This window comes from Duganella sp. CF402 (assembly GCF_900109645.1).
In the GTDB taxonomy this organism is placed as follows: Bacteria; Pseudomonadota; Gammaproteobacteria; order Burkholderiales; family Burkholderiaceae_D; genus Rugamonas.
On sequence record NZ_FOBG01000001.1, the window covers coordinates 3,685,415 to 3,800,757 of the forward strand.

The following is a 115,343-nucleotide window of genomic DNA, read 5'->3' on the forward strand; positions in this document are numbered from 1 at the left end:
TGGACAGCTTGTCGCGCACGCCGGCCCAAGAGGCTTCCTTGCTCAGCACGAACTTGACGCCGTACTTCTTGTCGAATCCCAGCACCGAGGCCATCACCACGGAGGCACAGTCGGTCAGCGGAATAAAGCCGATCTTGATTTCCTCCTTCTCCGGCTTATCCGAACCTGCTGCCCATACGCCCCCCGTCGACAATCCCAACATGCTCCCCCCCGCTACAAGACCTGCACCATGAATGATTTTTCTGCGTGTTTCGTTAACTGCTTCCGGCTTTTCTGTACCCAGCTTCTTGTAGTTCATGGTGATTCCCTTCTTGTAGTCGTCGATAACTAAGAGCCAAAAAAAACGCCTACCCTCACGAAACGAATTCATGATTGGTAGACGTCGTTGTCTGGTGGGCCCTACCGCCGTTGGCAGGGCGCATCCGCGCAGCATTGCGCTTGCTTACAGCTATGCAATGTCCGTGCCAGCGGCTTTACAGGGGGAAAGAGGTATTTTTGCGCAAAAAAAATGCACCGCTTTTGCGCGGTGCATCATTTTGGGTGGGCGTTTTTAGCCCTTTTAGCCCAAAAGGTCTTCGACGTCGAGAATGCGCTGTGCCACTTCGGACAACTTGAGGTTCTTGCTCATCGCCATCGAACGCAGCTTTTGGTAGGCCTGCTCCTCGGTGAAGCGCTGGCGCTCCATCAGCAGGCCCTTGGCGCGCTCGATCACCTTGCGCTCGGCCAGCTTGCTCTTGGTGTCGCTGAGCTCTTCCAGCAGCTTCTGCTCGCGCCTGAACTGGGCCAGCGCCACCTGCAGCACCGGTTTGATGCGCTCGCCCTGCAGGCCTGCCACGATGTAGGCCGACACGCCGGCTTCGACGGCGGCTTCCATGCTTTCCGGATCCTGGTCTTCGGTGAACATGACGATGGGGCGGCGCTCGTCGCGGGTGGCGATCACCACGTGTTCCAGCACATCGCGCGCGTCCGACTCGGCGTCGACGATGATCATGTCGGGCTGCAGCTGGGCGATGCGCTCGGGCAGATACATGTCCGGCGGCAGCGACGCGATGATGTCATAGCCGGCTTCCAGCAAGCCGATGCGCAGCACCCGCGCCCGTTCGGCCTGCGCATGCAGCGCTTCGTCATCCTCGTCATGGATGACGGTGTTGATGACAACGATACGCAAATTGGGCATGGCCGGCTTACGCATGGGAGTGGGTCATGACACTGCGGCAAGCAAGAATCAAACCAGTAGTTGGGATGTGCATTTGCAGATTTTACGGCACAACGCACAATTTCTGCCAGCCTCGCTCCCGGACCTACCTACCTTTGCATGCCCCAGCGCCGTATCGTCAGCGTTTCCAGTGGACGAAATACCACGTTGTCTACGAGCAACCCGATCAGGATGACAGCGGCCAGTCCAGCGAACACTTTGTCGGTGTAGAGCTCGTTGCGGTTCTGGAAGATGTACCAGCCGAGGCCGCCCTGCCCTGCGGTGGTGCCGAACACCAGCTCGGCGGCGATCAGGGTACGCCAGGCGAAGGCCCAGCCGATCTTCAGGCCGGAGACGATCGACGGCAGCGCGGCCGGCACCAGGATGTGCAGCACGAAGCGCAGGCCGCTCAGGCCGTAGTTGCGGCCGGCCATGCGCAGGGTCTCGGGCACGGACTGGAAGCCGGCGTAGGCGCCCAGCGCCAGCGGCCACAGCACGGCGTGCACAATCACGAACAGCAGGCTGGCTTTGCCGAGGCCGAACCACAGCAGCGCCAGCGGCAGCAGGGCGATGGCGGGCAATGGGTTGAACATGGCGGTCAGCGTTTCCAGCAGGTCGCGACCGATGCGGGTGGATGCGGCCAGCGCGGTCAGGGCGAAGGCGGCGAGGATGCCGATCACATAGCCCTGCAACAGGACGGTGAGCGAGACGCGCACGCGGTCGAGCAGCTCGCCGCTGGCAATGCCTTCCGCGAAGGCTTGCGCGGTTTGCAGGAAGGTTGGCAGCAGCAAGTCGTTGTTCTGCCAGCGCGCGATGGCTTCCCACACGGCGGCCAGCAATGCGAGGATGACGGTTTTGCGCAGCCAACCCTGCTGCCAGGCGTTGCGCGCCAGCGGCGCAGCAGCCTGCAAGGCCGGCGGCGTGACCGTATATTCTCGCTCCTGCCGGATCGGCGGATCCAAGACGAGGCTCATAACGCCACCCCGTCGTCCCGGCGGAGGCCGGGACCCATAGAACGCTTGCTGGCACGCTCAGCATGGGCACCGGCGTCCGCCGGTGCGACAACGGTAGGTGCGACGGTGTCGCCAAACAGCAAGCCATGAATCCGCTGCGAGGCCGCCTGAAACTCCGCACTCCCCGCACTCGCCAGATCAAACTGATGGCTATTCAACTCCGCCCGCACCTGCCCCGGATGCGGCGACAGCAACAAGATCCGATTCCCCACCACCAGCGCCTCCTCAATCGAATGCGTAACAAACAGCAGCGTAAACCGCAACTCTTCCCACAAGCGCCCCAACTCCTCCTGCATCTTGCGCCGCGTGAGCGCATCGAGCGCCGCGAACGGCTCGTCCATCAACAGCACCTCCGGCTGCATCGCCAACGCGCGTGCAATCGCCACGCGCTGCTTCATGCCGCCGGACAGCGTGTGCGGATGCGCGTCTTCAAATCCGCTCAAGCCCACCTTGGCGATCCAGTGCATGGCCCGCTCGGCCGCTTCGTGACGGCTCACCCGCTTGGTCGCCAGCAGCGGGAACATCACATTCTCCTTCACCGTCTTCCACGGCGGCAGCTGGTCGAACTCCTGGAACACCACGATGCGATCCGGCCCCGGCCCGCGCACCTCCGCGCCGTTGACGCTGATACTGCCCGCCGCCGGCTGGATAAAGCCCGCCACCGCCTTCAGCAGCGACGACTTGCCGCAGCCCGAAGGCCCCAGCAGCACAAAGCGATCGCCGCGATACACATCGAAGCTGACATCGTGCGTTGCGCGCGTGCCGCCGTATTCCAGGCTCACGCCATCGGCGCGCAGCAAGGGTTGGATACCGCCCGTTGGGCTGACGATCTGCAGGCTCATGACCCGGCCGCCACCACAGGATCGTCAAAGAAGTAATCGCGCCAGCTGGCAGGCTGCTTCTTGATCGCGCCGACGCGGTACAGGAACTGCGCCAGCCCATACGTGTTCTGCGGCGCCACGCTGAAATTCACCTGCGGATTCTTGATGATTTTTAAAAGCAGATCGCGATCCACCTTGGCCTTGCTGATGCGCAGATAGGTATCGGCCGCGCCTTCAGGATTCTTGGCGATGTACTGCGCCGCTTCCGCCAATGCAGCGGTGAAGGCACGATACGTCTTCGGATTCTCGTTGCGGAACTTCTCGGTCGCGTACAGCACCGTGGCCGAACTCGGACCGCCCAGCACATCGTAGGAATTCAAAATGATGCGCGCATTCGGATTTGCAGCCAGCTCCTGCTCCTGGAACGGCGGATTGCCAAAGTGCCCGTTAATCTCCGTACCGCCAGCAATGACGGCTGCCGTTGCATCCGGGTGCGGAAGCGTTTGCGTGAATTTATCCAGACGCGCAAACTCCTTGTCGCCCCACTGCTTGGCCGCCGCGTACTGCAAGATGCGCGACTGCACCGACACCGTCACCGCCGGCAGCGCGATGCGATCCTTCTCGCTCAGGTCCGCGATCGACTTCACCTTCGGATTGGTGCTCACCAGGTAGTAAGGGAAGCTGCCCAGCGACGCCACGCCCTTCACATTCTGCTTGCCGTTGGTACGGTCCCAGATCGTCAGCAGCGGGCCGACGCCGGCGCCGGCGATATCGATGGCGCCCGACAGCAGCGCATCATTCACCGCCGAGCCACCAGACAACTGCAAGCGCTCCACCGTGATATCGACGCCGAGCTTCTTGCCCTGCTTCTCGATCAATTGCTGGTCCTGCGCGACGTTGAGCAGCAGGTACACCACGCCGAACTGCTCGGCGATACGGATGCGTCCCTCGGCCTGCGCCGGTGCGGCGGCAGCGAGCGACAAGGCGAGAACGGCGGCGGTCAATCTGAACATGGTGATCCTCTGTGGGTGACAGTGAATTAGAAAGGCACATCGCCTTCGATGGTGGTGCGATACAGCTTGCGGCGCAGATGATCGGGCGTGCCGCCGGCAAGGTGCATCAGCGAACGGTTATCCCAGAACACCAGATCATGCGGCGCCCAGCGATGGCGATACACATGCTCCGGCTTCACGCTGTGCGCGAACAACTCGGCCAGCAGCGCGCGGCTCTCGTCCTCGGGAATGCCGACGATGCGGGTGGTGAAATGCTCGCTGACGAACAGCGCCTTGCGTCCGGTCTCCGGGTGCGTGCGCACCACCGGATGCAGCACCGGCTTGACCTCATCGATCTGTGCCTGCGTCAGGGCCGGGCGGAACGGGCTGCGGCGGCGCAGCTCTTCATACTGCGCCAGATAGCTATGCTCGGCGCGTGCGCCTTGCACCGCATGGCGCAGCGCAGCCGGCAGCGTGTCGTAGGCGAGATGCATATTGGCGAACAGCGTATCGCCGCCTTCCAGCGGCAGCTCCTGCGCGTGCAGCATGGAGCCCAGGCTGGGCGTCTCTTTGTATGAAAGGTCCGAGTGCCAGAAATGGCCGGCGTCGCCCAGGCCGAGCGGCTTGCCGTTCTCGATGATGTTGGAAATGATCAGCACTTCCGGATGGGAAGGCAGCTGGAAATTGCGCAGCACATGGATCTGCAGCGGCCCGAAGCGGCGGCTGAAATCGACCTGCTGTTGCGGCGTGATGCGCTGGTCGCGGAACACCAGCAGATGGTGATCCAGATGCGCCTTGTGTATGCGTTGGAAGTCCCGCTGCGGCAGCGGGCGGTTCAGGTCAAGCCCGATAATCTCCGCGCCCAGCGGCGCATCGAACAGCTCGACCTGAAAAGAATCCTGAAGAACGGCAGCCATGACACACTCTCTCGTAAAGATGTGCCATACAGTCTATGCCGCCGTCCTTATTTAGAAAACGAAGCTTATCCGATATCGTTATGCGGATTTTAGACGGCTTCGTACTTCGCCAGGCGCTGCTGTACTGCCGGGGCCAGCTGGTCCAGCGCGCTGACGGCGAGGCCCATGTCTTGCAGCTTGCCGTCGTTGATGCCGTAGACCCAGCCGTGCACGGTCAGTTCCTGGCCACGGTCCCAGGCGTCGCGCACGATGGTGGTCTGGACCACGTTGTTAACTTGCTCGACCACGTTCAGTTCCACCAGGCGCTCCGAACGCTTCTGTTCGTTGACCACGCTGCCCAGGTAGCGCTCGTGCTTCTGGTTGACGTCGTACACATGGCGCAGCCAGTTGTCGACCAGGCCGACGCGGGCGCCGGTCATGGCGGCGTGCACGCCTTTGCAGCCGTAGTGGCCGACCACGATCACGTGCTTGACCTTCAGCACTTCCACCGCAAACTGCAGCACCGACAGGCAGTTCAGGTCCGAGTGCACCACCACGTTGGCGATGTTGCGGTGAACGAAGACGTCGCCTGGCGCCAGGCCCAGCAGTTCATTCGCCGGCACGCGGCTGTCCGAGCAACCGATCCACAGGTATTCCGGCGCGGCCTGGGTGGCCAGGCGGTTGAAGAAGTCCGGGTCGCGTTCCACTTCCGAGGCGGCCCACTGACGGTTGTTCTCCAACAGGTGACGCAGGGGGGATGTGCTGTTTTTCAGGGTTTCCATGATGCTCCTCTCGTACATAAGAAGACCGCCGGTCTGCAAAAAACGCAGCGCGGCGGTCTGGATATTACCGATTTAACGTAACGGTGAATTACTCAAAAAAGTCCTTCACTTTGTCACGCCAGGTCTTCGTCTGCGGGCTGTGCTTGGCGCCGCCCTCAGTGGTCGATTTCTCAAATTCGCGCAGCAGTTCCTTCTGCTTCTCGGTCAGCTTGACCGGGGTCTCGACTGCCACGTGACAGAACAGGTCGCCCGCGAAGCCGGAACGCACGCCTTTGATGCCCTTGCCTTTGAGGCGGAAGGTCTTGCCCGACTGGGTGCCTTCAGGAATCGTAAACGATACTTTACCAGACAAGGTCGGCACTTCGATTTCGCCGCCCAAGGCCGCCTTGGCGAACGAGATCGGCATTTCGCAGTGCAGGTCGTCGCCTTCGCGCTGGAACACCGGATGCGGCTTGATGTGGATTTCCACGTACAAGTCGCCCGACGGCCCGCCATTGGTGCCCGGTTCGCCGTTGCCGGACGAACGGATACGCATGCCGTTGTCGATACCGACCGGGATCTTCACTTCCAGCGTCTTGTTGCGCTTGATGCGGCCCTGGCCCGAGCATGCGGCGCATGGCTCAGGAATGATCTTGCCGGTGCCGTGGCATTTCGGGCAGGTCTGCTGGATGCTGAAGAAGCCCTGCTGCATGCGCACCTGGCCGTGGCCGGCGCAGGTCGAGCAGGTCACCGGCGAGGTGCCCGGCTTGGCGCCGGAACCGTGGCAGGTGTCGCACTTGTCCCACGACGGCACGCGGATGGTGGTGTCGAAGCCGTGCGCCGCCTGTTCCAGCGTGATCTCGAGGTTGTAGCGCAGGTCGGCGCCACGGTACACCTGCGGGCCCTGGCTGCGGCCGCGGCCGCCGCCAAAGATGTCGCCAAAGATGTCGCCAAAAGCGTCACCAAAGCCGCCCGCGCCGCCAAAGCCGCCACCGCCGCCCATGTTCGGATCGACGCCGGCGTGACCATAGCGGTCATACGCTTCGCGCTTCTCCGGATTGGTCAGCATTTCGTAGGCTTCTTTGACTTCCTTGAATTTCTCTTCCGCGTCCTTGCTGTCCGGATTGCGGTCCGGATGGTACTTCATAGCCAGTTTGCGATAGGCCTTCTTGATCTCGTCTTCGGTTGCATTCTTTGCGAGACCGAGTACCTCGTAGAAATCACGCTTTGCCATATTGTCGTAACCTTGCTTATATTCTGTACTGTTTTATGCGAAAAAGCCGAGCCGGCGGCATGGCCACGCGGCTCGGCAATTTGTTATCCCCGCCGGGGGCGGGGATAACGATTACTTGCTGTCTTTGACTTCTTTGAAGTCAGCGTCCACCACGTCGTCCTGCGGCTTGGCTTGCTCGCCGCCTGGGGCCGCGCCTTCAGCACCGCCAGCAGCTTGCTGCGCTTGCATGTCGGCGTACATCTTCTCGCCCAGCTTCTGCGAAGCGGTCGACAGTGCGGCCACTTTGGCGTCGATCTCGGCCTTGTCGCCCGACTTGATCGAGGCTTCCAGGTCGTTGATCGCAGCTTCGATCTTCTCTTTCTCGCCGGCTTCCAGCTTGTCGCCGTATTCGGTCAGCGATTTGCGGGTCGAGTGCACCAGCGCGTCGGCTTGGTTGCGCGACTCAGCCAGTTCTTTCACTTTCTTGTCTTCCTCGGCGTTGACTTCAGCGTCTTTCACCATTTTCTGGATTTCCGCTTCGGTCAGGCCCGAGTTGGCCTTGATCGTGATCTTGTTCTCTTTGCCGGTGGCCTTGTCTTTCGCGCCGACGTGCAGGATGCCGTTGGCGTCGATGTCGAAGGTCACTTCGATCTGTGGCGTGCCGCGTGCTGCTGGCGGGATGCCTTCCAGATTGAATTCGCCCAGGCCTTTGTTACCGGCGGCGATTTCGCGCTCACCCTGATACACCTTGATGGTCACGGCTGGCTGGTTGTCGTCAGCGGTCGAGAACACTTGCGAGAACTTGGTCGGAATCGTGGTGTTCTTGTGGATCATCTTGGTCATCACGCCGCCCAGGGTTTCGATACCCAGCGACAGCGGGGTCACGTCCAGCAGCAGCAAGTCTTTGCGCTCGCCCGACAGCACCGAACCTTGAATTGCGGCGCCGACGGCCACGGCTTCGTCCGGGTTCACGTCCTTGCGTGGATCCTTGCCGAAGAACTCTTTCACTTTCTCTTGCACCTTCGGCATACGGGTCATACCGCCGACCAGGATGATGTCGTCGATGTCCGATACTTTGACGCCCGCATCTTTGATCGCGGTTTTGCATGGCTCGATGGTGGCGTTGATCAGCTCTTCCACCAGCGATTCCAGCTTGGCGCGGGTCATCTTCAGGGTCAGGTGGACCGGCGCGCCGTTCGCCATTGCGATGTACGGCTCGTTGATTTCGGTCTGCTGCGACGACGACAGTTCGATCTTCGCGCGCTCAGCCGAAGCCTTGATGCGCTGCAGGGCGATCGGGTCTTTTTTCAGATCCAGGCCGTTGACCTTCTTGAACTCTTCGATGATGTAGTCGATCACGCGCTGGTCGAAGTCTTCGCCGCCCAGGAAGGTGTCGCCGTTGGTCGACAGCACTTCGAACTGCTTCTCGCCATCCACGTCGGCGATTTCAATGATCGACACGTCGAAGGTACCGCCGCCCAAGTCGTACACGGCGATCTTGCGGTCGCCCTTTTCGGTCTTGTCCAGGCCGAACGCCAGTGCCGCTGCGGTTGGTTCGTTGATGATGCGCTTGACGTCCAGGCCAGCGATGCGGCCGGCGTCTTTGGTTGCCTGGCGCTGCGAGTCGTTGAAGTACGCCGGTACGGTGATGACGGCCTCGGTGACTTCTTCACCCAGGTAGTCTTCCGCGGTTTTCTTCATTTTGCGCAGCACTTCCGCCGAAATTTGCGGAGGAGCCAGTTTCTTGTCGCGCACGCCGATCCATGCATCGCCGTTGTCGGCTTTGGTGATCGAGTAAGGCATCAGGCCGATGTCCTTCTGCACTTCCTTCTCGTCGAACTTACGACCGATCAGGCGTTTTACCGCGAACAGGGTGTTTTTTGGGTTGGTCACAGCCTGGCGTTTCGCCGGTGCGCCGACCAGGATTTCGCCATCGTCTTGGTAAGCAATGATGGATGGCGTCGTGCGCGCGCCTTCGGCGTTTTCGATCACCTTAGGCTGGCCATTTTCCATGACGGAAACGCAGGAGTTGGTGGTTCCCAAATCGATACCGATAATACGACCCATGATTTTTTTCCTTATTTGCTAAAGTTCAGATGGTACTAATATGTGGAAAAGCGCTTTGTTTTCAAGAGCTTTAGTTACTTTGCTTGCGCTGCGGTGACGATGGCCGGACGCAGCAGGCGGTCGGCGATCATATAACCTTTTTGCAGCACGGCAACAACGGTATTGGCTTCCTGGTCGGCAGGCACCACGGCCACGGCCTGGTGCTTGTTCGGGTCCAGTTTTTCGCCCTGGGCCGGTTCAATGGCGATCAGGCGGTTGCGTTCGAAGGCCGCAGACAGCTGTTTCAGCGTCATTTCCACGCCTTCCTTCAGCGATTCCAGGGTTGGCGCTTCGACTTTCAGCGCCATTTCCAGGCTGTCTTTCACCGGCACCAGTGCTTCGGCAAAGCTTTCTACCGCAAACTTGTGGGCCTTGGACACGTCTTCCTGGGCGCGGCGGCGGATGTTTTCACCGTCGGCTTTGGCGCGCATGAAAGCGTCGTGCATTTCAGCCAGTTTGGCTTCGGTGGCGGCCAGCTGTTCTTCCAGCGATGGCAGACCGGCTTCCGGGGTCGATGGTGGGGCCGACGCAGCGGCTTCAGCCGCCTCTGGATTAGGTGGTACGGCTTGGTTTTCCTGATCTTGCATCTAGAGACTCCTACAATCGTATTTGTTTGACATTACTTTTGTTACCGCTGTGGCAGCAAATGGGGCAATAACCTACGATTTCAAGGGTTTATTTTGCCTGCCATTTCGACAACACGAGCTTGTATCAGGCGGCTATTTTAACAGGCTGGCACTCGTCACCCGCAAGTGCTGATTGCCGGGTGACGGTGTGGTAAGGGCGGGAATGTTGCTTTTCAGTCGGCGGCGCCGAGCTGCAGGGCGGCGGCGCGGCCGGCTTCTGCCTCTTTTTTCAGCGCCTCGCGCTGCGATGGCGCGAGCTGGGTCGGCCAGCCGATGATGTGCTGCTCGGCGATCTCGGCCAGCGCGGCAATCCAGGCCGGCGATTCGTTCAGGCACGGGATGTAGTGGTACTCGCGGCCGCCGTTCGTTTCAAAGTCATGGCGCACTTCCATGTTGATCTCTTCCAGCGTTTCCAGGCAATCGCTGATGAAGCCGGGACAGATCACGTCGATGCGCTTGACGCCGTCGCGCGCCAGCTGGGCCACGGTGGGCGCGGTGTACGGCTGCAGCCATTCGGCCTTGCCGAAGCGCGACTGGAAAGTGACCACGTACTGGTCCGGCGTCAGCTTGAGGGCGGCGGCCAGCAGGCGCGCGGTTTTCAGGCATTCGCAGTGGTAGGGGTCGCCCAGCATCAGGGTGCGCTTGGGCACGCCGTGGAAACTCATCACCAGCTTTTCCGGCTTGCCGTGCTGCTCCCAATGGTTGAGCACGGATTGCCGGAGGGCGCGGATGTAGCCTTCGTGGTCGTGGTAGTTGCGCACGAAGCGCAGTTCCGGGATGTTGCGCACCGAGCCGTAGTGCTGGAACACGGCGTCGTAGATCGAACCGGTGGTGGTGCCTGAGTATTGCGGATAGGCCGGCAGCACCAGGATGCGGTCGGCACCGTCTTGCTTCAGCTTGGCCAGTACCTCCGGCAGGGAAGGCGAGCCGTAGCGCATCGCCATCTCGACGCTCAGGTCCTGATGGCCGCGCTCGCCAAGCGCGCCGCGCAGGTACAGCGCCTGGGCGGCGGTGTGGGTGCGCAGCGGTGAACCTTCGCGGGTCCAGATCGAGGCGTATTTCTTGGCCGACTGGCCGGAGCGGAACGGCAGGATGATGAGGTTGAGGATGAACCACCAGACAGCGCGGGGAATCTCCACCACGCGCGGGTCGGACAGGAACTGCTTGAGGTAGCGGCGCACTGCGGAAGCCGTCGGTGCATCCGGCGTGCCCAGGTTCACCAGAACGATAGCGCTGCGGCCAACAACACCGTGCTTGTGGGGAGGTTCTTTTTGGAAGGTCATGAATTATGAGGCGAGCAGCTCGCGGGCGTGTTTGCGGGTGGTGGCGGTGATTTCGAGGCCGCCCAGCATGCGGGCGATTTCTTCTACCCGCGATTTGGAATCCAGCACGTCGATGCGCGAGGCGGTTTTGCCGTTGTCCAGCGTGCCCTTGGCGACCTGGAAGTGCTGGCCGGCCTGGCTGGCCACTTGCGGCAAGTGCGTCACGCACAGCACCTGGCGCTCTTGGCCCAATCGGCGCAGCAAGCGGCCCACTACTTCCGCTACGCCGCCGCCGATACCGCTGTCCACTTCATCGAAGATCAGCGTTGGCACCGTGGTGGCGTTGGAGGTAATCACGGAAATCGCCAGCGAGATGCGCGCCAGCTCACCGCCCGACGCCACTTTCGCCAGCGGCCGCGCCGCCACGCCCGCGTGGCCGGCCACCAGGAACTCCACCTGCTCCAGGCCATACGCCGCCGGCTCGCACGCATTCAGCGCGACTTCGAAACGGCCGCCGGTCATGTTCAATTCCTGCATCGCCCTGGTGACGGCCTCGCCCAGCAGTTGCGCGGCGCGCGCTCGCGTGGCCGACAGCTTCCGCGCTTCAGCCATGTACGCAGCCTTCAGCTTTTCCTCCTGCTTGCGCAAGCCTTCCAGATCGGTGGCGTCGGCCAGCTGCGACAGGCGCGCGGCCAGCTTCTCATGCTCTTGCGGCAGTTCGTCTTCCAGCACGCGGAACTTGCGCGCCGCCGAATGGATCGCGTCCATGCGTGCTTCCACCGTGCGCAGGCGCGCCGGGTCGAGGTCCACGCGGTCCAGATAATCATTGAGTGCATACACCGCTTCCTGCAGCTGGATGCGCGCCGGCTCGATCAAATCCACAATCGGCTGCAGGCCGCTGTCGATATCGGCCAGCTTGCCCAGCTTCTGGTTCAGCGACGACAGCTGCGACAGGATCGGATGATCCTCGGCTTCCGAGATCGCGGCCAGCGCTTCCTGCGCGCCCTCCATCAAGCTGGCCGCGTGCGACAGGCGGCTCTGCTCATTGCTGACCTCCGTCCACTCGCCCGGCTTGACCGCCAGCTTTTCCAGCTCATTGACCTGCCACTCCAGACGCTCGCGCTCATACAGCACGTTGGCCGCATTGGCTTCGAATTCTTCCAGCTGCTTCGACAGCGCGCGCCACGCCTTGTACGCCGCCGCCACCGCGCGCGCATCGGCTTCGGCGCCGGCCTGGCCGTCGAGCAGGCCGCGCTGCGCCTCGGTCTTCATCAGCGACTGGTGCGCGTGCTGGCCGTGGATATCGACCAGCAGGTCGCCCAGCTCGCGAAGCTGCGCCGCCGTCGCCGCGATGCCGTTGATGTAAGCCTTGCTGCGGCCCGCGTTGTCGATCACGCGGCGCAGCAGCGCGCCGCCCTCCTCCACCTCGAACTCGTTTGCCGCCAGCCATGCGCCAGCCTGCGCGCTGACCGCGAAGTCCGCCGTGATATCGGCCTTGGCCGCGCCCTCGCGCACCACGCTGGCGTCGCCACGGCCGCCCAGCGCCAGCGTCAGCGCATCGATCAGGATGGACTTGCCGGCCCCGGTCTCGCCGGTGAACACGGTGAAGCCGGCCGAAAATTCCAGTTCTATCGTATCGACGATAACGAAATCACGAATGGACAGGGTACGCAGCATGGAAACTTGAAAGTGTGGTTAAGCGAGTTTGCCCTCACCGGACGGATATTCGTTCCAGTGCAGTTTCTCGCGCAAGGTGTTGTAATAGCTCCAGCCATCCGGATGCAGGAAGGTGATCGCGTGCGGCGAGCGCTGGATCAGGATCCGGTCCTGCGATTGCAGGCTGGCGAAGGTTTGCATGTCGAAGTTGACGCTGATGTCGCGCCCGCGCACGATCTCGATCACGATCGCGCTCGATTCCGGCAGTACGATCGGGCGGTTCGACAGCGCATGCGGCGCAATCGGCACCAGCACGATGCCGCCCAGCGCCGGGTGCAGCAGCGGGCCGCCGGCCGACAGCGCGTACGCGGTGGAGCCGGTCGGGGTCGAGATGATCAGGCCATCGGAGCGCTGGTTGTACATGAACTGCCCGTCCACGTCCACCCGCAGTTCGGCCATGCCGGCGCCGGTGCCGCGCGAGACCACCACGTCGTTGACCGCCATGCCGACGTGGATCACGTCCTCGCCGCGCATCACGCGGCCTTCCAGCAAGGTGCGGCGTTCGGCCTGGTAGCTGCCGCTCAGGATGCGCGCCAGCGCGTCGTGCATGCCTTCCAGCGGAATGTCGGTCATGAAGCCCAGGCGGCCCTGGTTGATGCCGATCAGCGGCACATTGAACGGCGATAGCTGGCGCGCGATGCCCAGCATGGTGCCGTCGCCGCCCATAACGACGGCGGCGTCGCACTCGGCGCCGATGCCGGCCGCGTTCATCACGCGGCGGTCGTCCAGCTGCAGGCCGAGGTGGGCGGCGGTCTGCTCTTCAAACACCACCTCGTAGCCGCCCTGCTCCAGGAACTCGACCACGCTGCCCACCGATTCGGCGATGCCGTCGGTATTCGGTCGCACGACCAGTGCGATCGTTTTAAAAACAGTGGACGTGAGGGTCATAAAAGTCTCGGCTTTCTGCTAGGGCGTCGTCACTGTACATTTAAACAGTGCCATGCGCAAGTTTAATGGCCGACCGTCAGGATGCCCATGCCGGCCGAGATCATCACCGCCAGCACCAGCGCGATCAGGTAGAACAGCATCAGCACCGCCCAGCGCAGGAAGGTGCCGAAGCGGCTGCTGTGGTACACGCACCGCATGGCCCACGGCAGGTAGCCGATCATCCAGCACCACAATAAAAACTGCAACAGGCCGTAATGCGCCAGCAGGATCACGCTGAACATCAGGAAGGCAAAGGCGTTGGTGTGCAGCGCGAACAGCATATGCTCGCCGAAGTGGCGCCCGGAACCGAGGTACAGCACTTTGAGCAGCAGCGCGAATACCGGCATCAGCAGGAAGATCGCGTACGGCGCGTAGTGGTTCATGCCGTTCTTGAACACCTTGACCTGTTCTTCCGGCGGCAGCTGGTTCAGCGCGTGCCACTGGCGACGCAGCAGCGGCAGGTCGGCCAGCTTGCCGTCGATGTATTCCTCGTTGATGTTCATGTCGGTGCTGTCTTGCTTGTCTTGCTTGTCTTGCCCAGACGCTTGCCCCGACGCTTGCTCCGGCGCGTGTTCCGCCTTGGCGGCGCGGATGTCGGACTTGGCGTCCTCCTTCGCCATCTCGCTCATCACGTCGGCCAGCGCGTCGCGTGCGGCGGACTTGCTTTCCTCGCTACCGGCGTCCTGCGGCTGCGGCTTGCCGGCCGCCTTGATGGTGGCAGCAGCGATGTTCTGGCCGGTGGTCTGCTTGTTATCGACGTGGGTTTGGCCGTCGCTGGTGAATTTCAGCAGCGCGAAGAACAGCACGCTGAAGGTCAGGTACATGCGCAGCGGCTGCACGTAGCGCACGCGACGGCCGCGAATGTATTCGTTGGTCAGCTCGCCCGGCTTGAAAATCAAACGCTTGAGCGAGCCCCACAGCTTGCCCTCCAGCGCCACATAATGGCCGATGAACTCGTGCAGGAACTCGCGCACGCTGGCGGCGTGCAACACCGCCTCCTGGCCGCAGTTGGCGCAAAAGTGGCCGGTCAGGGGCGTGTCACAGTTGGCGCAGTTGTCCAGCTTGGCGGCATTGCTCATGCAGAAAATCCCGGTGAAGAAATGTGGTCTAAATGATAAACGAGTTTCCCCTTTGTTGTCCGAATTCAATCTGGCGACTGACGCAAAACCAACTGGCTAACATGGCAACATCAACCAGGAGGCCATCATGTTAAGAGACCAGCACGTCAACACCGACGCCAAAGTCAAGGACGACGGCGTCAAGCGCATGCCGCACGAGCGCGACGAAGCACCCGACAACAACGGCGCCAAGACCCGCAGCGTGATGCGCCAGGCCGCAGCCGACATCGACAGCGGCATGGTCGATACCGACCTGCACAACCAGCGCGGCGTGCAGAAACCGCGCGCCGACGCCAAGGCGCATCCGCAGCCGAACACCAAGCGCGATTAAGCTTAAACCAGGGAGCCATCCATGCGCCAGCACACCGTCCTGTTCCTGTCCGCCCTGGCCTGCGCGCCGGCGCTGTCGCTGGCGCAGTCCTACCCGATCGGCTACGGCCCCAATCCGCAATTGCCGGAGCCCGCCCGCAAGCTGATCCCCACCCTCAACGTCGCGCCCACCGAGCCGTGGACGGCCGGCCAGCAGCCCAGCGCGCCGCCCGGTTTCGCCGTGACCGCCTACGCGCGCGATCTCGACCATCCGCGCTGGCTGTACACGCTGCCCAACGGCGACGTGCTGGTGGCGGAAACCAACGCCCCGCCCAAGCCGGACGACAGCAAGGGCATCAAGGGCATGGTGATGAAACACGAAATGAAGAAAGCCGGCGCCGCAACGCCGTCGGCCAACCGCATCACCCTGCTGCGCGGGCTGGACGGCAAAGGCGCGGCGGCCAGCCGCAGCGTGTATCTGACGGGCCTGAATTCGCCGTTCGGCATGGCGCTGGTCGGCAAGAACCTGTACGTGGCCGATTCCGACGCCGTGCTGCGCTTCCCGTATGAGGAAGGGGCAACCAGCATCACCACTGCGGGCGTCAAGGTGATGGATCTGCCGGCCGGCACCATCAACCATCACTGGACCAAGAACATCATCGCCAGCCCGGACGGCAAATACCTGTACGTGACGGTGGGCTCCAACAGCAACGTGGCGGAAAACGGCATGGATGCGGAAACCGGCCGCGCCGCCATCTGGCAGCTGGAACTGGCCACCAACAAGTCGCGCCTGTTTGCCACCGGCTTGCGCAACCCCAACGGCATGGGCTGGGAGCCGCAGACCAAGGCCCTGTGGACCACGGTGAACGAGCGCGATGAACTCGGCAACGACCTGGTGCCGGACTACATGACCTCGGTGAAGGAAGGCGGTTTCTACGGCTGGCCGTACAGCTACTACGGCCAGCACGTCGACACCCGCGTGTCGCCGCAAAAGCCGGAGCTGGTGGCCAGGGCCATCGCGCCCGACTACGCGCTGGGCGGGCATACCGCCTCGCTGGGCCTGGCGTTCTATGACGGCAAGCTGTTCCCGCAGAACTATCAGGGCGGCGTCTTCATCGGCCAGCACGGCTCGTGGAACCGCAAGCCGCACAGCGGCTACAAGGTGGTGTTCATCCCGTTCAGCGGCGGCAAACCGTCCGGGCCGCCGCAGGATTTCCTGGCCGGCTTCCTGACGCGCGACGGCAAGGCGCAGGGCCGGCCGGTGGGCGTGGCGCTAGACGGGCAAGGCGCGCTGCTGGTGGCGGACGACGTGGGCAATGTGATCTGGCGGGTGGCGCCGTCCTCAGCGCAATCGGCCAGCCGCTGATAGAATTCTCGTTTGGTTTTAATACAGACAAGGATTTACCATGCGCATTTTGCACACCATGCTGCGAGTCGGCGACTTGCAACGCTCCATCGATTTCTACACCAAGGTGCTTGGCATGAAGCTGCTGCGCACCAGCGACAACCCGGAGTACAAATACACGCTGGCCTTCCTCGGCTACGGTTCGAATCCGGACCACGCCGAGCTGGAGCTGACCTACAACTACGGCACCACCAGCTACGACATGGGCACGGCGTACGGCCACATCGCCATCTCGGCCGAAGACATCTACGCCACCGCCGCTGCCGTCAAAGCCAACGGCGGCAACGTCACGCGCGAGCCGGGCCCGGTCAAGGGCGGCAGCACCGTGATCGCCTTCGTCACCGACCCCGACGGCTACAAGATCGAACTGATCGAACGCAGCTTCGACGGCCAGGGCGCCGGCCTGTAAGCATCACACGGCGGCAGCGCCCAGCGCGGCGCAGGCCGCAATCACGATCAGGCTGACAGGATCCCGGCTGACATACAGCAGCGGATCCTCGTTGACCTCGCCCCGGAACGACAACACCCACAAGCGCCCCAGCCACAACATGGCCAGCGGCACGATGCCGAACAGCCACGACGGATGGCGGTACAACTTGAGTACGTTCTCGGAATTAAAGTACAGCATGAAAATCACCACCGATACAAAGGCGCTGTTCATGCCCAGCATGCCGATCGGCGCCCGGTCCGCGGTGACATAACCACGTCCCGAAGTTTTCTCCTTGCCCACCCGCTCCAGATTGAACAGCTCGCTGTGGCGCTTGAGCAGCGCCAGCGACAGGAACAGGAAGAAGGAAAACGCCAGCAGCCAGAATGACGGTTCGATGCCGGTGGCGGCGCAGCCGCCCAGCACACGCAAGGTGTGCAGCAGCGCCAGCGTGACGGTGTCCACCATCAGCAGCCGCTTCAGGTAGGCCGAGTAACCGACGGTAACGCCGAAATACACCGCCACCGCCGCCAGCAGCAGCCAGCCGTAGCAGGCGCACAGCACCAGCGCAGCCAGCGCCAGCACAGCGCTGACGGTGCGCGCCAGCACCGCCGGCAAGGCGCCGCTGGCAATCGGGCGGTGGCGCTTGGTCGGATGATGGCGGTCGTCCTCGGCGTCCATCACGTCGTTGAGCAGGTAGGCGCTCGACGCACACAGGCAGAATGCCGCAAACGCTACCAGCGATTGCAAGGCGGTGGCGCCGTTAAGCGCATGGGCCGCCAGCATGGGCACGAACACCAGCAGGTTTTTCAGCCAGTGGCGTGGACGCAGGCCCTGCCACAAGGCGCGCGCGGTCGAGGGCTGGGCGCGCAGTTCCAGTTCGGCACTGCTCATGCCGGCGCCTGCACGGGACGGCGTTCCAGCCATGCCGCCAGCCACAGCGCGGCGAACGGGACCAGCATCGGGTACAAGCCCCAGATGGCGCGGCCGTCGACGCGCACGCACAGCGCGGCGTACAGCGGCGGCAAGGCCATCAGCAACAACAGCGATTTCAGCGGCTGCAGCGCCGGCGCCAGCGTCGCCGATTTGCGCATGCCCAGCAGCGCCAGCGGCAGCACCAGCCCGGCCCCGGTTACCAGCGACGCCAGCGAGCGCGCGTCCTGCAACGCCTTGAGCACGGTATAGATGCTGGGCGCCCACACATAGCTGGGCAGGTTCGGGATCAGCCACCAGCGCACTGCCACCATCCAGCCGGCGGCGGCGGCCAACGCGGCCAGCCCCGGCACGATGGCGATGCGGCGCATGGCCAGCAGCCACACCAGCAGCAGGATGTTTTCTTCGCGCACAGCGGAACCCAGCAGGCCGGCCACGGCGGCCAGCCAGGGTTGGCCGCACAGCAGCGCCAGCACGAAGGCGGCGCGGGCGCAGATCGAGGCCGGATCGGTCAGCAGGTAGGGCGCGTACCAGTAGGTCGGCACTGACAGGATCAGCAGCAGGCCGGCAATCACGGCGCCCTTGCGGCCGATGCCGGCGCGCAGCGCGGCCAGCGCCATCATCACGGCGGCGGCGCTGATGCACAGCCAGTTAAGCAAGGCGAAGCTTTGGCGCGTATCGCCCGGAATGGCGGCCGCCAGCGCCGGTGCCAGCAAGCGGTAGGGGAAAGGCGCGGTCAGTTCGGTCACCGGGATTTCGCCGCGCAGATAACGGGCGGTATTGAAATAGGCCAGCGAATCCTCGACCGTGCCGCCCCAGCGCCAGATCATGACCAAGAGCGCCAGCACGGCGAATGCGCCCGTCAGTGCAAAGAGTTGCTTACGGGGGAGTGTTGCGGAGGTAATCATGCGGCTTTAATGATTTGATAACGCCGGGATACTACCTCCTTCTTAACTGTTAGTCCATCCGTTGTTACACCATGCCGCCGTTGGCGCGCAGGGTCTGGCCGTTGATCCAGCCGCCGTCCGGGCCGGCCAGGAAGGACACGGCGCTGGCGATGTCTTCCGGCTGGCCCAGGCGCTCCAGCGGCGTCATCTTGGCGAGACGGTCGATCAGTTCCGGCGTTTTACCGTCGAGGAACAGCGCGGTGGCGGTCGGGCCCGGCGCGACGGCGTTGACGGTGATGTTCTTGCCGCGCAGTTCCTTGGCCAGGATGGCGGTCATGGCTTCCACCCCGGCCTTGGTGGCCACGTAGGCCGAGTAGCCGGGCAGCAGCGTGCCCACCAGGCTGGACGAGAAGTTGATGATGCGGCCGCCCTGCTCCAGCCTGGCGGTCGCCTCGCGCATGGTGTTGAAGCTGCCCTTGAGGTTGATGGCCACCAGGCGGTCGAAGGTGTCGTCGTCGGTGGCAGCCAGTGGCGGCAATTGCGGCGGCATGATGCCGGCGTTGTTGACCAGCACATCCACGCGTCCCAGCTGGGCGATGGCCTGTTCGAACAGGCGGCGCACGTCGTCGGTCCTGGAAACGTCGGCCTGCACGGCGATGGCAGTGCCGCCAGCGGCGGCGATGGCGCCCACCACCTTATCGGCCTCGGCGGCGTTGCCGGCGTAGTTGACCACCACGGCAAAGCCGTCCTTGGCCAGGCGTTGGGCGATGGCGGCGCCGATGCCACGCGATGCGCCGGTGATGATGGCTACTTGTTTCATGGTCTTGCTCCTTCGATGTGTGGTGAGATGTGTTTAGTATCTGCCCACGCCTGGAATGAATAAATCCATGAAATTTGCTATGACTATGCAGTTTTCACCAATAATCGAGGCAAAAAAATGCCGGCGTTGAAGCCGGCATAGTTGTTTAGTGCACCAGCAGCGCGTTGATCGGCGCCAGGTCGGCCTCGGTCAGCGAGCCGGCCGCCGATTTCAGGCGCAGGCCGTTCATGATGGTGTCGTAGCGCGCTTTCGACAGGTCTTTCTGGGTCGAGTACAGCAGCTTTTGCGCATTCAGCACGTCGATGTTGATGCGCACGCCAACCTGGTAGCCCAGCTTGTTCGAATCGAGCGAAGACTTGCTCGACACTTCCGCCGCTTCCAGCGCCTTGACCTGGGCCAGGCCGCTGGTCATGCCGAGGTAGGCCTGGCGCGCGGTCTGCGCGGCGGCGCGCTTGGTGGCGTCCAGATCGTTGCGGGCTTTCTCTTCCAGCGCGATGGTTTCGCGCACCTTGCTGGTCACGCCGAAGCCGTTGAAGATCGGTACCGTCCAGGTCACGCCGATCGCCTTGTTGTTGTTGGCGCCGTAGGCGGTCTGGTTGGTGTGCTGGGCGGCGGCCGTCAGGTTCAGGGTCGGCATGTGGTTGGCGCGGTTGCGGGCGATTTCGCGCTTGGCGATCTCCACGTTCAGGCCGGCGGCCACCACCGAGTAGTTCTGCGACTCAGCCGAGCTGACCCAAGGCTCCACCGCCGCCGGCGACGGCGGCGCGATGGTCACGCCGGCGCGCAGCGGCGCCAGGTCGGCGGTGCTCTGGCCGATGATCACCTGCAGCGCGGTGCGCTTGTTGTCCAGATCGTTGATGGCGGCGAATTCCTGCGCCACCACCAGGTCGTAGGCCGCTTGCGCCTCGTGGGTGTCGGTGATGGTCTGGGTGCCGACCTCGAAGTTGCGCTTGGCCGAGGCCAGCTGTTCGGTGGTGGCCACTTTCTGCGCCTGGGTCGAGGTCAGCGCGTCCTGCGCGGTCAGCACGTCGAAGTAGGCCTGGGCCACGCGCACGATCAGGTCCTGCTGGGCCTGCGAGAAGGTGGCTTCGGCGGTCGCTTGCGACAGCTTGCTCTGCTGGTAGGTCTGCCACAGGCCCCAGTTGAACAGCGGCTGGCTCAGCGACACGGCGTAGGTGTTGGTGTGGTTGTCGGCATTGCGGCGCGACGGCAGCACCAGCTGGCCATCGACCACGTCCAGCACGCCCTCGTTGAACGGGATGAACTCGCCGTTGTTGCGCAGATTGCTGCCGCTGGCGCTGATGGTAGGCAGCAGGCCCGAGCGCCCCTGGGTGATGCGTTCCTGGCCGGCGGCAAGCGAAGAGCGGGCGCTGGCGTAGGTGGCGTCATTGGCCAGTGCTTGCTGGTACACCTGGAGCAGGTCGGCCGCCTGTGCGTTGAGCGTCAGGAAGGCGCTGGCGATCAGCACGGCGATAAGGGGTTTCTGCATTGCAATCTCCGTTGGAGTCATCAAAAAAGTTGAACAAATCAAAAACACTGCGACCTGCACCGCACCCGCTCACCGCGCTGGCCGACCGCGCGGCGGCCGTGTCAGTACTTGGCCATCGTGCTGTCGACTTGCAGCGCCCAGGCGTGGATGCCGCCGGTCAGGTTGATCATCTTGCCGAAGCCGTTACGCTCCAGGAAGGCGGCCACCTGCATACTGCGCGCACCGTGATGGCAGATGCAGACAATCGCTGCATCCTCATCGAGGTCGTCGATGCGCGCCGGTATGGTATTCATCGGGATCTGGACCGAGCCGTCGATGCGGCAGGTCTCGAACTCCCAGTTTTCACGCACGTCCAGCAACATCGGATTGGGACGTGCATCGTCAGCCAGCCAGTCGGCCAGCTCCAGCGCAGTAATCTGCTGCATGGCTAACCTTCCAGCTTAAAACTTGAACTGCGACGGCGCCACCGCCGACGCCAGCGCTTTCACGTTGGTCTCGAACAGGGTGCGGGTGTCGTAGCCGGCTTCGCCGGTGCGGGTGATCAGCTGTGCCTTCATCGCCGGCGCCTGGCCGATGATGACCGCCAGACGGCCGCCCACTTTCAATTGTTGCAACAACGCTTCCGGCAGCACCGGCAGCGAACCGGACACCACGATCACATCGAACGGCGCGCCGTTGGTCCAGCCTTGCGCGCCATTGCCCTGCTCCACCGTCACGTTGGTGACGCCGTTGTCGGCCAGGTTTTTCTCCGTCAGCGCTTTCAGTTCCGGCGACAGTTCGACGGCCGTCACCTTCTGCGCCTTGTGGCCCAGCAGCGCCGCCAGGTAGCCGGAACCGGTGCCGATCAGCAGCACGGTTTCGTGCTTTTTCAGGCCCAGGTCTTGCAGCAGGCGGGCTTCGATCTTCGGCGCCAGCATCGATTCGCCGCCCGGCAGCGGGATTTCGATGTCGGCGAAGGCCAGCGCCTTGTGCGCGGCCGGCACGAAGTTTTCACGTTTAACAACGTGCAACAGCTCCAGCACTTCGGCGTCCAGGACGTCCCAAGGGCGGATTTGCTGTTCGATCATGTTGAAGCGGGCTTGTTCGATATTCATCTTATGACTCAGGTCGGGATTAAATAATCCGTCATTTTATCGTTGAACTGGCATGGAGGCACATATTAACGATTCGACGGGCCATTCGCGGGAAATTGCGACAGGTTGCAGTTTAAGGGGGGTGAACCTGCGAAAAAGGCAAGCTGGACGGAAAAATACACGGCGGCGCTCACGGCTTGGACGCTTCCAGGCCGACCAGCGTGGTGCTGATAAAGGTGTCCAGGAACACGTGCGGGTCGACCGGCGGCATCTCGCAGGCCGGCATGAAAGAGCGGTTCCACATCATCAGCATCATGACCGGGGCGATCAGCACCTGGGTCATGACGACCGGGTCGACCGGGCGGAATTCGCCGCTGGCGATGCCGCGCCGGAGCACGCCGGTGATCAGGGCGCTGCCGCGCGCCACCACTTCCTCGTTGTGGAATTTGACCAGCTCGGGGAAATTATGGCCCTCGGCCAGCATCAGCTTGGTGATGCCGGCGATCGGCGTGACGCAGATCTGGTCCCACCAGCGCAGCAGCAAGGCGCGCAGCAGCTCGCTGCTGGGGCCATCGAACATCGCCGCGTCCTGCTCGGCCTCGCCGATGGTGGTGACGATGGTTTCGCGGATCACCGCCTTGAACAGCTCTTCCTTGTTGGTGAAATACAGGTACAGCGTGCCCTTGGATACGCCGGCGCGCTTGGCCACGTCCTCCAGGCGGGTGGCGGCATAGCCGCGCTCGACGAACTGCTCCAATGCGGCCGCCAGCAATTCCTGCGGCCGCGCATCCTTGCGCCGCTCCCAGCGTGGCTTGGTGTCTTGAGGGGCTTGCATGGGTGTGGGGGACGGTAACTTACTTGTGAGTCATTAATATAAACGCAAGAAGGGGCAGCGTCAAGCAAGTAGAACTGTTACGTCTTAATAAAGTCTTGAATCGATTAATAAATTCTTGAATGAGCGTGATCGGCTATTTAATAAAAACTTGAACGTAACTCTCTCAAAAAGACATTGACAACGGAGCTTGAACGACTATGCTAGAACTAATTTTTGAACTAATTACGACCGAGTTTAGCAAATGAGTCCTTTCTCGACAGTCTTTCGCGAGTTACGCGCCTCATTCGGAATGCGCCAAGCAGAATTTGCATCGAAGCTTGGCTTCGAACAGAGTTACGTTTCTGCAATTGAAGTAGGAACGAAAGGGCCGCCAAATATGGAGTTCATCGGGCGCGTGATAGCAGCGCTTGAACTAGAGGAGCCTTGGAAGCAGAAGTTACTTAAAGCATTAGACGAGTCTCAACGCAAAATTGTTTTGTCGAGTGATGCAACTGAAGATACCTTCAAAATGTTTAATGAGTTGCGGCGCCAGATCGACCAGCTACACCCAGCCCAGGTCGAACTGATGCAAATGGCGTTGCGACTTCCCGCCATCATGAAGGCGGACAGCAGATTACGGCATAAGCACAAGGAAGAGCCCAGCCCCCCTATTGAGGAGTGAGAGGCGAACCATTTTCCGGCGCAGGCTCATCCGACGCTTTGACGTACTGAGACGAGGGAAGGCATCACTTCTATTATTTGATCTATATAGCTCCGTTTATTGAGCTATATGACGATTTTCTCAAAATCGTCCGAATCATTTGATGAGAGGGAGGTCGGTATGCCTGCTATTTTGCAAGAGCTGAGCGCTTTACCTACAGGGCTACTTCCTGACGCCCATCCACTCGCGCTGGAGCCAGTTCCTCGCCCTCGCAGAGTAACTGTCATGACTTATGACAAGCTCTACAAACGCATAGAGCAAGGAATGGGAATTGGCCATGGCTCTCAGTACACGCCATGGCTTACCATACGAAGGAAGAACACCTCGCCGTCGTCGGGACAAGTGGTTTCCTGGATGCCACCGCTTAATAGAGACGCTCACTATTTTTCTGTCGGGGAGTTCCATACCGCACTGGTCTTGCTTTGGCTTGGAGTGCAGGATCTAAGGGAGCAATATCCCATTTGGCCCGTATCTCACCCTCACCCGCTAGTCGGTGCGGCGGGAACCGAGACCAACAACTATCCGTGGGCACAGGGATTAGCTACGATCGCTGATGCGGCATATATCCGCCACGGAACCGAAGTTGGATCCGATGTCCTTTACGTGGCAAGTATCGATCTCCTCGCAACAGTTCCATTCGAAGATGGGCCTCGGCTGGCCGCATTTTCTTCAAAGCCGTTCAACTCTACCGAAGTGGATGTTCGTTGGCGAACTGCCGAGCGACTTGAGCTTGAGCGCCGATACTCCACCGCCATCAATGCACGGTATTTCGTGTCTAGCTCTGCGTTAGTACCGCCGAGTCTGGCAGCTAATCTGGAGTGGTGGTTTGATTTTTCAACCTTGGATCTATGCCCACATTTGCTACCCCACGTAGAAAAATTCGCCAATATTCTAAATGACCATACCGATCTCGGACTGAATGAGGTAGTGCCGAAAGCCGCGCAGTTATGCAACATCACTCTGCAAGAAGGTTGGCTGCTATTCCGGCATTGTGCTTGGCACCAGTTGATCGACATAAATCCATCCACAACAATACGAACATCACATCCCCCTCCGTCTGGCGGTCGACAGTTACGCCAGAAATGGAAGGAATTTTTATTCGGGGGTGAATGGTGAATAACGTCTCAGATATCGCAGTAGGCGAAGTCCTAATTGACCTGATGCCAGAGTCCCCGCTGAAAGGGCCGCATCGGGTCTTGGAGATCAATAAACGTCTCAATCAGGTGACGCTGATTCCAGTGCCAGTCATTCCAAGGAAATCAGACGCAGCAAAGCAAAAAAATTACTATGCTCGCGGATTCAAGCTACACCGCCTTAGCTATGTCAGCGATATGCTCTCAGCTCATCTCATCGGCAAGACGCTTATCGAACCTCCTCCGCTGTGGCACCTCGCAGATGCCGATCTTGAGAAGTTGGGGAAGCGCGGCATCGGCGCCAACGAATCAGTTGAGGGCAAATGGCTTTCGTCGGAATTGAAGAAAAGAGAGTTCAAGTGGAAACTCATCGAACCACTGGTACCTGAAGCATACGGCGGATCAGGTATTAAACCACCAGATTTAACCTGTCTAGATCGGCTGGTCCACGCCCGTGCTTCGGAAATGGGTGTGAGCCAAGGTCAGGTTTTCGACGCTTTGCACCGCTACTTCGCTTTTAGTTGCGGCAAGAACGGCCTTCTTCCCAATACCCTCGGGCATTGCGGCGCTCCCGGGAAATACCGCATCGCAAAGAACAACATAAAGCTCGGCCGTCCAAATGCACTAGTCAAAAACGGCGACCAATCCCGTGCGGGTTTGATACTGACGGAGGAGCATATACAAAACATTCAGGACGGCTACTCGATGTATGTAAGACCGGGAACAACCGTTCCACAAGCATTCAGGCAGATGACCGCAGCTTTTTACAGAATCGGACATAAGAAAGAACACGGTCATCTGGTTCCGATCTTACTGCCTGCGCATGAACGCCCAACCCTGCAAACTTTCCGTACACATGGCCCCCGTGCTGAGGGAGTGACCCATGCCGCACGCAGAATAATGGGAAAAGGAGAGTGGGCACGTAACTGGCGGCCACTTATCAGCACCGCACAAAGCGGGATCGTAACAATGGGCCAAGTAGGCTCACTTGATGCCTCTCCCATCGATGTCAATCTGGTCGCCTGCTACGATCCATTACAACCAATTGGAGTTGGGCGAGGTCTGTTTGTTCGCGATGTTTTCTCCGGGCTATATGTAGGGTGGACCATATCTATGGGAGGTATGGGGACAGAGGACGCGAAGCTTGCCATCCTACGCGCGGCAAGCGACAAAACTGCGTTGCTGGCAAGATATGGGGTAGATTTACCTGCGGAAGAATTTCCCTCAATCTTCTTTTCGAAATACCTCAGCGACAACGGGGAACTACGCAGTAGCGATGGGATTGATTCCATCGCGAAAAAACTGTCCTCCCGTATTATTTTTGTTCCCAGCGGACGCGCCGAACTAAACAGCTCATCAGAGTCAGGTCACCACACGCGGCACAGGCGCTTCGATCATCCCATAGAGGGGAGCAATAAAGGGCGCCAGACAAAACGTGGGGAAACGCCACCCAGGTCGAAGGCTTTGCTTTCTCGGTTCGAATACACCCGACTACTTATATTGTGGATCCACTGGGCCAACACTCAACAGGAGCTCCCTCTATCCGACATCCCTGGTGAAATGATCCGCGACTATTCGCTAAGTGGAAAAGCACTTCGCCCCACCCGTCTGGAACTGTTTCAATGGGGACTGGCGAACGGCATAGTGTCAGGCATACCGATGGCCCAAAATTATCTCAAAGCCCACCTGCTGCCCCGGTTCAAAGCAAGCATACAGCGTCAAGGGCTGATTCTTCACCGGCCTGATACTGGCGATCGGGTAGAGCTATTGAGCGGCGCGCGATTCAACAGCGACTATTTGTCACGCTCACCGCTAATACTCGATTGCCTACGCTCTAAAGAAAATCACATTGAAGTGATGGCTGATCCAGACAACCTATCACACATCTATATCAGCGATGCGAAGGGGATCCATGAAATTCCCAACATTAAAGCCAATCCGCTGATCGCCAGCGAGGGCAGCGTCATCGATCTTTGCGCTATGAAGGAGGCGCAAAAGATCCATAACCTGGACGCTGCAACGCGGACAGACCAAGACTTGGCAGCACAGGACGCCTACCGCGAAGAAACCCAGGCTGATGCAAAGGCGAGAAAGGACGCAGCTAAAGCGACCGCCAAAACGGCGTCTCAAAAGACCGGCCAACTGCCGATTCGGGAGGCTCAAGCACAAGATAACCAACAACATTTAGACCACTCTGTGCAATTCGCAAACCAGCCCTCGCGGCAACAAGAAACGGTATCCTCAATTGAACAACTACAAGAGCTGTCATCTCCACAGAAGCAATCAGAGTCGGCTTTACCGCCTGAGCAGCCGGCTCCAACTCCGCCTCCAAATACATCGGTGACTCAACTCAATGATCATCGGCTAATGCGGTTATTGCGATTCAAAAGCGAAAGGAGAAATCCATGAGTAATCAGAACAGCTCCGACCAGAAGGACTCGGCCAATCCATTCCTCGACGCTATCAGTGCCCAGATATCGACTGACGATCTGGAGCGACGACTGCAACGATCCCCATTAGCCGGCATCGATCCCCGTGGCCTGAGTCTTCAGCAACGACTGGATCTTCTTGATCGTATGCAAGGTGAGCTTTTCGAACCGACGCTGACTTCGATCGATATCGCTACAAGGCTATACCGCATGATCCGCCGTGGCTATTTACAACGTAACCCTGTGCTTCCAGCCGCCCGCAAACGAGCAATGACGATCGCACGCTTTGCCGGCCAAGACATTGATCAATTACCGTGGTTGCCCCCAACTGCATTGGGAATGCGGGTTAGCGGGATTACCGGGCTGGGCAAGTCCTACGAGGTTCATCGCGCTTTGCAACTGGTCAAACAAGTTATTCCACATGGCCGATCCGAAGCCGCTGACTGGACGCATATGCTGCAGGCATCGTGGCTCTATATCGGCATGAGCTTCGATGGATCCATTGGCGGACTCTTGCTGCAGATCTTGGTCGAGTTAGATAGCGCATTAGGCACAGCGTACTCTTCTGATCGATCTTTAACGAGACTAAGCAATGAGAAGCTTGCGGTGCACGTCGGCATCACCTTATATAACCACGCAGTCGGTGCAATTATCATCGACGAAATTCAGCTAAAAAACTTTTCCGGTGCCCGGGGTGGGTTAGCGGCAACGTTCTTCCTACGTCTCTTGAACTTCGGGATTCCCGTTGTTTTAATGGGAAACCCACTGGGCATGCAGGTCCTCGATACCTACTCCCAAGACATGCGAAGAATCGGCTCTGGTGGCACCATCGAGATGCAACCACTAATGTTGACTGACCATGATTACACCCATTTCCTTGCGCCCGCATTCTGGAGCTACAGCGTGATGGATGAGGCCACTCCAATCAATGATTCCGATGGTTCTCTTCTATATAAATATTGTGGCGGGATCCGCGACTATGGCTGCAGAGTTTTAATGGCAGCACAACGATTAGCACTAGATCTTGGTGCAAAACACATTACCGAGAAACATCTCGAACAGGCATTTAACGGAACTGATTTCAGCAGAAGGGAGCGAGACCTGATCGGCGGCTTCGTTAAAAAAGATCCTCTTATCCTGCAGCAGTTTGACGACATTCCTGTTGTCGAATTTGCTCAACAATGGGGAATTTTCTATGAAGCCCCTAAACAAGAACAACCAAACATCACCACCCTAGAAGCACCATCGTCGGAAGGCAGACCACAAGATCGAACAAAGTCTGTTGCGCAAAAAGATCAAGAGAAGATGCTTCGGCAGCGCACGCGCAACGCGAATGCAAAAGCTAGCACAAAAAAAACGAAAGAGACCTTAACTCCAGAAGACATGCGAAGCAAGGGACTGAAGACACACCTGATTATGCAAATGGAACTGAATCGCCGTGCCGGCCTGGCCAGCCCTTCAGCAAAACAGGAGAAATGAATGCGAACAGCACCAAAGACCAGACAAGCCATGCAGAAAGAGATGCCTATTCTGCTTCCTTTTTTTCCAAGCGGCCATCCTGATGAGACCATAGGTTCGATAGGCGTGCGCTACCATATTCGGCGCGGGAACTCTTCAACAGCTAAGACTTATAAGGAGCTGTTTGGGTTACTTCCGTTCCCTCTCACCTTCACTGTCCAGCCCAACTTGGAAAAGCTCGCAGAAAGGCTACCTGGCGATGTCCATGACACTTTTCGTCGTTTCGAACAAGACAATACGCTGATGCCTCTCTTTCGCCTATTCAACGGTGCCAGTACGACAGGCAAACAACATTCAGCATCGACACCGGCCAAGGCCAACCGTTCCCGTCGTGTTCTGGGCGGCACGCATATAACGAATCTTTGTCCAGATTGTTTGATCGAAGACGAGAAAAAAATCGGCGTTCCATATCTTCATCGGTCGCATCAAATTCCCGGTGTCACAACATGTTGGCGCCACAGTCGCGCGCTACTTGATTGCTGCCCCACATGCGGATGCCCTTATTCAGCACCTGGCGAGTTGATAAAATCTCCTTGGCAGGGCTGTACTTCCTGCGGAAAGAAGACCGAAGACTTAGCTAAAGAAGTTTCTGCGCAGCCGACCAAAGTAGAAATCCAGTTCGCTATTTTTGCAAAAGACCTTCTTCACTTCAACTCGCTGAACCTCAGCAATGAGATTGTATTCAAAATGTATATTCAACGAACTCAGGAGCTGGGTTTGGGCTGGGGCGATGGTCGCATCAATCGTCAAAAAGTACTCAAAAAATTACGCACCATATTCGGTACGACGTTACTAAGGAAGATTGATCCGGCATTCAAGACCGGCAAGTTATCTGGATGGTTCCGTGCATTGGAATCGAGTTCGATCGAGGCTCCATTACACCGCCATCTGATGGTCTCATTCATATTGTTCCGGAACATCGCGCAATTTGAAAAAAGCGCTAAGAGGGTATTAGATATCGAGCTAAAACCAGCCAGTGCCGCCTGCACCGTAACGGCATCGGATATTGATAAGAACGTGGAAGATGTGGATCAAATCATAAGCGACCTTGCCCTAACTGCTATCAGATACGGATACAACATCAAGCAGCTTTGGCTATACAGATTTTCGACCATGCAGCGCTTGGTTAGGATTCAACCTGACGCTGTCAAAACGTTGGAGAGAGTACTCAAGTCGAAGCCCAAAGCACCAAAGCAGATCAAAGCTCAAGGCGCATTAGCCGGGCGCAAAGATTGGGATGCCGAAGACGACATCAAATGGCGAGATTCGATCATTGCGGCAGCGAAGAAGATGTATGGGGAGGAGACACGCCCGATGCGCATTTCCGCCAACCGCATCGTCAAATCCGCAGACTATTCGCCAAAGGGATGTCGTTATCCAATCGAATGTCGTTTTCCGTTGGCGTACGCTACAGCTGTGGCGTATGGTGAGAGCCTCTGGCACTTTTATGCTCGTAGAATGCTCTGGACTTTACAGTCTTTAGTTGACCTTGATACCTCTCCTTGGACGCTGGTGCGGCATGCTGGCTTAGAGCTCTACAAAGGGAAAGCCATTCTCGAATATTTTGAGTCAGTAGCACGCGGGGGAGGAAGTTCTATTTCTGGAATCACCACGATTCTTGAAAAACGAGGCATATCCAGAGACTGGGCCGGCCCCTGTCCCGACCGCACTTTTTACGCCGCCGGACGCGCCTACCGGCTAAGGACAAACCGTCGAGGCAACATCGGTGACAAGGCCAGTGACCATCGACAGGTTATCTCTTCAGGGGCCGTCCGCAGTTAGGCCAATAGAGGTAAATATGCTGGTGTACCGACTGCCCACAGCAAGACCTGACGAGACTCTGTATAGCGTGTGTGCTCGAATTCGCTTATCCAATACCGCTGGGTGCGATCGGGACGCATGTCGTAGTCTTCTCGGACAGTCCATGTCTACACATGTGGACGAGTTTCCAGTTGATCTCAACCACTTCTGTAAAGTCACCCACGAGGATTATGGCGTACCGCTAGACATCATCAAGGCGCATTGCCTGACGCCATATTTTTTAACGCTAGAACGAGCGATTGGAAAACGGAACGAAAACAAGGGGAGCTTACAAACGATACGATTCAGTCTAGCTCAAGTTTCAAATGGAGGCAGTGTGCACTGGCGTATTTGCCCGACCTGTGTCGCGAGGGAGAAAACGCAGCTCGGCGTAGCTTATTGGCACCGGCAGCATCAATTGCCGGGCTCGCTAATGTGCGCCCTAGATGAAACCTTCCTGTATGAATGTGAGATCCCTGCACTAGTGCGCCATAACCGCTTCTTGCTCCCAGACGAGGTGAAAACCCACAAGCCACCAAACTGGAATACATTCAATGAATGCCGAGAAATCCTGTCTGGGCTGGCTCATCTGAACTCCTCGATTCTCGTTGATCGATCAATAGAGCGAGATCTCGACATCGCCCGATCAACGATCTGGGGCGCCCTCGCTGACCGCGGACTGCTATCCCAACAAGGCAAGATTGATCGCAAGTATTTTCTGCAAGACCTATTACAGCGCTATGAACCACTAGAAGTCCTAAACTGTTTTTCCCATGATTTATCAGTCAGCGTGCTAAACCGTTTGATCTCTCAACTTTCTAACAACAGCATCACCTCGCCAACGCAGCAACTCCTATTGCTATTCCATCTTTTTGGTAGCTGGGAGAGCTACCAATCCAAATATCAATGGCAGCTGGCGTTTTCTGAAGCCAACGCTTCTTCTAGTCGTCAATTGGAGTCCCCGTCTGTCACGGAGCAGCACCGTAAGAGATGCATTGAAATACGCGAGCAGTTCCCCACGATCTCCCGCACAGGCCTGGCTCGTGCATCAGGACGCTCTTTCCGATGGCTTCTCCAAAATGACTCCGCTTGGTTGGACAAGAATTTTATTCGATATCAAAGAGGCAGCAACGCTACACCCCACAAGCAGTTGGCGCTTGAAATAAGGGAAAAGTGAAAGCTGGGTGTTCGTTTGTGTGCAGGATTGACCCGGTCGTTTTGACCCGCCGTCTAGATCCTCGGGAATGCGCGATCCTGTTGTAAGACCCTTCAATACCTAATCTTTAGGTCTCATGGGTCTGCTTTAGCGTGCATCGCTGCCCCACACGTCCTGAAGACAGCTTTGGTAGGCGTTCGTTTAGATGCAATACTGGTCAGAGATTGGAATGTTCTAACCTCTACGCCGCTTCATTTCCGGGATGACGATGCGTGAATGGCCGAAGACTTTTACTATGCCGCCCAAGGCGGATAAGGTCTTCGCGTCCTTGCCGACGCGTACGGTGAACACCCCATTTAGGGGCTTATCAGCTAACAGCCCCATAGGTAAATCTTTGGCCTTGGAGGACTTTCTCCGCGCAGCCGCGTCCACCCTATATTTTGCGATCAGTGCTTCTTCCGCTGCTTTTTTGTCGTTCATTTCTATTCCCGAGCGGCCACAGTGTCTAGATAGTGTAGTCGAACGTGGCATGAATTGCTCATGGACCTCTTTCAAAGCTTGTAGTGGTCAACCCATCCCGGACACTACGTTAAGTTTGTCTTCGGTGACGGTGCCAATCTTATAGTCAAAAGATCATGCACATGCCCATGCCCATGCACCCATAGATTGACCTTCGAAGCTACTTCGTCCAGGTTGGATGCGTATGCCGCCGAAATTAGATCGTTTGCATGTTAAGTTGCACTGAAAATTGATAGTCATCTAGCCGTCCTCCCTTCGGCCAAGCCGAGGAATAAAGTGACGGTACGAATCCGAACTTTATCGAGGAGGACGTCATATTATTTTGTGGCATTGATCTTCATTCCAACAATTGCCTTGTCGTCGTCTCCGACGACAACGACAAGGTCGTGTATTCCAAGCGGTTACCCAACGATCTGGCGACCATCTGCATAGCGCTCAGTCCTTATCAGCAAGAGCTATTCGGCGTGGTCGTGGAGTCCACGTACAACTGGTACTGGCTAGTTGATGGTTTAGTTGCGGCTGGATATTCGCTCCACCTGGCAAACACCACGGCGATCAAACAATACGACGGTCTTAAGCGTCGCGGTGACGAATCCGATGCGCGTGATCTCGCGCACGTTCTTCGACTTGGTTTGCTGCCGGAACGCCACATCATGCCCAAAGCTGATCGCGCGTTCCGCGACCTTGCGCGCCGGCGTATGCAGTTAGTTGGGCAACGGACATCGCAGATCGTTTCGATCGAGACGAGCATGGCCCAGCACATGGGCGCCACAATTTCCGGCAACAGCGTCAAGGAGTTGACCGTAGATGATATCGATGCGATGCCCATCGGACCGACAGAGGCGCTAGGCATGAAAGCAAACCTCGCGATTATGCAGGCGCTCCACGTGCAAATCGATGGAATCGAAGCCACGTTGTCAAAACACTGCCGTCGCGATAAAGATTACCGTCTCTTGTGTTCCGTAACCGGTATCGGACCGATACTAAGTAACTCCAGAATAGGAAAGGCGCCGAAAAATCAGCGCAGCGGTGGATCTTCCCCGATGAATAAAAAGACGTTCTTAAGCCAGGTCAGCTATAATCACCCGCACCCCTGCGGCGCGGATCGGCATCAGCTCGGCGTCGGTGGCACCGCTATCGGTCACCAGCGTATGGATGCGGGTCAGTTCGGCCGTCACGATGCACGACCGCTGGCGCAGCTTGCGGCTGTCCGCCAGCACCACCAGATGCTCGGCGCGGCGCATCAACCGCAACACCGCTTGGACGATCAGCGGATCGGATTCCATTGCACCCATCTGGTTTACGGATTGGGCGCCCATGAACATATGGCCGGCCCAGTAATTTTCGCTGGTATCGTTCTCGAATGGGCTCAGCAGAACTTGCTGCTCCCGACATACCACGCCGCCAGGCAACGATACCCGGCAGCGCCCTTGGCGCATCAGGTGGGCTGCGACCGGGATGGAATTGGTTAGCACATCGAGCTCGCGCTCCACAATGAACTCGGCCATGGCCAGCGTGGTGGTGCCGCCGTTGATAATGATGCTCTTGCTATCGTCGATCAGTGCGGCGGCGGCACGACCGATTGCACGCTTGATCGCGCATAAGCCATCGTCAACAGCCGGCGGCGGGCTCCGCGGCGGGGCAATGGCGACCGGCGCAACATTCTCAGCCGGCGCCAGCGCGCCGCCGCGCACCCGCCGCAGTTCGCCGCGCTCGGCCAGCACGCTGATATCACGCCGCACAGTGGCGGCGGAAGCACCCAGCACCGCACCGAATTCGCCCACGCTAACCGCCGAGCGCTCCGCCAGCAATCTGCGGATTAGCGCGTGGCGCTCATATTCAAGCATGCGCGCTCCCGGCCTTAGATGCGGTTTGCCTTGGCCAGCGAACCCAGCAGGCGGGCACTGGGCTTGGGCGTGCGGCGCTGCGTGGCACGGTCCACGGCGACGATGCCGAAGCGCGGCGCGTAGCCAAAGTTCCACTCGAAATTGTCGAGCAAGGACCAGTGGATGTAGCCGCGCACGTCGATACCGTCGGTTAGGCAGTTGGCCACCCCCTGCACCGCCGTGCGGATATAGTCGACACGCTTGGCGTCGTCGCCGGTGGCGATGCCGTTTTCCGTCACATACAAGGGCAGCTTGACCTTAGTTGCCGCGTAGCGCAGTGCCGCCTCCAGCGCCTGCGGGTAGAACTCGTAGCCTATGTCGGTCAATGGCACACCCGCCTCCGGCGGTAATTCGCCTTCCGGGGTCACGCGCGAGCGGGTATAGCACTGCAGGCCGAGGAAGTCGGCATGGGTGCTGGCCAGCGCGAACCACGGTTCGTAGGAAATGGCACGCTTGCGATCGCGCATGGCGCTGTCGCCGACTGCCTGATCGTCGGCGATGGCAATGGTAAAACCCACCGGCAGCTTCGGGTGCGCCGAGTGTATCGCGTCGTATGCCGCCTTATGGGCGGCGATATAGCCGGCCCGCATCTTCTCCTGGTCGCCGAACAGCCAGGAGGAGAACTTGCCAGTGCCGGACAACTGCCCTGCCCTGGCAAGCATGTCTTTTTCGCGCTGGGTGCCGCTGTATGCTTGTAGCGGGCCAGGTGTTCCGAACAACATGGTGGCCAGATTGGGCTCATTGAACGTAGTGGCGTAAGCCATCAAATGGCCCAGATGGCGCGCCACCTTGTCGCAATAGCGCCCGAACAGCGCCGGCGCGTCGTCGTTTTCCCAGCCGCCGCGCGCGGCGAACCAGCGCGGCACGGTGAAATGGTTGAAGCTCACCATGGGTTTGACATTGTGCCGGTGGCAAGCCTCCAGCACTTCACGGTAGTGCTCCAGCGCCGCCGTCGAGAACATGCCTTCCTCCGGTTCAACCCGGGACCATTCGATGGAGAAGCGGAAGGTGTTCAAGCCCAGCGACGCCACCAGGACTATGTCCTGCACAAACAAGCGGTAGTGATCGACCGCGTCGCCGGAACGCTCGGCAAACACAGTCGGCTGTACATTTTCGAGCAACCAGCCGTCGCTGTTGATGTTGCCGCCTTCCACCTGATGACCGGCCACCGCTGCCCCCCACAGGAAGCCGCGCGGGAAGGCATACCCCGCCTTGGCTGGTGCAGCGGCCAGTGCTGTGGCTCCCATCGCCACGCCGGCGCCCAACAGGCCCGCGCCTGCAAGTAGTTGGCGCCGCCGTTGATTTGTATCGTTATTCAATTCAGTCTCCTTGTTTAGTGGTGCTGGCCGTGATGCGCACTGGCCCCAGCAGGCCGCTGGGCAGCAACGGCGCATTTGGTGGATAGGGTTTGATGGTGGCGAAAGTGACCGGCACCGCGCCGGGCTGGGCATCGCCAATCAGGCGGTTGGGCCAGAGGTTGGTGACGCGCACTTCGAGTTCATTCACGCCGGGCTTCAGCGCACAAGTGACATCGGCGACAAAAGGCGGGCGCCACAGCGTATCCACACGCTTGCCGTTGACGAACACTTCCGCGAATTCCCGCACATCACCCAAGTCTAGCTTGAGCGCCGCGCCCTGGCGGAACCATGCCGGATCGGCCCTGAGCTTGCGCTTGTAACTTGCGGTGCCGGAGTAATACTTGATGGCCGGGGTGCTTGATGCAGTCCAGGAGGACAAGGACGGCAGCGTGATGCCCGCCGGCGCAGCCAATCCCGGGCCAAACGACAAGGCCCAGGGGCCTGTGACCTGCGCCAGTTCGCGCGTCTGCTGAGCCGGCACCGTCGCTAGCGGCGTGCTTGCCGGCTCGCGGAAGACCACGAACACCGACCCGTGCGCCGGCAAGGCCAAGCTGACGATAGTGCGGCCGTCCTCGGTGCGGTAACTGGCCGGCGCCTGCGTACCGCGCTCGGCGTCCCACAATTCGGGCCGCTTGCCGGCGATGCGGAAACTGGCTTCGAAGCTGACTTCGCGCAGTTGCTGATTGGCCACGAAGTAGATGTCTCCATCCTTGCCGGTGCGGTGCGTGGCGAGGATGCGGGTGTCCGCGCGAGGCCGGCTGAATTCAAAGTCAGGCGCCAGCGCGATACGTTCCAATGCATCGGCCACCGTCACGCCCCACAGTACCCTGCCCTTCCCATACCGGTGCTCGGTCACAGTGCGGCCATCGGCACCGCCCCACAGGCCATTGGCGATGGCCGTCCATTCGTCCGCCTGTTCCTGGTCGGCCAGGCCGGGCATGCCAACCGGCTTGGGCGCAAGAATCACGGCGCCGGCCGCCACCAGGTCGCGCAGCTTACGCAGCACCGGCAGGCTGACGCGGTCGGTAGTGCCGGGCAGCACCAACAGGCCATAGCTGGCGCCGCTGGGCAACTCGATGCGGCCGTCGCGTACCTGCATCTTTTCCAGCAGCACTTCGGCGTTCACATAGTCGTAGCCATAGCCGGCCGGAATGCCCGGACGATCCGGCTCACCGAACGGTGCGGCCACTGGCGCGCCTTCGCCGTAGAAATAGGCGATGTCGTTGACGGCGCGGCCCTGCTGCAGCATGAAGGAGGCCCGCGACAGGTAAGTGGTCCATGGATTGGCCAGTTCCGCCCAAGTCTCGTTGCGCGTGAAGTTCTGGCCGAAACGCCACAGGCTCACGCCCGGCTTGCGGTCGGTAAAGGGCTGATGCGCAGAAGTATGGATGACGAAGCGGTTGACACCCATCGCCATGTATTCGTCGGCTAGCCATTTCAAGTCGCGCGGCGCGCGGCTCCAGGCGCCAAAGGCCGGCGTGGCCGTGAACGACTCCGCAGCGACGATGTTCTTGCCATAGATGTGCGCCGCCGACGCGGCTTCGCGAATATCCGACACCTGGTTGGGCACCGGCTTCTCGTCAGGACGGCGGTCCCAGAATTCGCCCATCGGCACGTCGACGCGGCCTTTCAGCTGCAGGCCATCGCCCACCGTGGGAAGCCCCACCCCCATCGCCTCGCCATACAGCTTCATCCCGTGGCGCTGGGCGATCTCGCCGATGGCGCTGTAATGGTTGTCGGCCAGCAGGTCGGCGATGGTGCGTCGGAAGTCCCACAGGAATCGGTCGCTGGCTTCCGCGCTGTTTACCACGTGGCCAGCCAGCACCGGCAGCCAAGGCAGGGCGTCGTAGCCGCGCCGCTTACGGAATTCCGGCAGCATCTGCTCGGTCCAGTTTTGCTGGTTGGCTTCCCAGCTATCGAGCAGTAAGTGACTGATACGGTGTGGCCCAAGAGTGGAGGAAGAACCTTGCTGCAGTGGCTTCAGCAGGCCATCCATGAATGCTTCGACATGCGTCCGGTTGAGCTTGTCGACTTCCAGGCCCACGCCCTCCGCGGTGGCGGGAATCGTGTGCTGGCCGGTGAGCGAGTAGCCCAGGCGCAGGATCGACCAGCGCCCGGTCGGCACCTCCCAGTCGAGCGTGCCATCGGCGCGCAACTTGCCGGTCAGGTCCACCACCGACTCGCCGGAGATGGCCATGTCGGCTGGCACGGCGGGGGTACGGATGCTGTCGTACTCCGGCACGATGGCGAAGCCGGCTTTCTCTTCGAAGCGGTGTACCCGCGCGGCAGCCGACACCGAGAACTCGGCCACGTTGTGGTGCGTGGCCTTCGGGATGCCAATCGAATCATCGTACGGTCCGCGCACAGGTGCACCCAGTTCAAGGCGAAAGTAACGCGCCTTCACTTCCGGGAAGGCGTAGGTATGCACGCCACTTTTGCTGCTCAAGTCATGCGCCGGCCCTGGCACGGCCGCCACGTCGGTGAAATGCACGCCGTCGCTTGACACCTTGAGGGCGCCCGGCGGGTGCGTGACTGGCCCCAGGGCCAGCGTTACCGACTGCGCCCGCACCGGCGAAGGGTAGGCCAACTGTATCCAGGCCGGCTCGCCCTCCTGCGCCGCCACCGGCAGCTTTTGCGAGGTCGCGAAATCGCCGTCTACCAGCAGCGCCGCGTCGAGCGTGCCGCCGCTGGTGGTTACCAGCGGCAGATTCAGTTGCTGGGCGCCGTCCGGCAAGCGGTAGGCAATCACCGCCGCGTCCGCGTAGAAGGTGGGCATGGGCGGCGCAGCCTTGCTGTAAGGCTTAGCTCCAGGGGAACCGTCCGGCGGCGGCAGCTTGGCGAACCCGGAATGAAATGGCACGTTCTGGAACGGGCCGCTGACCGACGGCGGCACCTGGATCTTGCCTGTGAAGCGGCGCGGCCCATCGACGCGCGTCTCAGACCATACGTATTTTTTCATGGCCTGGGCCGGCCGCACCCACGGGCCGCCGGTTTCGCTCCAGCCGCTGGACGCAGACACGGTCATTTCCAGGCCCAGGCGCTCCGCCTCGGCAGCAGTGAAGCGCATGGCCTCCAGCCACTCGGGGCTTTGGTAGCTGACGCGCTGGTCCACATACTGGGCGGTGACCAGGTCCACGTCGAAAACCTGGAAGCCGCCGAGACCGGCGCGCTTCATCCATTCGAGATCGAGTTTGATTCCGGGCTGGCTGACGTTGCCGTTCAGCCAATGCCACCAGGCGCGCGGCTTGGCGCTGTCCGGCGGAGCGTGGAAGCCCTGTTTCAAGGGATCGGCCGAGGCGCCACCGGTGGGTGCCAGGGCACCTGCGAGAGCTGTCGAAACAGCGATGGCGATGGCCGACCGGCGTCGGGAGAGGAGCAGAGGCATCATGTGGTTCTCGCGTCCTTACATCGACAATCCGAGCGTTACGCCCACGGTGCGCGGCGCCGCAGTGTAGCCATAGGCACCGAACACAGTGTTGGACAGGCGCGAGTTGACTACGTTGCGGTTTTCCAGGTTGCGGGCATAAGCGGACATGTGCCACTTGCCGGCCGGCGCGTTGTAGCGCACCGACACACCGGTGCGGGTATAGCTGCCCTGCTCGAAGGTAGCGGTGTTGGCGTCATCGTTGTAGTATTTGGACGAATATCGCGTGTCGGCGCGCAAGATCAATTCACCCTCGCCGATGTCGACGAAGTATTCGTAGCCCAGGCCCAGCGTCGCCTTCGGCGCATTGCGCAGGCTCTTGCCGGAGCAATCCAGCGGCGCATTGGTGATCTCGTTCTTGCAGGTGGTGTAGCTGCCGTACTTCGCTTCCGTCAGGCCGAGAGCCGCGTTCAGCGTGCCATTGTCGCCGATGCGCACCCGTGCATCCGCCTCGAACCCCTTCACGCTGGCCTTGGCGGCGTTGTCGACCACGCCGCTGGACAAGCCGCCGCCTAGGCTGAGGCGGGTGCTGACCTGCAGGTCCTTGTAATCATAGTAGAACACGGCGGCGTTGTAGCGGCCGCGATTGCCCAGGAATTTTCCCTTGATGCCGGCTTCGCCGGAAGTCAGTGTTTCGGGGGCATAGAAGTGTACCGGGCTAGCCGGCTGGCCGAGGAAAGGCACGGCCGGCGCGGCGTTGTTGAAGCCGCCCGCCTTATAGCCGGTGGAGACCACGCCGTAGGCCATGGTGTCCTTTGCGATGTCGTAGTCCAACCCCAGCTTCCAGTCGCTACGCGACCAGTCGCGCTTGGCGGTGGTGTCGGCGGCGAAGCCAGCCACCGTCTGGATGCAGCCGTCGCAGGATTTTTTATCACGCGTGGTGCGCCCGCCCACAGTCATGCGCACCTCCGGCGTCAATGAATAGGTGGCCTGCCCGAACATGGCCACCGACGACGCCTTGATTTCTTTCTGGTTGAACCTGATGAAGCCGTCGGTAAATTCGGCCTGGGTAGCCATCTTTTCGTCGAACACATACAACCCGCCCACCCAGCGTAGCGGCCCGCTGCCGGTGGAGGACAGCCGCAACTCGTGCGACACCTGATCCGAAGTACCGTCGGTCCAGTTGCGGCCGCCGGCTGGTGTGATCGGGTTGACCAGCGTACGCTGCCATTCGATATCGCGTTTTCGCTTCGACACGAGGTAGGTCAGCGCGCTGGCGCCGAGGTCCATGTTCAGCTCCGCCGTGAGGCCGGAATACTTGGCATCGCCGGAGGCGGCCAGCACGGAGTCGTTTTGCTGGCCGCGCCGGCCGTGGTCGTCGGCAAGCGGCAGCGGGATGCCGGCGCTTTCAGGGCCCTTGATGTTGGTGGCGTCCGCCGTCAGCAGCAGGCTGGTGTCCTTGCTCAGCTTAAGGAGGCCGTGGAGGCGCGCGCCCCGGGTTTCGGTCTTGTTGTTATTCGAACGGGGGGTGTCGATAAAGTTGTCTTGGTCCTTGCCCAAGGCAGCCAGGCGCAGCGCGAAGGCGTCGTTGACCGGCACGTTCAGCACGGCCTCCAGGCGGCGCAAATTGAAACTGCCAATCTCCACTTCACCCTTGGCTCCGAAGTCCTTGGATGGCTTGTTGGTCACCACATTGATGGCGCCGGCGGTGGCGTTGCGGCCGTACAGCGTGCCTTGCGGGCCGCGCAACACCTCGACCCGTTCCACGTCGAGGAAGGCGTTGCGCGCCTGGTCCGGTCGGGCCAGATAGACGCCGTCCACGTGGAAGGCGGCTGCCGGGTCGCCCACTTCAGCGGTGTTGTTGCTGCCAATGCCGCGAATGTAGATGTTGGTATTGCCGGCGTCGGCAGTGCCGATCTGGACATTCGGCGACACGTTGGTAAGGTCTTCCACACCTTGCACACCACGGCGGCTAAGCTCATCCGCGCTCAACGCCGTGAGCGAAACAGCTGTCCTCGATGCGGCTTCCGGGCGTTTTTGCGCGGTCACGATCACTTCCAGGATTTCATTGCTCGCCTGTTGGGCCTGCGCGCCGCCGAAGAGCGAGGCAATGGTGGCGGCCAACAGGCTGCGGCGAATGAGGGTGTGGTGAGTCATGCTGTCTCCTTGGTTATCGTAGTGTTGGTACTTCACGTATGTGCTAGCGGAAACATCGCTCAACTCCGCTTAGGAAAAACGTTAAGTGAAAAAATTCAGTCACGATCTTATTGTCGTTCAGCTATTCGAACAAAACCCTTTTATGGATTCGTTGTATCAGTTAAATCGATAGATGAATTTACTTGAATCTGTCATACCAGCGATTTCGATAAAAATTCCTGCTGTGACTACTCGTCGCTTTTGGGGAAGTAAGCATGCGGCTCTACGTACTGGCCGGGCCAATCAATCTGCCGTAGAGCGTCGAGTCGTATCAACGAATCGAGCAGGTTATTGGCGCTGCTAGTGACGGTGCTCGAATCACGGTAATTGCGGCGTCAGTGCCTGATGGCCCGCGCGCCTGCGCGGCTTGGAGGCTTGTTGCTTGCGAATCGCCGAGCGTGCGTCCGAGCAGATGCGCCCCTTTTTGAAGGGCGACCTGTTGGACCCAAACGACTTAAAATTCTTCGCCGATTTGCTTAAAAAATAGATGTTCTTCGTAGACCTTGCTGGCAGGCAGGCGACAATATGTATCTGAGAACAGACGAAGAAATTGATGCAGTCGAAGCGATGAGTGTCGCTACGGAATTCGCGCAAAGAGTTGTGGGAGATCTGCACACTTGGCGATGGGTCATCATCGCACTTCACAGCGCGGCGCAAGGCATCATGGTCCTATCACTAAGGCACGGCAATGGGCTTCTCGCTCTCAGCGATGAAAGCGTCGCGGCTTGGCATGCAGCCTATGAGGCGGACAAAATGCCGCCTCCGGACAAGCTCGACAATTACCTGAATCTTTATAAGAAGGTGAAGCATAAGGACTTGGGCTGCCTGGGAGGTAATAAGCGCTTCGCTCCTAACGGAGCTGAGGGCGGCGACATCAAGCGTTTAAACTCGCTACGGAATTAGTTCGTCCATTTCACGCCCCGTGGCTGGGGCTTGGAAGTCGATAGGCTGCCACGCATAGCGCTAGCTACTGCGCGCTTGTTAATTTGCGTTGAAAATTGACCCACCTTCCCCACGAATTTGCAACGGAATCTGATAATCATCTAGCCGTCCTCCCTTCGGCCACGCCGAGGAATAAAGTCACGGTACGAATCCGAACTTTATCGAGGAGGACGTCATGTTATTTTGTGGCATTGATCTTCATTCCAACAACTGCCTTGTCGTCGTCTCCGACGACGCCGACAAGGTCGTGTATTCCAAGCGGCTACCGAACGATCTCGCGGTGATATGTGATGCGCTGAGTCCGTACCAGCGAGAGCTGTTCGGTGTGGTTGTCGAGTCCACCTACAACTGGTACTGGCTAGTTGACGGGCTGGCTGCCGCCGGGTATTCACTCCATCTGGCCAATACCACCGCGATCAAGCAGTACGACGGCCTGAAGTATCGCGGCGATGAATCCGACGCCCGTCATCTGGCGCATATTCTTCGCCTGGGCCTGCTGCCCGAAGGTCACATCATGCCGAAGGCCGATCGTACAGTACGTGACCTGGCCCGTCGGCGCATGCAACTGGTTGGGCAGCGCACGACGCAAATCCTATCGATCCAGACGAGCATGGCACAGCACATCGGCGCCGCGATGTCCGGCAACGGCATTAAGCTGCTGTCGGCATTGGATATCGATGCCATGCCGATTGGCACGACAGATGCGCTCGGGATGAAAGCCAACTTGGCGATCCTACAAGCGCTTCAAGTCCAGATCGATGGCCTTGAAGCAGCGTTGCATCAGCACTGCCGTCGCGACAAGAATTGCCGCTTGTTGCGCTCCGTCGCCGGCATCGGACCGGTTCTGGCGACTGTCATTTTATTGGAGACTGGAGATATCGGTCGCTTCGCCGATGTCGGCAACTACGCATCGTATTGCCGCTGCGTGGGGAGCGCCCACATTTCCAATGGCAAGAAAAAGGGTAAAGGCAATACCAGGAACGGAAACCGTTTCCTGGCTTGGGCATACATTGAGGCAGCCAACTTTGCGATCCGCTATTGCGAACCGGCTCGCAAATTTTACCAGCGCAAAAAAACCAAGCGCAACGGCATCGTGGCGATCAAGGCCGTCGCGCACAAGTTGGCACGCGCTTGCTTCCATATGCTGAAGACGGGTGAAAAATTCTCTGTGGAGCGATGCTTCACATAAGCTTGGCAACGGCCGGCAAGCCAAAACGTGGGTTGGATGAAAAGCCAGGAAACTGATTGGATGCCGCGCCGTTTGCCATCGTATCGAGTAGCAAATGAATTGCCCGGATTGCGAGCCACAAAGGTCTGGAGCCGCTTGCGGCAACCATAAAACTGTCCTTATACCTGGACGCAAGACGGTACCGAGATGCTTCTGGGACAGCGATGCTGTCAGGGTCGGTGCGCGGCATGCACCGACTTGATCCACATGGGTGACTGGTGCGATTCATGAAACCGGACCGCGAAGCAAAGGGTGCGAATTCAAATGTGCAATCGAGCACGATGGTATGTAAATATTGAATAATCGCGAAATCACGCGAGGGTTTGCTTACGCGCTTGACTCCGGACGGCTAATGGGTGACCCACGTTCATAGCACAATCCTTCCTGTCCTTTCGACAGGAGATCGGAGTGATCGACGTGGCTTTACTAGGCATAATTCGACGCTGGCACCTTCGTGACCAGGTTCCGCTCCGGGAGATCGCCAGACGACTGGGTATCTCCCGCAACACCGTCCGGCGATACCTACGGTCGGAAACCACAGAGCCCTCCTATGCGGAGCGGCGATCATCAAGCCTCTTAGACAAATATTCTGTACAGCTGTCGGCTTGGCTCAAGGCTGAGGCGGCCAAGCCTCGCAAGCAGCGGCGCAATCTGAAGCAAATCCACCTGGACCTTAAGGAGCTGGGGTATCAAGGGTCATATGACCGGGTGGCTGCTTTCGCCAGACAGTGGAAGGTGGGTCAATCGGAGTGGGTCAATTCTGCGAGCAAACGAACAGCTTGGATTCAAAAGCCCGTACGGGTACGCAATCAGCGATCTTGTGGTGCACTTCGACTACTATATTCGAACGGTAAAAACCCTGGTGCGCAAAGATCAACTGACCGATGACCAGGGCCGACAGAGCATCCGGGAATTGACTCGAGCAATTCGGGCAGCCTTTATTGAAACCGCGCGCTTTGAGCGGTTTTGATGCGTCCCGATCTACGCGATTTATGCCGGGCGGACTTTATTCCCAATGCCGCGGGCGATGCCGCAAAACGGCACGCAGAAGTCGGTCAGCTGCTTGGCCCAATTCCACCCGATGTTTATAACGGCAAACTACAGCCGCGTCATAGCCGAAGACGTTTAAATCTGGCGCCGCACGAGAAAGCCATACTTGCCCATGTGAGCTCGGAAATGGCAAGCTGGCGGTGATCCTGATGCAGCTGCGATGGAGCAATTGCTGTGATCACCCTCTCAGTCCTGCCGCATGGCAGAAGGAGCTAGTGTGAACTGCGCCAATTTCCATTTGCAAGAATCAGAGGACACGCCGGCAGATGCGTCAGCTTCCGACGTTCCATTCCTGCCAGTGCGCCTGCCGACCTCGCCTGGCAACAGTGTCGCTGTCGCTGAATCAGTGGGTACCGCGCGGATGTCAACATCAGCTCCAGCCGGCAGTGGATCCGCCTGTCAACACGCTGTTGACCAAAAAGCCTTTAAGGGTATCTTCACGTCCCCGCTCGCGCGACATCGATAGGCGGCGCGCCGTTACAACGGATCACTGTCGAGCCAGTTCGCGGATTTCCAGTACCCGCCGTCAATCAGCGCCTGGATGCTCGTGAGCAGCGTCGCCACGACCATTCGCACCGGCGTCCCCGCCAGCCGGTTGGTGGGCATCGCCAGCACGATTTTTCGCAGCACCTGCGGCGCCACCAACGGTGCACACACTAAGATGCCGCGCGCTACTTCGTCCACCACTGCGACCGACGGCAGTATCGTCATTCCATGGCCGCCGACCACGAGTGATTTTTGCACGCTCATGGCATTCGTTTCGGCCGCAATGCGCAAGCGCACCCCCGCCAGTGCCGCCTGGTGATCGACCAGGGCCCGCAGGCCATGCCGCGCGTCCGGCAGGATCAGCGGCTGCTCTGCCAGGCTGGCGAACGCGACCGGCACATCCTGCGCGACCAGGTTGCCGGGCCGATCCACGACCCACAACGCCTCCTCCAGCAGCGGGCGCACTTTGAGCGCGGGCGTGCCGCTGATGTCGTACAACAGCGATGCATCGAGGTCGCCCGCATCGAGCCATTTTTGCAGGTCGCCCGCGTACCCGACCAGAAAACGCAGATGTATGCCGGGGTAGGCAGCGGCAATCTCCCGCATCAGCACGTTGGTAATCAGGTCGCAGGTACTGGGCAGCAGACCGATCGTGACGATACCACCGACCACGCCTCGGGATGGGCGGATCTCGGCCCTGGCCTGCTCGATTTCCCTCAGCACCCGGCGCGCGTACTCGAGCAAAGTGCGGCCGTCGTCGGTCAACTCCATGCCGTTGCGGTTGCGGTCGAACAGCACCGTGCCGAGATCCTCCTCGAGCAGCTTGATGTGGCGCGAGACGGCCGGCTGCACGATGTTGAGTAGCACCGCCGCGCGCGTCACGCTGCCGGCATCGGCAATTGCTACCAGGGTGCGCAGTTGTTTGACGTCCATCGTATCCCCTATCGCACAATGTGATTTTACACATCAGAAAATTCTATTATCCAGCGACTTCCATTCAATATTAACATGGCCACTCCACCCTGCCATGAGGTCCCCAATGAGCTCGACGACTGCCGCACCACCCGCCTGGCAACAGGCTGTATTCCACGCCCTGAAGGAGGGCGGTATTTCCCAGATCGCCTACGTGCCCGACGCCGGTCATGCGTACGCGATCCGCGCCGCGATCGCCGACCCGGAGATCAAGGACACCGTGCTGACCACCGAAGAGGAAGGCGTGGCGCTGGTCGCCGGCGCCTGGCTCGGCGGCGACCGCGCCGCCCTGCTGATGCAAAGCAGCGGCGTGGGTAACTGCGTCAACATGTTTTCGCTGCTGCGCAGCTGCAATTTCCCGTTCCTGACGCTGGTGACGATGCGCGGCGAGTACGCCGAGTTCAATCCGTGGCAGGGCCCGATGGGAAAGCAAACCCAGGCCGCGCTGGAATTGATGGGCATCACCGTCCTGCGCGCCTCGCATCCCGACGAAGTGGGAGAAATCGTCAGCGCCGGACTCGACGCTGCCTTCCTGGCTGGCGAGCAAGTGGCCGTGCTGCTGTCGCAAAGTCTGATTGGCCGTAAAAAATGGGAGCGCAACTGATGACTAGCGACACCAAAAACCTGCTCGACCGCCGCGCCTTCATCGCCCGCCTGGTCGCCGCCTTGCCCGATGCTCTGATCGTCACTGGCCTCGGCTCGCCATCGTATGACGTGTTTGCCGCAGGCGACCGCGACAAGAATTTTTACCTGTGGGGCGCCATGGGCGGCTCCACGTCGCTGGCCCTGGGCTTGGCGCTGGCGCAGCCGGACAAATCGGTGGTCGTGATCACCGGTGACGGCGAGCAGCTGATGGGCATCGGCAGCCTGGGCACCGTGGGCGCCAGCCACCCTAAGAACCTGACTATCGTCGTGCTCGACAACGGCCATTTCGGTGAGACGGGCATGCAACGCAGCCACTCGAGCCTGGGCACCAGCCTGGTCGCAGTAGCGGCAGGCTTCGGCATCGCCAACGCCTTCACGGTCGATGAGCTCGCCGGCGCCGACCGCATCGCCACCCTCGCCCGCCAGCGCGAGCAGTGCGCGTTCGCCCAGGTGTTCATCGCTTCCGACGAGCCACCGCGCGCGCTGCCGCCCCGTGACGGCGTGTTCGTCAAGAACCGCTTCCGCGCCGCGCTCGACCTGCCACCGTTCTGATCCCCGCCCGGGTGCGCGCCTGCGCGCGCCCCGGGCGCATTGCCATTCCCCGGAGACCTCATGCAACACTATGACCATTACATCGCCGGCGAACCGGTCGCGCCGGCGTCCGGTGAACACTTCCCCAGCCACAATCCGTTCACGGGGCTGGCCTGGGCCGACATTGCGCGCGGCGACGCCAGCGACGTCGATCGCGCCGTGCAGGCAGCCCACGCGGCGCTCACTACCGGCCCCTGGGCCGCGCTGACGCCCACTGCGCGCGGCCTGCTGCTGCACCGCCTGGGCGACCTGCTGGCACGCGATGCCGACCGCCTGGCGCAGATCGAAACCCGCGACAACGGCAAGCTGCTGGCCGAAATGCGGAGCCAGATCACCTACCTGCCGCAGTGGTTTTATTATTACGGTGGCCTGGCTGACAAGGTGCAGGGCCAGGTGCTGCCGCTCGACAAAAAAGGCTATCTCAGCTACACCCGCCACGAGCCGGTGGGCGTGGTGGGCGTGATCACGCCGTGGAATTCGCCGTTGATGCTGCTCACTTGGAAGATCGCGCCCGCGCTGGCAGCCGGCTGCACCGTCGTTATCAAGCCGTCCGAGTTCACGTCCGCATCCACCCTCGAATTCGTCAAGCTGTTCGCCGAAGCGGGCTTCCCCCCCGGCGTCGTCAACGTGGTGACGGGTTTCGGCGCCGAGGTCGGGTCGCCGCTGGTCGAGCACCCGCTGGTGAGCAAGATCACGTTTACCGGCTCCGACCAGACCGGCCGCCACATCAATGCCCAGGCCGCGCGCCTGCTCAAGCACACGGCCATGGAACTGGGCGGCAAGTCGCCCAACATCATTTTCGACGATGCCGACCTCGATCAAGCCGTGTTCGGCGCCATTTCCGGCATCTTTGCCGCCAGCGGGCAGACCTGCATCGCCGGCTCGCGCCTGCTGGTGCAGGACAGCGTGTACGACACTGTCGTGGAGCGGCTGCTGGCCATTGCCACCACCGCCCGCATGGGCGATCCGACCGCCGCCGGCACCCAGGTAGGACCGATCACCACCGAGCCCCAGTACGCCAAGGTGCTCGACTACATCCGCATCGCGACCGACGAAGGCGCCACGCTGCTGTTGGGTGGCAAGGCCGCGCGGGGCGGCGCGTGCGGCAATGGCTGGTTTGTCGAGCCCACCATCTTCGGCGACGTCACGAACGATATGCGCATCGCCCAGGAGGAGGTATTCGGGCCGGTCCTGTCGATCATCCGCTTCCGCGACGAGGCTGAGGCGGTGCAGATCGCCAACGACATCCGCTTCGGCCTGGCGGCCGCCGTCTGGACCCGCGACATCGGCCGCGCCATCCGTATGACGGAACAGCTGCAAGCCGGCACGGTATGGGTCAATACCTACCGCGCCGTCAGCTTCATGGCGCCGTTCGGCGGCTACAAGGATTCGGGCGTGGGACGCGAAAATGGCATCGATGCCATCCAGGCCTTCCTGCACACGAAATCGGTGTGGATCAATACCGGCGCCGCCACCGGCAATCCGTTCGTGCTGCGCTGACCACCACTTTTTGCAGTAACATCGGGCGCCGGGCGAGTGGTTCGCCCGGTGTTGCGCGTGCGCGCAACCGATGCACGAGACAGGATCTTGCGATGCACTTCGACATGACCGACCTGCGGCTGTTTGTGGCCGTGGCGGAGACCAACAACCTCACGCGCGGCGCCGAACGGTGCCACCTGTCGCCGGCATCGGTCAGCGTGCGCATCAAGAACATCGAGGAAAGCCTGGGGGCCAGGCTGTTCGTACGCAGCAGCCAGGGCGTGACCCTGACCGCCCCGGGCCAGGCGTTCGTCCACCACGCGCGCATCGTGCTGGCCCAGCTCGAACACCTGCGCAACGATGTGCAGGAATACGGGCGCGGCATCAAGGGCCACCTGCGCCTGGTTGCCAGCATCACGGCCATTGCGGAATACCTGCCGGCGGCGCTGGGCAGCTACCTGGCCAGTCATCCCGACGTCAGCATCGATCTCAAGGAACGCCCCAGCCCGGAAGTGGTGCGCGCCGTATGCGATGGCAAAGCCGACCTCGGCATCGTCGCGGGGCCGGTCCGCACCGAGTCGCTCGAAGTCAAACCGTATAAAAGCGACCGCCTGGTGCTGGTGGTGCCCAACGGCCATGCACTGGCTGGCACCCACGCGGTACGCTTTCGCGACACGCTCGATTTCGACTACGTGTGCCTGCCCGAGGGCACCGGGCTGTATGCATTCCTGATGCAGCAGCTTACCGCCCTCGACCGCACCATCAAGATGCGGGTCCAGATCGGCAGCTTCGAGGCGTGCTGCCGCATGATCGAGGAACACGTGGGCATCGGCATCATTCCGCTGTCCGCCGCGTCGCGCCTGTCGCGTCAGATGGCGGTGTGCGTCGTCGACCTGGCCGACGACTGGGCGGTGCGCCAGTTGTCGCTGTGCGCGCGCAACTTCGACCTGCTGCCCGCGTTTGCGCGCGAGCTGGTCGACGTGCTCGTGGCCGATTCCGGTACCCCCTCCTGACAGCCTCAGCCGCCTTTGCCGGCGCCGGCTACCGCGCGGTCGACCGGACCGAGGCGAACATTTTCCTCCACCGCGCCATCGCCGTCGAGGTAGCCATGCTGGCGCAGGTCGGGCAGCATGACTGCTGCGATGAAGGTGATGGCGCCCATGCCGGCGACATAATAAAAAAAGTAATCTTCGACGCCCATCGAACGCAGCATCAGGGCGACGTACTCGGCGGTGCCGCCGCACAGCGCGTTACCGACGGCGTAAGGAAAGCCCACACCGAGCGCGCGCACGCTGGCCGGGTACAGGTCGGCCTTGAGTACGCCCGTTACCGGGGTGTAAAAGCCGGCAATCGCCAGCCCGGCCACGACCAGGAAGAACACCGTGGTCGGGTCTTGCGCCGCGCGGATCCCGGACAGCAGCGGGATCACGAACAGGGCGGCCAGGCCCGAAAACAACATCATGTTGGTGCGGGTACCGATGCGGTCGGCTACGTAGCCGAGCAAGGGCTGGATCAGCATGAAGATCACCAGCGCCGAGGTCATGATCACGCTGACCGTGGCTGCCGGCATGCCGGCCGACACCACCAGGAATTTCTGCATATAGGTCGTGAAGGTGTAGAAATACAGCGAGCATCCCATGGTAATGATCATGGTCAGCACGACCGCGCGCGGATGCCGGGTGAGTAGGCTGCGCAGCGAACCGGCATCTTTCTTCTTACTTTCCTTGACGAGGGCCGTCTCGATCATCGCGCGCCGCAGATACACCACCACCACCGCGCCCACTGCGCCGATCAGGAACGGGATGCGCCAGCCCCAGCTGGTCATCTGGTCCGCGGTCAGCAGGTGCTGCAAGGCCCACACGACCAGCAGCGCGACCAGCTGGCCGGCAATGATGGTCGCGTACTGGAATGACCCGAAGAACGAACGCCGGCCGGGGCTCGACATCTCGCTGATATAGGTCGCCCCGGTACCATACTCGGCGCCTACAGACAGTCCCTGCATCAGCCGGGCGATCACCAGGATGATGGGGGCAAAAATGCCGATGGCCGCATGCGGAGGCAGCAGCGCGATGATCAGCGAGCCGCCGCACATGAAGAAGATCGAGATAATCATCGATACCTTGCGGCCGCGGGTATCGGCAATGTAGCCGAAAATCCAGCCGCCCAGAGGCCGCATCAGGAAGCCGACGGCAAACACGCCAGCTGTGGCCATCAACTGGCTGGTCTGGCTGCCGGACGGGAAAAACTGGCCGGCAAAATAAATGGCGGTGTAGGCATAGACGAAAAAATCGTACCATTCGACCAGGTTGCCGGAACAGGCGCTGAGGATGGAGCGGACGCGCTGGGCGGCGCTGGGGGCGCCGGCGGCCGGCGCGGCGGCCGTGGGGATGCTGTGCATGATAGTCTCCTGTGATCGGTGCGGCGGCGCCGCCGCTACCGCGACTCTGTCGGTCGTTATGCGGTAGGGCGGAAGTCAGTGTGTCGGCGGGCGCGGATGGCGGTCGCAATCAGACGGCGGCGCTGGCACGCATACGCGCCAGCGATTCCGGTCCGTAACCCAGTTCGTGCAATATTTTTTCGGTGTGCTGGCCCAGCGCGGGGACGGGGTCCATGCGGGCGTCGTCCGGCCCGTCCGCCCCGGGCGGCAACAGTGCCGGTACCGGGCCGATCGGGGTGTCGATATCGATCCAGCGCGCGCGCGCCCGCAGTTGCGGGTGGCGCCACACGTCCTGCATGGCATTGATGGTGGCGTTGGCGATCTGCGCCTGTTCCAGCCGCTCCACGATCTGCGCCGATGTCAGCGAGGCGAAGGTCTCCACGATTACCGCGCGCAGTGCGTCGCGGTGGGCGACCCGCCCCACGTTGGCGGAAAATCGGGCGTCGCCGGCCAGCGCGGGCTGGCGCAGCACCTGATCGCAGAACGCCACCCATTCGCGCTCGTTCTGCAGGCCCAGCATGACCGATTTGCCATCCCCTGCAGGGAACGGGCCGTAGGGGTAGATAGTGGCATGCGCGGCGCCGGTGCGCGGCGGCGGCGCTGCATCGTGGTACGCGTAGTACAGCGGGTAGCTCATCCATTCGACCATGCTCTCGAGCATGGAGATGTCGATACGGCGGCCCCGGCCGGTCTGGCCTCGTTCGATCAGCGCGGCCAGGATATTGGTATAGGCATACATGCCGGCCGCGATATCGGCGATCGAGTTGCCGGCCTTGGACGGCGCATCGTCCGGTCCGGTCACGCTGAGAAAGCCCGATTCGCTCTGGATCAGCAGGTCGTACGCTTTCTTGTCACGGTAAGGTCCCGGCGCGTCCGGCGCGTCGCCGTACCCGGAGATGTCGCACACGATCAGGCGCGGCAACGCCTCGGACAACACGTCATGGGACAGGCCCATGCGCGCGGCCGCACCGGGCGCCAGATTCTGCACCAGCACGTCGGCCGTGGCCAGCAGCTGCCGCAGCACGGCCAGGGCCGCGGGCTGCTTGAGGTCGAGCGTGATGCTCTCCTTGGAGCGGTTGGTCCAGATAAAGTGCGAGGCCATGCCGTCCACGCGTGCGTCGTAGCCGCGCGCAAAGTCGCCGGTGCCGGGCCGCTCGACCTTGATGATGCGCGCGCCCAGGTCGGCCAGCTGGCGCGTGCAGAACGGCGCGGCAATCGCATGTTCGAGCGACACCACGGTGATGCCCGCAAGCGGTAATGCTTTCATGTCGGTTCTCCCGGAGCTGGTGTCAGAACGAGCGCGGCATGCCGAGGATGTGCTCGGCCACGTAGCTGAGGATCAGGTTGGTCGAGATCGGCGCCACCTGATACAGCCGGGTTTCCCGGAACTTGCGTTCGATGTCGTACTCGTTGGCGAAGCCATAGCCGCCGTGGAACTGCAGGCACACGTTGGCCGCTTCCCAGCTGGCCTTGGCCGCGAGGTACTTGGCCATGTTGGCCTGCGCGCCGCATGGCTGATTGGCGTCGAACAGCGCGCACGCCTTGAAACGCATCAGGTTGGCCGCTTCCACCTCGATGTAGGACTCGGCGATCGGGAACTGCACACCCTGGTTTTGCGCGATGGGCCGGCCGAACACGACGCGGTCCCGGGTGTAGCGCGCCACCCGGTCGATAAACCAGTAGCCGTCACCGATACATTCGGCAGCGATCAGCGTGCGCTCCGCATTCAGGCCGTCGAGGATATATTTGAAGCCCATGCCCTCCTCGCCGATCAGGTTCTCGGCCGGAATTTCCAGGTTCTCGAAGAACAACTCGTTGGTCTCGTGGTTGACCATGTTGGCGATGGGCCGCACCGTCATGCCGCTTTTTTCGGCCGCGCGCAAGTCCACCATGAAGATCGACATGCCTTCCGATTTCTTCTTGACATCGGACAGCGGCGTGGTGCGCGCCAGCAGGATCATCCAGTCCGAATGCTGGACCCGCGAGATCCACACCTTCTGGCCGTTGATCACGTAGCGGTCACCCTTTTTGACGGCCGTGGTCTTGATCTTGGTGGTATCGGTGCCGGTCGTCGGTTCCGTCACGCCCATCGACTGCAGGCGCCATTCGCCGCTGGCAATGCGCGGCAAATAAAACTGCTTCTGGGCTTCGGAGCCATGACGCAGCAGGGTGTTCATGTTGTACATCTGGCCGTGGCACGCACCCGAGTTGCCGCCACTGCGGTTGATCTCTTCCATGATTACCGACGCTTCGGTCAGGCCCAGGCCGGAGCCGCCGTATTCCTGCGGCACCAGTGCCGCCATCCAGCCGGCCGTGGTCAGGGCGTTGACGAACGTTTCGGGGTACGCCTTCTGTTCATCGATCTTGCGGTGGTACTCGTCCGGGAATTCGGCGCACAGCGCGCGCACCGCATCGCGGATTTCCTGAAATTCGTCGTCTACATCGTGCATCATGATCAGTCTCCAGTCATTATCAAATCAGGCCAGTTCGGCCTTGGCCAGCATGCCGAGGCAGCCGTCCGGCGTTTCGGTCCATACATGAACGGTCGAGCCGTCGAGGCACCCGCCGATGCCGAATTCGGCATTCGCGAACAGCGGGCTTAGCGCCTTGAATTCGAACGCGGCGATGCGCCGGTCCGGGTATTGCCGCCGCACTTCCTCGACCAGCAGCGTCGCGCACAGCGGCCCATGCACGACCAGGTCGGGATAGCCCTCCTCCTGCACCACGTACGGGTGGTCGTAGTGGATGCGGTGGCTGTTGAAGGTGAGCGCGGAATAGCGGAACAGCAGTACCGGGCCCGGCAGCACCTTGCGGTGAAACTGCGCCGGGTACGGAATCGGCTGGCCACGCACTGGGGCCGCCGCAGCAGCGGACGGGGCGGCGTCGCGATAGACCACGGTCTGGTCCTCGACCAGCGCCACGCCCCGGGCGTTGGCAATCGTCTGGCGGATCGCGACAAATACCAGGGGGCCGCTCTTGCCTTCCTTGTGCGTCACACCGGTTATCTCGGACCGACGGCGGATCGTCTCGCCCACGTTCAGCGGTTGCCGGAACTGCACCCGGCTGCCGGCCCACATGCGGCGTGGCAGCGGCACCGGCGGCAGGAAGCCGCCCCGTTGCGGATGGCCGTCGACACCCGCCTCCGCCAGGCTGGCGGTCGGCAGGAAATACAGCCAGTGCCAGAGCGGTGGCACCGTCTGCAGGGGCTGCGGTGGCAAATCGAGGGTGGCTGCCAGCAAGGCCAGCGGCGCCGCCGTGACCACGTCCTCGCGTTCTTCGACGCGTCCTGTCCAGTCCTGTAATGCGTGCAGGTTCATATGGTCCTCACAGTGCGGCGGTGATCTGCGGAACGGCGGTAAACAGATCCGCCTCCAGGCCGAAGTCGGCAAAGCCGAAGATGGGCGCCTCGGGGTCCTGGTTGATCGCCACGATCACGTCGGCGTCCTTCATGCCGGCAATGTGCTGAATGGCGCCGGAAATGCCCACGGCCAGGTACAGCCTGGGCGCGACGATCTTGCCGGTCTGGCCCACCTGTAAGTCGTTGGGCGCGTAGCCGGCATCCACGGCCGCGCGGCTGGCGCCGATGGCGGCGCCCAGCTTGTCTGCCAGCGGGCCGATGACGGCGTCGAAGTTGGCGGCGCTGGCCAGCGCACGGCCGCCCGCCACCACGATGGCGGCGCTGGCCAGCTCGGGACGCTCGCTGGCGCTCACGGCGCTGCGCACCAACCGGGCCTTGCCGCCGTCCGCCACTGCGGCGATGTGCTCGATGGCGGCCGCAGCACCGGTGGCGGCGGCAGCGGCAGCAAAGGCTGTGGCGCGCACCGTCAGCACCTTGACGGCGTCGCGGCTGCGCACCGTGGCCAGCGCGTTGCCGGCATAGATCGGCCGCTCGAACGTATCGGCATCGATCACCTTGACGACGTCGCCGATGGGCGCCACGTCCAGTTTCGCGGCCAGGCGCGGCGCAGCATCCTTGCCGTTCGCGGTCGCCGGGAACAGCACATGGCTGTACCGCCCGGCCGACGCGCCGAGGCAGGCGAGCACCTGGCCGGCAACCCGCTCGGCCAGCGCGGCGGCATGCACGGGATCGTCCGCCTGCAGCACCTTGGCCACGCCCGCAATGTTAGCCAGCTGCACCGCCACGGCATCCGCACCGTGGCCGGCCACGAGTACGTGGACCTCGGGACCAAGCTCCAGCGCGGCGGCAATGGTGCTCAATGTGGCGGCACGGACGGTCCGCTGGTCGTGGTCTGCAATGACAAGTACCGTCATGGGCGTCTCCTCAGGCCGCAGCCGAATATTGTTTCAGGTGGTCGATCAGGGTGGCCACGTCGGGGACACGTACCCCGGCTTTCCTGGCCGTAGGCGCTCGCACCGCCACCAGTTCCAGGCGCGGCGCCAGGTCCACGCCCAGGTCGGCGGCGGCAATCACATCGAGCGGCTTTTTCTTGGCCTTCATGAGATTGGGCAGCGTCACGTAGCGCGGTTCGTTGAGGCGCAGGTCGGTCGTCACCACGGCCGGCAGTGGCAGCGCCAAGGTTTCCAGACCGCCGTCCACCTCGCGCGTGACAGTGGCAACGCCATCGGCAATCTCGATCAGGCTGGCAAACGTCGCCTGCGGCAGGTCGGCCAGCGCGGCAACCATCTGGCCGGTCTGGTTGGCGTCGTTGTCGATCGCCTGTTTGCCCAACAGCACAAGGTCGGGCGCTTCGCGGCCGATGATGGCGTGGATGACCTTGGCCACGGCCAATGGCTGCAAGTCAGCGGCCGTGTCGATGTGGAGCGCGCGGTCGGCGCCGATGGCCAGCGCGCCGCGCAAGGTCTCGGTGACGCCGGCACCGCCAATGGACAGCACGACGATGTCCGTCACCAGGCCACGCTCTTTCAAACGCACGGCTTCCTCGACGGCGATTTCGTCGAAGGGATTGATGGCCATCTTGACGTTGGCGGTGTCCACGCCGCTGCCGTCGGGCTTGACCCGCACCTTGACGTTATGGTCGACCACGCGTTTCACGCAAACCAGCACTTTCATTGCAGCTCCTTGAGTCGATGTATTCCAGAAAACCGCGGCGCGGTGCAATTCAGGCTGCGGCCACGATGCGTGCAGCCAGGGCGGCTACCGGCTTGTCCACCATTTTTCCGTTCACGGCCACGGCGGCGCCATCGCTGCCGGCGATGGCGTCGAGCACCAGCCGCGCCCATGCCACCTCGGCCGCCGACGGCGCGAACGCACCGTTGACGATGGCAACCTGTCTGGGATGGATGCACAATTTGGCGCCAAAGCCAAAGCGCCTGGCACGCAGCGTCTCCGCGCGCAATACGTCGGTGTCGTCGATGGCGGTCGTCACGCCGTCGATGGGTGGGTCGAGTTCGGCCAACCGGGAAGCAAGGACCAGCTCGGACCGGAAGTAGTCCAGTTCCTCCACATTGCCGCCGATGCCCAGGTCCGCCTTGAGGTCGATGGAACCGAATGCCAGCCGCGCTACATGGCGCTGGCGGGCAATGAGACGCGCCTGGGCCATGCCCAGTGCCGTTTCGATCAGCGGTACGACGGCGCCGGCGACATCGCCCACCCGCGCCACCGTGGCTGGCGACTCCGCCTTGGACAGCATGGCGCCCTGCACACCGGCCGCCGCCACCAGGCGGAGGTCGTCCTCGAACCATGGCGTGCCTTCGGCGTTGATGCGGATGATGATGTTGGCATCCCGCGTGAGCCAGTTGGCCACGGCCGCGCGTGCGGCGTCCTTGGCTTGCGGCGCGACGGCATCCTCGAGGTCGATGATCGCCATGCCAGGCGCGGCCTGAAGAGCTTTGGGGAAACGCTCGGGGCGATCTCCCGGAACAAATAGATAGGCGGCCTGTTGGCTTGCCATGGTTGTCTCCGATCGTCAGATTCTTGTTGTGCCCGGACGGTTATTCATCCGGATCTGCTTTGATCGAAGCGTGACATTGCGCGCCGAACGGCGCCATCGGCATTTTTCTAATGCCGTGTTAGGGAGAGCCTAAGTGCCGGTCCCTGGCGGGCAGACTTCTCCGCGATTTTTCATCATTCTCCTGGCGCACGCGGGTCACGGACGCCGACGGCTAACGCGGGCAAATCTTCGCTACAATGAGCCGCGTCCGATTGCTTCCGGGCGTCGGCCTCCTCCCCAAAAAAGCGACGAGAAATGACATGAAACGAGACTTCGATTTAATCCGGATAATTTTGCTCGAATTTGAATCGCGGCCGCCAAGCAATATCCCACTGAAGTTCCAGCATGATGATTACGATCCGGCAATCATCAATGCGCACATGACGCTTCTGATCGAAGCAGGTCTTCTCGATGGTTCAACACATGAACAGATCAACGGCCCGAAATTCGCATTCCCGATCGGCCTCACCTGGGAGGGCCATGATTTCCTGGACTCCATTAAGGATCCGACGCTGTGGGAAAAGGCGAAAAAGAATGTTATCACGCCAGCCGGGGGCGTCGCATTCAGCGTTCTGAAGGACTGGGCGGTGTCTGAGGCGAAGCGTCACCTGGGTCTGCCATAGTGGCGCGGCGACCGTGCGCGCAGATCACTGCCACACGGTTCACCAGCGTCCCTTTGTACACGCTCGCCCCGTCGGTTGCAACCATTGCAGTGTCACGCCGGCGCGATGGTGCCCGGCGCGACAGCAAGAATTTATTCGCCGTTAGCGCTGGTGCACTCCCGGGCCGTCGTTGCAGCCCAGGCGGCCCGACAGCGGGATCTTACTTAACCATCACCAGGTAGTTGTTGTAGATGGTGGTCCCAGCATCACCGAGGGTCACCTGGGTATTGGCGACCACTGGCTTGGTATAGATCCTGAAGCTCCTGCTCTCCCCATTTTCGTCATCGGTCAAGGTGTCGGTCGTCGCGGTCCACGCCGCCAGCCAGGCCGGCGCTGGTGCGATGCGGTCGTCCAGGGCGACCGCCAGCGTGGCGTTCCGGGTGACGGTAAAGCGCACCTGGGCGGCGCCAGTGTAGGCCTTCGACGAATTGGCGGAACGTATCCAGTCCGCGCCGCTGTATGCCGATGGCAGCGTCGCGATGGTCACGGTGCGGTCGCCATACAGGGAGTCGCCGGGCTGCAGATTGCCTTGAACGGACCAGTTGGCGGCATTGAGGGTATCGCCGACGACCAGGTTGGCGATCACGGGTTTGACGATCACAGCATAGTTGTTATACGTTGCAGAGCCATTGCCACCGAGGCTGACCAACGTATTTGCCGCAACATTTTTTTTATACACGGTGAAGCTGCGTGGCACGGTGCCTTCCATTTCCGTCAGCGTATCGGTCGGCGAAGTACAGCGCGGGCACGATCAGCAACTTGTATTTGGAAAAATCCAGGGCATCGGCAAACACGATGTCGGTTTCCACCCTGGCCTGGTACAGCGCGGCGTTGACGCGTTCGAACATGCGGCGGTAGCCGTCGGCATGAAAACTGGGCGGCAGCGGCTTGTTCCATTTATCGAATGGCATGAAGGTCAGCGCGTTGTTCGAGTCGGTGGAGTACAGCACGGCCACGCGGTTGTCCTTCTTCAGATCGACCAGCGCGGCGCCGACCTTTTTCAGATCGGCCCCGGTGCGGGCGACTTCCGCATAAATGCGGTTCGGTGCATGGTCGTGGCCCAGCACGCCCTTCCAGTAAATCTCCTGGCCCGCGTTGAGCGACGACCAGTGCCAGTACATGTACAGGTTGGCGCCATTGCCGATGTTGGCAAACACGTCCTGGTACATCTGGCCGTCGTAGGGCGGGATCTGCTTGACGGCGTCCCAGCCCTGGGCCTGGCCGGTGGTTTCGGCAACAAAATAGTTGCGCCCCTTGGCGCCGCGCGCCAGGTTGCCCTGCAGCGTCTGGTGGCGGCCGTCGTACTCGTCCTGCCAGTTGAAATACACGTCGTTGCCAGCCACGTCCAGCTGTAGTGGTCAACCCATCCCGGACACTACGTTAAGTTTGTCTTCGGTGACGGCCGGTACCAATCTTATAGTCAAAAGATCATGCACATGCCCATGCCCCCCTAGATTGACCTTCGAGGCTACTTCGCATCATTCGACGCTGGCAGCCGAACGTGTTTGGGTTTTACAGCCCCATACCGCGTAAAACAATACGTAAAGTTCGCACGCGCAGGTCAGCAAAAATGACCGTTGCAAACCAATGGTATCTGCGAGCCAGCCTTGTACTACAACGAGTGCGCCTCCGGCAATCGCCATAACCAGAAGGCCTGCGCCTTCCTCGGTCAGAGGACCAAGGTCTTTGATGCCGAGAGTGAAAATCGTTGGAAACATCACTGAGTGGAAGAGGCCAACAGAAATAAGCGCCCACATTGCAATTTGGCCAGAGCCCAAAGCTGCAATCAGCATGACGACAAAAGCAAAGATTGCCGCCATTGCCAAGACTTTCTCGGCAGATGCTCGATTCATTAAGGCGCTCCCGACGAAACGCCCCACCATCATGCCTCCCCAAAGCAGGAACAAGTAGTGTGCACCTTGCTCGTGGTTCAGATTGCCGATCTCTGGCTGTGAGGTGAAATTTATGAACAGGTTGGCTACGCCGATCTCAGCGATAAGGTAGATGAAGATGGCTGGAATACCGAACACCAGGTTTCTGTGCCTCCACAATGACAGTGTTCCCCGCTGTTCTGCGGAAGCACGCATACCAGAACCGTGAAGTGCTGGCAGCGGAAAGCGCGCTATGACCAATGCAAGCATAACCAAAACAGCTGCAACGATCAGATACGGTAGTTGAACTGCTTGAGCATCGGCCAACCTTTCAGATGAGGTGAGCACATGACCGGCTTCCGCAGTTCCAGCGGCTGAGCGCCCTAAGATCAAATAAGCACCAAATAGTGGCGCCAATGTCGTTCCGAGCGAATTGAATGCTTGTACTAGGTTCAAGCGGGCTGACGCGGTCTCTGGTGTGCCCACAACTGCAACGTAGGGATTTGCGGAAACCTGTAGCAGAGTGATCCCACAGGCGATGACGAACAAGGCACACAACGTTGCGACGTAGGACGGCAGCCGTGCGGCAGGAATCATCATTAGCGCCCCAATCGCCATAATTATGAGGCCAGTGACCATCGACATCTGATAGCCAATTCGCTCAATCAACCGTGCAGATGGAATCGATGCGAAGAAGTACGCGATGAACCATACGGACTCAATCAGCGTGGTCTGCGTGTAGTTAAGATCGAAGACGCTGCGTAGGTGCGGCAGCAGCGTATTGTTGATGACGGTTATAAATCCCCAAGTGAAGAAGAGACTGGTAAGCAGCGAAAGAACCGCGTTCGGATTTGTTACGCCGGCCGTAAATTCGGTCGTCCGATCGGAGGTGGAAAATGGGGCTGGCATAGTGATCTTAAGTAAATGAAATATCAGAGATGTTATGGCATGATCTCTTGAAATCCCAATGCAAAAGCAAGCGGTCGTAATGCCATTTCAGCATAGCGATCGACAGCGCTGCATATGCCAGCTGCCGTTAAGACACCAGCACTGGCTATCTCGGAAATACATTGGAGTCGCGCCATCTCGCGCTAGCTCGAAACCGTCTAACTCATACAGAGCCTCGGCATCGACTTGGCGAACCGGACAATGCACCTTGACAGTTGGCAAAGGCCCGGTGGTTTCAACAACACTGCTTCGGGAGTTATCCTATTTGGGTGTGATTAGGTCGTGAAATATTAGTGCAACAATGCAGCACCTCTGATATATTTACCAGTCAGGGGTACAACTTGCCCATCTGCAAAGCATTTGGTGAAGGATCATTCACATCCCAGATGTCAGAAAATTGGTCGTCCACAAGGTAGAACACAGCGATGGATTGGGAAAATCCTCAACCTCAATTTGAACTCGACAAGACACAGAACGCCGCAAATCAGGTCTATCTGCATTTGCGTGAGCAGATCTTGCGCATGGGGCTCAAGCCAGGAACCCCGTTATCCCGGGCTGAATTAGCCAGCTATTATGGGGTCTCCGGTACGCCGGTCCGTGACGCGACTTTGCGTCTTGCGGAGGAAGGCCTCGTTGATATCTTTCCTCAGCATGGAACCCGGGTTAGCGGCATCGATATCGATGCTGCCAAGCATGCCCATTTTCTTCGTCTCTCCCTAGAATTGGAGATTGCGCGAAAGTTGTCTGGCGAAACCGACCGATCGCTGGTCAACGAGCTGTATGCGCTAATCGAAAAGCAGCGAGGCTTTCTAAAAATGCAGAACTTTGATGGCTTCGTATTTGTCGACCTCGAGTTCCATCACCGACTGTTTGTTGCGGCTCAGATGGAAGATTTGTGGGTGCTCATGCGCTCTAAGAGCGGTCATCTGGATCGGCTACGACGCATGCATGTGCCTCTCAATGGAAAAGCAGATGCGGTATTGCAGGAACATACTGATTTGGTTTCCGCGATCGAGAAAGGTAGCGCTTATGGCGCCGAAGCTGTTGTGCGTCGCCATCTGTCAGGCACGATGTCAAAACTGCGTGCATTGCGCGAACGATATCCTGGCTTGCTGATTCCTGAATCGACTGTGCCGCCGGAGCTGATTACTTCCAGTCCGTGAGTATTTTTTGATCTCGTCAAACTTTAACTTAACCTAGCAATTACGCTTCAATGTCTCTCGGTCCATTTCAAACTCCGTTCCGCCTTGACCGCAGTCGCAATGCGGCAGCTCAAGTTTTCGACCACTTGCGCGAACTGATTACGACCCTGGAGTTGAAACCTGGCGAGTCTTTGCAGCGTAATGACCTCTCTGATTACTACGGTCTTTCGTCGACGCCTGTTCGTGACGCACTGACTAAACTTAGTGATGAGCGATTGGTGGATATCTATCCGCAGCAAGCCACTGTGGTACGAGCGATTGACTTACACTCTGCAAAACAAGCGCAATTTCTTCGCTTGTCCCTTGAGCTTGAGATCGTGGCACAACTAGCCCAACAAGTGACACCCCAGCTGGTGGCAACGCTTGGCAATTTTATTTCGCAGCAAGAGTTTGCGCTTTCCCAAGGTGACTACGAGACGTTTGTTAAGGCGGATATGGCCTTTCATCGACAGATGTTCGCTGCGGCCAATGTTGAGGAATTGTGGCGCTGGGTGCGCCAACAAAGTGGCAACCTCGATAGGCTTCGTCGCTTGCATTTGCCGATCGAAGGCAAGGCGACGCGAGTACTCGCCGACCACTCCGGCATTCTTGCAGCAATTGATGCCGGCGACAGTGATCAGGCAATGAGTAAGGTGCGGCAGCACTTATCAGGCACGTTGTCGCAATTGGATGCGATACGCAAGAAGTATCCTGACTATTTACTTGGGTAACGGATAGCCTTCACAACAAATACGTCGATCACAAGGTGCTGGCCCTGAGGCCGTTTTCAGTAAGGTGGCGAATTTCTCTTCTTTTTATCCGATGTCGCTGCGGGTGGGCCCGTCTCCAGACGTTGAACCTTGGCAGTTAGGTTGACGACTTTTTCCTGAAGACTCAGAATCTGTTTTTTAGCATCATCACTTTGACGATTACTGGAACGCACTGCATCGAGCAGTTCTGCTTGCCATTTATCTCCAGCTTCGTTATTTGACCTGTCCTGCTGATAGCCCAACACGGACACTATCAAGGCCACTGCGGCGAGAAGTGCAGAGATTACAACTGACCACACGGCTATCTGAACCTGGTGACGTGTAGACTCGTCCGCCTTCTTATCGCGCTCATCAAGTTGCTCTAATAACGTAGTGGCTGCTTCAGCGAGATCCTTGAGTGTCTTGGCGGAATCAGCTGTCATTTGCCCTGTCAAGCGAACCATGTCTAGTTCTTCACTGCGCTCACGACGTTGGCGAGCAAACTGTTCCGCTACATGGTTTGACAGTTCCACGTGCGGCGCTGTTCGAATTTCATGACCGGCCACCAATCGATCATACGCATTTAACGTCGCCCCTAACGCAAACGAACTCTTACGTACGTTACCGAAAATGTCATCGCTGGATTTAAGTGCATTTTCATGCATTTCACGCATTTGTTGGTGGTGCCGTTCGGACGTGTGCTTAAGCACGCGATCTAAGTACGTTGTGGCATCTTCATCAGCAGCTTGCGGTAGAGGAGCGTCTGTCGACTTTTCCTGTGAACGAAGTAGTATCTTTAGATAGCTCTTGGAGATGCTCTCTACTTCCTCGTCAGACAATTGAGAAATCTCATCTGCACTTGGTGGCTGTCGTTTCTCTTTAAATCCGGTGGACTCGATGAGACTAGAAATTAGCGGAATAAAGGCCCGAACGCGGGCGTGCGGGTGGGGTATCGAGAGCTTACTTAATTCAGTAAAATCGCTGACACGCATCCCATACAAAAACAGCACTCCCATTGACGTCGGTACGTTGGATACAGGGCCAAAAAGCTTGTCGATATCAACGCCCTTGGTTTTTCCAGCCTTAGGATCGCTATCGGAGTTTGGACTATCCTGTGCCATTTTTTAGTTGAATAATTTGAGTCGGCGACTGACGAAAGTGCATTCGGGTGAGGTGCGGATTCTCTACCATTTGGCGGTATGCCGTACAACTGGTGCCCAGCTCACATTCGTGCGGTGGGGCTGGGGATGCGAACACAATATCACAAGAGTTAGCTGAAATCATTCTGGTGAAATGCGAGACTTCGTGGTTATGAGAGCTTCGTTGTTATAGCCGATGCATCCCATTAATCTCGACGCAGTAATCGTAAAGTGGGCCGCTGCATCGCACGCTCGTCCGCCAATGCTTCCTCCAATGCCAGGACCATCGCTTCAGTACTAGGCGATGGGATATGGCCGCGGCGAGTGATGATGCCATAAGATCCCATCTGCAGGTCTAAGCTGAATGGTAGTGCGACTAAATCAGCTGCTTCGATATTCGCTCGAACCAGTTCAGGTGGCAATGCTATGAGCATATCGGTCGTTTCGAGCAATGAGAGAATAAGTGGAAGGTCCTGAGTTTCGATGGTGTCTTTCGGCAGTCCAACTCCCTGTGACAGAAGACGGGAAGTGAGCCTCTCTCTAAAGACGCTACCTGCCGGCGGCAGTATCCACGGCATTTCCATGAGTTCGGATAAACATAGATCGTGGCGCCCATCAAAAGGATGGCCTTTGCGAACGATGACTTGATGCTCTTCATCGGTGATCGGGATGAAATTCAACGCGGGCACATCTTGTGCGTCCGTGATACGACCAAGGACAATATCAAGCTGACCATCTAGCAGCCGCTCGACCATAGGCTTACTGATGCCTAGTTCAATGACCAGGTTTGTATTTATACAGTGAGTCTTAAAAATCCTGATTGCACGAGAGAGGATTCCCGTGGCCGGCGAGAGCACGCTTCCTATATCAACTCTGCCACTAAATCCTTCTAGTAGTTGAAAGATTTCCAAATGGGCAGCTCCCATCTCGGCGAGTACAATACCTGCGCGACGGATGAGAAGCTTTCCTGCCCATGTTGGTTTGACGCCGCGCGTGGAGCGCTCCAGAAGCTGGACACCCAGAACGTGCTCAAGATTGGCGATCAATCTGGATGCTGCTGGTTGAGTAAGATTGGCCGCTTTGGATGCGGTTGCGATCGACGCATGCAGACCAAGTTCGGATAACAAAATGAGATGTTTCATTTTGAGATGACTACGTACGAAGCGCTCACAGGCGAGGTTTTGCATATACGACTCCCTATCTATCAGAGTAAATGACGGTCAGACGAATCGGGTCGTTGGATACTTCCACTTCAATCTTGCTTGAGCGTTTACCACCTGTCTCGACCGGAAGGGGTTCGGTTCGCATCCTGATCTCTACGCCGTGCATTCTTACGGTCTTCAGCGGTAGATCGGGATCGTCAAGCTGGTCGTCTACTGGCTTTTGCACGCCCCAGTAGGCAATATCGACGGCCACGGGCAATTGCATTCGAAAGATCGGGCGAGGCATGAAGCAGCACCTTAGATAATGATTTGGACGAACTGCAGAGGTTTGGGGAATGGATGGGGAGAAAAAAACTGGCAGTGCGCAATGCACTGCCAGAAAAGTCCTGAGACCACTGGAGTGGGAGACCGAAATCTCAGGCAGACAGCCAGGCCAGACCTGGCCTGGAGACTTCTTTAAAACTTCATGCGCAGGCCAACCGAATAGATACGGCCACCGCTGTTGATCGCTTCCGTTGCGTTGGTGTACTGGTTGTAGTAACGCAGTTTTGCGTTATTGGCGTTTGCGATATTGAAGGTCAGGGTTGGCCAGCCATCGCGATCCAGCACGCGCTCCAGATCGACGTTCGACGAGAAATCGAGCTGTTTGAACGATTCACGGAAGATGGCCGCTTGCGTCACGCCGTTCTGATTGGCACCAGTCACCTGGAAACCGTCCGAATACGTATGCGAGAGGCGAGCCATGTAGCCGTCACGCTCGAAGTACAGGGTGAAGTTGTTCGATTTCTTCGGAACGCCCAAGGCGACAAACGCGCCGCCAGCTTCGCCACTTGCTTTCTGGTTCACATAGGTGAAATTCTCGTTGAAGCCGAAACCTTTGATTGGCAGCCACTTATCGAGCGGTTGCACCCAGCCCAATTCCACGCCCTTTACGTCCAGGTGCCCTTCCGCGTTACGAGTCTGGGTCATCACAACGGTTGCAACATCAGCACCACCACGTGCGTCCAGTGCGACTTTCTGGGTAGGGGTCAAGCTGTTGTAGTTGACGCCGTAAGCAGCCAAGGCGCTGAAAGGCATGGTCACGTTGTTCGCAACGGTCAAGCCTTTGATTCGCTTGTCGAACAGGGTCGCCGAAACATAGCCCTCTCGTCCGGTGTACCACTCGATGCCAACGTCGAGATTATTCGAAGTGAACGGCTCCAGGTTTGGATTGCCGATCGAACCGACGTCGGCCGAAGTGGAGGTAAACGTGATGCCTGGACGCAGCAGCGTTGGATCAGCACGGGTCATCGACTTCGATACAGCTGCGCGCAGCACAATGTCTTTGCGTAGGTTGTAAGCTATGCTACCCGACGGAAGCACGTTGCTGTAGGTGCGATCCTGATATACCCAGTTCGCAACATCTGGATAACGGCCACCGTTCAGCAGTGCGCTGGTATTACGCGGATCAGGCAGGACGGTGTAGGCACCCACGGTTTGCTTAGTGCGCGCATAGCGAACACCAGCGTTGTAACGCAAACTGTTGCCGTCCAAGTCAAGCTCACCATTGGTGTCCACGAAGGCGCCGGAAATGCTCTCATGGATATATGCAGAAGGCGTGGTCAGCGCAGTCGCAGCGGTTTCCAACGTCGAGTTATGGAACTGGCTGTAGTTGGTAGCCGAGGAGAACTTGTTCCAGTCCATCGTTACATAGCCGTCAGGACCAGGCATCAGATAACCAGGCAACGCGTTGGCTGGTACCAGCGAACCTGCGAAAGTCGGAGTACCCGCTTGTCCGGCGGTGTATCCGGTACCGTAACCAGGGAACAGCGCGGAGGCGCTAGCACCTGGCGTGCTGGCGCCGTTGCAGTTCGCCATCGTATTCGGTGCAGGCAGCACGATCGAGGGGTTGTTGCCACAAGTCGATGCCTGATAAGCAATCGAGTTGTCGTAGTTATGAATACGACGTTCCCAGTCATCATAGGAAAGCCCTACCTTGACGTTGAACGCCTTGTCGCCATAGCTCAGGTCGCTACGTGCACCTTTGGTTTTCGAAAGACGGCGCTCGTCCTGAATCTGTACGCGGGTGATGCCATCGACCCAGCCGAAGCTCTTTGGATCATTCAGGTTCGCAGCACTCTGAATCTCTGGCGTCCCGGTAGGGTTGCTATAGTGAACCAGACCTGGTTGAGTTGCCAGAATTATCGTTGGCATCTCGCGATGGAACAAACTTTGCCCGTAGTTAGCTTGTGCGTTCAACTTGAGCTTGTCGCTTAGCTTCCACTCCATACCCGGATTGAGGTTATAGGTATAACCATCTTCGCGGAACATGCGGTATTCCAGGAAGTTGTACGCATTCGCGAAGTCGGCCGAAGTTACCACGCAACCCTTGGAGCAATCGGAGCGATCGACCTGGTAGTTGGTCGGGATGATGCCACTGCTGCGCACGACGAAGTTCATGTCAGTGCGCTCGTACTGCGCGTTGTTCGCGGAGTACAGCGTATCGAGATAGAAGTGCAGATCCTTCGTGGGGCGGTATTCAGCGCTGATAATGCCGGTGGTGCGCTCGTTGTTGCCATGATCGGTCATCGGACGTGCCAGGCGCGGGAGATAGCCGTTGTCGATTGCATCGATGCTCACGCCAGGGTTGTGCGCCAGCAGGAAAGCCTGGTCGATTGGGGTGCCAGCGACCAGCCCGCCGCCCGCATTGGCCGGTACTACCGCCGGAATGGTCCAGTTGCCACCCCCGGTGCCGTTGCGATTGGCAGACGTGCTTTGCGCTGCGCTTAGGTTTGGATTTGTCCAGCCGATGGCTTCCCACGATTTGCTGTAGCGCTGGGTATTTGCATACGACACGCCGGCCAGAATACCGAACGTCTCACCCCAGGTCTTGCTTGCTACGACCGAACCCTTCGGATACGCCTTGCCTGCATCCTGCGAGTAGGCGCCGTCCAAGCTCAGCGCAACATATTGGCCTTCTTTATCGAAAGGACGTGCACTGCGGATATCCACGGTGCCGGCTGCGCCGCCTTCGGACTGTGACGCATTAGGGCTCTTACTCACGGTCAGTTTGGTGAACAGGTCTGTCGGCAGGATGTTCAGATCGAGGTCACGGCCACCACCAGTCGCTACGCCAACGGACGACCAGGACGAACTCACCGGCGAGAATGGCGCACCATTCAAAGTCACTTTGGTGAACGAAGGGCCCAGGCCGCGGATCTGGACCGTCGTACCTTCGCCGGCGATGTTGCGGCCAATTTGAATGCCGGGAATGCGGTTCAGGGACTCTGCAATATTACTATCCGGGAATTTGCCGATGTCTTCGGCGAACACCGCATCCTGAAAGCCTGTCGCGCGTTGCTTGTCGCGGGCCGAGGTTTGCAGGGCGGCGCGGTAACCGCTCACCACGATCGCCTGCATCGGTTCTTGTATTTGCGCTGCCGGCGCTGCAGCAGCTTCGGTCGAACTGGCATCAGCCGGTGCTTGCTGTGCGACTGGTGCTGCATCTACTGGGGCCTGCTGTGCGTATGCTTGGGCAATCAGACCAGCGAGTAGCGACAGCCCAATAACAGGGCGTTTGGCGCGCACGGCTGATGATTTATTCGAGTGATACATAGATGTCTCCCTTTTTTGGCGTGAGCCAAAGGCATTTAAGTTATTCGTCGCGTACCTAACCTGATGATCGTGAACTGCAACGATGAGGTGAAGATGTTTGCGTTTCTGCATCGACATGCAAATACTAACCGACAAATCGGCGTAATGTTTTAGTGCGTCGCGAAATAGCAACGGAGAAACAATAAATATTTCAAAATTTTCCCAAAGCAGGGATCTTTGCTGTCAATTAGTAGCTGAAATGGCATCGAAATAGCCCCTTATCGATATCGAAATGGATATGTACCGATATCTTTTTATAGCAATACATCCTTTATCTGCAGGCTTTTTGCCCTCAAAGCCCTGTTTTTCTTCAAAAGAATGAATCATTTGCCTATAAGTGGCGGATCGTAATATATTAGTGCATCCGTTGTGTGGTTTTAGCATGTCGATGATCAAGACTTGAATCGGCTCATCAACCTCGCACAGCACTGATCCCTCTAACAATGAGTAGAAACAATGACTAGCCCCATCTCCCACACCCCGATCATCACCGCTATGCGCGTCATCCCGGTTGCCGGCCAAGACAGCATGCTGCTTAATTTGTGCGGCGCCCACGGCCCTCATTTCATCCGCAACCTGGTTCTGCTGACCGCCAGCGACGGTAAGGTGGGCGTTGGTGAGGTGCCTGGCGGCGATGGCATTTTGAAGGCGCTCCAGGCATCGGCAGAGCTGGTTGTGGGGACCGAAGTGGGCCGGTTCCAGCGTACGCTCAACAGCATTCGTGCTCGGTATGGCGCCCGCAGTGGCAACATGCAGCATCAGGTAAGTAGCGCGGCCGAAGCAGAACTGCTGCGTCAGCCGCACGAAATTAATCTGCGACTCGACAACGTTATTACAGCAGTCGAGGCCGCTCTGCTAGATTTGCTTGGCCAGCATTTGGGTATCCCTGTCTGCGAATTGCTGGGCAATGGCCAGCAACGCGATTCGGTTCCCATGCTCGCTTACCTTTTCTATGTCGGCGACAGTAAATTGACCACGCTCCCTTATGCACATTCACCGGCTGGCAGCGATTGGTATAGCGTGCGCCAGCGGGAAGCGCTGACGCCAACGGCAATTGCTGATCTTGCCGATGCTGCTGTCGACCGTTATGGGTTCAGAGACTTCAAACTCAAAGGCGGCGTGATGTCTCCGCAAGAAGAAATGCTGGCATTAGCTGCTATCAAGCAGCGTCGACCGGATGCGAATGTTACGGTCGATCCGAATGGGGCATGGTCTCTCAAACAGGCCGTCGAAGTTTGCAAGGAATACGGCCATCTGCTGGCTTACGCGGAAGATCCTTGCGGCCCTGAGTACGGCTACTCGGGACGTGAAATCATGTCGGAATTCCGTCGTGCCACCGGCGTGCGAACTGCCACCAACATGGTTGCTACCGATTGGCGGCAAATGAGCCACTCGCATCAATTGGGAGCGGTCGATATTCCTCTGGCAGATCCTCATTTCTGGACAATGCAAGGTTCGGTTCGGCTTGCGCAGCTTTGCGATGAATGGGGCATGACCTGGGGCTCCCACTCCAACAATCACTTCGACATTTCGCTGGCCATGTTCACCCATGCTGCAGCAGCAGCGCCTGGAACGATTACCGCCATTGATACGCACTGGATCTGGCAGGAGGGTACTGAACGTCTGACGCGCGAGCCATTGCAAATTGTGGACGGCGCTGTCGCCGTTCCGGATAAACCAGGTCTGGGTATTGAACCAGACATGGATCAGATTGCACGTGCCCATGAGTTGTATAAGAAAGTCGGTCAGGGATCGCGGGATGATGCTGCGGCCATGCAGTTCCTTGTCCCAGGTTGGAAGTATGATGCCAAGCGTCCTAGCCTTGCACGTGAATAAATCGATCCTGTAGAAACGGCGTCACAACCATACCAACTAATACGAGACATCTTTCCTTTACCATGAACACTGTAAAACCCTTCATCCTTAAAACGTTGGCCGGCGCAATGATGGCCGCCTGCGGCACCTTGCATGCGGCCTCGCTACCTTTGCTGACTAACGGGAATGCGCCGACCGTTTTAACTGATGGACAGGAAACTCTCGGCATTGCTGCGGATTTATTGCGCCGGGACATTGGAGCCGTTACAGGCCAGCCAAGCAGTTCGGTCAACAGGTTGGAAGATTGTGCGGCGGTCTGCTTTGTCATTGGTAAGACTGATTCTGCGCTTATTGCGAAGGTGGCCAAGTTGGCGGGAATTGATCTGTCATGGATGAAGGGACAGTGGGAGCGCTATGAGCGGGTAGTGCTGACTATACCAAGCCAGCCCGGCAAGCGTATTGTGTTGATCGCCGGCTCCGATACGCGGGGGGCCGTATATGGCACAATCGACGTCTCACGCGAGATCGGGGTCTCCGCATGGGAATGGTGGGCTGATGTTCAGCCAGCAGTCCGCCCTGATGCATCTATTAGCGATGAACGTATTCAGTCGAAGGCACCATCTGTTCAGTACAGGGGGATTTTCTTAAACGATGAGGACTGGGGTCTGCAGCCGTGGGCCGCACGTCGGGACCCTAGCGGTGACATTGGGCCGGCCACCTATGCTCGCATCTTTGAGTTGATGATGCGACTGAAGGCCAATTTGATCTGGCCGGCAATGCACGATTCAACGAAACCCTTCTATCAGATTCCCGGTAATGCGGCGATGGCGAAGAAGTATTCCATCGTGGTTGGCACGTCCCACGCCGAGCCCATGATGCGCAATAATGTGCGCGAATGGAATCATAGCAAGCGTGGCGACTTCAATTTCTTTACTAATCGGAAGGCGCTCGTTGACTATTGGGCGGAGCGTGCCGTAGAAGTAAAGCACTACGAGAATATCTATTCCGTCGGCATTCGCGGGGTTCACGATACTGCGATGGAAGGTGCTACGACCGTTAGCCAAGCGCGCGATGCTGTACGTGAAGTAATCGACATCGAGCGCGGCCTGTTGGCCAAAGCGCAAGGCAAACCAGCAGACAAGATCCCTCAGGCGCTGACGCTGTACAAGGAGGTCTTGGATATCTACAAGGCCGGGCTTGTCGTACCTGACGATATCACCTTACTCTGGCCTGACGATAACTACGGATACCTGCATCAGCTAAGCACAACTGCTGAGGCCCGACGTAGCGGTGGTACGGGTCTTTACTATCACCTGTCGTACTGGGGGCGCCCGCATGACTACTTGTGGCTGGGCACCACACATCCCGCGCTTATTCGTGACCAACTACAACGTGCTGTGGCGACTAACACTCGTAAGACGTGGGTGGTCAACGTCGGAGACATTAAACCTATTGAATACCTTACCCAGTACTTCTTGGACGTCGCATTCAATATTGACGAACTCAATGGCCCATCGAAGAATCATTTGAAGCAATGGCTGGCAAAGCAGTTTGGGCCGGTCAGCGCTGAGGAGATCGCATCGGTGCTGATGGACTACTATGATCTGGCATGGGACCGCCGCCCCGAATTCATGGGCTTTAGTCAGGTGGAGTCGATTACGCCGGTGCGTCAGAGCGACTATATGTTGGGAGGCGGTGAAGAAGCGGAGCAGCGCCTTCTTCGATATAAGACGCTGGTTGATCGTACGCGAGCAATCGGAAAATCGCTTCCTGAAGCCCAGCAGGAAACCTACTTCCAATTGGTTCAGTATCCAATCCAGTCTGCGGCCAATCTCAATCAGCGCATTCTAAAACTGGATCTCGCTTCGCAATATGCGCGAGAGGGCCGGCCAGTTGCCGCTTTATATGCGAAGCAGGCCATGCAAGCCCAACAAGCGATCGACGAGGATACGAAGCAGTACAACTCGATGGGCAATGGTAAGTGGAGTGGGATGATGGACGCCGCGCCGCGTAAGCTTCCGGTATTTGATGTCCCCACCTTCCCCGCATACGGCAGCCCAACCCGTAAGGGTTGCGAATTGGTGTACCCGACACTGTTTTCCAGCCAGGGCGACCAATTGAATTTCACCCAAGGCGTCTCTGACGCGCGCACTTTGACCATTGTCCAGACTGGCGCCGAGGAGCAGACTTGGTCGCTCGCGTCGTCTTCCAATGGTATCGCCGTAAATATGCAAGGTGGCACGCTTAACACCGCAAACGGTTTTGAGCAACGGATTTCCGTACGCTATGACGGCAAGGGCGACGCGAAAAGTTTGGACTTCAAATGCGGCACCGCCAATTTGACTGCAGCAGTAAAACTAAGTCCGGCTCCAATCGCAGGCTTGAAGGGCGAAAAGGAGCGAATCGTTTCGCTTCAAGCTACTGAGGGTACGGCTACGGCTGGCTGGAGTGCAGCTGCCGAGCTGGGCAGTTACGGGAGTAGCATGCGCGCCAATTTTGATGTGCCGTCCCGTGAGTTGGGCGACGCGGCCTCTGCACCCAAGTTATCGTTTGACTTTGCGACCACAACTAGTGCTGAGGCAAGAATTGTCTTTGTTGGTTTGCCTGTACATGCGCTGACCTCAGCCAACAAAGTGCGTATGGCCTATAGCCTCGACGACGGGCCGATCGTACTCCTCGACTTCGAAACGCATGGTCGCAGCGACGAATGGAAAGCTAACGTGCTGTCTAACACCTCGGTGCGGAGTGTCAGCCTCCCAGAAATAAAGGTGGGGGCGCACAAATTACACATTTATGCACTTGATCCCGGCGTAATTCTTGATCGGGTTGAGGTTCGCTTCGACGGCGCTCCCCAATATTATGGAAAGCCGCTTTAACGCTTTGAGACCGCTTGAACGCTTGAACATAATTAAGGGATACCAGAATGGCTAAACCATTCAAACGATTATTGCTCACCGGTGCTGCCGGCAATTTGGGCAAGGTGCTTCGGCCGCGGTTAGCACAATGGGCGGATGTTGTTCGGTTGAGCGACATCGTATCAATTACGCCGGCGAATTCAGGTGAAGAGGTCGTGCAGTGCGACTTATCCGATAAGGCTGCTGTGAATCAGCTACTGGACGGAGTCGATGCTGTGCTGCATTTTGGTGGCATATCCACTGAAAACACCTTCGAAGCCATACTAAAGGCCAACATCCAAGGAACCTACAACATCTATGAAGCTGCACATCTGCACGGCGTTCGGCGAATAGTGTTCGCGAGCTCTAACCATGCGGTGGGATTTTACGAACAAAACCAATTCATAGATGCCTTCGCGCCAACGAGGCCTGATGGTATGTATGGCCTCAGCAAAGTGTTTGGTGAGCAGCTTGGAAGATACTACTACGACCGCGCGGGCATCGAAACTGTATGTATTCGGATTGGTTCAAGCTATCCCGAGCCAGCCAATCCCCGCATGATGGCTAGTTGGCTCAGCTATGACGATTTGCAGGAAGCATTGCGTTGCTCGCTCTTTACCCGACGCGTTGGGTTCACCGTACTCTTCGGCACGTCGGACAATCCGGTGAAGTGGTGGGATAACAAGCACGCATCACATTTGGGATTTCACCCGCACGACAGTTCAGTACGCTTTTTGCACCTATTTCCGGAATCGGGAGCATACCCCGATCCTGACGATCCGATGGTTCGTTACGTTGGCGGCACCTTTGTAACAACGGGGCCAATCTACGAGTAGTGTCCACTGAAATATTCAACGGCCATGCCTCCCATCAAACTCGCCATTGTCGGTGCTGGACCGATATCTGATGGTGGTACTCGGCTCTGGATCTGTGGTCAAGAGCAATCTGTCGAGGCGTATTCTGAATGCCGCTACTTTTATCGGCGATTTAGCGGCTTGATTCGCCGTGGTGAGTCTGACGTCGATGTATCACCGTTGCGTCATTTGGCTGATGCTTTCAATTTAGGAAAAGCTGTTTGCGTGACCGCTCACCCTAGCCATGGAGAGGTAAACAGTGGTAAATAAGATCTTTTACGCCGCTACGATGGCTGCGTTACTCACCATTGCGCCAGTACATGGAGAAGAAGCGCGCCCCAAGCGGTTCATCTTGGTCGGTGATTCGACAATCGCCCGTGAGAGCGGATACGGCGACGCCTTGTGCGCCCATGTCATCTTGAGCGACACCTGCATTAATCTTGCACGCGCTGGACGCAGTTCAGCCAGTTATAGAAGAGAAGGCCGATGGGACGAAGTAATCGGATTGTTGCGTGGTGGTGCCGCCTATCAGGCCACGTATGTGTTGATTCAGTTTGGCCACAATGATCAACCTGGAAAACCGGGGCATTCGACTGATCTAGAAAAAGATTTTCCACTTAACCTCAAGCGATATGTTGATGAAGCTAGGGCTGCTGGCGGTATCCCAATTCTGGTTACACCACTCACCCGCCGCAACTTCGTGGATGGCGTCTTGGACAACAATCTGCGGCCTTGGGCTGTGGCGGCTATAAACGTGGCATCACAAAACGGTGCTCTCGCGTTGGATCTTAATGCGAAGAGCTACGCCGCTGTCCAGGCCTTGGGGCAGGATCAGGCTGACGAATTCGCTGTCGTTCCGAGGCCTTCCAACTATGTCTCTCCTGCGACGCTGCCTGGCACATCACCGCCACCGGAGCGGGGCGTACCGCAACCAGAACCATCAAAGAAAACTGCGTTTGATCGAACTCACCTTGGAAAAGAAGGTGCGGAATTTTTTGCACGAATGGTGCGGGACGAGTTGACCGGCGCTTTGCCGTCTCTATCGACAGAATTTCAACCTTAACGATTGCCCCAGAAAAGAAGTAGTAACGGATGCTTTGCTGACTCTAAGCTTCCGGGAGAGGTACATCCGCAAGACTGTCGCTGGCGCCCGATGGAAAAGTTCACGGTCGAATTGCCCTGAAATTCAAGACAAAAACGCACGCGACGTGTATCTCGATTTTGGTGCCGGTCCCATCTGGTTTTTTCCGAGCAAATTGCCAGTCGTGGGACAGGTCTGTAGCAACTGTAAGAGAAGAAGGAAGCAACATATCGCAGTAGTCCTATTCACACATCTTGGAGGAGACAAAAATGAATTATATAAACAGTTTACGTTGCATAGGGACGAAATACCTGTCCCGCGCGGCTCCAACAGCTTTACTATCATCAGGAAAAAGAGCACCGGATCTGGTCGGTGCTCTTTTATGTTTGAGCTTGGTAGCATGTGGTGGTGGGTTTTCATCCGACGCATCAGATACGGTCTCACAGGCTGCACCAAGGGTGATGGGAGGCGCGCTGTTAGCATCGGCCCAACTGGCGGGTACTAGTGTCAGTACTTCCAACGTCTTGCCAAAACCAGGCAACGACGACATGAAGCAGCTGGGTGAAAGCATCATCAGTGATGCAACCAACGCGAAGGTTATTACACCCACGCCAGGATCCACGACAGGGACAATTTACTATGTCGATCCCAACGGTAGTGACAGTAACAACGGTACGAGCCAGTCCACTCCGTGGCAATCGGTTCAAAAGGTGAACTCCATTACGTTTTCGCCAGGAGACATGATCCTGTTCAAGGCGGGAGGGGCCTGGGAGCTTACCGCTGCATTGCATCCACTCGGTTCAGGGACCGCCAGCGCACCCATTGTGATCGGCGCCTATGGGGTGGGTACGAAGCCGAAGCTGTCGGCGAAGAATATTGCAGTTCCTTGGACCGCCACTGATGGAACCACCCATTACGCTTCCGATGTGCTGTATCTGGAAAACCAGCAGTACTTTGAGATTCGCGATCTGGACATCAGCAGTAAGCCGAACGGTTATACCGGCACTGCTGCCGAATCGGCGAAGCTCATCGACCGCCGCGGTATTCACATCGTTGGTGGTAACAACACCACCCAGACGGTGCTGCAAGGCTTCAATCTTCACGACCTGTACGTTCACGATATCGCCGGCGAATGGCAGTCCATTAGCGGTTTCGGCTGGGATCCATCCAAGCGTACTGCTGGCATTCTGTTTGAGATTATTGTGAAAGGAGCAAACGGTTTGCCTGTAGTTGCAAACCCGGTTGACGTCACAGGCTACCAGCCAACCTGGTTCTCCAACGTGACAATTGAGAAGAACGTTCTGGTGAACAACTCGTTCGGCAGCATTATTGTCAAACAGCTTGCTGCATGGGGGGAGCGGCAAGACGCGAGCTCGCCAAACTACGACGTAACAGGCTGGTACCCGCACACCAACCTCACGATCCAGAACAACTACCTCAATCACAACGGTAGCGATTATGCCGCAGACGCCATTTACGTAACATGTGCTAAAGATTCCTCGGTCAATCACAACGTCTCCAGCGGCGCAGGTACTGCCGCAATTGAACTGTATTACACCGACAATATCACCGTGGAATGGAATGAGGTTTACGGTACCAAGGTAAAACCAACTGGTGCCGACTCGGCCGGCATTGATACAGACAAGGCAACCACCAATGCACTGGTTCAGTACAACTACCTTCACGATAATGGGGATGGCATCCTGTTATGCGGCTTTACCTATGGCAGCTCTGTGTACCGTTTCAACGTGATTAAGGACAGTGCCTATAACAAGCGCTATCTGAATATCCACGGATCGAAGGGGAACAACTACATATACAACAATTTGTTTTATAACTCTACTTCGCAGGCATCGACGTTTGTGAATTCGTCAGGTGGAAGCTCCTATCTGGCGGACTCGAACAACTTCGAGTACTTCTACAACAATATCTTCTACAGCCCTAACGCCACATCGACCATTGCTGATGGCACCAGTGTCACCTATGACAACAACAGCTACTATGGCGTCGCTACCGTTCCCGCCGAAGACACTCACGCCATCGTGGGTGATCCGCAATTCATGAACCTCCTGGGTGTAGTAGGCGGTGCTGGCAACAACGTGAATCTGACTGGTCTGAAATTGCAATCGACCTCGCCTTTGATTGGCGCTGGAAAGCCGATCACGACGCATCCTTCGACCAACATCCCGGTTAGCCCAATGTTGGATCTGGAAGGGAAAAGTGTACAGGGCACAGGTACTGACCTGGGCGTCTACGTGGTTCAGCCAGATATCATCAACATGACGGTGAACGATGCGGCTAACGCTGCAGACTGGTCGATCCGTCGTAACATTCAGGTCGGGAACACCTTGTATGGCGACCGCACCCTGACCATCACGACCTTGCCGTCGCTGTATCTCGGAGCCGATTGGATCAGGGCTGCGAACGATTCGAAAGCCTATACAGGTACGCCTCTCGTGACCTTTACCGTAACAAGAAATTCGATCGTCTATATTGCGTCGGACGACCGAATTGTCACCAAGCCATCCTGGCTGGCTGCATGGACAGCGACGACTGATAAATTGACGGAAACTGAGGGTAGCGTTACTCGTAGTTACACTGTTTTCAAAAAAGAGTTTGCAGCTAATTCCCAAGTCAGTCTCGGTGCGAATGGTTCGACGACCTATAACACTTATGCAGTATTCGTGAAGCCAATCATTGCCAACGTTGTTGTGAGCGACACTGCCAATGCAGGCGCTTGGTCTGTGCTGGGTAATATTCAAGCCGGCGATACCCTGTACGGTGACCGGAATGTGAAGATCCAGTCTCTGGCATTCTCTTATGCTGGCGCAGACTGGATACGGACGGCCAATTCTTCCAAGAGCTACATTGGCTCTAACTTGGTTTCCTTCGCAGTGACTAAGGATAGTACGGTGTATGTTGCGATCGACGATCGGATCTCCAGCATTCCTTCGTGGCTCTCTACCTGGGCAGTTACGACTGACAAGCTGGTCGATAATGAAGCAGGAACGACGCGCAACTTCAGCATCTACAAGAAGGCTTTTGTGTCGAACTCACAAGTGACTTTGGGGGACACTGGCTCAACAACCTTCAATAACTACTCGGTGATGGTTAAGTAAGCCAACGCCGTCATTTCCTGTAAACTCGATTTGGTGACTCCTCGGAAGGCGGTGTCTGAAGTACAAAGGCACCGCCATGCCACAGAAACTCAGTACACTTATGGCCTTCCTGCGATGAGATCATTCGATCCTGCTGACCGCTCTCATATCTGCTGCTCGACCGATTCACCGTAACGAAGTGCATCGCCGGCCTGCTCGCCGCTTCGATGATCGCAACGACATCGTTCGCATAGTTCCTGTTGTTCTTTACGAAGGGGCGTCATGCCGAGGACTAATAGATCGCACTTCGATGACACTCCCTGAAATTGCCGTGCCCAATGATGGGCTGAGATGCAATCGTCCAAAGCGACGACTCGAGGCAGCAACTTGTACTCTGCACCGAGTAACTCTGTGCGCAGCACCCTGGGGCAGTGCCAATGCGTGGTCACGACGATCGGCACCATGCAACTGGACACTAGCTTCGCTAGCTCAAACCCCAGAATATCGATTTACATGGTAGACCTCCACACGTAAATTGAAACGTTAGTTTGATCCCATTCTGTGACGTCGGTTCTATCGCCGAGATCAGTGTTCTTGCAACGTTCGATCCGTTTGGAGAGCTCAAACTTTGTGTGGTTGAGCGCAGCCACGGAAAGATCGGACGAGGCCAATCCTCGATGCGCTTGCGCTATTGATCTACTCATCAAAGTCGGTATGAGGGAAGGCGAACATTCTTACTCTACTGATTTACAGTTGTCGCGACATGACCTGACATTGGGTGCCAGATCAGTTGGAATGCAAACGTATTCAACCCAGGTCATCTAGCACTACCAGCGAGCAAGCATGAACAATCGTGGGCTGAAACGCCGACATATTCTTCACCGTAAGGCACAGGCACAACGGGCGATACCCGCGAGGTTGATTCTTTCACCCGAAGACAAAGTATGGCTGAACATGCTGCCGGTCGGGCGGTAATTTAATAGCCCAGAGATTGAAAAACAAGATGCCAGTGGCAAACCTGATTGAGCAAGTTTGTGGGAAGAAAACCTGAAGACCGCACGGCGCGATCCGCTAGCTGCGCTGAGGTGTGGATGCGCTGCACCCGACTGCATCAACCCTCGGCGTGAAGCCTTCAGTCGTATGGCGACAAAACGCTCAGGGAATCTCTGTCTGATCTCTAGATAAGTTTAAGCACACAAGCAGCGCTTGTTCCGGAGAGGCATTTGAACAGATAGTTGCAGAGATGAACTGGCGCACGAATTACCAGGTACGCGCAAGTTCCGGGTGGAAAATCTGACTGTGCCAGTTTGCTGAAAGCAATCCAGGTAAACGATCCTCACCGTTCACGAGGTTGCTAACAAAGACGGCGTGTTGAGTTGCACTGAAAACTGATAATCATCTAGCCGCCCTCCTTCGGCCAGGCCGAGGAATAAGGTCACGGTACGAATCCGAACTTTATCGAGGAGGACGTCATGTTATGACTGGGAAGGAAGTGACCGCGAAGAGTGAATCAGCGCGCAGCTGCCCCAGCTTGCAACAGCTGGATGCGGACCGTAGTAATCTTGTTTAGCGGTAGCAGCGACAGGCGCTGGTCGCCGTTCAGGCGGCGGCCAGGGACCCAGGCACCGCGCTCGAAGCGGCCTTCTTCAACGAAGTCCAGTTCGACAGCCTTGCCGTCGCGGGAAAAGTCGGCCGTGAAGTCGTGGCCGACAAGATAGAACTCCCCTGGATTGCCCGCGATGATGAGACCGAACGGACGGGTATCGGAAAACGACGGGCCGTGAGCGGCATTGACGGTCTCCGCCACCGCAGTGGCGGCTTTCGGCGGAACCGGGATACCAGCATCAAGCAGCATTTTCGCGTTTGTCGCGGCCGTTCCGCGCACTGCGATGTCGTAGCCGGCCAGCCGCTCCATCACGGGCTTGGCATCGTCCAGCAAGACTGCTCGCAAACCATCGTTGCGCTGCGCGGCTGTGATCAGGCGCGCCATGGAGCTCAAGATGGCATAGGCTTGCGAAAGCTGGTTACCCGGGAATCCATCTTCGATACCGAACACGGAGAAACCGAGCGCCCTATGCCGGCCGATGGCCCAGAAAGCGTTACCGGTCTGAAAGCGCGCCTCGGGAATGAAGATAGGGTTGCCGGCTTGGTCGAAATTGGCCAGCGTGCCCTTGAAGTCGTCGATGTAGATGTCAGGTGCATGCAAGGATATCGATGGGGCTGCGGCCTTCCAAATATCACGCACGCGCGGTACCGGGCCGCCGCTGGGGTAGTCGCCTGCTTCCGGCTGCCCGGGTTGCGGACCCAGCCAGGCATTGACATACAGCGGCAACGGCAGTTCGCTTCCGCCATCCTGCACCACGCCATTGATGAAGCGCCCATAGGCCCAAGCCATAAACACCTCGTCCGCTTGCCAGTCTGTGCCGAACACCTCGGCCCAGGTACCCTGTTCCCTGAACTGCTGGCGGCCCCACAGCGAGGCCAGTTCCGGACGCAAGGTGGCACGGTTGCGGGCCAGGTAAGCCATCAGATCGGCAGGTACCTGTTCCTGCCAGTGCCGCTGCGCAAGCGCGGAACGGTCCCGGCTATCGCCCAGCAGACCGATCTCATTGTCGACCTGGATCATCAGCACGGTATGCTCCGGATCGGCCTTCTTCAGGTGGCGCAGCATGGCGGTGAAAGCATTGCGTTCCGCCTCCTGCAGCGTGGTGGAAAATGGCGAAAGTACTGGATTCGGCATCGCCCCCTCATACGTAAAGCGTTGCGGTTTCACCCGGTTGATGGCAACCCTCGGAAAGCGTTCCTGATCCGCCCTGATCCATCCCGGCGAGTAGGTCGAACGCGCATTCTTGAACGATCCGAACCAGATCATCACAATGCGCAGATCGTTCTTGCGCGCGGCGGCCAGTTGACTGTCCAGCGCGCTGAAATCGAATTTCCCTTCGCTCGGTTCGATCATATCCCAGCTGATCGTACTAACCACCGTGTTCAGATGCATCGCTTTCAATTTCGGCCAGATCTGTGCCATATAGGCATCCGATGAAGCGCTGGAATTATGCAACTCGCCGGCCAGCATCAGAAATGGCTCACCGTCCACGAGCAACTGCGTGGTCGCACCACTACGATTCAATGCCGGCAGAGGGTCAGAAGCCAGTGCGAGCAAAGGCGCGGCCAAGGCAGCAACTAGTAATGTAATCAGGTGTTTAAACATACAGTCTCTTTCATTATTAAATTCGTTAGGAAATGTTATCGCACACGGCCGCAAGCCGTAAGCCGAGAACAAGCAGCAACAAAAGCGGAGCGCGGCAAGCACACTGCCACGCAATCGCTGACTCCGTGCTCGTCTTCTGTTAAGCAAGCCCCCGACGCTCTTGGCGGCGTCGCCTCCATCCACACCTGGATCTCGTTGTCGCGCGCCCGGGGATATGTGCATACGACGGAAGCCATGGGTATATCGCTACTACCACAAGAGTTGTGTACGCAGGGACCGATAGTGTTCCCCTAGCTGCGGTCTGACACGTTTCGTAGAGGCCTCTAGTATCGCAAAAGAACATACGCAGTTCACTGAGCAGAGGCCACCAGAACAGATTGTCCTTGCCAGCTATCCTCCACCCCACGGCATACCGGCAATTTTTCATGAAGGCTATACACTATCACTATCGTTTAAATACGGATCGGCCGAGATGCGTGACATACGCTATCTGTGGACATTCACATTGATCTATATAACGACGGTATCAGAAATACGGATGCGGACTCTTCGATGCACCGCCCATCACCTGAAACACATCCCAATGCTCAACGATCTTTCCGTTTTCAAGACGGAAGACTTCAATCACTGCAGCGCTCGGTCCATTCTTGCTCAATGTCCCCTTGAAATGCACGACCGCGATATCGCCATCGACAACGACCCGGCGAACTTCGAATTTCGCATTGGGATCGCGGAGCAAACCTTCCAGCTCCACGATGGCGGGTTCGCGCCCATCGGCGATGTTCGGGTTGTGCTGGATAAGATCAAGTGCAACATAACGCTCATAAGCGGCACGCACTTTACCTTCCTCATACAACGTCCGCACGAACGATATCATCGTGACACGATTCGTGGCAGTCAAGTGAGCAGTCGTAGCGTCGGCGGCCCCAGCTACGGGCCAATGCAGTGTGACAGCGCAAACAAGGGCAAGGCCGTGCAGCCAAAGTTTCATAGGAACTCCTGTTATGTTGGTGTGCGATGCATGAATTGATATGTACTCTGAACCATGCCCCAAGGCGAAGTGTGTAGTCGCGTCTGCGCCGCCCACCACGCGGTTCCCACCGTTATCACACCTCGCTGGCTGCGCACTACAAGGAACAATTAAGGAAAAATCTGCCGGTGCCTTGAATGTTATGCCAACCAAGCGCTATCGACTCTACCTGTTCATTGCGCGACCACCAGCCATCGATGTGACCTATCGCCGGATGATGCTGGGACTCAGGCGGCAACATAGGAAAGACCCGACCATGCTCCAGTACAACGTCAGGCTGTCGGGCGACAGATATCCTGCACCGTGAACTGATCTGGCGGTGCTCAGCCACGCCGCCGCCATGCGACTGCTTCGCGTTAGGGCGCCGGACTAGGGCTCTCGACGGTGAAGCGCATGCGTGCAAACCACACCACCAAGACCAAAGCGACACAGACAAACCCGAAGATGGTGAAGGCATCCTGCAGGGTGCCGACCCACACCCGCACGACATTAACGACGGCTGGCGACAGGAATTGCGCGATGAAGAATGAGCTTGCCCACCAGCCCATTGCCCTGCCCCTGTGTTCGAATGAAAACATGCTCTGGGCCCAGGCAATCAGGATCGGAATTAGCGCGCCATTACCGATTTGCTGCACGAACGCAAAGCCGAGCGCCATCTTATAATTGGCCGAGAAGCCGATGCCAATAAGTCCGATTGCATAGAGTAGGCAGACCACCTGGACCTGGTTGCGGGTGCCGAAACGCGTGGTCATTCCGAACAGAATGGCGCCAATCGGCACACCGATGGTAGGCACGGCGGAGATCAGGCCGATGGAGCGTGGATCGTTGATACCGAGTTCCTTAAGTACCAGCGAGAAGTTGATCACCTGCACATAATAGATGGTCGACAGCAGCATGGTGACACCGCACACCAGTATTGCGACCTTGTAGGGGAATGGTAAGCCCTTCGGGGATTGGGTGTGGCCGCCTGTCTGGCGGTCCGGCTCGAACAAGTACAGGGCGCTGGCAAGCAAGATCGGAACGGCCGCACCATACACGAGGAATGGCCAGTGCCAACCTTGCGCCGCCAAGAAGCCAGAGCCGGCCACCGTCAGGGTGCCGAGGACGGACCCGACAATACCCTGGACCATCAGCCAGCGGTGCCGCTCCTTCTCTTCGAAGTAATCAGCCATCAGTGTATTTACCACGGTGAGCACACCGGCTTCGCCCAATCCTATGACGATGCGACCTCCGACGACTGCCCAGAAGCTATCGACAAAAAATGGAATCAGCCCCCCGGCACCGTAGAAGATCATCGCGTAGAGCATGAGCCTGCGGCGCCCAAAGCGGTCGGCGATAACGCCTGACACGGGAGCGAAAAGCGCAATACACAAGCTTGGGGCTGTGATCAGCAACGGCACCATGAGTCGGGCGTTTGGCACATCAGAGAAATGCGCTAGCAGCGTCGGCAGGGCGGGTGCCAAGGCGAGAATCGCCATGATCGGCAGGAAGCCCGAAAACACAAGAATCCACCCTTGGCGCCAGCCCGCGCGCGGTGTCCGTGAGTTTGCTGCACTCATGATAGTTTCCTCCCATCGCAGCCACGCGCACCAAGTGCGCCCCGCCACGTCACCCCGCCAGTGCTGTCCGTGCCACCAAGGTGCCGGATGATATTAATTTCGTCAATGCACACTACTGCCTCCATTTGCACTTTCAACGCAGCGCTTAAGCGCTGTCAGTAAAAACTCGACCAACGAATAAATCATATCGGCTCTTTGCCATTGGCCAAACCGTTTCTTGCGATTCTCGTCGGCTTATTATGAATAGGTTGCATTCACCGGATGAATGCAATAGTGGACAAATGGCCTGAAGATAGGAGTGAGCCTTAACCACCGTATCCAGTGCCGCGGTACGCAGAATTGAGTTCCCCCATGAGGGGCTAAAGAGGAAGCACTGGGGCGCTGGTGTCAGCGCTTCGACGCGAACAAGAAGAAGGCAAGCACCATGTCGCTCAGGTCGACCAGCAATTCCTGCCATCCGGTCTCGCCGCGCATGCCACCCACACTGTCAAGGCCGAGGAAGCGTGCCTGCGTAGCGTAGATCAATTCCATGCTCGAACTGATCGCACGCTCAGGGTTTGGATGCTGGATCTCACCACTGCAGGTACGCAACAGCTGGATGAACTTGCCGTGGTTGCGGATGGCCGACTTACGACCAGCCGCCGCGATCGCATCGTCGTATGGGGCGCGCAACATGAAGGCGCGCAGCAGGCTGGCATTCTCCTTGAGCAGACTGCCTAGGCCAGCGACGACGGCGGGGACCACCGCGTTAAGCTCATGCGCGTGACTGGCGATGCGCTCTGCCTCAATGGTAAATTGGCTATCGATTTTCTCAAGGAACCGAACCTGGACTGCGCGCAGTAGCTCATCCTTTCCTGAAACGCGGCCATACAAGGTGCCGGTGGACACGTCCGCACGCTGGCAGATGTCGGCCAGGGTGATCTGATCATATGCGCGCTCTCGCAACAAGTCTGTGGTCGCCTCGAGTATGCGTTCAAATGACTGCCGGCTCCGCCCTTGTTTGGGCGCGCGCACGTGAATACTGGTCGACGTTTTAGATGGATCAGTCAATTGGATTAGCAAAGTTGCGGTGAGGGCAGCTATGTGAGGAAATCAGCATCGCATTATAGCAAAGCAGTTTTTTCGAGAAAGCCCGGCGCAAGTGGAGTCACCTAGGACCTTCGGTAACCTCGACAGTCAACGGGAGCTCGGCGCTTGAGCGCCCAATGCGCAGCGCAAGAGGCGCCTGCGCCGCCCCCCTCGCATCACGCCCCTGCCGCAGGCTACGTCCCTCAACGATCACCGAGACGCGGCGCTCCTCGCTGCCGGCTAGCCAGAACTTTTCGAACGCGAGCAGGGCCAGCTCGGGCTGATCGCGGTAAACCTGCACCACCTCGGCGCCCGCACGGGCGCTGGTATTGCGCAGCGTCAGCGACACTAGCCATGTGCAGTTGTCGCGCGGCTTCACGCTCGGCTGACTCATCTCGAATGTCGCATAACCGCGGCCGCTACCAAACGCATGGCGTGCAGCTCTGCCGGCAGCGGCAAGTCCGCGGTACCCGATGCGTGCGCCCTCACTGTAATGCAGGTTTCCATTTTGCTCAGGCTGCAATGACAAGGCCGGGTAATCGCTGTCGTCCTGGGCGATCGTAACCGGCATGCGCCCGCCCGGCTCACGGTCACCGGCCAGCACCTGCGCCAGCGCTGCACCGAACCCCTCCCCGGGGTACCAGCAATGAAGCACGGCTTTTGCCAAGTGCTCCCATGGCGCGTCGAACGCATGACCAACGTTTGTGGCAATCACGGTGTTGGCGTTGGCTGCGCAGACACGCTCAATAAGCGCAATCTGATCCGCCGGCAGGCGAGTGTGTGTCCTATCTTTACTTTCGACACTCGAATCGGACGTCTCGCCCACGATCAGGATCACTGCGTCGACACCACGTGCGCATGCGACCGCCCGCGCCATCATTGCCTCTGCGGTGCCCGGACCGCGAATGCCGAACCACAGGCCCTGACCACGCGCAGGGGTATAGCGCAGCTCTACCTCGACCAGAACCGGCTTGCCCGCTTCGAGCACGAGGCTGACGAGGTCTGCGTCACCGCTCTTGAGCCGCCCCATGACATCGCCAGCTGCAAGCTGCTGGTCGGAGCGGTAGCGCTCCACGCCGTCGACCCGCAGGCGCAAGGCGCCGGTGCCACCGACATAGAAGATATGCACCCCATTCTCGGCCGCGATGAACACACCGCTGGCGCGCGTGGATGCAGGATGCTGGAATGCACCGGCGCCATGCACACCATGCAACCAGGTCAGGGAATTGGTGTCGCGCGTTTCGCTAAAGACGGGATCGCCTTCTAGATCCGGATTGACGAAATAATCAATGGTCATGCCCTTGACGCAGCCGTCACCCAGTGACCGTGCCGGCGTCGTCATCATCCGTGGCAACTTCGGCTGTGGATCCACCCCAGACTCGTATGCGACAATGGCGGCTCCCAAGCGCGCGCGCAGGGCGTCGAGGGGCGGCAACGCATTGGGGCGAACGGCAATTTTTGCAAAGGTTCCGCCCTGAAAGCACGGCGCGCTGGCGTTCGGACCGATGACAGCGATGCGGGGGAAGCGCGCAAGGTCGAGCGGCAGAATGGCGTCCTCATTGCGCACCAGGGTAAATCCGGCAGCGGCGGCGTCGACCAGCAATTCGGCGGCGTCGGAATCTGACAGAGGGTCCCCTTTGCCCGTACTAAAGCGGCGGGCGGCATGGGCCACGCGCTGCGCCGCATCTTGCAGTCGCGCCAGGGGAACCAGCCCTTGGGCGACGGCAGCGGCGCTGCGCTGGCCCAAATAGCGGGCCGGCCCCGGCATTTCGAGGTCAAGCCCGGCAGCAAGCGAGCCCACGGTCGAATGGGTCCCGAACCAGTCGCTCATGAATACACCAGGAAACCCCCATTCCTGCTTGGCAATCGTATTGATAATCGTCCCGGCCTCCGCACACCACTCGCCGTTCACCTTGTTGTATCCAGTCAGCATCCCTGCACAACCTGCATTGGCCGCCATTTCAAACGGCAGCAGGTAAACGTCGCGCAACGTCTGCTCGTCGATCACCGCATTCATCTTGTCGCGCTCGGTCTCGCTATCATTGCAGACCAGATGCTTGGCCACGGCACCGGTGCCGACCGACTGGCATCCCTCGATCCACGCTGCGCCGACCGTTCCGCACAACACCGGGTCTTCAGAAAAATATTCGAAGGCTCGCCCGGCCAAGGGGCTGCGGGCCAGGTTCAGGTTCGGCGCCAGCACGAGGTCGACCCCGCAGCGGACAGCTTCGCCGCCAACGAGTTGGCCCACCCTTCTGACGAGCACACGATCCCAGCTCGCACCCAGTGCGATGGGCGCAGGCGTCAGCAAGGAAACATCACGCTCGTCGATACGCGGGCTGGCAATACCCATCGGTCCGTCGGCCATGGTCAGTGCCGGAATGCCGGCCTCCAGTATGGCCGGCGTTGTCCACATCGAAGCGCCTGCAGTCAACTTGGCCATATCGGCAGTGCACATGTCAGTATTCATATTGCCTTTCAAGAGATAAAGCGTCTTGATCTGCCCAGTACTGCACACAAATCAGAAACAGAATTCTAATTAAGTTAATTTAGCAGCTTATTCCTGTCAATTGCAACATACTGCGCTGTTCCCGCAAATCTAATGTGGTGCGTTGTATCCCAGAAGTTCCCGTTGCCTCTTTGCAGCGCTGACGTTGCGAGCACCCATTACCTCGACTAAGGCGCAGTGGAATTGGCAGACACGGGGACCGGCACTCGGCCGATGATTGCATGACGTTTCCGGCATAAGGGTCGCATCCCGTTGTGCTCACCTTGAGACACCCCGGCTCGCATTATCAGTCCAGTCCGCCAAGGACCTCTCCCGCGTGCAGCGCCGCTCCCAGCCACGCGACTGAGTAACCCTTTCTTAATCAGTTGCCGCACCGTCAGGAAGTCGCCATCCCAACGGTGGTTTTGGAAGACCGACAATTGCAGCGTTTTCTGGTCGGCCAGTCCAACAAGTGCGCGCGCGTCGGCTGCATTGCGCATGAAGGGCTTATCGATCACCACACGCTCGTGCTAGTGACCATCGGAGCGGACTACCTGCTGGTCGATGACACCGAAAGGCAGCGTGCCATCTGATGCACACGCCTGCATGCGGACGCGGTCACCGAAACGCATGAATTCCGTGTGCGCCTCACCGTGATCAAGGATCTCGATCACGCGTCGTTCGGCGATGCAGGCGGACCCCACATCGCGCGCCTCATTCGATACTGTGCCCGATCCGATGATAGTCCCGGAACTCAGGCGGCGCGTGCGCGCAGCATGGGCAATGAGTTCGCCGAAGCTGAAATTCATTTCGCTCCCGTTCGGGTGACCGAACGCAGTGCCGTTCCACGTTATTGCCAAGTCAAGATGGACTCGTCCGTCTTTCCAAGCATTGCCAAGCTCATCGGGCGTGACCGCCACAGGCGCGAAGCTTGTCGACGGTTTTGCCTGCAAAAAGCCGAATCCGCTCTTCATTTCGCGAGGGCCAAGTGCGCGCAAGCTCCAATCGTTAAGCTGCACCAATAGGCGCACTGCTGCAAGTGCTTGCTGCGCCGTCGCCCCCATCGGCACGGGCCCCGTAATCACGCCAAATTCGCCTTCGAAGTCAATGCCGAGTGCTTCGTCCGGCAAAGCAACATCACTCTGCGCACCAATAAAATCATCAGATGCCCCTTGATACATGACCGGTACCGTGTCGAAGTCCGGAATCGGCGGAGTATTGAACGCCCGTTCCATCAGCCTGCCGTGGTTTAGGAACGCAGAGGCGTCGCACCATTGGAACGTGCGCGGTAGGGGCGCCATGCAGCGGGCCGCATCGAACGCGTCGGCATACGCCAGGAGGCCGCGATTGAGCTCGTCGGATAATTGTTGCAGTTGAGGCAGCACGGATTCCCAGTGGAGAAGTGCGTACAGCAAACTAGGCACGATTGACGAGATGTCGACGGTGGAACTAAGGTCGCGCGACACCAGCATCGGGCAGCCGTCCGGCTGGCCGTTTTGATAGCTTGCCAGCTTCATGGAGCGCGCTCCGCACAGCTGCGCGGCAGCGACAGGAGGGCATCGTCGATGATGGCGACCGCACGGGTCCAGCCTGCAGAGCCGCGCCGGACCTTGTGCGGGAAGCAGCTGATGTAGAAACCGGAAGCAGGTAGCGATTCCAGGTTGTGCAGCTTCTCCAAGTGGCAATAGCCAATGTCGCGTCCGGCTTTGTGGCCTTCCCAGATCAGGGACTTGTCGCCTGTCTGTGCAATCTTCTTTGCGGTGTAGGAGAACGGAGCATCCCAGCTCCACGCATCCGTGCCAGTCAGGCGCACCCCGCGCTCCAGCAGGTACATGGTCGCTTCATAGCCCATGCCGCAGCCAGCAGAAACAAAGTCGTTGTAGCCGTAGCGGCTCCCCGCACGCGTGTTCACTACGACGATGTCGAGCGGCGCGAGCGTGTGCCCGATGCGCTGCAGTTCGGCTTCCACATCGGCGGCGGTGGCGACGTAGCCATCCGGGAAGTGGCGAAAATCGAGTTTCACACCCGGCTGGAAGCACCACTCCAGGGGAACCTCGTCGATAGTGATCGATGGTTTCTTTTCACCGTTCTTTGCATCCATGGTGGAATGAAAGTGATAGGGCGCATCTAGGTGGGTGCCGCTGTGCGTGGTCATAGTGACCCATTCTGCAGCTGCGGCCTGACCGTCAGGGTAGTCCTCTTCAGTCGTGCCGGGGAGCATCACCATGAATTCCTTCAGGGTCTCCGTGTGTCCCTGGTAGGTAATCTTCGGCGCCAGTGGCGGCGGGTCGGACAGAACTTCGTTCTCCAGAAAAATGGAGAGGTCGACAAAGGTGCGGCTCATGGTGTCTCCTCCTCGCCGCCAAGGCGAATGTAATTTGTCGTTCGGGCGCGATGCCAAACACAACTCGCTGCAGCGGCTGCCCCAGACGGGGCCGAGCACGCAAGCGCCGCTTTTGATATCAAAAAGGGCACCATGCGCAGCGCACACGATCTGGGTGCGCCCGCCGTTCAGGTACGCGTCCTTGCGCCAAGTCATCGGCTGGCCCTCATAGTGCGGGCAGAATCGTGCCAGCCATACACGACGCACCGTAACGCACTAGCAACACCGTATCGTGTCCGATTCACCCGGGATCAAAACCGCGGGAATACCCTTCCGCGAGCTAGTCCTCGCTGCAAAGCAAGGCTGCGTCGCCCGTGATCAGTGTCGTTCGCCCGGACCTGGGGCGCGCGACGGCGGGCCGCCCGGCGCCCACTTGTCGCGCTGCTGGAATAAGAAAAGCTGCGACGCATCCGCACTCATGGTCTCGGCGCGGGCAAGCCATTTCGCATCGTGCAGGTCCATGTCGGCGTCGTATTCGACGTGGCAACCCAACGGGCTGTTGAAGTACCAGAACCAGTTGGACCCCATCTTATGACGGCCAGGCCCCCAGAAGGACTGGTAGCCTTTGTTTACAAAGCGCGTTCCAGCCTGCATGACCTCGGTCGGGCCGCCCATGTGGAACGTGAAGTGCTCGCACCCCTTCATAAACGGTGGGGTTTGGATCAGGAACAAGGTGTGGTGGTCGAGCGTGCCTGCGGGACGCAGGAAAGGACCGGCACCTAGGAGCCGATCTGTGCACACGAAGCCGAGGCGTTCCACGTAAAACGCTTCGGCCTTGGCTGCATCAGGCACGAAATAGACAACGTGCGACAACGAACGCGGCAGCGCAGGCGCATTCTCCTCTACACCGACCGCATTGATAGCCCGCCCAGGCGCGGCGCCTGGTGCATTTACGCCTTCCGCCGGCAGGTCGAGCTGACGCCGCACTGTCACTTGAAACGCGATCACAAAACCCATGTCGTCAACGCTCTCGATACCTCCGCCAGCCACCATGCGGACCTCGCGGTCACGCCCGAGCTCCGCAGCGATCGCTTCGAGGGTCGCGGCATCGGCTACACCATAGATAGTTTTTCGCAGCATGGAAGCCGTACCGAGCGAGGCCGGCAGTGTGGGATCATCCTTGTGTGCCAGCACAACGGCAGTGCCATCCAATGCCTCGTAACGCCCCGCGCCGCCAGTGGTCGCAGTCGGCTTGAGACCGTAATCGGTGAGATATTGTGCGCATGCCGCGACGTCATCGACGCCAAAGACCAGCGCGTCAGGTCCAATAATATTCATGCGATGTCTTTCTTGAATAGACTGATTAAAGTGCTGTGCGGCCACCAAGAGTTTCGGCGACCCAGTCGGCGATGTAGGCGCCCGCGTTGGCGGAATTGTCGAAGCTCGAGTGCTGCACTCCGCCTTCGCGTTCCGTGAAAATTTTCAGTTCGCGCTTCGGGCTGTTGACCAGCTGCGCATAGGTGCGTTCCGCCCAGTGCAGCGGAATTTGTGAATCCTTCAGGCCATGTGTGACCAAAAACGGTACCTTGATTCGGTCGAGAATGCCGTCGAGATGCACATCCTCGGCGATGCGCATGAAGTCCTCCTGGTCCTTCGCGCCCCAGACCCAGCGTACGTGCTCCCAGTAATGCGGCACCGGAAAACTACCTTCCTTGGCCAGGCGCTTCTTCTGGACATCGCGCCAGTCGTGATTTGCCCCCCACACGACGCCACAGGCAAAGCGTGGCTCGAAGGCGACGGCGCGCGGACAATAGTAGCCGCCGAGCGAAACGCCTTCTAGGCCGATTCGCTTTGGATCGACAGCGGTGCAGGTTTCGAGCCAATCGACGATCTTGCTAGCCCAGCGCTCACTGTCGACGACCGCATGCATGCCGTACAGGCGCAGGGCTTCCCCGGTGCCCGGTTGGTCGATCACAAGCGAAGATACGCCTCGCTGCGCGAGCCAGCGCGGCATGCCGACGCGGTACTTCATCTCTTTGGTGGAATCGAGACCGTTGATCTGTACAAGAATCGGCGCTGGTCCGTCCACTCCCTCTGCATGCACAAGCAAGCCCGCGATGTGCGCATCTCCATAGGGAATCTCGACGCGTTCGCAATTTTCGCCAGCAAGCTTGATACTGCGGTTGAAGACCTCGATGAATCGGCCATATAATGCGGCGCGTCCGGGCGCGCCATGGCTTTGGAGACGCTCGGCGATCTGGTAATAGGTGGCCGCGCGACCGTACTTATCGCCGGCGGAAATGAAGCGCCCGCGCGCTTCGTCGTCCTCGGCCAAGCCGCACAACTTGTCGGCCATGCGGCTCCAGGTTTCGCGAAAGGCCTTAGTTCCTGCGTCATCGGCCTGCTTGGCCGCGTCCTGCAGCGGCGCGCACATCTCCTCAATTTCGCCAATCCGGGCACCCATTTCAATGGCCAGATCGACGGAAAGATTCCACACGTAGTTAGTAGGGAAGTATTTGAACATGGGCTTCGATGAATAGAAAGAAGTGTGGACTGCAAGGCAGCGACAGAGCGCCACTGTATCGACAAGACCCATGTTGAGTAAAATGGATTTTTCAAATGCCCGACATTGATCGCTTGAATACATCACGAAGCGACGCGCCGTGCATGTCGGTCGCTGCTCGTGGGACGGGCCTAGCGACGCTCAGAAACTGGCAGTGCGATCTATCCGTGCTGTGAATATTGTTCGTTTGCACTTTATAATTTGAAGTATGCTATTTGGGACGCCTTATACGGTGTCTCGATCGCGTGCGAGTGCACACGTGGGCAAGCGTTGGCCGCCGGCCGCGTTACGCCCACCCAACGTCAATGGAAAAACAATGCGATTTAATAAGCTTGATCTGAACCTGCTGGTCATACTCAACGCCCTGCTAACGGAAAAGAGCATTAGTAGGGCAGCCGAGAAAGTACACCTGAGCCAGCCGGCGGCCAGCAATGCCCTCGCACGCCTGCGCGCATACTTCAATGACGACTTGCTGGTCAGCTCAGGACGGCAGTCACTCCTGACACCGCGTGCAGAATCGCTGGTCGAGCCGGTGCGCGAGGTGCTAATGCGCATCGATTCAACCATCGCGACCCCGCCCGAATTTAATCCCTTGACTGAGATCCGTACGGTGACCTTCCTGGTGTCTGATTTCACTTCCACCATCCTGATGCCTGCGCTGCTTGCCGATTTGTCGAAATCGGCTCCGGGCATTCGCATCCAGCTATGCCCACAGACCATGCGCGCCGAGGAAGCCATGGAACAGGGGGAGGCGGACTTCCTGATCATCCCCTCGCAATTCCTAGCCAAGACCCACCCTTCGGTCGCGCTGTTCGAAGAAGAGTACGTCTGCGTCACCTGGGAGGGCAACTCCAAGGTCGGGGACCATCTCAGCCTCGATACCTTCCTGGAATGCGGACACGTGATGGCCAATTTCGGTGGCGATCGCAGCACGACTTTTGACGGTTGGTTTGTCGACAGTTTCGACGTCAAGCGCCGCGTGGAAGTCATGGCACCAACGATGGCGAATCTTCCTGACCTTGTGATCGGAACCGACCGCATCACCACCGTCCAACGCCGAGTAGCGCAGCGTGCGGCCGCGTGGTTGCCAGTGAAGGTTTGGACGCCGCCCATTAAAATCCCACATCTGGTGCAGGCGCTGCAATGGCACAAATATCGCAACAACGACCCTGCCATTGCCTGGTTGCGCAAGCGGGTGATCGACATCGCCGCAAAAATTTAGCGCTCACCCGAAACGAAAAAAGCCGACACGCTGAACCAGGCGTGCTGGTGAAGCGTGTCGGCAAGTCCGGCTCGCAAACAAGCAGGAGGAGACAAATTTTAGGTCGCCGAGGCAGCCGGGAACCTCCCTAGCGCTTACTGATAGAGCCTTAGAAGTTGTAGCGCAGGCGAACGCCGAAGGTGCGTGGCGGTTGGAATTGCAGCGTGTTGACTTGGCCAACATAATTCCGCTGGGAATTGGCAATGACCACCTTATCGGTCACGTTATTCCCGAAGAGCTGGACTTCCCATTCAGCATCATTCGGCTTAAAGCTCAGCAAGGCATTGATGGTGGTATAGGACGGCGAATACGTATCCTTGTCATTGAAGACAGTGTAATAGAATTTGCTCGAATGCTTGGCCGACAACCGCGCCATCAATTCGCCGCTCCCAAGATCAAACGTACGCTGTACGCCAGTAGTGATCACATATTTCGGTGCGTTCGGCAAATCATTGCCGCCGATGTTGCGCAAAACGGGCGGGGTCGCGCCATCGCGGACAACGATGCCATTGCCAAACGTCGCGTCCAGGAACGTGGCATTGACATCGAAGCGCGCCATATCGGGAATGTTGGCAACCAGTTCAGTCTCCAGACCTTTGATGGTCGCTTTGCCGACGTTGAAGATGCCATTACCGGAAGACAATACATTGGAACTCTGCGAGGCTTGGTAGTTGGCGTAGTCTTGGTAGAACAAGGCTGCGTTAAACTTGACCTTGCGTCCTATGAACTGGTTCTTACTGCCGATTTCGAAGGATTTAACCGCTTCGGAGTCATACGGCACCGAAGCAGCACTGCCGTTCGAATTAAAACCGCCAGCCTTGTAGCCCGTGGCGTACTTCGCGTAAAGGAAATTGGTCGGCGACAGCGTCCAATCCATGCCCACCAGATAGGTCGTTTTCGAATCCTCCATCTGACCGTTGCCAACATTGGTGATCGGCGGCGCCCCGATGAAAGGACTCACCAGTGCGCCTAGAAGCAGCTTTGCCTGACCGGCACGCGTCTTTTCGTCGCGCGAATGACGCACGCCGAGGGTCAGTTTCAGGTCATCCTTGACATTCATGCCGACTTGGCTGAACAAGCCCTCGGTCTTGGTATTGACCAGGTAATCAAACTTGATCCCGTAGTTGTTGACATAGGTCGTCGGCAGACCGGGATCCATCGTCACTACGCGAACGCCACTGTCAATGACATTTTTTTCAGTGAAGTAAAAATAGCCTGCCTGCGCGGTGAAGCGTCCCTTGAGAGGTGTAGCAATGCGGATTTCGTGATTGTGCGTGTTGGGATGTTCAGCCTGCAGGAATTGACGCGCACCAGGATAGGCAGGCCCGGTCGTATCCAGCGAATGCGCATATTCTTGCGTGTCATAGCCGCCGGCGTAGGTCAGGGTCAGATCCCAAGGCATGCGGTCGTAGCTAAATTCCCAGCGCAGACGCTCGCCGTCGAGCTTGGTGAAGACCGGGGCCCAGCCAGGAAAGGCCTTCGCATCACCAATCGGCGACACGCTGGCAATCGGGCGCATCGTGGTAGTGTCACCGACGGCGTCGACCTTGTCCTTCTGGTAGCTGACGAGGCCTTCGAAACCGGCCACCGGCTGGAACGCGAGTTGCAAACGCGCCGACTTGGTGTCCTCATCGTCACCCTTAATGTTGATACCGGTGTTGATACCGGTAATGGTGCGATAGCCATCATGCTGGCGTGACACAGCCGAGAATCGCAACTGGACTTTATCGCTCACCGGCACATTGACGGCGCCCTCGAGGTTGCGTGCGTTGTAATTGCCGAACTCTGCACTGAGATATCCTCCCAGCCGTTCGCTCGGCTTGGCAGTGATGATATTGATCAGGCCACCTGTCGAGTTGCGCCCGAACAGGGTGCCCTGCGGCCCTTTCAGGACCTCAACGCGTTCAACGTCATACATCGACGCAGCGATGGAGAACGATCGATTGGTGAAGAAACCATCACGTGCGATCGGCACAGCCGGATCGCCGATTTCAGTGACATCGGTCGAGGCGATGCCGCGGATCGCAACGTATGCGGCGCCAGTGGCGCTGGTCACATTAATACTTGGATCGATCGTCTGTAGCGCCTGCACATTATGGACACCGGCGTCGGCCAGGGCAGTAGCGTTGTACACGTTCAGCGACACTGCAGTTGTCTGGGCATTGGTCCGCACGCGATTAGCTGTCACAACCACAATTGCGTCCTCTGCTTTAGTCGGTGCTGCCACATTTTGGCCTGCGTCAGGGCCACCTTCGACAGGCGGGGCCACTTGGGCAAAGACGGTCTGTCCAGAAATCAGCAACGCTCCGCTGGCCAGCAGGAATCGCAACATACGCTTGTATTGCATGGTTATCTCCAATGTAATCCCCGCGATGCGGGGCATTCTTTTATTGTGAATAGTCAAACGAGCAACGTGCTACGCGAACCATGCCGTGCGCACTGATCAAGCTGATGCGATCGACGGCTTCCCTATCCGATCGGCAAATCCGTCCAGCTCCGTCAGTTCGCTGCAGGCTCGTTAAATAATAGAATCCAAATTCTTGTTATATCGTTTACCGCTCTGCATCAGTCAATTGCCCCACTATTGTTGTACTTGACATGCGAAAGCAGGGATACCACGTGTTGCGCCAAACTGCTGCCACTGGCACCTGCGCACAATACGCCATAGCCATCACTCGTTACTTGCCTTCAAGTGACTACTCTACATATGCTGAACCTCGCAAGCTAACGGATTTTTCCAATAGGCCCTATAGATTTTATGAATACCAACAGGAACGCATACTGCCACAATTCGCCTGCTGCCCCTCATCTTTACCTCGTTACAGCTGGAAAAAATGGGGCTATAAATAGACTAAACAAATACAATAATGAAAATTCTAATTCTTATTGACTCATCAAATGCAACACCCTAGAATGAAACGGACCAACAAATTGAGCGGCCAATCGCGACGTATTGGTCCCGACTTACCGCCGAATTGGAATGCCTCTGCTTCGCTACTTTCTTCGGAATAAGATCACATGGTACTCACCCGTCGTCGTTTCATTCAGGTGACTTCGGCTCTGCCCGCAGCGTCCACTCTTCCATCCGCAGTTGCAGCGGTCGCTGCCAGGGGCTCGCGTCGGGTGGAATCGCTTCTCAAGCGCATGACAATTGAAGAAAAAGTCGGGCAATTGACCTTATATCCGGACGATGTGCGCCCCACGCCCCGTCCCATCAATCCCGATATCAATGCCCAAGCGGAAGCACGAGAGCGCGCCACGTTCCAAGTCGCAGAAATTCGGGCAGGGCGGGTGGGCGCGCTGTTGGGAGGTACGGGGGTAGAGCTCGGCCGAAAATTGCAGCAGGCCGCCCTTGAGTCGCGTCTGGGCATCCCTTTGCTCTTCGGCGCCGACGTAATCCATGGGTTTCGGACGATATTTCCCCTTCCACTTGCACTCGCCTCCAGTTTTGAACCCGTACTGGCAGAACAAACGGCCCGTGCTGCGGCAATCGAAATGACGGCCGTCGGCGTCCACTGGACTTATGCGCCTATGGTGGATGTCGCTCGTGACCAGCGCTGGGGCCGGGTGGCCGAAGGCTCGGGAGAAGACCCGTATCTGTCGTCGCGCTTTGCCGATGCGTATGTCCGCGGCTTTCAGGGCAAGAGCCTCGCCTTCCCACACAGCGTCGCCGCGTGCCCGAAGCATTTTGCCGGTTATGGCGCAGTCCTGGGGGGCATGGAATACAACACCACTGATTTAACTGAACGCGAATTGCGCCAGACGCATTTGCCACCGTTCAAGGCGGCCTTCGACGCAGGCGCGGTGACCACAATGGCCGCCTTCAATGATATCGACGGCGTACCTGCATCCGGCAACCGTCACTTGTTGACTGAAATCCTGCGCAAAGAAATGGGCTTTCGCGGGTTTGTCGTGTCGGACGCGGGTTCAGCGGAAGAACTGGTGGCGCACGGGTTCGCAACTGATGAGAAGGACGCGGCAAAGAAAGCTTTCAACGCGGGCCTTGATGTGAACATGGGCGGTGGCTTGTTCAAGCGTCACCTCGCCGATCTTGTCCTCGGCGGTGCCCTGCCTCAAGCGGCACTGAATGAAGCAGTGCGGCGCGTGCTCATGGTCAAGGAGCAACTCGGGCTACTGGACGACCCATTCCGCTCACTCGACCTTGTGCGTGAGAAGACCCAAATTCGCACGTCTGCGGCACTTGCCTTGGCACGCAAGGCAGCGGTACGCTCTATCGTCCTGGTGAAGAACGAGAAGGATCGCTTGCCGTTGGCAAAGCATGCAGGAATCGCCCTGATCGGCCCCTTGGCTGACGATCCGGACAATCTCGATGGAACATGGGCGCCATGGGCACGCCGTGGTGAAAGCGTATCGCTGGCGAAGGGATTGCGGCAGGCACTCGGCGAAGGCAAGCTCTCTGTGACAAGGGGCAGCGACATCCACAAGGCCATCCCAGGAGGGATCGAACAGGCTGTCGCTGCCGCGAGCGTAGCCGACATCGTGATTCTTGCCTTGGGCGAAGGCCAGGAAATGTCCGGCGAAGCAGCCGCGCGATCGCAAATCGTCGTGCCTCCAGCCCAACAGGATTTGGCAGAAGCAATCGCCGCAACCGGAAAACCGATGGTGGTGGTGCTAAGCTGCGGTCGCGCATTGGCCCTCGAAGGCGCTATCCTTCACGCCGATGCCATCATGGTCACTTGGTTTCTCGGCTCCGAGGGCGGGCATGCCATCGCGGACATCCTGACTGGGAAGGAATCCCCATCAGCCCGACTACCGGTCAGCTTTCCTCAGACGTCAGGGCAGCAACCTTGGTTCTACAACCACAAACCGACCGGGCGTCCCCAGCTTGCGGGCGAGAATGCCTTTTTCAAGGCGCGCTACCGCGATGTCAGCCATGCCGCCCTTTACCCCTTCGGACACGGACTTACGTATTCTGCTGTCGAATACGGGCCAGTCGACGTCGACCTCGCGGAGCTCGCATGGAACGGGGCGATCACCGTCTCAGCAACTATGCGCAACGTCGGCCAGCGTTCAATCGAAGAGACGGTCCAACTGTATGTTCGCGACCTAGCCGCCAGCGTTACCCGTCCGGTGCGCGAATTGAAGGCATTCCGGAAAGTGGCGATGCCCTCAGGAGCGACAACCCGGGTGGCCTTCCAACTGACCCGCCGCGAACTGGAGTTCGTGGGAACAGACCTGAAATGGGGCGCAGAACCAGGCGAATTCCACGTATGGATAGCGCCATCGTCCACGGCAGGCAAGCCGGTCAAGTTCACCCTATTGCCGACTTGACCACTGCGAACAAGTGCGATTTGGAGAATCAACGTGCGCTAATTGCGCTGACAAGATGAAAGGAATTGACTATGTTACGAAACGTTCTAGGCTTGGCGCTACCATTTGCGCTGTTTGCTCTGGCCCCACGGGCTTCGGCAGCTCCGCTCTGCAATCGCCCGGCGATCGACCTGCCTGCACCGTCCGCGACCGACTCTACGGTCGAAACCTCCGCCGTCGACGGAGGCACACTGATCATCAGGAACGTGACACGGCCAACGCTGACAGCCATTCTTCCGCCATCAGATAAGTCAACTGGGGCTGCAGTCATCATTGCGCCAGGTGGTGGTTTCCTGAGCCTGTTTATCGACAAGGAGGGCTGTCAGATTGGCGAATGGCTGGCCGAGCGCGGCATTGCCGCGTTTATTCTTAAATACCGCCTGAATCCGACGCCAGCGTCGCATGAGCAATTTAAGGTAGAACTTCTGAGCCTCATGAAGGGAGGGAAGGCCAGCTTCTCTCGGTCGCTCGACACCACGCCGGATGCATTGGCTGACGGGCTGGCCGCGTTGCGGCACGTTCGCCAGCAAGCTGGTGACTACAAAGTTGATTCAAGTCGTGTGGGTTTCATGGGCTTTTCTGCCGGCGGCTACCTGACTCGCAGTATGGTCTCCAAAGGGGGGGCGGATGTTCCCGCATTTGCGGCGCCCATCTATTCCAAGATGGGCCCTCTGGTAGTGCCTGACAACGCACCGCCGATGTTTGTGGCCATCGGTCAAAAGGACTTCCTGCTCGAAGGTGTGGAGGGCTTTCCTTTAATCGACAATTATCGCAAGGCGGGAAAACCCATCGAGTTTCATTTTTTCTCGGACGATGAACATGGCTTCGGCGCAGGAGCAAAGGGCAAGACCAGCGAAGGCTGGCTGAAGCTGTTTTATCAATGGCTTGAGATGGGGGGATTTCTTGCAAAGGCAGGCGTCCAGTGACGCAAAATGAGCGGACATGCCCGCTCATTTTGCACACTTCGCCTCAAATTTGGCGTCTACAGCCGGGTGGACTAGCGTGACTCCCCAGCTGCCCTGTTTAGTTGGGGTTCGCCGCCACTCAGTTGGAGCACCCACTTGATCGCTTCGCTGTACATCCGAACGATTTCGGGATCTGAAAATGCCTCCTTCGTGTGGCCCAGCGAAGAAGCAAACACCCTGCCCTTGCCGTAGTGTTTAATCCATGTAACCGGGATGTCACCGTCGGGCGGTACTTCATCGCCGGCAGCTTTCATGTCCATCCGGCTCCGGTCCATGCTCAAGAGCACTTCCACGTCATTGCGCGACCAATTGCGAAGCGTATAGAGTTCGTCCTGCTTGACGAAGGTCGCTGGCAGGAAGGCAGTGGCAGGGAAATTGCGGTTCTCGTTGATTAGAGAAAATGGAACCACCGGATGCTCCAGCGTATTAAAGGGATGTCCTACCTGTTCAGCGCCGATCATGTCTATATAGTCGCGCCATCCGTGGTTCGCGCTAAGTCCCGCGTGCATGACAACCAGTCCTTTCCCGGAGCGCACGAAATCAAGGAATGCGGCGCGTTGAGCTGCGCTGAGCTCCCATTCTCCTTCGGCACTAGCTACCACGACGGCATCGAAATCGCGCAGGCCCTTCGGTTGGAACCCCGCATGCATGGCCTGTCCTCCACCACCATTGATAAGGACAAAGTCCGTGTGCAAGTCGGCATCCCACAAACCGCTGTCCTCGCCCCACTTCCATACGCCGGCCATCGCCGCCGGAATCGAGTCGTGGACGAAGCCGCGCGACCCGCCCAGGACGAGCACGTGCTTGCGGGAGGGTGTCCTCGGTCCAGTTTTCAGATCTGCGAAATACTGCTCCAGAGTTTGACCAAGCGCCGGACCGGGGCCAGGCAACGTGCGAACGGCTGGCCCCGCCCATGTGCCCTTGAACACCCCAGGCGTCACCGGCGCGGCATAGGCCTGCATCAGGCTGCTCAGGGAGAGGGCCAACAGAAGGCGGCGAACGGCAAATGTCTTCGTGCTCATTCGCTCAACCTCAGTACGCTGGCGCGGGCGCGTGGCTCACGCCGATGACCTGTCCGGCGAGCAAGTATAAGCTCGACTTCACTTGTTCGTCGGTGCAGTTGCCATCGCTGTCAAATAGCTTGACGCCGGCCGTATTCAGTGTCACGCCCAATGGCGTCGGCCACCCCCGCAGCGCATGCACGATCGAGCGCATCGCACCCAAGGTGCTATTGCAACCCTGCCAGCCTGCAGCGGTGACGATGCAGCCAACTGGCATGCCATCGAGATAGACGCGTTCGTCGACGCGTAAGTCTTCCAGTAGGTCAATGGCGTTTTTCACCAGGCCGGACACGCCGCCGTGGTAACCCGGTGAAGCAAAAATCACGGCGTCGGCTTTCCGTACAGCCTCGACGATCGCGCGCTGGCCCGCAGTGCGCTCGGTCTGCTCTGGCGAATAGCTCGCTAAGGCTGCGAGCGCCTCGCCGCCGAACAATTGGGTCTGTGCACCAAGCTCTTCGGCGTGTTGCAGCGCGACGCGCAGCGCACTCTCGGTGCTCGAACCGGGCCGGGTCGTTCCTCCGATGCCGACGATGAACGGAGCGCGGCCGTGGGCCTCTGCGACCTTAAATGGTTTGTTCATGATGGATTCCTCTTGTTGTCGAAATATTGGGCCCCGTCCAAGGACCGCCGATTACTTAAGAGCCGGAATGACCTGTTCGGCAAGTAGACGCAGGGTCTGGTTCGCATAGGCAAGACGCTGCGTCGTCAGCGGCCCGGTCGTGGTACCGCACAAGATATTGCCAATACCCAGTTCCTGATACGCGCGCAGCTTGGCGATCACCGTCTGCGGACTGCCATACAGGCACCAAGTGGCCATCCAGTCCTCGCTCAGCGCTGAGTTGGTCTGGTCGGTCTTCTTATTTGACTCATCGGATTCAGCTTTTGCATTGAACTCGGCTTCGCGGTCGACCGCCTTCTGATAGGACTGGAGAATCTCGATCATTTCCGCATGCGCCTGTTCATCGGTCGGCGCCAAATGCACTGCTTGATAGCTATGCGTCGTCCAAGACAGCGCATCGGCTACTGTGTCGGCACAGTGGCCTGCCGCGAGTAGTTGCCCATGGTAATCCGTAAAGTATTTCTTCACGTGACTAAACGGATCAGTGCCGCCGATCTTCGGCGGTGTAAACGCTGGGATGAAGGCTGGCCAGCCGTTGACCGCCGCGCGGGTGATGCTACTCGGCTTCATTGCCACCGGCATCAGGCGCGCATGGCGTTCGCCGTAAGAGTGCGGCGCAATTCGCTGCAGGACACATCCCTTGTGGAAGCCGGTCAGTTCCACCGGAGCATCCTCAATTTTCTTGGCCCACAACGCTTCGGCTGCGGCAAGGTTTTCCTCGGCGATGCCGCCGGCATCCTTGTAGTTGACGCCGAAGCCGATCATCTCTTCCGGCGTCGTGCCAGAACCGATCCCGACGAGCAGCTTGCCCTTGGTCAGGTGGTCGAGGATATTGATGCGCTCGACAAAACGCACCGGATGGTGTAACGGCACCGATGTCACAGAGAAGCCGAAATGCATCTCAGGCAGCTTGGCTGCGAGGTAAGACGCAAACATATAACTGTCGCTGGCCACCGGCATATAACCATTAAAGTGATGATCCGGCAGGAAAATTGCATCAAAGCCAAGCTTCCCCGCGAGCAAAGCGTGCTCCTCCAGGTCGACAATGAGTTGTTTATCCGCATCCGCGCTCATGGTGCGGGCATTGAGAAAGACTGAGAAGCGCATAGTAGGTTCCAATGGTTGTCGGGGCAATAGCCTAGGCGAATTCGCGCAAGCCTCTTTAGAATCATAATTCTAATTATGTTATGCCAAAAAAAAAATGCAAGTCAACGATGCCCACTTATTTTTCGCTTCATCTACTAGATGACGGCGAGCAGCGGGGCATACTCGAGCCGACCATCCGTAAGGTGTTCGTTTGGCTGGCACGATTACCCCTCTCAGTTTGCCCTTACCCCCAGTTTTCGCGAACGCCGCGACTGTTAGAATGCACTGAACTCTGACCTGGAATTTGCGTCGAACTCCGCTTCTTCTCATGTATTGATGCTCAGGCGGATCGGAGCCGCGTTATCCTCCTCCTGCCTGCGCTTGCGTCGAGGTGTTTTTGAAGCGGTATTCTTGCGGTCGATTATCGGAACCACAAGCTAGGGTCGTAAGTCTGGGAGACTTTGTCACCGAGTACCTGATGCCCAGCCTTCTCCTGTGCCAGGATTGCTCACAAAACGGCGCCGTCCCCAGTTGAGCCCCCATTCAAGAATTTATTATTTGTGAGTGCAAACTTAGAGCGTAAAATTCCTCCAGTTTAAGACTATATTAGGGCTAAATGCAGGCAATGGATATGCTAAGCCATTGATTTGTAGGGTACCCCATTCAAGTTTTTACTCTGACGTAACAAGAACTGGCACGCGGGAATATGAACTTGAACACAGAATAAAACCTTGAACGAATAATACACCACCGTTGTCACATAAAAACAACGATAAATTCCGACAATTGTCGGAATTTCTAAATTTTTTTTGCCAACTATTGTTGGAATTCAAAACAAATATCTTGCAACTCCTTCTGAGGCGTTTTTATACTTTTCAGAAGGTTCTATTTAAGGCAGTAGTGCTTATGAGCCCGTTTTCAATTTTGATGAAGGAATTACGTACATCGTGTGGTCTCACACAAGTCGAGTTCGCGTTAAAACTCAATGTCGAGCAAAGCTATGTGTCAGCAGTAGAGGTTGGCAAAAAAGGCCCTCCCAGCGCTGAGTTCATTGCCAAGCTGATCGAAGTCTTTGATTTAGATGGCAGATGTGTTGATTTGCAACGAAATCTGACCCAGTTTGCCACATAATTTGCAAACGAATCTGACCCACGTTTAAGACACAATCCTGCTCATGACATTGAGCGGGGAATCGGAGTGATCGACGTGGCATTACTAGGCATTATTCGACGCTGGCACATTCGCGAGCAGATCCCATTGAGAGAGATCGCTAGGCGGTTGGGCATCTCAAGAAATACCGTCCGGCGCTACCTGCGCTCGGAAACCATAGAGCCAGCCTACGCTGAGCGGCGCTCCACCCGCGCCATCGACAAATACGCGTTCCAGCTCTCTGCGCTCCTCAAGACTGAGGCGGCCAAGTCGCGTAAGCAGCGGCGCACGCTGAAACAGATCCATGAGGACCTAAAAGAATTGGGGTTCGAGGGGTCTTACGACAGGGTCGCGGCGTTCGCGAGGACCTGGAGAGAGGGTCAATCTGAGAGGGTCAATCCTGCCAGCAAACGAACACGCTATTTATGCGTTGCTGGACTCCCTGCCGCTATGTAAATGGGATGATGCCGGCGTCCTATTCTGTACGTCCGGCACCACCAACTAACTCAGTAACGCCCGGTTAAGGTCAGGCTCGCTCCGTTTAGTCCCCGTGATCAAGATCGTTGTCAGCTCATTAGACCGAGGCGCGGAAGTCACTGTCGCTGCTGGGTCGTGCGGGACATCTTGTTCCTGGGCCATGGAGGTGAGCGGGGCCGACATGGAAGCTGCGGTCACGAGGATCTGTGCTGCGAATGCAATTGGTTTTAGTTTCATTTTTTTGTCTCCTTATTGGCGGTTCTTTTATGTAAACCGCTCTGTTATGAACAATTAACGAAGTTTTTCGGTGTCGAACATAGTCAGGAATTGTTGAGCCAACATCAGGTCGCCATTCACCTGAAGCTTCCCGCCCATGAAGGCCTCGACACCGTTCAGCTCGCCGCTCAGAACGGCGATCATGTCTTGGTCGTTCGCGCGCAAGGTCAAATCTGCATTCGGGGAGGTTCCCTCGTGCACACTGGCACTCCCTTTCGCTATGACCATGTAGACCGGATCCGATACTTCAAACTGGATCGTCTTTTCAAGATTTGAAATTCGGTCAACCCGCAGTGCGGACGGAAGACTTTTTATCCATTCATTTACTGTCATTACTTCGCTCCTTGTAAGAATTCGTGGTGTAGCTGATACGGCGGCAATCCGTCGATGTCATGATGCAGGCCAGACATTGGAGAGGGAGAATTAAGCGGGCGGCTCGCGAGCGGTGACACACGCGACTGGATAGCATGGACGAGCGGCTGTTCAATTTGTCTCCCTGGCGACCTGTCGGTCACTCGACTATTTGTTTGAAGGGTCGATTCAATATATGGCAACGATTTGCGCCAGTCAATAAACTTCTTTGCTAAAAAAGAAAAATGTTACCAGTGTTGGTCGCGTGCGGCTTCTCGATGAAATTTCTTGTCTAGGAAGGAAAAATATGTCTAGAATTGGAATCGACAGATTCTTGAAGGCTGGCTAATGCACACGCAAACCGTGAAACGCAAACTTGGCGACGGAGTTTTGAAAGTGATGGTCTCCTTCTTCATCGTGTGTTTCGCTGGCTGGCTAGCGTATAAAACCAGTGCGGGCCGCTCCTCCGGCGGATCGATGCGCGGCGACGTCGGTTGCGGGGATTCAGCTGCCACCGTGGCGGACCGTGGTCAGCAGAGGCCTGATGCCCCGGCTATTGCGTGTGAAGCCTGGGACATCGGCACTGGCGTCACTGGCTACCGATGGTTGGCACCTCATCCGCAGGCGGTGGTACTGCTTCAGCATGGATGGGCCGACTACGCGCAACGCTATGTCCATGGCGGCGCGCAACTCATACCGACGCTGCTGGCGAATGGCATCAGCGTCTACGCCTTCGACATGTGGGGGAGTGGACGCTCGCCCGGCCCAAGAGGTCTGACTGACGTTGACGAGGCGGTAGCGGATCATCTCGCCGCAAGGAAAAATCTCGAGCAGCAACCTTATCCAGTCTTCCTGATGGGCCACTCGCTGGGCGGACTCGTTTCTGCCACCAGCGTCGTCCGCGATCAGCATCGGGTAGCAGGCCTAATCCTGCTTGCACCTGCGCTCAAATATGATGTGGGCGCTCCACTCCGAGCGGTTGCGCGGCTCGGAGGATTTCTCATGCCGACGTTGGGTATGCCAGGGCCCGTCGTGCCGCCTGCAGGAGTGTTGATGCGGGATCGTGAGGCTGAACTGCGTCTGCACGCTGATCCAATGTTTGGAAAAGTTCGGCTGCCATGGCTGGTCGCCGGTGGCGGCGCCAGGGTATCCCAGGAAAATTTTAAGCTCTACCCGCAAATCGAAATACCGGTCATCGCCCTCCACGGTAGCGAAGATCGCGCAACTGATCCGAGCGGGAGCCGAGACTTCATAAACCTGGTCGTCTCACGTGACAAGACACTGGTCGTTTTGCCGGGTGCACGCCATTCATTTCTTGATGACAAAGATGGAGCGCTAGCTCGCGACCAGATCATTGCTTGGATCAAGCAACGGACTGGACACAAGCAATGATTGAATACTCGGTGCGGGCTCAGGCACCAAGCAGAGCTTGGCCACACACTCTGATGGTTTGGCCACTAATGCCGCTGGCACCAGGTGTGCACAAGAATGCAATGAGTTCTGCTACGTCGCGTGGTTGGCCCCCTTGCTTTAGTGAGTTGAGGCGGCGTCCGACTTCCCTCGGCAGGAACGGCATCGCAGCGGTCATTTCTGTCTCGATAAATCCCGGTGCGATAGCATTGACAGTGACTCCATATCGCGCAAGCTTGGCGGCGCGCGCAGCCACGTAGCCGATTAGTGCTGCCTTCGAAGTAGCGTAGTTGGTCTGTCCGAAGTTTCCTGCGATACCACCTATGGAAGACACGCAAACCATCCTCGCATCTGATTCGATGAGATTTTCGGTCAACAGTTTTTCGTCAATCGACAGTACCGAGGCAAGGTTTATCTCGATGACCTTTTGCCAGAGTTGCGCACTCATTTTGGCCAAGGTGCGGTCACGCGTAATGCCCGCATTGTGGATCAGAATGTCCACGCCACCAAATCGGTCGCGAAGGAAAGCCGCCAAGCGGTCAGGTGTGTCCGGCAACGCAATGTCCATCAATAGTGGAAGCGCTCCGATGCGTCCACATAAGTCATGCAAGTCTGTAGATGCGGCAGGCACATCCAAACAAACGAGCCTGGCCCCTTCTTGGCTCAAGCGCTCCGCCGTTGCCTTGCCAATTCCCCGCGCCGCCCCCGTGATCAATGCTACTTTGCCGCGAAGCGCCTGATAAAAGGGCACGGTATCCGGAGCTTTGGCATTCGCTGACACGTAGGCAGCCTGGCCGGTGACGTAGGTACTTTGTGCCGAGCAGAAGAAACGTACTGGCCCCTCGAGTCGAGATAAAGCATCTTCTTCAACGTACAGTAAATTGACCGTTATGCCTTTCGGGCCTAATTCCTTACCTAGTGAACGGACTAGCCCTTCGATCCCACGAGCAATCGCGGCGGCTATAGGGGAGACAGCTTGCTGCGGACTGGCAGCCAAGAGCAGCACCCTTCCGTTGATGGTGATCTTCCGGATCATGGTATGGCAGCACTCGTGCAGAGCATCATAGTCAGCTGTCTTAACGCACCCGGTTGCGTCGACAACCAGGATGTCTGTCGGCGATGCTTCTGTGTTGGATAATGAACTGTGCGGCAACGCGCCCGCAGCCTCAACTGCCTGGCGTATGGCGCCGGTTGCGAAGCCCTCAGGAGCACTGTAAATAAAGACGTTCTTGCTCTCCATTGGCCGTGACTGATAACCTTCAAGGCTGCGGGCCAGCGGGACGGGATCAGGTAAGCCGATGCCGCGAGCCAGCGGTGCGGTCAAGACATTGCGGTGTAGCTTGAATAACCAATCAGACATGTTTTACTTCTCCAAAATAGCTGTAACGCCCTGGCCGCCAGCGGCACATATGGAAATGAGACCGCGACCGCCGCCTGCCTGATCCAGCGTCTTGGCCAGCGTCGCGACGATACGGCATCCGGTCGCAGCGAACGGATGGCCGGTTGCAACGGATCCGCCTTTAACGTTCAGCTTTGCGCGGTTGATGCCGCCCAGTGCGGAATCTAATCCCAGACGAGATCGACAGAAATCCTCCGACTCCCAGGCCGCTAGTGTGCAGAGGACCACAGAAGCGAAGGCTTCATGAATCTCGTAAAAATCGAATTCTTGTAGCGACAGGTCCAGCTTCTGCAGCATGCGTGGCACCGCGTATGCTCCGGCCATCAACAGTCCTTCGCGTTCATCAACGAAATCTACCGCCGCGACCTCCGCAGCGGAAAGGTAGGCCATGATGGGCAGCCCATGTTCGTTTGCCCATTTTTCTGAGGCGAGAAGAACCGCTGAAGCGCCATCGGTCAATGGTGACGCATTACCGGCAGTAATGGTTCCGTGCTGGCGGTCGAACGCCGGTGCAAGTTTGCTCAGTTGTGCGAGCGATGTACCACCACGCAGAACATTATCGCGGGTTAAACCATGATAGGGCATTATCAGGTCGTCGAAGAATCCCTCCTCATATGCTTTTGCCAGATTCGAATGGCTGGCCAGTGATAGCTCGTCTTGCGCCTCGCGCGTGATTCCATATCTGTCAGCCGTAAGCTGTGCATGCTGCCCCATGGATTTGCCGGTACGGGGCTCACTATTGAGCGGCAGTTCGGGTACGAGATAGCGGGGATTGAGTAAGTGAAATGCGGCTTTCAGCTTGTCGCCGCGCGTACGTGCCGCATTCAGTTTCATAAGTCCGCGTTGCAAGCGTCGGTTGACGGCGATTGGCGCGTCTGATGTCGTATCGGTACCGCAGGCGATACCACATTCAATTTGTCCCAGTGCGATTTTGTTCGCGACAAGAATCGCCGCCTCAAGACCTGTGCCACAGGCCTGCTGGATATCGTATGCAGGTGTCTGAGGATCAAGGCCGCTACCCAAGACACACTCTCGCAGCAGATTCCAGTCCCTTGAGTGCTTCATCACCGCGCCTCCGACAACTTCGCCAAGGCGCAGTCCTTGCAACCTATATTTCTGAACCACTCCACGTAGGGTATCGGTCAGCATGGTGATGTTCGAAAGCGATCCATATGCGGTGTTTGAGCGAGCAAAAGGGATACGGCTTGCGCCGACAATGGCAACCCGCCTAACCGATCCATAATTCATTAGCTCTCCTTGCCTAAGTTATTCATTGGTACCAACTGGGGGCCAACAGATGTAGCTGTTGGCTCCTGAAAAGTCAGTCCTTTCCTCTAAGCGCAGCTTCACAGAATTGACCAACGCTCGTTATACGTGTCATCTTTAGAGTCGTCAATAACATTCTTTTCTAAAAAAGAAATAAGTTGACTGGCATTTGCCAGAATCGTATATTTGCACGCATCTTGAGTGAGAAAGAGTGAGGAATTCCGTGAGTATGCTTAATCGACGCAAGCTCATGCTGAAAATGCTTGGCACGCACCAGTCGGCTACAGTCCATCAGTTAGTTGAGTGGCTAGGCGCATCTCCGGCCACTATCCGTCGCGACCTGCGCTGGCTCAATGAGCGGCGCCTGGTCGACCGTCGCCATGGTGGTGTTGATCATCTGGCTCGCGACCGTCCACTTGCTTCGTTGAGCGGGACGTTCCGGAAGAACATGGGTACCCAGACAGCGGCGAAGAGGGCAATAGCCCAATTCGCGGCGTCGCTGTGTCATGATGGCGAGACCGTCATCATCAACGGCGGCACGACGACGTTCCACATGGCTAAGTTCCTGGAGGACAAGCGTCTTGCGATATATACGAACTCTTTTTTAATGGCGGAACGGCTGCTATCAACCAGCGACAACGAAGTCTATCTCACGGGTGGAAAGATATACCGCGAACAGAATGTGATGGTCACGCCGTTTGATGATAGCCCGATGCCGTTTGTATCAAAGATGTTTACCAGCGTATATGCCGTCTCGACCTTAGGTTTGATGGAGGCAGATCCTCTTCTTGTTCAAACTGAGCAACGGTTGATGAATCAAGCTGATAAGCTCATCGTCATGGTAGATGGGGAGAAGTTTACGCGCAAAGCGGGCTTGATTCTCTCGAAGCTATCGCGCGTGTCGTGCATCATTACTGACTCGTCCGCTCCAGCCGCAGTTATCGGCGTTATCAAGCATAGCGGTATTAAAGTCATCCTTGTCGACGCAGGATTTGGTACCGGGGATGCCTGAAGCTCTGGTTAGTGGGCACCTGCCCGTGTTTTCCGCAAGAAGCCTTGCGGCCATGCCGGTGCGCCCCCTGAGGGGCGCAGTTCGGCATGCGGCAGATACTCACTCGGGCTCGTACTCGACCACCCACTTTTGATCGCGTCGGACACTACTAGTAATACGCCAGCCTTGGGCGGCGGCGATCTCTACGCCGGGAACGTCACTAACCCACGCCGCGAAACCACGGTCGCTGCGCTCCAACCAAACTTCCACATCGTATGCTCCAACAGGCACCACGCCCTCGGCGTGGATAAGGTCGCCAAGGTTTGGCGCGATGCGAATTTGGCTGAAGCCAGGCGCCGCTGGTGCAACACCTAAAACGTGGCGGGAAAGGAAATAGGTGGGGGACGCGGAGAAACCATGGCACAGGCTAGCCCAAGGGGACATGGCCTCCCACAGCGTGCTTGCTCCGGCTTCAAGCATTGGCATGAATCTGCGTCGAATTTGATCAAGCCCAGCCTCAACCCGGCCATTACGTGCCAGTGCTTCTGTGACAAAGTGCCCGTAGAACGTGTTGGCCATTACGACGCCGTGCTCTTCGTCCAATGCTGTGCCGAAAGGCACTACCGGCGGTGCTGGCGTGCGTGTCTCGCGCGCATGGTCGGTAATGCGGGTAAGGGCTCGCTCCACCCGCTCGATGGGGGCTGAGCCCCATAGAGCGATGGCGGCATTACCGTGCTGAGACATTCGTGGCAATTGGCAGTCGTTTACCGGATTGACCATGTCTACCCATGCGCCACGCGCCTCGTCCCAGTGGCGTTGATTGAGTATTGCAATAATGTGATCAGCCTGTTCCTGATAGCGGGTCGCATACGCATTAAAACCGACTGCATCGGCCAGTTGCGCGGCCGCGCGCAACGTGCCGGCGTATTGCGCGTTCAACGCGGCGGCTTCGCCCTCCCGGCCCACACCAGCCCAATCCATAAAGTGCCAGTACGGCATGTCTACAATTAGTCCATGGGGGCCGCGCAGGCGTTCAAACCACATCAGTGCTTTTTGAATAGACGGCCAAATGGTTTCGATCGTGGCAAGGTCTGCAGTGAGATTCCAATGATCTGCGGCGCATAGGATCCACTGCAGGGTCCAATCGGGAATGAGGTTGCCGTTTTCAAAATGATCGCCCGGGGCGAACATCTGCGTAAGCCCATCCGGACGCTGGCTTTCCGCGACCTGTATCAGAAATTTCGCTGTCAGCGGCGCCACAGACGAACCGAAGGCAGCCCAACCAGCCAGGTTTTCGACGGTGACATCGCCCAGCCATTGGCGCTGTTCGCGGCCGGGGCAATCTTCCCAAGCATCATGCATGCACTGGCGTAGTGTATATGCCCCCAGACTCCAGAGCCGTGTCAATCCTTGATCCGAGCATGAGAACCGGCCGCGCTCTGTAACGGGATAATTGCTGCGCGTCGCGCCGATCTTGTTAACGGTTACGCCACCAGGCGCATTGCGAATCACCACGTGCATATAGCGTATTGCGCACCACTCAAAGCGTTCAAAGCGCTGCTTGCCGGGACGAGCAATATAACGGCATAGATGTGCGTCGTTACCCAATACCCTGAACGGTGTAATGCGGGCCTCGGGCTTGGCACCTCCCGCCTCCCATTCGCCGGGCAGGCGCTCCGAGCAAGCGATTTCGATCATCTCTCCGCCCGCAGCATCGATTTCCAACACTGGATGGCCGGTCAGGATGCGTCCGAAGTCGAGCAGGAAAGCGGTATCTTCTTGCTCGCTGGTGCTGATCCTCGCCCCTGATCCACCAATAACCAGCAGGTTGTTTAATCCGGCAATCATGCCCTCGGCAAGAGGTTTCAGCTTTTCATCGTAAATTCTATGGGTAATCGGTAGCGATGCATCGGCTGTCTGCGAGCGTGTCCAGAGCACGCGCTCCGGGAGGACTTCGCGCTCTTCCAATTGAGGTATGCCGCGTGGAACCAGAGTGGGGAATGGTCGAACGATAAGGCCGCCATATGTAGACTCTGGGCCACCACCACGGGCCAGCAGTGGACGGGCGACGAGCCAACTTTCGTCGTCGAACTCTGCGTCGAGCCACCCTTGCGGTAAACGATTGGCATCTAAGGATTCAATGAAGCCCAGGCTGTGATTGACGCGCGGCGTATCGCTTTCCCAGGCTTCGGATTGGATGCAGCGCCAAACTTGGTGTGTGTTGACCACAGGCCCATTCATCCACAAGCCACCATCGCCGAACGTGTGTGACCACATGCCCTTGGTGGTCTCGTAGAATGCCGTGTCGACGCCGTAGGTATGAACTAACACTGCGATGACATTCTTTCCGGGTTTAAGCCGGCTGCCGATCTCATAGCTGTCATAGCGCTGAGCAAGTGGACTGCAGCGAACAGGCCCTCGCCCGATCTGCTCACCGTTGACAAACAACAGGTAGCGTCCATCAACGGTGATGTCGACTGGTGCGCTGTCCGGGGTCTGGGCTATCTCAACCAATGTCCGGAACAAGAACCAGCGGTTATAGCCATCTCGTCGTTGTGGAACATGGCCTTTGACGGCCTGAAATCCCATCGGATCAATGCTTTGCAGGGGCGTCCAGATAAATGGCGCGGTATGTAGCGAGGTCGAGTACAAGGCGGTTTCCTCGGCGCACTTTGAGTGAGCGGATAGGTGTTGGTTCGGATGCCCAAATATACAAGACCACGCACGACGCGTCAATGAACTTACTTCCTAGAAAAGAAAGATGTTGATTTGAGCGCCGTTCCCATGGGTTGCGTTGCTGCCCAGATGGTGAGTTGAGAGTTAGCCGGCCACGCTGGCTTAGTTCGAAGTCGGTGTAGTTTTTTTGCGCGGTTTCTTGGCCCGCGGCAGCGCATGAAAACCCGCCGCAAACACCATTGAGATGTGTTTGCCCGCGCTCTGCAGGTCTGTCGACGCGCAGAGTCCTTTCGAAATCCGGTCGATTTGGCCGGTCTGGCTGAGTGAAACCAACAGAGAGCCCGAGACCAGATGGTAGTACCAGAACAGATCCTCGTCGCTGACTCCTACTGCAAGTTCGCGCAGGAGCTGTAAGAAAATTTTAATGACTGGATCGAAAGTATCTCGATTGAATTCCTCCGGCCCACCCCATGCAGGCAAGATGCCCACCTGGGCCACCAACGCGCCGAACATCCGCCACCCCTCCTCGGCAACCATGGTGTTGAATACCGGATTGAGATACGCATCAAGCAAGCCTTCTATTGTCATCTTGCCTTTGGCAGCAAGCTTGTATTCCTCAAGTGCACGAACGCGTTCTTCGTTGATCACGCTTGCACGGCGCCGAAACACTTCATTTAGCAGCGCTTGTTTATCGTCGTAGTAGTAGCGGATCAATGCGGTGGGCATACCACACTGTTGCGCAATATCGTTGAGCGTGACGCCATAAAATCCGAGTTTTGCGAAATTGGCTTCGGCGCAGTCGAGTATCTTCTGCGTTGATTCAGCGCGCCGATCGCTCTGCGTGCGGCGTGCGCTGTCATCGTTTGCGGCATCAGCCTCCGCTTTGACGGGGGCTGCCTTTTTTGCCTTAGTTGCTGCCATTGAATCACCTTTCTGATTGATTCACTATTCTATCCATGTTTTTTCTATCCAGGAAAAGAAATATGCAACACTCAGCCACTTAATATATTTCTTTGCTACAAAAGAAGTTTGTTGACTCGCTTTCGCAATATCCGTATATTTTGATGAACAAAGATCCGCTCAGCTGCTGCGCTTTACCGGTGCCGGCACCGTCGAAAAAGGGTCACAACAAAATGGAGACACATATGGAGGTACATCAAGCGCCTGCACCATTGCGCGGGCATCAAGCGGACAATGCATTACGGGTCTTGGTAATCATGTTCCTGGCAAATCTTCTAAATGTATACGACCGTCTTATCCCGGCAGTATTGGGCGAGCGCTTGCGTATCGCGTTCGCATTGACAGACTTTCAATTGGGTTTGATCGGCAGCGGCTTCACCATCGTCTATGCGCTGTCATCCATTCCGTTGGGACGGCTGGCGGACCTCGGATCTCGCAAGGTCGTAATCGGCGTAGGCCTAGTGGTGTGGAGCGCATTTACAGCGATGACGGGTTTTGCCAATGGCTTTGTCAGCTTTTTGATACTTCGCATGGGGGTGGGGATAGGCGAGGCGAGTTATGCACCAGCCGCACATTCATTGATTAGCGATTTATTTCCCTCAGAGCGACGCTCACGCGCAGTGGGATTTTTCATGTTGGGATTGCCACTGGGCGCAGTAGCGGCATTCATCACTGTCGGCCAGATTGCGGTCGCTTTCGATTCCTGGCGAGCGCCGTTCTACTTTGCCACGGTACCAGGTCTAATCCTGGCTATGGCGTTTTTCATGATGCGTGAACCGGTGCGAGGGGCATCTGACGCCAAGATCACGCAACTGCTGACGCCTGTAGCCAAGCCTATTCGAAAGATTTTACGGGTCCGCACCATGTGGTGGCTTATCATTGCCGGGCTCGGCGGCACGTTTGCTGCATATGGAGCAAACGGCTTTATGATGCCGCTGTATCAGCGTTATTTTCACCTGGATCTCAAAACGGCGGGGCTGCTGTCAGGCTTGCTATTAGGCGTATCCGGTGTCATCGGCCTCGCCATCGTTGGCCCACTGGCGGACCGCATGCAGAAGCAATCACCCAATGGCCGAATGGTGTTGGGAACTGGTGGAATGACGTTGTGTTCTCTGTTCATCTTGGCTGGCCTGATCGCCAAGGATGTCACCGTATTCTCTTGGCTAATGGGAATAGGCTTTCTGATCGGGAATGTACAGGCAGTATGCATCTATCCCGCTGTGCAAGAACTGGTGCCGCCCCAACTGCGGGCAACTGCGACAGCGATTTTCATGGCATCAATGTACCTCTTGGGCGGCGCGTTCGGAACGGTCGCGGTTGGCGGACTCTCTGATTTTATCGCAGACGCTGCGCGAGCAGCCGATAACGCCGCTACCCTGACTGAGAATCACCGCGCGCTCGGACTCCATGGGGCAATGTACCTGGTCCCCCTGTCTCTCTTTGTCGGTGCATTCGCGATGTGGCGGGCGAGTAAAAGCTATCTGGCTGACGTAAGCACGGCAAGTCGCCTGCTAGATGATCCGCCGCTAGACACAGCGGCCATATTAAGCGTGCACGCGAAGTAAAGTCTTCGTATCCATTCTCTGTCGATTCTCTTCAATCGGAGCAATTCATGCACCCAAGGGACCATTTGAATGCCCCCGGCGAGCAGGTCGCCGAGACTTGGTGGCCGCGCGACTTGTTGCCGGCAGCGGCTGCGGAAACTGTCGACGCCCAGCAGTTCCTGCCGCTTTCACAATTGATGTCCTGGCAAGAGGATCTTGACCGGCGAGGATTGCGAGCTACCGGCAGCGCAGCGCACGAGGCCTATGTGTCAGAACTATGTCAGCGCCTGCAAGCCGCAGGCGTTGGACAGTTGTATGTAGAGGAAGTGAACTTTAAGCGTTGGCATACCGAACAATGGGGGCTGACGGTGAACACCGGGCCTGACGCAGGGCCACTGGTTGCGGCAGCCTACGTTCCATATTCGGGACAGACTTCTCAGCGAGGTTTGTCTGCGCCAGCTGTCTACATGGCCGCGGGGGCTGTGCCAAATGCGGCTTGCCAAGGCAAGATCGTGGTGGTCGATATCGAGTCCGTCGCCGTTGCAGGGACCATGATGATGGCTAAC

Annotated in this window: 91 protein-coding genes and 3 pseudogenes (2 of these 94 running past the window's edge); 35 read left to right on the top strand and 59 right to left on the bottom strand. The window is 58.2% G+C overall.

Annotated features, from left to right (window positions below; genetic code table 11):
* The 14 genes from BMZ70_RS16545 to BMZ70_RS16610 all read right to left on the bottom strand — a co-directional run.
* On the bottom strand, positions 1-202 hold the start of the coding sequence (locus BMZ70_RS16545) for a CmpA/NrtA family ABC transporter substrate-binding protein (protein WP_092276556.1). 971 nt of this gene lie to the left of the window's left edge; 202 of the gene's 1,173 nt are visible here — the first part of the coding sequence; the start codon lies at positions 200-202; its stop codon lies beyond the left edge, outside the window.
* 357 nt (positions 203-559) lie between these two features.
* On the bottom strand, positions 560-1,177 hold the full coding sequence (locus BMZ70_RS16550; protein WP_092277918.1) for an ANTAR domain-containing response regulator: 618 nt from the start codon (positions 1,175-1,177) through the stop codon (positions 560-562).
* A gap of 128 nt (positions 1,178-1,305) precedes the next feature.
* Positions 1,306-2,169, bottom strand: a complete 864-nt coding sequence (locus BMZ70_RS16555) for an ABC transporter permease (protein ID WP_092276559.1) — start codon at positions 2,167-2,169, stop codon at positions 1,306-1,308.
* Positions 2,166-3,050: an ABC transporter ATP-binding protein gene (locus tag BMZ70_RS16560; protein WP_092276562.1), complete on the bottom strand. Its 885-nt coding sequence runs from the start codon at positions 3,048-3,050 to the stop codon at positions 2,166-2,168. Before BMZ70_RS16560 ends, BMZ70_RS16555 begins: the two co-directional genes overlap by 4 nt.
* The gene (locus BMZ70_RS16565; RefSeq protein ID WP_092276565.1) at positions 3,047-4,042 is read right to left on the bottom strand and encodes an ABC transporter substrate-binding protein; all 996 of its coding nucleotides are present in this window, start codon (positions 4,040-4,042) and stop codon (positions 3,047-3,049) included. The genes BMZ70_RS16560 and BMZ70_RS16565 overlap by 4 nt, the downstream gene beginning before the upstream one ends.
* Positions 4,043-4,068: 26 nt before the next feature.
* Positions 4,069-4,938: a TauD/TfdA dioxygenase family protein gene (locus BMZ70_RS16570; protein WP_092276568.1), complete on the bottom strand. Its 870-nt coding sequence runs from the start codon at positions 4,936-4,938 to the stop codon at positions 4,069-4,071.
* A gap of 89 nt (positions 4,939-5,027) precedes the next feature.
* Positions 5,028-5,699 carry a carbonate dehydratase gene (gene can / locus BMZ70_RS16575; protein WP_092276571.1) on the bottom strand — a complete coding sequence of 224 codons (672 nt, stop codon included), beginning with the start codon at positions 5,697-5,699 and terminating at the stop codon, positions 5,028-5,030.
* Between the two features lie 88 nt (positions 5,700-5,787).
* Positions 5,788-6,912 (bottom strand): molecular chaperone DnaJ, encoded by a 1,125-nt coding sequence (dnaJ, locus tag BMZ70_RS16580; RefSeq protein ID WP_092276574.1) that lies wholly within the window; start codon positions 6,910-6,912, stop codon positions 5,788-5,790.
* 111 nt (positions 6,913-7,023) lie between these two features.
* A complete protein-coding gene (dnaK, locus tag BMZ70_RS16585) occupies positions 7,024-8,958 on the bottom strand; it encodes a molecular chaperone DnaK (protein WP_092276577.1) in 1,935 nt (644 codons plus the stop codon).
* 74 nt (positions 8,959-9,032) lie between these two features.
* A complete protein-coding gene (grpE, locus tag BMZ70_RS16590; RefSeq protein ID WP_092276579.1) occupies positions 9,033-9,584 on the bottom strand; it encodes a nucleotide exchange factor GrpE in 552 nt (183 codons plus the stop codon).
* Positions 9,585-9,796: 212 nt separating this feature from the next.
* Positions 9,797-10,906, bottom strand: coding sequence for a ferrochelatase (gene hemH, locus BMZ70_RS16595; protein WP_092276582.1), 1,110 nt, complete (start codon positions 10,904-10,906; stop codon positions 9,797-9,799).
* Positions 10,907-10,909: 3 nt separating this feature from the next.
* Positions 10,910-12,562, bottom strand: coding sequence for a DNA repair protein RecN (gene recN, locus BMZ70_RS16600; protein WP_092276585.1), 1,653 nt, complete (start codon positions 12,560-12,562; stop codon positions 10,910-10,912).
* Between the two features lie 18 nt (positions 12,563-12,580).
* Entirely contained in the window at positions 12,581-13,489 is a 909-nt protein-coding gene (locus tag BMZ70_RS16605; RefSeq protein ID WP_092276587.1) for an NAD kinase, read from the bottom strand.
* 62 nt (positions 13,490-13,551) lie between these two features.
* Positions 13,552-14,607 (bottom strand): DUF3667 domain-containing protein, encoded by a 1,056-nt coding sequence (locus BMZ70_RS16610; protein ID WP_092276590.1) that lies wholly within the window; start codon positions 14,605-14,607, stop codon positions 13,552-13,554.
* A 127-nt stretch (positions 14,608-14,734) separates the two neighbouring features.
* On the opposite strand from BMZ70_RS16610, the gene BMZ70_RS16615 reads away from it, so the two are divergent.
* The 3 genes from BMZ70_RS16615 to gloA are packed head-to-tail and all read left to right on the top strand — an operon-like array spanning position 14,735 to position 16,769.
* On the top strand, positions 14,735-14,977 hold the full coding sequence (locus BMZ70_RS16615; RefSeq protein ID WP_092276593.1) for a hypothetical protein: 243 nt from the start codon (positions 14,735-14,737) through the stop codon (positions 14,975-14,977).
* Positions 14,978-14,998: 21 nt separating this feature from the next.
* On the top strand, positions 14,999-16,321 hold the full coding sequence (locus tag BMZ70_RS16620) for a PQQ-dependent sugar dehydrogenase (RefSeq protein ID WP_092276596.1): 1,323 nt from the start codon (positions 14,999-15,001) through the stop codon (positions 16,319-16,321).
* A 40-nt stretch (positions 16,322-16,361) separates the two neighbouring features.
* The gene (gloA, locus tag BMZ70_RS16625) at positions 16,362-16,769 is read left to right on the top strand and encodes a lactoylglutathione lyase (RefSeq protein WP_092276599.1); all 408 of its coding nucleotides are present in this window, start codon (positions 16,362-16,364) and stop codon (positions 16,767-16,769) included.
* A gap of 3 nt (positions 16,770-16,772) precedes the next feature.
* Here the strand turns inward: gloA and BMZ70_RS16630 are convergent, their stop codons facing one another.
* The 7 genes from BMZ70_RS16630 to BMZ70_RS16660 all read right to left on the bottom strand — a co-directional run bounded on the left by BMZ70_RS16630 (position 16,773) and on the right by BMZ70_RS16660 (position 22,824).
* Positions 16,773-17,681, bottom strand: a complete 909-nt coding sequence (locus tag BMZ70_RS16630; RefSeq protein ID WP_165403459.1) for a UbiA family prenyltransferase — start codon at positions 17,679-17,681, stop codon at positions 16,773-16,775.
* Entirely contained in the window at positions 17,678-18,568 is an 891-nt protein-coding gene (locus BMZ70_RS16635) for a hypothetical protein (protein ID WP_092276604.1), read from the bottom strand. The genes BMZ70_RS16630 and BMZ70_RS16635 overlap by 4 nt, the downstream gene beginning before the upstream one ends.
* Positions 18,569-18,692: 124 nt before the next feature.
* Positions 18,693-19,427, bottom strand: a complete 735-nt coding sequence (locus BMZ70_RS16640) for an SDR family oxidoreductase (RefSeq protein WP_092276606.1) — start codon at positions 19,425-19,427, stop codon at positions 18,693-18,695.
* A 145-nt stretch (positions 19,428-19,572) separates the two neighbouring features.
* On the bottom strand, positions 19,573-20,916 hold the full coding sequence (locus BMZ70_RS16645) for a TolC family outer membrane protein (protein ID WP_092276608.1): 1,344 nt from the start codon (positions 20,914-20,916) through the stop codon (positions 19,573-19,575).
* A 101-nt stretch (positions 20,917-21,017) separates the two neighbouring features.
* Positions 21,018-21,341 (bottom strand): rhodanese-like domain-containing protein, encoded by a 324-nt coding sequence (locus BMZ70_RS16650; RefSeq protein WP_092276611.1) that lies wholly within the window; start codon positions 21,339-21,341, stop codon positions 21,018-21,020.
* 15 nt (positions 21,342-21,356) lie between these two features.
* The gene (locus BMZ70_RS16655; RefSeq protein WP_092276614.1) at positions 21,357-22,010 is read right to left on the bottom strand and encodes a protein-L-isoaspartate O-methyltransferase family protein; all 654 of its coding nucleotides are present in this window, start codon (positions 22,008-22,010) and stop codon (positions 21,357-21,359) included.
* A gap of 169 nt (positions 22,011-22,179) precedes the next feature.
* Complete coding sequence (locus BMZ70_RS16660) at positions 22,180-22,824, bottom strand: TetR/AcrR family transcriptional regulator (RefSeq protein WP_092276617.1); 645 nt, start codon at positions 22,822-22,824, stop codon at positions 22,180-22,182.
* Positions 22,825-23,065: 241 nt separating this feature from the next.
* Here BMZ70_RS16660 and BMZ70_RS16665 point away from each other — a divergent pair, with 241 nt between their 5' ends.
* The 6 genes from BMZ70_RS16665 (at position 23,066) to BMZ70_RS16685 (ending at position 31,581) form a co-directional block, all read left to right on the top strand.
* The gene (locus tag BMZ70_RS16665) at positions 23,066-23,485 is read left to right on the top strand and encodes a helix-turn-helix domain-containing protein (RefSeq protein ID WP_092276619.1); all 420 of its coding nucleotides are present in this window, start codon (positions 23,066-23,068) and stop codon (positions 23,483-23,485) included.
* Positions 23,486-23,593: 108 nt separating this feature from the next.
* Positions 23,594-24,640, top strand: a complete 1,047-nt coding sequence (locus BMZ70_RS28040) for a PDDEXK family nuclease (RefSeq protein ID WP_139212882.1) — start codon at positions 23,594-23,596, stop codon at positions 24,638-24,640.
* Complete coding sequence (locus tag BMZ70_RS28045; protein ID WP_130300752.1) at positions 24,634-27,066, top strand: hypothetical protein; 2,433 nt, start codon at positions 24,634-24,636, stop codon at positions 27,064-27,066. The genes BMZ70_RS28040 and BMZ70_RS28045 overlap by 7 nt, the downstream gene beginning before the upstream one ends.
* A complete protein-coding gene (locus BMZ70_RS16675) occupies positions 27,063-28,565 on the top strand; it encodes an AAA family ATPase (RefSeq protein ID WP_092276624.1) in 1,503 nt (500 codons plus the stop codon). The genes BMZ70_RS28045 and BMZ70_RS16675 overlap by 4 nt, the downstream gene beginning before the upstream one ends.
* Entirely contained in the window at positions 28,566-30,386 is a 1,821-nt protein-coding gene (locus BMZ70_RS16680; RefSeq protein WP_092276627.1) for a TniQ family protein, read from the top strand.
* Positions 30,387-30,402: 16 nt separating this feature from the next.
* Entirely contained in the window at positions 30,403-31,581 is a 1,179-nt protein-coding gene (locus BMZ70_RS16685) for a TniQ family protein (RefSeq protein ID WP_092276630.1), read from the top strand.
* A 213-nt stretch (positions 31,582-31,794) separates the two neighbouring features.
* On the opposite strand, the gene BMZ70_RS16690 is transcribed toward BMZ70_RS16685, so the two are convergent.
* A complete protein-coding gene (locus BMZ70_RS16690) occupies positions 31,795-32,040 on the bottom strand; it encodes a hypothetical protein (RefSeq protein ID WP_092276633.1) in 246 nt (81 codons plus the stop codon).
* A gap of 368 nt (positions 32,041-32,408) precedes the next feature.
* On the opposite strand from BMZ70_RS16690, the pseudogene BMZ70_RS16695 reads away from it, so the two are divergent.
* Positions 32,409-32,774, top strand: a pseudogene (locus tag BMZ70_RS16695) (transposase); the annotation flags it as partial.
* A 366-nt stretch (positions 32,775-33,140) separates the two neighbouring features.
* On the opposite strand, the gene BMZ70_RS16700 reads toward BMZ70_RS16695, so the two are convergent.
* The 4 genes from BMZ70_RS16700 to BMZ70_RS16715 are packed head-to-tail and all read right to left on the bottom strand — an operon-like array spanning position 33,141 to position 40,844.
* On the bottom strand, positions 33,141-33,926 hold the full coding sequence (locus BMZ70_RS16700; RefSeq protein WP_092276636.1) for a DeoR/GlpR family DNA-binding transcription regulator: 786 nt from the start codon (positions 33,924-33,926) through the stop codon (positions 33,141-33,143).
* A 14-nt stretch (positions 33,927-33,940) separates the two neighbouring features.
* Positions 33,941-35,284 carry a glycoside hydrolase family 1 protein gene (locus tag BMZ70_RS16705; RefSeq protein WP_229205430.1) on the bottom strand — a complete coding sequence of 448 codons (1,344 nt, stop codon included), beginning with the start codon at positions 35,282-35,284 and terminating at the stop codon, positions 33,941-33,943.
* 1 nt (position 35,285) lies between these two features.
* Complete coding sequence (locus BMZ70_RS16710) at positions 35,286-38,711, bottom strand: glycosyl hydrolase (protein WP_092276639.1); 3,426 nt, start codon at positions 38,709-38,711, stop codon at positions 35,286-35,288.
* A gap of 15 nt (positions 38,712-38,726) precedes the next feature.
* Positions 38,727-40,844: a TonB-dependent receptor gene (locus BMZ70_RS16715; RefSeq protein ID WP_092276642.1), complete on the bottom strand. Its 2,118-nt coding sequence runs from the start codon at positions 40,842-40,844 to the stop codon at positions 38,727-38,729.
* 564 nt (positions 40,845-41,408) lie between these two features.
* On the opposite strand from BMZ70_RS16715, the gene BMZ70_RS16720 reads away from it, so the two are divergent.
* From BMZ70_RS16720 to BMZ70_RS29315, 4 genes and pseudogenes are all read left to right on the top strand, one after another.
* Positions 41,409-41,786 carry a hypothetical protein gene (locus tag BMZ70_RS16720; RefSeq protein ID WP_092276645.1) on the top strand — a complete coding sequence of 126 codons (378 nt, stop codon included), beginning with the start codon at positions 41,409-41,411 and terminating at the stop codon, positions 41,784-41,786.
* A gap of 214 nt (positions 41,787-42,000) precedes the next feature.
* Complete coding sequence (locus BMZ70_RS16725) at positions 42,001-43,014, top strand: IS110 family RNA-guided transposase (protein ID WP_092276648.1); 1,014 nt, start codon at positions 42,001-42,003, stop codon at positions 43,012-43,014.
* 447 nt (positions 43,015-43,461) lie between these two features.
* Positions 43,462-43,788: pseudogene (locus tag BMZ70_RS16730) on the top strand (helix-turn-helix domain-containing protein); the annotation flags it as partial.
* Positions 43,754-44,023, top strand: a complete 270-nt coding sequence (locus tag BMZ70_RS29315) for an AcaB family transcriptional regulator (RefSeq protein ID WP_092276651.1) — start codon at positions 43,754-43,756, stop codon at positions 44,021-44,023. The pseudogene BMZ70_RS16730 and the gene BMZ70_RS29315, both read left to right, overlap by 35 nt.
* Before the next feature lie 557 nt (positions 44,024-44,580).
* Here BMZ70_RS29315 and BMZ70_RS16740 read toward each other — a convergent pair.
* Complete coding sequence (locus BMZ70_RS16740) at positions 44,581-45,522, bottom strand: LysR family transcriptional regulator (RefSeq protein WP_092276654.1); 942 nt, start codon at positions 45,520-45,522, stop codon at positions 44,581-44,583.
* A gap of 106 nt (positions 45,523-45,628) precedes the next feature.
* Between BMZ70_RS16740 and BMZ70_RS16745 the strand changes: the two genes are divergently transcribed.
* From BMZ70_RS16745 to BMZ70_RS16760, 4 genes are all read left to right on the top strand, one after another.
* Positions 45,629-46,165 (top strand): thiamine pyrophosphate-binding protein, encoded by a 537-nt coding sequence (locus tag BMZ70_RS16745; protein ID WP_092276657.1) that lies wholly within the window; start codon positions 45,629-45,631, stop codon positions 46,163-46,165.
* Positions 46,165-46,758 (top strand): thiamine pyrophosphate-dependent enzyme, encoded by a 594-nt coding sequence (locus BMZ70_RS16750; RefSeq protein ID WP_092276660.1) that lies wholly within the window; start codon positions 46,165-46,167, stop codon positions 46,756-46,758. Before BMZ70_RS16745 ends, BMZ70_RS16750 begins: the two co-directional genes overlap by 1 nt.
* A gap of 60 nt (positions 46,759-46,818) precedes the next feature.
* Positions 46,819-48,297, top strand: a complete 1,479-nt coding sequence (locus BMZ70_RS16755) for an aldehyde dehydrogenase (RefSeq protein ID WP_092276663.1) — start codon at positions 46,819-46,821, stop codon at positions 48,295-48,297.
* Positions 48,298-48,389: 92 nt separating this feature from the next.
* A complete protein-coding gene (locus tag BMZ70_RS16760) occupies positions 48,390-49,289 on the top strand; it encodes a LysR family transcriptional regulator (protein WP_092276666.1) in 900 nt (299 codons plus the stop codon).
* Between the two features lie 5 nt (positions 49,290-49,294).
* On the opposite strand, the gene BMZ70_RS16765 is transcribed toward BMZ70_RS16760, so the two are convergent.
* From BMZ70_RS16765 to BMZ70_RS16795, 7 genes are all read right to left on the bottom strand, one after another.
* Positions 49,295-50,674, bottom strand: coding sequence for an MFS transporter (locus BMZ70_RS16765; RefSeq protein WP_092276669.1), 1,380 nt, complete (start codon positions 50,672-50,674; stop codon positions 49,295-49,297).
* Positions 50,675-50,783: 109 nt separating this feature from the next.
* The gene (locus tag BMZ70_RS16770; RefSeq protein WP_092276672.1) at positions 50,784-51,980 is read right to left on the bottom strand and encodes a CaiB/BaiF CoA transferase family protein; all 1,197 of its coding nucleotides are present in this window, start codon (positions 51,978-51,980) and stop codon (positions 50,784-50,786) included.
* Positions 51,981-52,002: 22 nt separating this feature from the next.
* Positions 52,003-53,166 carry an acyl-CoA dehydrogenase family protein gene (locus BMZ70_RS16775; protein ID WP_207231499.1) on the bottom strand — a complete coding sequence of 388 codons (1,164 nt, stop codon included), beginning with the start codon at positions 53,164-53,166 and terminating at the stop codon, positions 52,003-52,005.
* A 24-nt stretch (positions 53,167-53,190) separates the two neighbouring features.
* On the bottom strand, positions 53,191-54,030 hold the full coding sequence (locus BMZ70_RS16780; RefSeq protein WP_092276675.1) for an HTD2 family dehydratase: 840 nt from the start codon (positions 54,028-54,030) through the stop codon (positions 53,191-53,193).
* A gap of 7 nt (positions 54,031-54,037) precedes the next feature.
* The gene (locus BMZ70_RS16785) at positions 54,038-54,985 is read right to left on the bottom strand and encodes an electron transfer flavoprotein subunit alpha/FixB family protein (protein WP_092276677.1); all 948 of its coding nucleotides are present in this window, start codon (positions 54,983-54,985) and stop codon (positions 54,038-54,040) included.
* A gap of 10 nt (positions 54,986-54,995) precedes the next feature.
* Positions 54,996-55,745: an electron transfer flavoprotein subunit beta/FixA family protein gene (locus BMZ70_RS16790; RefSeq protein ID WP_092276680.1), complete on the bottom strand. Its 750-nt coding sequence runs from the start codon at positions 55,743-55,745 to the stop codon at positions 54,996-54,998.
* A gap of 49 nt (positions 55,746-55,794) precedes the next feature.
* Positions 55,795-56,586, bottom strand: a complete 792-nt coding sequence (locus tag BMZ70_RS16795; protein WP_092276683.1) for an HpcH/HpaI aldolase/citrate lyase family protein — start codon at positions 56,584-56,586, stop codon at positions 55,795-55,797.
* Between the two features lie 299 nt (positions 56,587-56,885).
* Between BMZ70_RS16795 and BMZ70_RS16800 the strand changes: the two genes are divergently transcribed.
* Entirely contained in the window at positions 56,886-57,248 is a 363-nt protein-coding gene (locus tag BMZ70_RS16800; RefSeq protein ID WP_165403458.1) for a DUF2513 domain-containing protein, read from the top strand.
* Positions 57,249-57,447: 199 nt separating this feature from the next.
* Here BMZ70_RS16800 and BMZ70_RS16805 read toward each other — a convergent pair whose 3' ends face one another.
* The 3 genes from BMZ70_RS16805 to BMZ70_RS16815 all read right to left on the bottom strand — a co-directional run bounded on the left by BMZ70_RS16805 (position 57,448) and on the right by BMZ70_RS16815 (position 60,067).
* Positions 57,448-57,888 carry a hypothetical protein gene (locus BMZ70_RS16805; protein ID WP_130300750.1) on the bottom strand — a complete coding sequence of 147 codons (441 nt, stop codon included), beginning with the start codon at positions 57,886-57,888 and terminating at the stop codon, positions 57,448-57,450.
* 70 nt (positions 57,889-57,958) lie between these two features.
* Positions 57,959-58,630 carry an alpha-amylase family protein gene (locus BMZ70_RS16810; protein ID WP_229205431.1) on the bottom strand — a complete coding sequence of 224 codons (672 nt, stop codon included), beginning with the start codon at positions 58,628-58,630 and terminating at the stop codon, positions 57,959-57,961.
* Positions 58,631-58,765: 135 nt separating this feature from the next.
* Entirely contained in the window at positions 58,766-60,067 is a 1,302-nt protein-coding gene (locus BMZ70_RS16815; protein WP_092276692.1) for a sugar MFS transporter, read from the bottom strand.
* Positions 60,068-60,531: 464 nt separating this feature from the next.
* Here BMZ70_RS16815 and BMZ70_RS16820 point away from each other — a divergent pair, with 464 nt between their 5' ends.
* A complete protein-coding gene (locus tag BMZ70_RS16820; protein WP_092276695.1) occupies positions 60,532-61,269 on the top strand; it encodes a GntR family transcriptional regulator in 738 nt (245 codons plus the stop codon).
* Between the two features lie 50 nt (positions 61,270-61,319).
* Positions 61,320-62,018 carry a GntR family transcriptional regulator gene (locus tag BMZ70_RS16825; protein ID WP_092276698.1) on the top strand — a complete coding sequence of 233 codons (699 nt, stop codon included), beginning with the start codon at positions 61,320-61,322 and terminating at the stop codon, positions 62,016-62,018.
* 56 nt (positions 62,019-62,074) lie between these two features.
* Here the strand turns inward: BMZ70_RS16825 and BMZ70_RS28050 are convergent, their stop codons facing one another.
* The 4 genes from BMZ70_RS28050 to BMZ70_RS16845 form a co-directional block, all read right to left on the bottom strand.
* Positions 62,075-63,157 (bottom strand): hypothetical protein, encoded by a 1,083-nt coding sequence (locus tag BMZ70_RS28050; protein ID WP_130300748.1) that lies wholly within the window; start codon positions 63,155-63,157, stop codon positions 62,075-62,077.
* A gap of 224 nt (positions 63,158-63,381) precedes the next feature.
* A complete protein-coding gene (locus tag BMZ70_RS16835; RefSeq protein WP_092276704.1) occupies positions 63,382-64,362 on the bottom strand; it encodes a LysR family transcriptional regulator in 981 nt (326 codons plus the stop codon).
* Positions 64,363-64,372: 10 nt separating this feature from the next.
* Entirely contained in the window at positions 64,373-64,624 is a 252-nt protein-coding gene (locus BMZ70_RS16840; protein ID WP_092276707.1) for a hypothetical protein, read from the bottom strand.
* A gap of 170 nt (positions 64,625-64,794) precedes the next feature.
* Positions 64,795-68,049, bottom strand: coding sequence for a TonB-dependent receptor (locus BMZ70_RS16845; RefSeq protein ID WP_229205432.1), 3,255 nt, complete (start codon positions 68,047-68,049; stop codon positions 64,795-64,797).
* A 378-nt stretch (positions 68,050-68,427) separates the two neighbouring features.
* On the opposite strand from BMZ70_RS16845, the gene BMZ70_RS16850 reads away from it, so the two are divergent.
* The 5 genes from BMZ70_RS16850 to BMZ70_RS16870 all read left to right on the top strand — a co-directional run bounded on the left by BMZ70_RS16850 (position 68,428) and on the right by BMZ70_RS16870 (position 77,734).
* The gene (locus BMZ70_RS16850) at positions 68,428-69,807 is read left to right on the top strand and encodes an enolase C-terminal domain-like protein (protein WP_092276712.1); all 1,380 of its coding nucleotides are present in this window, start codon (positions 68,428-68,430) and stop codon (positions 69,805-69,807) included.
* A 62-nt stretch (positions 69,808-69,869) separates the two neighbouring features.
* Positions 69,870-72,662 carry a glycosyl hydrolase 115 family protein gene (locus tag BMZ70_RS16855; protein ID WP_092276715.1) on the top strand — a complete coding sequence of 931 codons (2,793 nt, stop codon included), beginning with the start codon at positions 69,870-69,872 and terminating at the stop codon, positions 72,660-72,662.
* Positions 72,663-72,709: 47 nt separating this feature from the next.
* Positions 72,710-73,516, top strand: coding sequence for an NAD-dependent epimerase/dehydratase family protein (locus BMZ70_RS16860; protein ID WP_092276718.1), 807 nt, complete (start codon positions 72,710-72,712; stop codon positions 73,514-73,516).
* 277 nt (positions 73,517-73,793) lie between these two features.
* On the top strand, positions 73,794-74,597 hold the full coding sequence (locus BMZ70_RS16865; RefSeq protein ID WP_229205433.1) for a rhamnogalacturonan acetylesterase: 804 nt from the start codon (positions 73,794-73,796) through the stop codon (positions 74,595-74,597).
* A 287-nt stretch (positions 74,598-74,884) separates the two neighbouring features.
* The gene (locus tag BMZ70_RS16870) at positions 74,885-77,734 is read left to right on the top strand and encodes a right-handed parallel beta-helix repeat-containing protein (RefSeq protein ID WP_130300746.1); all 2,850 of its coding nucleotides are present in this window, start codon (positions 74,885-74,887) and stop codon (positions 77,732-77,734) included.
* A gap of 1,489 nt (positions 77,735-79,223) precedes the next feature.
* Here the strand turns inward: BMZ70_RS16870 and BMZ70_RS16875 are convergent.
* The 9 genes from BMZ70_RS16875 to BMZ70_RS16915 form a co-directional block, all read right to left on the bottom strand.
* The gene (locus BMZ70_RS16875) at positions 79,224-80,924 is read right to left on the bottom strand and encodes a GH35 family beta-galactosidase (RefSeq protein ID WP_092276724.1); all 1,701 of its coding nucleotides are present in this window, start codon (positions 80,922-80,924) and stop codon (positions 79,224-79,226) included.
* 526 nt (positions 80,925-81,450) lie between these two features.
* Positions 81,451-81,915: a nuclear transport factor 2 family protein gene (locus tag BMZ70_RS16880; RefSeq protein ID WP_092276727.1), complete on the bottom strand. Its 465-nt coding sequence runs from the start codon at positions 81,913-81,915 to the stop codon at positions 81,451-81,453.
* Between the two features lie 395 nt (positions 81,916-82,310).
* Positions 82,311-83,513, bottom strand: coding sequence for an MFS transporter (locus BMZ70_RS16885; protein WP_092276729.1), 1,203 nt, complete (start codon positions 83,511-83,513; stop codon positions 82,311-82,313).
* 387 nt (positions 83,514-83,900) lie between these two features.
* On the bottom strand, positions 83,901-84,563 hold the full coding sequence (locus tag BMZ70_RS16890; RefSeq protein ID WP_165403457.1) for a TetR/AcrR family transcriptional regulator: 663 nt from the start codon (positions 84,561-84,563) through the stop codon (positions 83,901-83,903).
* 97 nt (positions 84,564-84,660) lie between these two features.
* Complete coding sequence (locus tag BMZ70_RS16895; protein WP_207231498.1) at positions 84,661-87,051, bottom strand: beta-glucosidase; 2,391 nt, start codon at positions 87,049-87,051, stop codon at positions 84,661-84,663.
* A gap of 548 nt (positions 87,052-87,599) precedes the next feature.
* A complete protein-coding gene (locus BMZ70_RS16900) occupies positions 87,600-88,586 on the bottom strand; it encodes a fumarylacetoacetate hydrolase family protein (RefSeq protein ID WP_092276735.1) in 987 nt (328 codons plus the stop codon).
* The gene (locus tag BMZ70_RS16905; RefSeq protein WP_092276738.1) at positions 88,583-89,413 is read right to left on the bottom strand and encodes a cyclase family protein; all 831 of its coding nucleotides are present in this window, start codon (positions 89,411-89,413) and stop codon (positions 88,583-88,585) included. The genes BMZ70_RS16900 and BMZ70_RS16905 overlap by 4 nt, the downstream gene beginning before the upstream one ends.
* A gap of 357 nt (positions 89,414-89,770) precedes the next feature.
* Positions 89,771-90,730, bottom strand: coding sequence for a VOC family protein (locus BMZ70_RS16910; protein ID WP_092276741.1), 960 nt, complete (start codon positions 90,728-90,730; stop codon positions 89,771-89,773).
* Positions 90,731-90,755: 25 nt separating this feature from the next.
* Positions 90,756-91,916: an alpha/beta hydrolase family protein gene (locus BMZ70_RS16915; RefSeq protein ID WP_092276743.1), complete on the bottom strand. Its 1,161-nt coding sequence runs from the start codon at positions 91,914-91,916 to the stop codon at positions 90,756-90,758.
* 355 nt (positions 91,917-92,271) lie between these two features.
* Between BMZ70_RS16915 and BMZ70_RS16920 the strand changes: the two genes are divergently transcribed.
* Entirely contained in the window at positions 92,272-93,177 is a 906-nt protein-coding gene (locus tag BMZ70_RS16920; RefSeq protein ID WP_092276746.1) for a LysR family transcriptional regulator, read from the top strand.
* Positions 93,178-93,325: 148 nt separating this feature from the next.
* Here the strand turns inward: BMZ70_RS16920 and BMZ70_RS16925 are convergent, their stop codons facing one another.
* Entirely contained in the window at positions 93,326-95,563 is a 2,238-nt protein-coding gene (locus BMZ70_RS16925; RefSeq protein ID WP_165403456.1) for a TonB-dependent receptor, read from the bottom strand.
* Positions 95,564-96,234: 671 nt separating this feature from the next.
* Here BMZ70_RS16925 and BMZ70_RS16930 point away from each other — a divergent pair.
* Together BMZ70_RS16930 and BMZ70_RS16935 are read left to right on the top strand one after the other, a co-directional pair.
* The gene (locus tag BMZ70_RS16930) at positions 96,235-98,508 is read left to right on the top strand and encodes a glycoside hydrolase family 3 N-terminal domain-containing protein (RefSeq protein WP_092276753.1); all 2,274 of its coding nucleotides are present in this window, start codon (positions 96,235-96,237) and stop codon (positions 98,506-98,508) included.
* Positions 98,509-98,579: 71 nt separating this feature from the next.
* On the top strand, positions 98,580-99,473 hold the full coding sequence (locus BMZ70_RS16935) for an alpha/beta hydrolase (RefSeq protein WP_092276756.1): 894 nt from the start codon (positions 98,580-98,582) through the stop codon (positions 99,471-99,473).
* A 71-nt stretch (positions 99,474-99,544) separates the two neighbouring features.
* On the opposite strand, the gene BMZ70_RS16940 is transcribed toward BMZ70_RS16935, so the two are convergent.
* From BMZ70_RS16940 to BMZ70_RS16950, 3 genes are read right to left on the bottom strand one after another with little or no spacing between them, the layout of a single operon-like run.
* Complete coding sequence (locus tag BMZ70_RS16940) at positions 99,545-100,534, bottom strand: ThuA domain-containing protein (protein ID WP_092276759.1); 990 nt, start codon at positions 100,532-100,534, stop codon at positions 99,545-99,547.
* A 10-nt stretch (positions 100,535-100,544) separates the two neighbouring features.
* Complete coding sequence (locus BMZ70_RS16945) at positions 100,545-101,153, bottom strand: NADPH-dependent FMN reductase (RefSeq protein WP_092276762.1); 609 nt, start codon at positions 101,151-101,153, stop codon at positions 100,545-100,547.
* 51 nt (positions 101,154-101,204) lie between these two features.
* Positions 101,205-102,299, bottom strand: a complete 1,095-nt coding sequence (locus BMZ70_RS16950; RefSeq protein ID WP_092276765.1) for an LLM class flavin-dependent oxidoreductase — start codon at positions 102,297-102,299, stop codon at positions 101,205-101,207.
* 885 nt (positions 102,300-103,184) lie between these two features.
* On the opposite strand from BMZ70_RS16950, the gene BMZ70_RS16955 reads away from it, so the two are divergent.
* Together BMZ70_RS16955 and BMZ70_RS16960 are read left to right on the top strand one after the other, a co-directional pair.
* Positions 103,185-103,409, top strand: a complete 225-nt coding sequence (locus BMZ70_RS16955; RefSeq protein ID WP_130300744.1) for a helix-turn-helix domain-containing protein — start codon at positions 103,185-103,187, stop codon at positions 103,407-103,409.
* A 75-nt stretch (positions 103,410-103,484) separates the two neighbouring features.
* A pseudogene (locus BMZ70_RS16960) lies at positions 103,485-103,820 on the top strand (helix-turn-helix domain-containing protein); the annotation flags it as partial.
* A 375-nt stretch (positions 103,821-104,195) separates the two neighbouring features.
* Here BMZ70_RS16960 and BMZ70_RS16970 read toward each other — a convergent pair.
* A complete protein-coding gene (locus BMZ70_RS16970; RefSeq protein WP_092276773.1) occupies positions 104,196-104,513 on the bottom strand; it encodes an SCP2 sterol-binding domain-containing protein in 318 nt (105 codons plus the stop codon).
* A gap of 366 nt (positions 104,514-104,879) precedes the next feature.
* Between BMZ70_RS16970 and BMZ70_RS16975 the strand changes: the two genes are divergently transcribed.
* Positions 104,880-105,923, top strand: coding sequence for an alpha/beta fold hydrolase (locus BMZ70_RS16975; protein WP_092276776.1), 1,044 nt, complete (start codon positions 104,880-104,882; stop codon positions 105,921-105,923).
* A gap of 19 nt (positions 105,924-105,942) precedes the next feature.
* Here the strand turns inward: BMZ70_RS16975 and BMZ70_RS16980 are convergent, their stop codons facing one another.
* Together BMZ70_RS16980 and BMZ70_RS16985 are read right to left on the bottom strand one after the other, a co-directional pair.
* Entirely contained in the window at positions 105,943-107,301 is a 1,359-nt protein-coding gene (locus BMZ70_RS16980) for a 3-oxoacyl-ACP reductase (protein WP_092276779.1), read from the bottom strand.
* 3 nt (positions 107,302-107,304) lie between these two features.
* Positions 107,305-108,588 (bottom strand): acetyl-CoA C-acetyltransferase, encoded by a 1,284-nt coding sequence (locus BMZ70_RS16985; protein WP_092276782.1) that lies wholly within the window; start codon positions 108,586-108,588, stop codon positions 107,305-107,307.
* A gap of 247 nt (positions 108,589-108,835) precedes the next feature.
* On the opposite strand from BMZ70_RS16985, the gene BMZ70_RS16990 reads away from it, so the two are divergent.
* Positions 108,836-109,618, top strand: coding sequence for a DeoR/GlpR family DNA-binding transcription regulator (locus BMZ70_RS16990; protein WP_092276785.1), 783 nt, complete (start codon positions 108,836-108,838; stop codon positions 109,616-109,618).
* A 99-nt stretch (positions 109,619-109,717) separates the two neighbouring features.
* Here BMZ70_RS16990 and BMZ70_RS16995 read toward each other — a convergent pair whose 3' ends face one another.
* Together BMZ70_RS16995 and BMZ70_RS17000 are read right to left on the bottom strand one after the other, a co-directional pair.
* Complete coding sequence (locus BMZ70_RS16995) at positions 109,718-112,249, bottom strand: alpha-L-rhamnosidase-related protein (RefSeq protein ID WP_092276788.1); 2,532 nt, start codon at positions 112,247-112,249, stop codon at positions 109,718-109,720.
* Positions 112,250-112,435: 186 nt separating this feature from the next.
* Positions 112,436-113,194: a TetR/AcrR family transcriptional regulator gene (locus BMZ70_RS17000; protein ID WP_092276791.1), complete on the bottom strand. Its 759-nt coding sequence runs from the start codon at positions 113,192-113,194 to the stop codon at positions 112,436-112,438.
* Positions 113,195-113,337: 143 nt separating this feature from the next.
* Here BMZ70_RS17000 and BMZ70_RS17005 point away from each other — a divergent pair, with 143 nt between their 5' ends.
* Positions 113,338-114,798 (top strand): spinster family MFS transporter, encoded by a 1,461-nt coding sequence (locus tag BMZ70_RS17005; RefSeq protein ID WP_207231497.1) that lies wholly within the window; start codon positions 113,338-113,340, stop codon positions 114,796-114,798.
* 47 nt (positions 114,799-114,845) lie between these two features.
* On the top strand, positions 114,846-115,343 hold the 5' portion of the coding sequence (locus BMZ70_RS17010; RefSeq protein WP_229205434.1) for a M28 family peptidase. It continues 1,011 nt past the right edge of the window; 498 of the gene's 1,509 nt are visible here — the first part of the coding sequence; its start codon is at positions 114,846-114,848; its stop codon lies beyond the right edge, outside the window.

What these genes read in the sequence shown, in the direction of transcription:
- BMZ70_RS16550 (WP_092277918.1), bottom strand. Translation starts at nt 1,177, where the DNA reads ATGCCCAATTTGCGTATCGTTGTCATCAACACCGTCATCCATGACGAG.
- BMZ70_RS16555 (WP_092276559.1), bottom strand. Translation starts at nt 2,169, where the DNA reads ATGAGCCTCGTCTTGGATCCGCCGATCCGGCAGGAGCGAGAATATACG.
- BMZ70_RS16560 (WP_092276562.1), bottom strand. Translation starts at nt 3,050, where the DNA reads ATGAGCCTGCAGATCGTCAGCCCAACGGGCGGTATCCAACCCTTGCTG.
- BMZ70_RS16565 (WP_092276565.1), bottom strand. Translation starts at nt 4,042, where the DNA reads ATGTTCAGATTGACCGCCGCCGTTCTCGCCTTGTCGCTCGCTGCCGCC.
- BMZ70_RS16570 (WP_092276568.1), bottom strand. Translation starts at nt 4,938, where the DNA reads ATGGCTGCCGTTCTTCAGGATTCTTTTCAGGTCGAGCTGTTCGATGCG.
- can (WP_092276571.1), bottom strand. Translation starts at nt 5,699, where the DNA reads ATGGAAACCCTGAAAAACAGCACATCCCCCCTGCGTCACCTGTTGGAG.
- dnaJ (WP_092276574.1), bottom strand. Translation starts at nt 6,912, where the DNA reads ATGGCAAAGCGTGATTTCTACGAGGTACTCGGTCTCGCAAAGAATGCA.
- dnaK (WP_092276577.1), bottom strand. Translation starts at nt 8,958, where the DNA reads ATGGGTCGTATTATCGGTATCGATTTGGGAACCACCAACTCCTGCGTT.
- grpE (WP_092276579.1), bottom strand. Translation starts at nt 9,584, where the DNA reads ATGCAAGATCAGGAAAACCAAGCCGTACCACCTAATCCAGAGGCGGCT.
- hemH (WP_092276582.1), bottom strand. Translation starts at nt 10,906, where the DNA reads ATGACCTTCCAAAAAGAACCTCCCCACAAGCACGGTGTTGTTGGCCGC.
- recN (WP_092276585.1), bottom strand. Translation starts at nt 12,562, where the DNA reads ATGCTGCGTACCCTGTCCATTCGTGATTTCGTTATCGTCGATACGATA.
- BMZ70_RS16605 (WP_092276587.1), bottom strand. Translation starts at nt 13,489, where the DNA reads ATGACCCTCACGTCCACTGTTTTTAAAACGATCGCACTGGTCGTGCGA.
- BMZ70_RS16610 (WP_092276590.1), bottom strand. Translation starts at nt 14,607, where the DNA reads ATGAGCAATGCCGCCAAGCTGGACAACTGCGCCAACTGTGACACGCCC.
- BMZ70_RS16615 (WP_092276593.1), top strand. Translation starts at nt 14,735, where the DNA reads ATGTTAAGAGACCAGCACGTCAACACCGACGCCAAAGTCAAGGACGAC.
- BMZ70_RS16620 (WP_092276596.1), top strand. Translation starts at nt 14,999, where the DNA reads ATGCGCCAGCACACCGTCCTGTTCCTGTCCGCCCTGGCCTGCGCGCCG.
- gloA (WP_092276599.1), top strand. Translation starts at nt 16,362, where the DNA reads ATGCGCATTTTGCACACCATGCTGCGAGTCGGCGACTTGCAACGCTCC.
- BMZ70_RS16630 (WP_165403459.1), bottom strand. Translation starts at nt 17,681, where the DNA reads ATGAGCAGTGCCGAACTGGAACTGCGCGCCCAGCCCTCGACCGCGCGC.
- BMZ70_RS16640 (WP_092276606.1), bottom strand. Translation starts at nt 19,427, where the DNA reads ATGAAACAAGTAGCCATCATCACCGGCGCATCGCGTGGCATCGGCGCC.
- BMZ70_RS16645 (WP_092276608.1), bottom strand. Translation starts at nt 20,916, where the DNA reads ATGCAGAAACCCCTTATCGCCGTGCTGATCGCCAGCGCCTTCCTGACG.
- BMZ70_RS16650 (WP_092276611.1), bottom strand. Translation starts at nt 21,341, where the DNA reads ATGCAGCAGATTACTGCGCTGGAGCTGGCCGACTGGCTGGCTGACGAT.
- BMZ70_RS16655 (WP_092276614.1), bottom strand. Translation starts at nt 22,010, where the DNA reads ATGAATATCGAACAAGCCCGCTTCAACATGATCGAACAGCAAATCCGC.
- BMZ70_RS16660 (WP_092276617.1), bottom strand. Translation starts at nt 22,824, where the DNA reads ATGCAAGCCCCTCAAGACACCAAGCCACGCTGGGAGCGGCGCAAGGAT.
- BMZ70_RS16665 (WP_092276619.1), top strand. Translation starts at nt 23,066, where the DNA reads ATGAGTCCTTTCTCGACAGTCTTTCGCGAGTTACGCGCCTCATTCGGA.
- BMZ70_RS28040 (WP_139212882.1), top strand. Translation starts at nt 23,594, where the DNA reads ATGACGATTTTCTCAAAATCGTCCGAATCATTTGATGAGAGGGAGGTC.
- BMZ70_RS28045 (WP_130300752.1), top strand. Translation starts at nt 24,634, where the DNA reads ATGGTGAATAACGTCTCAGATATCGCAGTAGGCGAAGTCCTAATTGAC.
- BMZ70_RS16675 (WP_092276624.1), top strand. Translation starts at nt 27,063, where the DNA reads ATGAGTAATCAGAACAGCTCCGACCAGAAGGACTCGGCCAATCCATTC.
- BMZ70_RS16680 (WP_092276627.1), top strand. Translation starts at nt 28,566, where the DNA reads ATGCGAACAGCACCAAAGACCAGACAAGCCATGCAGAAAGAGATGCCT.
- BMZ70_RS16685 (WP_092276630.1), top strand. Translation starts at nt 30,403, where the DNA reads ATGCTGGTGTACCGACTGCCCACAGCAAGACCTGACGAGACTCTGTAT.
- BMZ70_RS16690 (WP_092276633.1), bottom strand. Translation starts at nt 32,040, where the DNA reads ATGAACGACAAAAAAGCAGCGGAAGAAGCACTGATCGCAAAATATAGG.
- BMZ70_RS16700 (WP_092276636.1), bottom strand. Translation starts at nt 33,926, where the DNA reads ATGCTTGAATATGAGCGCCACGCGCTAATCCGCAGATTGCTGGCGGAG.
- BMZ70_RS16710 (WP_092276639.1), bottom strand. Translation starts at nt 38,711, where the DNA reads ATGATGCCTCTGCTCCTCTCCCGACGCCGGTCGGCCATCGCCATCGCT.
- BMZ70_RS16715 (WP_092276642.1), bottom strand. Translation starts at nt 40,844, where the DNA reads ATGACTCACCACACCCTCATTCGCCGCAGCCTGTTGGCCGCCACCATT.
- BMZ70_RS16720 (WP_092276645.1), top strand. Translation starts at nt 41,409, where the DNA reads ATGTATCTGAGAACAGACGAAGAAATTGATGCAGTCGAAGCGATGAGT.
- BMZ70_RS16725 (WP_092276648.1), top strand. Translation starts at nt 42,001, where the DNA reads ATGTTATTTTGTGGCATTGATCTTCATTCCAACAACTGCCTTGTCGTC.
- BMZ70_RS29315 (WP_092276651.1), top strand. Translation starts at nt 43,754, where the DNA reads ATGACCGGGTGGCTGCTTTCGCCAGACAGTGGAAGGTGGGTCAATCGG.
- BMZ70_RS16740 (WP_092276654.1), bottom strand. Translation starts at nt 45,522, where the DNA reads ATGGACGTCAAACAACTGCGCACCCTGGTAGCAATTGCCGATGCCGGC.
- BMZ70_RS16745 (WP_092276657.1), top strand. Translation starts at nt 45,629, where the DNA reads ATGAGCTCGACGACTGCCGCACCACCCGCCTGGCAACAGGCTGTATTC.
- BMZ70_RS16750 (WP_092276660.1), top strand. Translation starts at nt 46,165, where the DNA reads ATGACTAGCGACACCAAAAACCTGCTCGACCGCCGCGCCTTCATCGCC.
- BMZ70_RS16755 (WP_092276663.1), top strand. Translation starts at nt 46,819, where the DNA reads ATGCAACACTATGACCATTACATCGCCGGCGAACCGGTCGCGCCGGCG.
- BMZ70_RS16760 (WP_092276666.1), top strand. Translation starts at nt 48,390, where the DNA reads ATGCACTTCGACATGACCGACCTGCGGCTGTTTGTGGCCGTGGCGGAG.
- BMZ70_RS16765 (WP_092276669.1), bottom strand. Translation starts at nt 50,674, where the DNA reads ATGCACAGCATCCCCACGGCCGCCGCGCCGGCCGCCGGCGCCCCCAGC.
- BMZ70_RS16770 (WP_092276672.1), bottom strand. Translation starts at nt 51,980, where the DNA reads ATGAAAGCATTACCGCTTGCGGGCATCACCGTGGTGTCGCTCGAACAT.
- BMZ70_RS16775 (WP_207231499.1), bottom strand. Translation starts at nt 53,166, where the DNA reads ATGATGCACGATGTAGACGACGAATTTCAGGAAATCCGCGATGCGGTG.
- BMZ70_RS16780 (WP_092276675.1), bottom strand. Translation starts at nt 54,030, where the DNA reads ATGAACCTGCACGCATTACAGGACTGGACAGGACGCGTCGAAGAACGC.
- BMZ70_RS16785 (WP_092276677.1), bottom strand. Translation starts at nt 54,985, where the DNA reads ATGACGGTACTTGTCATTGCAGACCACGACCAGCGGACCGTCCGTGCC.
- BMZ70_RS16790 (WP_092276680.1), bottom strand. Translation starts at nt 55,745, where the DNA reads ATGAAAGTGCTGGTTTGCGTGAAACGCGTGGTCGACCATAACGTCAAG.
- BMZ70_RS16795 (WP_092276683.1), bottom strand. Translation starts at nt 56,586, where the DNA reads ATGGCAAGCCAACAGGCCGCCTATCTATTTGTTCCGGGAGATCGCCCC.
- BMZ70_RS16800 (WP_165403458.1), top strand. Translation starts at nt 56,886, where the DNA reads ATGAAACGAGACTTCGATTTAATCCGGATAATTTTGCTCGAATTTGAA.
- BMZ70_RS16815 (WP_092276692.1), bottom strand. Translation starts at nt 60,067, where the DNA reads ATGCCAGCCCCATTTTCCACCTCCGATCGGACGACCGAATTTACGGCC.
- BMZ70_RS16820 (WP_092276695.1), top strand. Translation starts at nt 60,532, where the DNA reads ATGGATTGGGAAAATCCTCAACCTCAATTTGAACTCGACAAGACACAG.
- BMZ70_RS16825 (WP_092276698.1), top strand. Translation starts at nt 61,320, where the DNA reads ATGTCTCTCGGTCCATTTCAAACTCCGTTCCGCCTTGACCGCAGTCGC.
- BMZ70_RS28050 (WP_130300748.1), bottom strand. Translation starts at nt 63,157, where the DNA reads ATGGCACAGGATAGTCCAAACTCCGATAGCGATCCTAAGGCTGGAAAA.
- BMZ70_RS16835 (WP_092276704.1), bottom strand. Translation starts at nt 64,362, where the DNA reads ATGCAAAACCTCGCCTGTGAGCGCTTCGTACGTAGTCATCTCAAAATG.
- BMZ70_RS16840 (WP_092276707.1), bottom strand. Translation starts at nt 64,624, where the DNA reads ATGCCTCGCCCGATCTTTCGAATGCAATTGCCCGTGGCCGTCGATATT.
- BMZ70_RS16845 (WP_229205432.1), bottom strand. Translation starts at nt 68,049, where the DNA reads ATGTCGATGCAGAAACGCAAACATCTTCACCTCATCGTTGCAGTTCAC.
- BMZ70_RS16850 (WP_092276712.1), top strand. Translation starts at nt 68,428, where the DNA reads ATGACTAGCCCCATCTCCCACACCCCGATCATCACCGCTATGCGCGTC.
- BMZ70_RS16855 (WP_092276715.1), top strand. Translation starts at nt 69,870, where the DNA reads ATGAACACTGTAAAACCCTTCATCCTTAAAACGTTGGCCGGCGCAATG.
- BMZ70_RS16860 (WP_092276718.1), top strand. Translation starts at nt 72,710, where the DNA reads ATGGCTAAACCATTCAAACGATTATTGCTCACCGGTGCTGCCGGCAAT.
- BMZ70_RS16870 (WP_130300746.1), top strand. Translation starts at nt 74,885, where the DNA reads ATGAATTATATAAACAGTTTACGTTGCATAGGGACGAAATACCTGTCC.
- BMZ70_RS16875 (WP_092276724.1), bottom strand. Translation starts at nt 80,924, where the DNA reads ATGTTTAAACACCTGATTACATTACTAGTTGCTGCCTTGGCCGCGCCT.
- BMZ70_RS16880 (WP_092276727.1), bottom strand. Translation starts at nt 81,915, where the DNA reads ATGAAACTTTGGCTGCACGGCCTTGCCCTTGTTTGCGCTGTCACACTG.
- BMZ70_RS16885 (WP_092276729.1), bottom strand. Translation starts at nt 83,513, where the DNA reads ATGAGTGCAGCAAACTCACGGACACCGCGCGCGGGCTGGCGCCAAGGG.
- BMZ70_RS16895 (WP_207231498.1), bottom strand. Translation starts at nt 87,051, where the DNA reads ATGAATACTGACATGTGCACTGCCGATATGGCCAAGTTGACTGCAGGC.
- BMZ70_RS16900 (WP_092276735.1), bottom strand. Translation starts at nt 88,586, where the DNA reads ATGAAGCTGGCAAGCTATCAAAACGGCCAGCCGGACGGCTGCCCGATG.
- BMZ70_RS16905 (WP_092276738.1), bottom strand. Translation starts at nt 89,413, where the DNA reads ATGAGCCGCACCTTTGTCGACCTCTCCATTTTTCTGGAGAACGAAGTT.
- BMZ70_RS16910 (WP_092276741.1), bottom strand. Translation starts at nt 90,730, where the DNA reads ATGAATATTATTGGACCTGACGCGCTGGTCTTTGGCGTCGATGACGTC.
- BMZ70_RS16915 (WP_092276743.1), bottom strand. Translation starts at nt 91,916, where the DNA reads ATGTTCAAATACTTCCCTACTAACTACGTGTGGAATCTTTCCGTCGAT.
- BMZ70_RS16920 (WP_092276746.1), top strand. Translation starts at nt 92,272, where the DNA reads ATGCGATTTAATAAGCTTGATCTGAACCTGCTGGTCATACTCAACGCC.
- BMZ70_RS16925 (WP_165403456.1), bottom strand. Translation starts at nt 95,563, where the DNA reads ATGCAATACAAGCGTATGTTGCGATTCCTGCTGGCCAGCGGAGCGTTG.
- BMZ70_RS16930 (WP_092276753.1), top strand. Translation starts at nt 96,235, where the DNA reads ATGGTACTCACCCGTCGTCGTTTCATTCAGGTGACTTCGGCTCTGCCC.
- BMZ70_RS16935 (WP_092276756.1), top strand. Translation starts at nt 98,580, where the DNA reads ATGTTACGAAACGTTCTAGGCTTGGCGCTACCATTTGCGCTGTTTGCT.
- BMZ70_RS16940 (WP_092276759.1), bottom strand. Translation starts at nt 100,534, where the DNA reads ATGAGCACGAAGACATTTGCCGTTCGCCGCCTTCTGTTGGCCCTCTCC.
- BMZ70_RS16945 (WP_092276762.1), bottom strand. Translation starts at nt 101,153, where the DNA reads ATGAACAAACCATTTAAGGTCGCAGAGGCCCACGGCCGCGCTCCGTTC.
- BMZ70_RS16950 (WP_092276765.1), bottom strand. Translation starts at nt 102,299, where the DNA reads ATGCGCTTCTCAGTCTTTCTCAATGCCCGCACCATGAGCGCGGATGCG.
- BMZ70_RS16955 (WP_130300744.1), top strand. Translation starts at nt 103,185, where the DNA reads ATGAGCCCGTTTTCAATTTTGATGAAGGAATTACGTACATCGTGTGGT.
- BMZ70_RS16970 (WP_092276773.1), bottom strand. Translation starts at nt 104,513, where the DNA reads ATGACAGTAAATGAATGGATAAAAAGTCTTCCGTCCGCACTGCGGGTT.
- BMZ70_RS16975 (WP_092276776.1), top strand. Translation starts at nt 104,880, where the DNA reads ATGCACACGCAAACCGTGAAACGCAAACTTGGCGACGGAGTTTTGAAA.
- BMZ70_RS16980 (WP_092276779.1), bottom strand. Translation starts at nt 107,301, where the DNA reads ATGTCTGATTGGTTATTCAAGCTACACCGCAATGTCTTGACCGCACCG.
- BMZ70_RS16985 (WP_092276782.1), bottom strand. Translation starts at nt 108,588, where the DNA reads ATGAATTATGGATCGGTTAGGCGGGTTGCCATTGTCGGCGCAAGCCGT.
- BMZ70_RS16990 (WP_092276785.1), top strand. Translation starts at nt 108,836, where the DNA reads ATGCTTAATCGACGCAAGCTCATGCTGAAAATGCTTGGCACGCACCAG.
- BMZ70_RS17000 (WP_092276791.1), bottom strand. Translation starts at nt 113,194, where the DNA reads ATGGCAGCAACTAAGGCAAAAAAGGCAGCCCCCGTCAAAGCGGAGGCT.
- BMZ70_RS17005 (WP_207231497.1), top strand. Translation starts at nt 113,338, where the DNA reads ATGAACAAAGATCCGCTCAGCTGCTGCGCTTTACCGGTGCCGGCACCG.